This window comes from Kribbella lupini (assembly GCF_039529595.1).
Taxonomy (GTDB): Bacteria; Actinomycetota; Actinomycetes; order Propionibacteriales; family Kribbellaceae; genus Kribbella; species Kribbella lupini.
In genome coordinates this window covers 415002-527380 of the sequence record NZ_BAAANC010000003.1, presented here as the reverse complement: position 1 = coordinate 527380, position 112379 = coordinate 415002, and the positions used below count along the sequence as shown (strand labels likewise).

The 112379-nt window shown below is 69.0% G+C and carries 109 protein-coding genes, 1 tRNA gene, 1 pseudogene and 1 riboswitch (2 of these 112 cut by a window edge); of the genes and pseudogenes, 60 read left to right on the top strand and 51 right to left on the bottom strand.

All coding sequences use genetic code 11. The features are described from left to right. Together ABD235_RS28690 and ABD235_RS28685 are read left to right on the top strand one after the other, a co-directional pair. A protein-coding gene (locus ABD235_RS28690) for a UPF0182 family membrane protein (protein ID WP_344179713.1) crosses the window boundary here: on the top strand, positions 1-1647 show its 3' portion. 1329 nt of this gene lie to the left of the window's left edge; only the last 1647 of its 2976 coding nucleotides appear in the window; the start codon falls outside the window, past its left edge; it ends in the stop codon at positions 1645-1647. A 106-nt stretch (positions 1648-1753) separates the two neighbouring features. Continuing rightward, the gene (locus ABD235_RS28685; protein WP_344179710.1) at positions 1754-2206 is read left to right on the top strand and encodes a hypothetical protein; all 453 of its coding nucleotides are present in this window, start codon (positions 1754-1756) and stop codon (positions 2204-2206) included. 3 nt (positions 2207-2209) lie between these two features. Here the strand turns inward: ABD235_RS28685 and ABD235_RS28680 are convergent, their stop codons facing one another. Further along, complete coding sequence (locus ABD235_RS28680) at positions 2210-3172, bottom strand: GNAT family N-acetyltransferase (RefSeq protein ID WP_344179708.1); 963 nt, start codon at positions 3170-3172, stop codon at positions 2210-2212. A gap of 106 nt (positions 3173-3278) precedes the next feature. Here ABD235_RS28680 and ABD235_RS28675 point away from each other — a divergent pair. Further along, positions 3279-3352 (top strand) — tRNA-Met (locus ABD235_RS28675). A gap of 53 nt (positions 3353-3405) precedes the next feature. Here ABD235_RS28675 and ABD235_RS28670 read toward each other — a convergent pair. Next, complete coding sequence (locus ABD235_RS28670; protein ID WP_344179706.1) at positions 3406-4095, bottom strand: alpha/beta fold hydrolase; 690 nt, start codon at positions 4093-4095, stop codon at positions 3406-3408. Positions 4096-4144: 49 nt separating this feature from the next. Between ABD235_RS28670 and ABD235_RS28665 the strand changes: the two genes are divergently transcribed. From ABD235_RS28665 to ABD235_RS28655, 3 genes are read left to right on the top strand one after another with little or no spacing between them, the layout of a single operon-like run. Continuing rightward, positions 4145-4843 carry a helix-turn-helix transcriptional regulator gene (locus ABD235_RS28665; RefSeq protein ID WP_344179703.1) on the top strand — a complete coding sequence of 233 codons (699 nt, stop codon included), beginning with the start codon at positions 4145-4147 and terminating at the stop codon, positions 4841-4843. A gap of 55 nt (positions 4844-4898) precedes the next feature. Further along, the gene (locus ABD235_RS28660) at positions 4899-5648 is read left to right on the top strand and encodes a class I SAM-dependent methyltransferase (protein WP_344179701.1); all 750 of its coding nucleotides are present in this window, start codon (positions 4899-4901) and stop codon (positions 5646-5648) included. After that, the gene (locus tag ABD235_RS28655; protein ID WP_344179700.1) at positions 5645-5953 is read left to right on the top strand and encodes a hypothetical protein; all 309 of its coding nucleotides are present in this window, start codon (positions 5645-5647) and stop codon (positions 5951-5953) included. The genes ABD235_RS28660 and ABD235_RS28655 overlap by 4 nt, the downstream gene beginning before the upstream one ends. On the opposite strand, the gene ABD235_RS28650 is transcribed toward ABD235_RS28655, so the two are convergent. Further along, the gene (locus tag ABD235_RS28650; protein ID WP_344179699.1) at positions 5950-6720 is read right to left on the bottom strand and encodes an endonuclease/exonuclease/phosphatase family protein; all 771 of its coding nucleotides are present in this window, start codon (positions 6718-6720) and stop codon (positions 5950-5952) included. The genes ABD235_RS28655 and ABD235_RS28650 overlap by 4 nt on opposite strands. A gap of 72 nt (positions 6721-6792) precedes the next feature. Here ABD235_RS28650 and ABD235_RS28645 point away from each other — a divergent pair, with 72 nt between their 5' ends. Beyond that, positions 6793-7008 carry a hypothetical protein gene (locus tag ABD235_RS28645; RefSeq protein WP_344179697.1) on the top strand — a complete coding sequence of 72 codons (216 nt, stop codon included), beginning with the start codon at positions 6793-6795 and terminating at the stop codon, positions 7006-7008. A 99-nt stretch (positions 7009-7107) separates the two neighbouring features. After that, on the top strand, positions 7108-7947 hold the full coding sequence (locus ABD235_RS28640; protein WP_344179696.1) for an NAD(P)-dependent oxidoreductase: 840 nt from the start codon (positions 7108-7110) through the stop codon (positions 7945-7947). On the opposite strand, the gene ABD235_RS28635 is transcribed toward ABD235_RS28640, so the two are convergent. Continuing rightward, positions 7937-8449, bottom strand: coding sequence for an AAA family ATPase (locus ABD235_RS28635; RefSeq protein ID WP_344179695.1), 513 nt, complete (start codon positions 8447-8449; stop codon positions 7937-7939). The genes ABD235_RS28640 and ABD235_RS28635 overlap by 11 nt on opposite strands. A gap of 111 nt (positions 8450-8560) precedes the next feature. On the opposite strand from ABD235_RS28635, the gene ABD235_RS28630 reads away from it, so the two are divergent. From ABD235_RS28630 to ABD235_RS28620, 3 genes are all read left to right on the top strand, one after another. Then, on the top strand, positions 8561-8974 hold the full coding sequence (locus ABD235_RS28630; RefSeq protein WP_344179694.1) for an SgcJ/EcaC family oxidoreductase: 414 nt from the start codon (positions 8561-8563) through the stop codon (positions 8972-8974). 145 nt (positions 8975-9119) lie between these two features. Beyond that, entirely contained in the window at positions 9120-9575 is a 456-nt protein-coding gene (locus tag ABD235_RS28625) for an excalibur calcium-binding domain-containing protein (RefSeq protein WP_344179693.1), read from the top strand. A gap of 239 nt (positions 9576-9814) precedes the next feature. After that, positions 9815-10345 (top strand): hypothetical protein, encoded by a 531-nt coding sequence (locus ABD235_RS28620; RefSeq protein WP_344179692.1) that lies wholly within the window; start codon positions 9815-9817, stop codon positions 10343-10345. A 56-nt stretch (positions 10346-10401) separates the two neighbouring features. Here the strand turns inward: ABD235_RS28620 and ABD235_RS28615 are convergent, their stop codons facing one another. Together ABD235_RS28615 and ABD235_RS28610 are read right to left on the bottom strand one after the other, a co-directional pair. Then, positions 10402-10728, bottom strand: a complete 327-nt coding sequence (locus ABD235_RS28615; RefSeq protein ID WP_344179691.1) for a putative quinol monooxygenase — start codon at positions 10726-10728, stop codon at positions 10402-10404. Between the two features lie 720 nt (positions 10729-11448). Continuing rightward, positions 11449-12339 carry a MurR/RpiR family transcriptional regulator gene (locus ABD235_RS28610; protein WP_344179690.1) on the bottom strand — a complete coding sequence of 297 codons (891 nt, stop codon included), beginning with the start codon at positions 12337-12339 and terminating at the stop codon, positions 11449-11451. 97 nt (positions 12340-12436) lie between these two features. Between ABD235_RS28610 and ABD235_RS28605 the strand changes: the two genes are divergently transcribed. Genes ABD235_RS28605 through ABD235_RS28575 form a run of 7 tightly spaced genes read left to right on the top strand, consistent with a single transcriptional unit; the run spans position 12437 to position 19444 of the window. Continuing rightward, a complete protein-coding gene (locus ABD235_RS28605) occupies positions 12437-13537 on the top strand; it encodes a C45 family autoproteolytic acyltransferase/hydrolase (RefSeq protein WP_344179689.1) in 1101 nt (366 codons plus the stop codon). An 8-nt stretch (positions 13538-13545) separates the two neighbouring features. After that, positions 13546-15183, top strand: coding sequence for an ABC transporter substrate-binding protein (locus tag ABD235_RS28600; protein ID WP_344179688.1), 1638 nt, complete (start codon positions 13546-13548; stop codon positions 15181-15183). Between the two features lie 2 nt (positions 15184-15185). Then, complete coding sequence (locus ABD235_RS28595; RefSeq protein WP_344179687.1) at positions 15186-16130, top strand: ABC transporter permease; 945 nt, start codon at positions 15186-15188, stop codon at positions 16128-16130. After that, positions 16127-16981 (top strand): ABC transporter permease, encoded by an 855-nt coding sequence (locus tag ABD235_RS28590; RefSeq protein WP_344179686.1) that lies wholly within the window; start codon positions 16127-16129, stop codon positions 16979-16981. Before ABD235_RS28595 ends, ABD235_RS28590 begins: the two co-directional genes overlap by 4 nt. Continuing rightward, a complete protein-coding gene (locus tag ABD235_RS28585; protein ID WP_344179685.1) occupies positions 16978-17778 on the top strand; it encodes an ABC transporter ATP-binding protein in 801 nt (266 codons plus the stop codon). Before ABD235_RS28590 ends, ABD235_RS28585 begins: the two co-directional genes overlap by 4 nt. Beyond that, positions 17775-18614: an ABC transporter ATP-binding protein gene (locus tag ABD235_RS28580; protein ID WP_344179684.1), complete on the top strand. Its 840-nt coding sequence runs from the start codon at positions 17775-17777 to the stop codon at positions 18612-18614. The genes ABD235_RS28585 and ABD235_RS28580 overlap by 4 nt, the downstream gene beginning before the upstream one ends. Continuing rightward, a complete protein-coding gene (locus tag ABD235_RS28575; RefSeq protein ID WP_344179683.1) occupies positions 18611-19444 on the top strand; it encodes an alpha/beta hydrolase family protein in 834 nt (277 codons plus the stop codon). Before ABD235_RS28580 ends, ABD235_RS28575 begins: the two co-directional genes overlap by 4 nt. An 87-nt stretch (positions 19445-19531) precedes the next feature. On the opposite strand, the gene ABD235_RS28570 is transcribed toward ABD235_RS28575, so the two are convergent. The 3 genes from ABD235_RS28570 to ABD235_RS28560 form a co-directional block, all read right to left on the bottom strand. Continuing rightward, a complete protein-coding gene (locus ABD235_RS28570) occupies positions 19532-19726 on the bottom strand; it encodes a hypothetical protein (RefSeq protein WP_344179682.1) in 195 nt (64 codons plus the stop codon). A 283-nt stretch (positions 19727-20009) separates the two neighbouring features. Next, positions 20010-20786: an ABC transporter permease gene (locus ABD235_RS28565; RefSeq protein WP_344179681.1), complete on the bottom strand. Its 777-nt coding sequence runs from the start codon at positions 20784-20786 to the stop codon at positions 20010-20012. Next, positions 20783-21694 (bottom strand): ATP-binding cassette domain-containing protein, encoded by a 912-nt coding sequence (locus ABD235_RS28560; protein ID WP_344179680.1) that lies wholly within the window; start codon positions 21692-21694, stop codon positions 20783-20785. Before ABD235_RS28560 ends, ABD235_RS28565 begins: the two co-directional genes overlap by 4 nt. A gap of 81 nt (positions 21695-21775) precedes the next feature. Between ABD235_RS28560 and ABD235_RS28555 the strand changes: the two genes are divergently transcribed. Beyond that, positions 21776-22510 (top strand): TetR/AcrR family transcriptional regulator, encoded by a 735-nt coding sequence (locus ABD235_RS28555; protein ID WP_344181330.1) that lies wholly within the window; start codon positions 21776-21778, stop codon positions 22508-22510. Here ABD235_RS28555 and ABD235_RS28550 read toward each other — a convergent pair. The 9 genes from ABD235_RS28550 to ABD235_RS28510 all read right to left on the bottom strand — a co-directional run bounded on the left by ABD235_RS28550 (position 22507) and on the right by ABD235_RS28510 (position 29681). Continuing rightward, on the bottom strand, positions 22507-23136 hold the full coding sequence (locus ABD235_RS28550) for a nucleoside/nucleotide kinase family protein (RefSeq protein ID WP_344179679.1): 630 nt from the start codon (positions 23134-23136) through the stop codon (positions 22507-22509). The genes ABD235_RS28555 and ABD235_RS28550 overlap by 4 nt on opposite strands. 9 nt (positions 23137-23145) lie before the next feature. Further along, a complete protein-coding gene (locus ABD235_RS28545) occupies positions 23146-23829 on the bottom strand; it encodes an urease accessory protein UreD (protein WP_344179678.1) in 684 nt (227 codons plus the stop codon). Next, positions 23813-24577 carry an urease accessory protein UreG gene (gene ureG / locus ABD235_RS28540; RefSeq protein WP_344179677.1) on the bottom strand — a complete coding sequence of 255 codons (765 nt, stop codon included), beginning with the start codon at positions 24575-24577 and terminating at the stop codon, positions 23813-23815. Before ureG ends, ABD235_RS28545 begins: the two co-directional genes overlap by 17 nt. Next, positions 24570-25235 carry an urease accessory protein UreF gene (locus ABD235_RS28535; protein ID WP_344179676.1) on the bottom strand — a complete coding sequence of 222 codons (666 nt, stop codon included), beginning with the start codon at positions 25233-25235 and terminating at the stop codon, positions 24570-24572. The genes ureG and ABD235_RS28535 overlap by 8 nt, the downstream gene beginning before the upstream one ends. Then, positions 25235-26938 (bottom strand): urease subunit alpha, encoded by a 1704-nt coding sequence (locus ABD235_RS28530; RefSeq protein WP_344179675.1) that lies wholly within the window; start codon positions 26936-26938, stop codon positions 25235-25237. Before ABD235_RS28530 ends, ABD235_RS28535 begins: the two co-directional genes overlap by 1 nt. Further along, on the bottom strand, positions 26931-27245 hold the full coding sequence (ureB, locus tag ABD235_RS28525; RefSeq protein WP_344179674.1) for an urease subunit beta: 315 nt from the start codon (positions 27243-27245) through the stop codon (positions 26931-26933). Before ureB ends, ABD235_RS28530 begins: the two co-directional genes overlap by 8 nt. Before the next feature lie 10 nt (positions 27246-27255). Next, positions 27256-27558 carry an urease subunit gamma gene (locus ABD235_RS28520; RefSeq protein ID WP_344179673.1) on the bottom strand — a complete coding sequence of 101 codons (303 nt, stop codon included), beginning with the start codon at positions 27556-27558 and terminating at the stop codon, positions 27256-27258. Continuing rightward, entirely contained in the window at positions 27555-29201 is a 1647-nt protein-coding gene (locus ABD235_RS28515) for a purine-cytosine permease family protein (protein ID WP_344179672.1), read from the bottom strand. The genes ABD235_RS28520 and ABD235_RS28515 overlap by 4 nt, the downstream gene beginning before the upstream one ends. A gap of 99 nt (positions 29202-29300) precedes the next feature. Further along, positions 29301-29681, bottom strand: a complete 381-nt coding sequence (locus tag ABD235_RS28510; protein WP_344179671.1) for a MarR family winged helix-turn-helix transcriptional regulator — start codon at positions 29679-29681, stop codon at positions 29301-29303. A gap of 103 nt (positions 29682-29784) precedes the next feature. Here ABD235_RS28510 and ABD235_RS28505 point away from each other — a divergent pair, with 103 nt between their 5' ends. Together ABD235_RS28505 and ABD235_RS28500 are read left to right on the top strand one after the other, a co-directional pair. Next, entirely contained in the window at positions 29785-30855 is a 1071-nt protein-coding gene (locus tag ABD235_RS28505) for a substrate-binding domain-containing protein (protein WP_344179670.1), read from the top strand. Positions 30856-31020: 165 nt separating this feature from the next. After that, positions 31021-32115, top strand: a complete 1095-nt coding sequence (locus tag ABD235_RS28500; RefSeq protein ID WP_344179669.1) for a lipid II:glycine glycyltransferase FemX — start codon at positions 31021-31023, stop codon at positions 32113-32115. Here ABD235_RS28500 and ABD235_RS28495 read toward each other — a convergent pair. Continuing rightward, positions 32100-32543, bottom strand: a complete 444-nt coding sequence (locus ABD235_RS28495; RefSeq protein ID WP_344179668.1) for an NUDIX domain-containing protein — start codon at positions 32541-32543, stop codon at positions 32100-32102. The genes ABD235_RS28500 and ABD235_RS28495 overlap by 16 nt on opposite strands. A 4-nt stretch (positions 32544-32547) precedes the next feature. Then, positions 32548-33945 carry an FAD-dependent monooxygenase gene (locus tag ABD235_RS28490; RefSeq protein ID WP_344179667.1) on the bottom strand — a complete coding sequence of 466 codons (1398 nt, stop codon included), beginning with the start codon at positions 33943-33945 and terminating at the stop codon, positions 32548-32550. An 85-nt stretch (positions 33946-34030) separates the two neighbouring features. Here ABD235_RS28490 and ABD235_RS28485 point away from each other — a divergent pair, with 85 nt between their 5' ends. Continuing rightward, positions 34031-34636, top strand: coding sequence for a TetR/AcrR family transcriptional regulator (locus ABD235_RS28485; protein ID WP_344179666.1), 606 nt, complete (start codon positions 34031-34033; stop codon positions 34634-34636). Between the two features lie 90 nt (positions 34637-34726). On the opposite strand, the gene ligD is transcribed toward ABD235_RS28485, so the two are convergent. Continuing rightward, positions 34727-35737 (bottom strand): non-homologous end-joining DNA ligase, encoded by a 1011-nt coding sequence (gene ligD / locus ABD235_RS28480; RefSeq protein WP_344179665.1) that lies wholly within the window; start codon positions 35735-35737, stop codon positions 34727-34729. Between the two features lie 198 nt (positions 35738-35935). Here ligD and ABD235_RS28475 point away from each other — a divergent pair, with 198 nt between their 5' ends. Beyond that, a complete protein-coding gene (locus ABD235_RS28475; RefSeq protein ID WP_344179664.1) occupies positions 35936-37225 on the top strand; it encodes a DUF2254 domain-containing protein in 1290 nt (429 codons plus the stop codon). Positions 37226-37612: 387 nt separating this feature from the next. On the opposite strand, the gene ABD235_RS28470 is transcribed toward ABD235_RS28475, so the two are convergent. The 3 genes and pseudogenes from ABD235_RS28470 to ABD235_RS28460 all read right to left on the bottom strand — a co-directional run. Next, on the bottom strand, positions 37613-38749 hold the full coding sequence (locus ABD235_RS28470) for a branched-chain amino acid aminotransferase (RefSeq protein ID WP_344179663.1): 1137 nt from the start codon (positions 38747-38749) through the stop codon (positions 37613-37615). A gap of 10 nt (positions 38750-38759) precedes the next feature. Beyond that, positions 38760-39755, bottom strand: coding sequence for a hypothetical protein (locus ABD235_RS28465; RefSeq protein WP_344181362.1), 996 nt, complete (start codon positions 39753-39755; stop codon positions 38760-38762). Between the two features lie 240 nt (positions 39756-39995). Further along, positions 39996-40142 (bottom strand): annotated as a pseudogene (locus tag ABD235_RS28460) (helix-turn-helix domain-containing protein); the annotation flags it as partial. Positions 40143-40346: 204 nt separating this feature from the next. On the opposite strand from ABD235_RS28460, the gene ABD235_RS28455 reads away from it, so the two are divergent. The 4 genes from ABD235_RS28455 (at position 40347) to ABD235_RS28440 (ending at position 43445) form a co-directional block, all read left to right on the top strand. After that, positions 40347-40793, top strand: a complete 447-nt coding sequence (locus ABD235_RS28455; protein ID WP_344179662.1) for a hypothetical protein — start codon at positions 40347-40349, stop codon at positions 40791-40793. 86 nt (positions 40794-40879) lie between these two features. Next, on the top strand, positions 40880-41653 hold the full coding sequence (locus ABD235_RS28450; RefSeq protein ID WP_344179661.1) for a helix-turn-helix transcriptional regulator: 774 nt from the start codon (positions 40880-40882) through the stop codon (positions 41651-41653). Between the two features lie 60 nt (positions 41654-41713). Further along, positions 41714-42949 carry an MFS transporter gene (locus ABD235_RS28445; protein ID WP_344179660.1) on the top strand — a complete coding sequence of 412 codons (1236 nt, stop codon included), beginning with the start codon at positions 41714-41716 and terminating at the stop codon, positions 42947-42949. 13 nt (positions 42950-42962) lie between these two features. Continuing rightward, on the top strand, positions 42963-43445 hold the full coding sequence (locus tag ABD235_RS28440; protein WP_344179659.1) for a winged helix-turn-helix transcriptional regulator: 483 nt from the start codon (positions 42963-42965) through the stop codon (positions 43443-43445). Between the two features lie 48 nt (positions 43446-43493). Here the strand turns inward: ABD235_RS28440 and ABD235_RS28435 are convergent, their stop codons facing one another. Continuing rightward, positions 43494-46502: a S8 family serine peptidase gene (locus ABD235_RS28435; protein ID WP_344179658.1), complete on the bottom strand. Its 3009-nt coding sequence runs from the start codon at positions 46500-46502 to the stop codon at positions 43494-43496. 224 nt (positions 46503-46726) lie between these two features. On the opposite strand from ABD235_RS28435, the gene ABD235_RS28430 reads away from it, so the two are divergent. The 3 genes from ABD235_RS28430 to ABD235_RS28420 all read left to right on the top strand — a co-directional run bounded on the left by ABD235_RS28430 (position 46727) and on the right by ABD235_RS28420 (position 51680). Beyond that, positions 46727-48457, top strand: a complete 1731-nt coding sequence (locus tag ABD235_RS28430; RefSeq protein ID WP_344179657.1) for a chitinase — start codon at positions 46727-46729, stop codon at positions 48455-48457. A 78-nt stretch (positions 48458-48535) separates the two neighbouring features. Next, positions 48536-50197 carry an NAD(P)/FAD-dependent oxidoreductase gene (locus tag ABD235_RS28425; RefSeq protein WP_344179656.1) on the top strand — a complete coding sequence of 554 codons (1662 nt, stop codon included), beginning with the start codon at positions 48536-48538 and terminating at the stop codon, positions 50195-50197. 16 nt (positions 50198-50213) lie between these two features. Next, on the top strand, positions 50214-51680 hold the full coding sequence (locus ABD235_RS28420) for an ATP-binding protein (RefSeq protein WP_344179655.1): 1467 nt from the start codon (positions 50214-50216) through the stop codon (positions 51678-51680). Here ABD235_RS28420 and ABD235_RS28415 read toward each other — a convergent pair. After that, complete coding sequence (locus tag ABD235_RS28415) at positions 51619-52563, bottom strand: alpha/beta hydrolase family protein (RefSeq protein WP_344179654.1); 945 nt, start codon at positions 52561-52563, stop codon at positions 51619-51621. The genes ABD235_RS28420 and ABD235_RS28415 overlap by 62 nt on opposite strands. Before the next feature lie 55 nt (positions 52564-52618). On the opposite strand from ABD235_RS28415, the gene ABD235_RS28410 reads away from it, so the two are divergent. Further along, positions 52619-53158 (top strand): helix-turn-helix domain-containing protein, encoded by a 540-nt coding sequence (locus tag ABD235_RS28410; RefSeq protein ID WP_344179653.1) that lies wholly within the window; start codon positions 52619-52621, stop codon positions 53156-53158. A 30-nt stretch (positions 53159-53188) separates the two neighbouring features. On the opposite strand, the gene ABD235_RS28405 is transcribed toward ABD235_RS28410, so the two are convergent. Next, positions 53189-54001 (bottom strand): endonuclease/exonuclease/phosphatase family protein, encoded by an 813-nt coding sequence (locus ABD235_RS28405; protein WP_344179652.1) that lies wholly within the window; start codon positions 53999-54001, stop codon positions 53189-53191. Between the two features lie 54 nt (positions 54002-54055). Beyond that, positions 54056-54781 (bottom strand): SDR family NAD(P)-dependent oxidoreductase, encoded by a 726-nt coding sequence (locus tag ABD235_RS28400; RefSeq protein ID WP_344179651.1) that lies wholly within the window; start codon positions 54779-54781, stop codon positions 54056-54058. 101 nt (positions 54782-54882) lie between these two features. Between ABD235_RS28400 and ABD235_RS28395 the strand changes: the two genes are divergently transcribed. Next, entirely contained in the window at positions 54883-55491 is a 609-nt protein-coding gene (locus ABD235_RS28395; RefSeq protein ID WP_344179650.1) for a TetR/AcrR family transcriptional regulator, read from the top strand. A 337-nt stretch (positions 55492-55828) separates the two neighbouring features. On the opposite strand, the gene ABD235_RS28390 is transcribed toward ABD235_RS28395, so the two are convergent. The 6 genes from ABD235_RS28390 to ABD235_RS28365 all read right to left on the bottom strand — a co-directional run bounded on the left by ABD235_RS28390 (position 55829) and on the right by ABD235_RS28365 (position 60869). Then, positions 55829-56758, bottom strand: a complete 930-nt coding sequence (locus ABD235_RS28390; RefSeq protein WP_344179649.1) for a sugar kinase — start codon at positions 56756-56758, stop codon at positions 55829-55831. Beyond that, a complete protein-coding gene (locus tag ABD235_RS28385) occupies positions 56751-57374 on the bottom strand; it encodes a bifunctional 4-hydroxy-2-oxoglutarate aldolase/2-dehydro-3-deoxy-phosphogluconate aldolase (protein WP_344179648.1) in 624 nt (207 codons plus the stop codon). The genes ABD235_RS28390 and ABD235_RS28385 overlap by 8 nt, the downstream gene beginning before the upstream one ends. A gap of 94 nt (positions 57375-57468) precedes the next feature. Further along, entirely contained in the window at positions 57469-58224 is a 756-nt protein-coding gene (locus tag ABD235_RS28380) for a hypothetical protein (RefSeq protein ID WP_344179647.1), read from the bottom strand. 2 nt (positions 58225-58226) lie between these two features. Continuing rightward, a complete protein-coding gene (gene dgoD, locus ABD235_RS28375; protein WP_344179646.1) occupies positions 58227-59372 on the bottom strand; it encodes a galactonate dehydratase in 1146 nt (381 codons plus the stop codon). Beyond that, complete coding sequence (locus tag ABD235_RS28370) at positions 59369-60103, bottom strand: FadR/GntR family transcriptional regulator (protein ID WP_344179645.1); 735 nt, start codon at positions 60101-60103, stop codon at positions 59369-59371. The genes dgoD and ABD235_RS28370 overlap by 4 nt, the downstream gene beginning before the upstream one ends. A gap of 55 nt (positions 60104-60158) precedes the next feature. After that, entirely contained in the window at positions 60159-60869 is a 711-nt protein-coding gene (locus ABD235_RS28365; protein ID WP_344179644.1) for an SDR family NAD(P)-dependent oxidoreductase, read from the bottom strand. Between the two features lie 167 nt (positions 60870-61036). Here ABD235_RS28365 and ABD235_RS28360 point away from each other — a divergent pair, with 167 nt between their 5' ends. From ABD235_RS28360 to ABD235_RS28330, 7 genes are all read left to right on the top strand, one after another. Further along, positions 61037-62314 (top strand): ABC transporter substrate-binding protein, encoded by a 1278-nt coding sequence (locus tag ABD235_RS28360; RefSeq protein ID WP_344179643.1) that lies wholly within the window; start codon positions 61037-61039, stop codon positions 62312-62314. Beyond that, complete coding sequence (locus tag ABD235_RS28355; protein WP_344179642.1) at positions 62311-63228, top strand: carbohydrate ABC transporter permease; 918 nt, start codon at positions 62311-62313, stop codon at positions 63226-63228. Before ABD235_RS28360 ends, ABD235_RS28355 begins: the two co-directional genes overlap by 4 nt. Further along, positions 63225-64049, top strand: a complete 825-nt coding sequence (locus ABD235_RS28350) for a carbohydrate ABC transporter permease (protein ID WP_344179641.1) — start codon at positions 63225-63227, stop codon at positions 64047-64049. Before ABD235_RS28355 ends, ABD235_RS28350 begins: the two co-directional genes overlap by 4 nt. Further along, complete coding sequence (locus ABD235_RS28345; RefSeq protein WP_344179640.1) at positions 64046-66064, top strand: alpha-galactosidase; 2019 nt, start codon at positions 64046-64048, stop codon at positions 66062-66064. The genes ABD235_RS28350 and ABD235_RS28345 overlap by 4 nt, the downstream gene beginning before the upstream one ends. Before the next feature lie 35 nt (positions 66065-66099). Next, a complete protein-coding gene (locus tag ABD235_RS28340; protein WP_344179639.1) occupies positions 66100-68202 on the top strand; it encodes an NPCBM/NEW2 domain-containing protein in 2103 nt (700 codons plus the stop codon). A gap of 97 nt (positions 68203-68299) precedes the next feature. After that, entirely contained in the window at positions 68300-69835 is a 1536-nt protein-coding gene (locus ABD235_RS28335; protein WP_344179638.1) for an FG-GAP-like repeat-containing protein, read from the top strand. 537 nt (positions 69836-70372) lie between these two features. Then, complete coding sequence (locus tag ABD235_RS28330) at positions 70373-71197, top strand: CPBP family intramembrane glutamic endopeptidase (protein ID WP_344179637.1); 825 nt, start codon at positions 70373-70375, stop codon at positions 71195-71197. Here the strand turns inward: ABD235_RS28330 and ABD235_RS28325 are convergent. Further along, positions 71157-72578, bottom strand: coding sequence for an FGGY-family carbohydrate kinase (locus ABD235_RS28325; RefSeq protein ID WP_344179636.1), 1422 nt, complete (start codon positions 72576-72578; stop codon positions 71157-71159). The genes ABD235_RS28330 and ABD235_RS28325 overlap by 41 nt on opposite strands. Positions 72579-72703: 125 nt before the next feature. On the opposite strand from ABD235_RS28325, the gene ABD235_RS28320 reads away from it, so the two are divergent. Genes ABD235_RS28320 through ABD235_RS28290 form a run of 7 tightly spaced genes read left to right on the top strand, consistent with a single transcriptional unit; the run spans position 72704 to position 79551 of the window. Beyond that, positions 72704-73597, top strand: a complete 894-nt coding sequence (locus ABD235_RS28320) for a nucleoside hydrolase (protein ID WP_344179635.1) — start codon at positions 72704-72706, stop codon at positions 73595-73597. After that, positions 73594-74883: an ABC transporter substrate-binding protein gene (locus tag ABD235_RS28315; protein ID WP_344179634.1), complete on the top strand. Its 1290-nt coding sequence runs from the start codon at positions 73594-73596 to the stop codon at positions 74881-74883. Before ABD235_RS28320 ends, ABD235_RS28315 begins: the two co-directional genes overlap by 4 nt. 3 nt (positions 74884-74886) lie before the next feature. Then, complete coding sequence (locus tag ABD235_RS28310; RefSeq protein WP_344179633.1) at positions 74887-75798, top strand: carbohydrate ABC transporter permease; 912 nt, start codon at positions 74887-74889, stop codon at positions 75796-75798. After that, the gene (locus tag ABD235_RS28305) at positions 75795-76691 is read left to right on the top strand and encodes a carbohydrate ABC transporter permease (RefSeq protein ID WP_344179632.1); all 897 of its coding nucleotides are present in this window, start codon (positions 75795-75797) and stop codon (positions 76689-76691) included. Before ABD235_RS28310 ends, ABD235_RS28305 begins: the two co-directional genes overlap by 4 nt. Before the next feature lie 24 nt (positions 76692-76715). Continuing rightward, positions 76716-77711, top strand: a complete 996-nt coding sequence (locus tag ABD235_RS28300; RefSeq protein ID WP_344179631.1) for a sugar phosphate isomerase/epimerase family protein — start codon at positions 76716-76718, stop codon at positions 77709-77711. After that, the gene (locus ABD235_RS28295) at positions 77708-78586 is read left to right on the top strand and encodes a transketolase (RefSeq protein ID WP_344179630.1); all 879 of its coding nucleotides are present in this window, start codon (positions 77708-77710) and stop codon (positions 78584-78586) included. The genes ABD235_RS28300 and ABD235_RS28295 overlap by 4 nt, the downstream gene beginning before the upstream one ends. Next, positions 78583-79551: a transketolase family protein gene (locus tag ABD235_RS28290; RefSeq protein WP_344179629.1), complete on the top strand. Its 969-nt coding sequence runs from the start codon at positions 78583-78585 to the stop codon at positions 79549-79551. Before ABD235_RS28295 ends, ABD235_RS28290 begins: the two co-directional genes overlap by 4 nt. Here the strand turns inward: ABD235_RS28290 and ribB are convergent. Beyond that, positions 79535-80158, bottom strand: coding sequence for a 3,4-dihydroxy-2-butanone-4-phosphate synthase (ribB, locus tag ABD235_RS28285; protein ID WP_344179628.1), 624 nt, complete (start codon positions 80156-80158; stop codon positions 79535-79537). The two genes, ABD235_RS28290 and ribB, sit on opposite strands and share 17 nt — an antisense overlap. 102 nt (positions 80159-80260) lie before the next feature. Then, positions 80261-80394: riboswitch (FMN riboswitch) on the bottom strand. A 57-nt stretch (positions 80395-80451) separates the two neighbouring features. Here ribB and ABD235_RS28280 point away from each other — a divergent pair. The 5 genes from ABD235_RS28280 to ABD235_RS28260 all read left to right on the top strand — a co-directional run bounded on the left by ABD235_RS28280 (position 80452) and on the right by ABD235_RS28260 (position 86766). Further along, positions 80452-81963, top strand: a complete 1512-nt coding sequence (locus tag ABD235_RS28280; protein WP_344179627.1) for a glycoside hydrolase family 140 protein — start codon at positions 80452-80454, stop codon at positions 81961-81963. A gap of 27 nt (positions 81964-81990) precedes the next feature. Next, complete coding sequence (locus ABD235_RS28275; RefSeq protein ID WP_344179626.1) at positions 81991-82989, top strand: sugar-binding transcriptional regulator; 999 nt, start codon at positions 81991-81993, stop codon at positions 82987-82989. Between the two features lie 557 nt (positions 82990-83546). After that, positions 83547-84767, top strand: a complete 1221-nt coding sequence (locus tag ABD235_RS28270; protein WP_344179625.1) for an alpha/beta fold hydrolase — start codon at positions 83547-83549, stop codon at positions 84765-84767. 339 nt (positions 84768-85106) lie between these two features. Further along, on the top strand, positions 85107-85985 hold the full coding sequence (locus ABD235_RS28265; protein ID WP_344179624.1) for a hypothetical protein: 879 nt from the start codon (positions 85107-85109) through the stop codon (positions 85983-85985). Positions 85986-86076: 91 nt separating this feature from the next. Beyond that, complete coding sequence (locus tag ABD235_RS28260; protein ID WP_344179623.1) at positions 86077-86766, top strand: hypothetical protein; 690 nt, start codon at positions 86077-86079, stop codon at positions 86764-86766. Positions 86767-86844: 78 nt separating this feature from the next. On the opposite strand, the gene ABD235_RS28255 is transcribed toward ABD235_RS28260, so the two are convergent. The 7 genes from ABD235_RS28255 to ABD235_RS28225 all read right to left on the bottom strand — a co-directional run bounded on the left by ABD235_RS28255 (position 86845) and on the right by ABD235_RS28225 (position 95381). After that, positions 86845-88248: a GH1 family beta-glucosidase gene (locus ABD235_RS28255; RefSeq protein ID WP_344179621.1), complete on the bottom strand. Its 1404-nt coding sequence runs from the start codon at positions 88246-88248 to the stop codon at positions 86845-86847. 75 nt (positions 88249-88323) lie between these two features. Continuing rightward, the gene (locus tag ABD235_RS28250; RefSeq protein ID WP_344179619.1) at positions 88324-89331 is read right to left on the bottom strand and encodes an ABC transporter ATP-binding protein; all 1008 of its coding nucleotides are present in this window, start codon (positions 89329-89331) and stop codon (positions 88324-88326) included. Continuing rightward, positions 89331-90371, bottom strand: coding sequence for an ABC transporter permease (locus tag ABD235_RS28245; RefSeq protein WP_344179617.1), 1041 nt, complete (start codon positions 90369-90371; stop codon positions 89331-89333). Before ABD235_RS28245 ends, ABD235_RS28250 begins: the two co-directional genes overlap by 1 nt. A gap of 2 nt (positions 90372-90373) precedes the next feature. Continuing rightward, a complete protein-coding gene (locus ABD235_RS28240; protein ID WP_344179615.1) occupies positions 90374-91354 on the bottom strand; it encodes an ABC transporter permease in 981 nt (326 codons plus the stop codon). Beyond that, positions 91351-92421, bottom strand: coding sequence for an ABC transporter ATP-binding protein (locus ABD235_RS28235; protein ID WP_344179614.1), 1071 nt, complete (start codon positions 92419-92421; stop codon positions 91351-91353). The genes ABD235_RS28240 and ABD235_RS28235 overlap by 4 nt, the downstream gene beginning before the upstream one ends. Positions 92422-92499: 78 nt before the next feature. After that, complete coding sequence (locus ABD235_RS28230; RefSeq protein ID WP_344179613.1) at positions 92500-94176, bottom strand: ABC transporter substrate-binding protein; 1677 nt, start codon at positions 94174-94176, stop codon at positions 92500-92502. 194 nt (positions 94177-94370) lie between these two features. Next, a complete protein-coding gene (locus ABD235_RS28225; protein ID WP_344179611.1) occupies positions 94371-95381 on the bottom strand; it encodes a LacI family DNA-binding transcriptional regulator in 1011 nt (336 codons plus the stop codon). Positions 95382-95715: 334 nt separating this feature from the next. Here ABD235_RS28225 and ABD235_RS28220 point away from each other — a divergent pair, with 334 nt between their 5' ends. Next, the gene (locus tag ABD235_RS28220; protein WP_344179609.1) at positions 95716-96900 is read left to right on the top strand and encodes an ROK family transcriptional regulator; all 1185 of its coding nucleotides are present in this window, start codon (positions 95716-95718) and stop codon (positions 96898-96900) included. A 93-nt stretch (positions 96901-96993) separates the two neighbouring features. Then, positions 96994-98334, top strand: coding sequence for a GH1 family beta-glucosidase (locus tag ABD235_RS28215; protein ID WP_344179607.1), 1341 nt, complete (start codon positions 96994-96996; stop codon positions 98332-98334). Positions 98335-98391: 57 nt separating this feature from the next. Here the strand turns inward: ABD235_RS28215 and ABD235_RS28210 are convergent, their stop codons facing one another. Further along, the gene (locus ABD235_RS28210) at positions 98392-99648 is read right to left on the bottom strand and encodes a family 16 glycosylhydrolase (RefSeq protein WP_344179605.1); all 1257 of its coding nucleotides are present in this window, start codon (positions 99646-99648) and stop codon (positions 98392-98394) included. Between the two features lie 286 nt (positions 99649-99934). Between ABD235_RS28210 and ABD235_RS28205 the strand changes: the two genes are divergently transcribed. The 3 genes from ABD235_RS28205 to ABD235_RS28195 all read left to right on the top strand — a co-directional run bounded on the left by ABD235_RS28205 (position 99935) and on the right by ABD235_RS28195 (position 103136). Continuing rightward, entirely contained in the window at positions 99935-101833 is a 1899-nt protein-coding gene (locus ABD235_RS28205) for a ricin-type beta-trefoil lectin domain protein (RefSeq protein ID WP_344179603.1), read from the top strand. 123 nt (positions 101834-101956) lie between these two features. Beyond that, positions 101957-102775 carry a MerR family transcriptional regulator gene (locus ABD235_RS28200; RefSeq protein WP_344179602.1) on the top strand — a complete coding sequence of 273 codons (819 nt, stop codon included), beginning with the start codon at positions 101957-101959 and terminating at the stop codon, positions 102773-102775. A 4-nt stretch (positions 102776-102779) separates the two neighbouring features. Then, positions 102780-103136 (top strand): VOC family protein, encoded by a 357-nt coding sequence (locus ABD235_RS28195; RefSeq protein ID WP_344179600.1) that lies wholly within the window; start codon positions 102780-102782, stop codon positions 103134-103136. A 107-nt stretch (positions 103137-103243) separates the two neighbouring features. Here the strand turns inward: ABD235_RS28195 and ABD235_RS28190 are convergent, their stop codons facing one another. Both ABD235_RS28190 and ABD235_RS28185 read right to left on the bottom strand, forming a co-directional pair. Then, on the bottom strand, positions 103244-103549 hold the full coding sequence (locus ABD235_RS28190; protein ID WP_344179598.1) for an ArsR/SmtB family transcription factor: 306 nt from the start codon (positions 103547-103549) through the stop codon (positions 103244-103246). Positions 103550-105316: 1767 nt separating this feature from the next. Next, positions 105317-105751: a MarR family winged helix-turn-helix transcriptional regulator gene (locus ABD235_RS28185; protein WP_344179595.1), complete on the bottom strand. Its 435-nt coding sequence runs from the start codon at positions 105749-105751 to the stop codon at positions 105317-105319. Between the two features lie 73 nt (positions 105752-105824). On the opposite strand from ABD235_RS28185, the gene ABD235_RS28180 reads away from it, so the two are divergent. Further along, positions 105825-106424, top strand: coding sequence for a maleylpyruvate isomerase family mycothiol-dependent enzyme (locus ABD235_RS28180; protein ID WP_344179593.1), 600 nt, complete (start codon positions 105825-105827; stop codon positions 106422-106424). On the opposite strand, the gene ABD235_RS28175 is transcribed toward ABD235_RS28180, so the two are convergent. After that, positions 106417-107439, bottom strand: coding sequence for a phosphotransferase family protein (locus tag ABD235_RS28175; RefSeq protein ID WP_344179591.1), 1023 nt, complete (start codon positions 107437-107439; stop codon positions 106417-106419). The two genes, ABD235_RS28180 and ABD235_RS28175, sit on opposite strands and share 8 nt — an antisense overlap. Positions 107440-107482: 43 nt before the next feature. Next, positions 107483-108067 carry a TetR/AcrR family transcriptional regulator gene (locus tag ABD235_RS28170; RefSeq protein WP_344179589.1) on the bottom strand — a complete coding sequence of 195 codons (585 nt, stop codon included), beginning with the start codon at positions 108065-108067 and terminating at the stop codon, positions 107483-107485. A gap of 48 nt (positions 108068-108115) precedes the next feature. On the opposite strand from ABD235_RS28170, the gene ABD235_RS28165 reads away from it, so the two are divergent. Then, entirely contained in the window at positions 108116-108865 is a 750-nt protein-coding gene (locus ABD235_RS28165; RefSeq protein WP_344179587.1) for an SDR family oxidoreductase, read from the top strand. 13 nt (positions 108866-108878) lie between these two features. Here the strand turns inward: ABD235_RS28165 and ABD235_RS28160 are convergent, their stop codons facing one another. Beyond that, positions 108879-109538 (bottom strand): LuxR C-terminal-related transcriptional regulator, encoded by a 660-nt coding sequence (locus tag ABD235_RS28160; protein ID WP_344179584.1) that lies wholly within the window; start codon positions 109536-109538, stop codon positions 108879-108881. After that, complete coding sequence (locus ABD235_RS28155; protein WP_344179581.1) at positions 109529-110776, bottom strand: sensor histidine kinase; 1248 nt, start codon at positions 110774-110776, stop codon at positions 109529-109531. The genes ABD235_RS28160 and ABD235_RS28155 overlap by 10 nt, the downstream gene beginning before the upstream one ends. Positions 110777-110908: 132 nt before the next feature. Between ABD235_RS28155 and ABD235_RS28150 the strand changes: the two genes are divergently transcribed. Both ABD235_RS28150 and ABD235_RS28145 read left to right on the top strand, forming a co-directional pair. Next, positions 110909-111586, top strand: coding sequence for a DedA family protein (locus tag ABD235_RS28150; RefSeq protein WP_344179579.1), 678 nt, complete (start codon positions 110909-110911; stop codon positions 111584-111586). Positions 111587-111642: 56 nt separating this feature from the next. Then, positions 111643-112260 carry an NADPH-dependent FMN reductase gene (locus ABD235_RS28145; protein ID WP_344179578.1) on the top strand — a complete coding sequence of 206 codons (618 nt, stop codon included), beginning with the start codon at positions 111643-111645 and terminating at the stop codon, positions 112258-112260. On the opposite strand, the gene ABD235_RS28140 is transcribed toward ABD235_RS28145, so the two are convergent. Then, a protein-coding gene (locus tag ABD235_RS28140) for a VOC family protein (protein ID WP_344179576.1) crosses the window boundary here: on the bottom strand, positions 112261-112379 show its final stretch. 415 nt of this gene lie beyond the right edge of the window; only the last 119 of its 534 coding nucleotides appear in the window; its start codon lies off the right edge, out of view; the stop codon is at positions 112261-112263.

The window sequence follows — 112379 nt, the reverse complement described above, 5'->3', positions numbered from 1 at the left end:
GGCTACGGCGTCGTCGCCGCGAACGGCAACCAGCGAGCCGCCGACGGTACGCCGGTGTTCTCGTCGAAGGACCTGCCGCCGACCGGCGACCTCGGTGAGTACGAGCCACGGATCTACTTCGGCGAGCAGTCGCCGGACTACTCGGTCGTCGGCGCGCCCAAGGGGTCCGCCGCGGTCGAGCTCGACACCCCCGAGGGCAAGAGCGGCGGCGACCCGACGCTGAACACCTACGAGGGCAAGGGTGGCGTCAAGATCGGGTCGTTCTTCAACCGGTTGCTCTACGCCACCAAGTTCCGCGACGCGAACCTGCTGCTGTCGCAGCGGGTCAACGACGAGTCGAAGATCCTCTACGACCGCAACCCGCGCGAGCGGGTCGAGAAGGCCGCGCCGTGGCTGACCCCGGACGGCGACCCGTACCCGGCCGTCGTCGACGGCCAGGTGGTCTGGATCGTCGACGGTTACACCACCTCGGCGAACTACCCGTACTCGCAGAAGGTCGCGCTCGACGACAGCACCCGGGACACCACCACCGGTCGCGGGGCGATCGCGACCCAGCCGAGCGAGGAGATCAACTACATCCGCAACTCGGTCAAGGCCGTCGTCAACGCGTACGACGGTTCGGTCGAGCTGTACGCCTGGGACGAGAAGGACCCGGTGCTGAAGACGTGGATGAAGGCGTTCCCGGACACGGTGAAGCCGCGCTCGGAGATCTCGCCGGCGCTGATGTCGCACCTGCGCTACCCGGAGGACATCTTCAAGGTGCAGCGCGACCTGCTGGCCAAGTACCACGTGGTCGACGCCGGCACCTGGTACCAGAACAGCGACCTGTGGCGCGTCCCGGCCGACCCGACCGGTACCGGTACGGCGGACTCGCCGGTGCAGAACCAGCCGCCGTTCTACCTGTCGCTGCGGATGCCCGGCCAGGACTCGCCGAAGTTCTCGCTCACCTCGGTCTACGTACCGAACGCGGAACGCGAGAACCTGACCGCCTTCATGGCTGTCGACGCGGAAGCATCGTCACCTGACTACGGGCAGTTCAGGATCCTGCGACTACCGGGGAACGTGCAGATCCCAGGGCCTGGGCAGGTCTACAACAAGTTCCAGACCGACGACGGGATCAGAACGGCGCTGCTGCCGATCAACCAGCCGAGCAGCGGCGCGCGGGCGCAGTACGGAAACCTGCTGACGTTGCCATTGGGTGGCGGTCTGCTCTACGTGCAGCCGGTGTACTCGGTGCGGACGTCCGGCCCGGGTAGTTACCCCGTCCTGCGGTACGTGCTGGTGTCGTTCGGTGACCGGGTCGCCTTCGGGTCGACGCTGTCGGAGGCGCTCACCAAGGTCTTCAACACGTCGGTGAACACGCCGGACGACCCGACTCCCCAGGACCCGAACACGCCGCAGCAGCCGCCGGCGAACCAGACGATCAAGCAGGCGCTGGCCGACGCGGACAAGTCGTTCGCCGACGCCGACGCGGCGCTGAGACGTGGTGACCTGAGCGGGTACCAGGCGAACGTGAAGAAGGCGCAGGCGGCCGTGGCCCGGGCGATCGCGGCCGGAGCACAGTTGCCGAACCCGACGACGACACCTACGCCGACACCGACAGCCCCACCGACGCCGACCAGTCCACCGACGTCACCGACCGGCTGAGTCTCTGAAGCGGCGGCCTTCCCTTCGGGGGAGGCCGCCGTTCTGCTGTGTCCACAGCTCTTTTTCTGGTTCTCTGCACTGGGTACTTCCCCGGCATCTTCTAGGCATGATCGTTCTTGCTCTGTTTGCCCTGTTCGCCGGACTGTTCCCCCAACCGGAGGTGTGCACCTTGGACGGCTTCACCATCACCCACGTCCCCGCGGGCGTCGGCACCGCGTCCGACTTCGAGTACGAGTGGGAGGACGTCACCTTCCACAGCCGCGTCTGGGAGACCACCACCGGCGACGCGACCGCCGTCGACCTCACGGTGAAGACCATCCGCGGCGACCGCATCGCCGACGTGGAGTCCTTGCGCGAGTTCCTGACCGAGTACCACGAGAAGGACCCGGCCACCTGGGAGCTGACGCCGCAACGCATCGGCTCGTACGGCGGCTACGTCACCGACGGCCAGGTCTTCTACTTCGTCGAACCAGGCCTGGCCGCCGAACTGACCATCGACCGCTCCCGCTTTCCCCAGGAGGAATTGCTGGCGACTGCGGAGGGCTTTCACCCCGAGTAGCGGCTAGTACCCGATGAGTCGGTGCAACCGCTGGAACGTCGGTACGAACCCGAGCCGCGGCCAGGTCCGCGACGACAGCAGATTCGCCACCCGCCAGTCCGTCACCACCGAGTCGTACCCACTGGCCGCACACCACTTCAGCACCGTCTCACCCAGCACCCGCCCACCTCCGTGGCCGCGATCCTCCGGAAACACCGCCGCGAACCCCAGGAACCCGGCGTTGTCGGGCCGCGCCAGTCCTTGGTGCGCGCTCGACTTCTCCAACGAGCACCCGATCGCCGACCCGATCACCCGACCGTTGACCTCGGCAACGAACGTCGCGTACTCCGGATCGTCGACCGACTCCTCCCAGTCCGCCACCGCTTCCTCCACCGTCGGCACCTCACCCGCTGAGAACACCGGCGACGCTCCCTGATGCTTCGGTAGTACCAGGTCCAACTCGGCCAGTACCCCGATGTCCCGCCGCTCCGCACGCCGAACCGTCATCCCCGCCGGCACGGCGACCTCTCCATCGAACGGACCGCGGATCGCGTGCGCGTGCTGTGACCCGAACCCCAACCGAAAGAAGGCATCCACCAGCGAGTCGTCGTCAGGCACCAGCACGTACTGCGCCGTCTTCCCTTCGGCCACCCACCGCTCAGCCGCCACGCCGTACAGATCCCTGATGACCTCGGCGTCCCGGCCCGCAACCCCAGCCGCCTCCACCCAAACGTTCGGCCCCCACACGGGCCCCTTAGGTGCCCCCAGCAAGTAGCCGACAACCTCCCCGCCGCTGACCGCCACAGTCCCCGAGGCCCCCTCGGCCTCCCAAGCCTCGGTCACCGCAACCCGGGCAACCTCGACATCCTCGAAGTCCCCCCGCAACAGCGGATGCCTCCGCCGATGCCGCCCATGCCGCTCCGCCAGCACCCGAGCAGCCCCACCCAGATCCCCGGACCCGAACTCCCGAACCCCCACCTCAGCCATGTCCCGCACCGTACTCCCGCCCCCTCCCACCCCACACCCGATTTCCCTCCGACCCCCGATTTGGTTCTACCCCCATCCATCCCCTAAACTAAAGACATCACAACGGCGCGGGGTGGAGCAGCTCGGTAGCTCGCTGGGCTCATAACCCAGAGGTCGCAGGTTCAAATCCTGCCCCCGCTACTGTGGAAGGCCCGGACCATTAGGTCCGGGCCTTCGCCTTTGTGTCTGTGGTGTCAGGCTTCCTCGTCGAGAAACTTCTCGATGTGCCGGGCGAGAAGCTCAGGTGCCTCGAGCATCGGTAGATGTCCGGTCTCGATGGACTCGTTCCACGTCGCCTCGAGGTTGTGAGCGAACCCACGCTGCAACCCGACCGGAAGCTCAGCGTCCTCGTTCGTGCACAGATAGCCCCGGCGCTCAGGGAACCCACCACCCTGCACCTTGTCCCGGTAGAGCCGCACCGACTCGGGCTTGAACTCCGCCACGATGCGATCTGCAGTGTTCTGGCCCAGACCACCAGCGACCCCACGCCGAATGGCGCTGTCCGGTGGTCGCGTGCCGGCGACCCGCATCGCCACGCTCAACACCACCCGCTGCGGAAACGGCATCGACCCGACAAAGCTCCGCCCCGGCTCGGGCACAACAGCTGACACCGCCAGCACCGCGCTCACCCGCTCAGGCGCAAGAGCAACCAGCTCCGCCGCCACGGTCCCGCCACTCGAATGCGCAACCACCGCAAACCGCTCCCACGGCGCGGACTCCAGCGCCGCAACGGCGTACTCCCTGAGCGATGCGTCAGCCGCGCGCGGCCGCTCAGCGACCACGGTCGGATGAGATCCGGTCAACTCTGCGCGGACCTGATCCCAGATCCATTTGGGAAGTCCTGCGCCGCTCAGCAACAGCAGTGGTTCATGCGCCTGGTTCATGCTTCGATTCTCCCGGTGCTGGATGTCACCCTTATGGCACTGTTTAGCCATGAATCGCACCGACCGGCTGTACGCGATCCGCGAGGACCTCCGCCGTGCCGGCCCCCGAGGCAGGACCGCCGAGCAGCTTGCGGGCGCATTCGAGATCAGTGTGCGCACCGTCAAGCGCGACATCTCCGCGCTGCAACAGGCCGGTTTTCCGATCTGGGCCCGGACGGGCCGGATCGGTGGGTACGTCGTCGACGCGGCTGCCACCCTTCCGCCGGTGAACTTCACCGCCGCCGAGGCGTCGGCGCTGGCAGCAGTGATCGCCGCGCACCGCGGACAACCCTTCGACCAGCAAGCCCGAGCCGCCCTGACGAAGGTGCTGGGAGTGATGGATCCGCACGCCCGGCAGCAAACGGACGCCCTGACCGAGCGCATCTGGATCAACCACACGGCCGAGCCAACTGAGCCGCGCCATCGCAAGGCCGTCGAGCAAGCTCTCCAGCAGCGCAAAGTACTCTCCCTGCGCTACCGCGACCGCCACGACGAATCGACAACCCGCCGAGTCGACCCCCAACTGCTCGCCTTCCGCGACGGCTACTGGTTCCTGGTCGCCTACTGCAGGCAGCGCGAAGGCATCCGCTGGTTCCGCCTCGACCGCATCGAACGCGCAACCCTCACCGCCCAGCCCGCCACTGACCTCCCCGTCGAAGATCTCGGAACCCCGCCCACCACAGCAGCCTCGGTCAGCACCGCACTCTGACCCGAGCGAAAACGCCTGGCCGAGCAGCGCCGCTGCGACCTAAGCTCCGGACCCAATGGATGCCGCAGAGTTCTACACCGGAATCGTTGTCGACGCCTACGCCCGACTCAAGTCGTCGAGCTTCGATCCAGCGCCGTACGCCGCGTTCGTCACCGCAACAGGCGAACCGGCCCTCGAGCTCGGATGCGGAGACGGCGAACCCATGCTTTCGCTGCGCCAGGCCGGCCTCGACGTCGAAGGCGTCGACTCCTCCGCCGACATGCTCGACCGCTGCCGAGCCAACGCAGCCACCCTCGGTCTGCAGGTCACGCTGCACCACCAGCGCATGGAGGACCTGAAGCTGCCACGCCAGTACCGCTCGATCTACCTGGCCGGCCCCACCTTCACTCTGCTCCCCGACGACGAGACCGCCGTCCGAGCACTCCGAGCCATCCGCAACCACCTCACCCCCGACGGCCAGGCCCTGATCCCACTCTGGATCCCCGACCCCACGCCGCCGTCCGACCTGGGCGTCCAACGCAAAGCAGTAGACGACCAAGGCGCCACCCTCACCTACACCCCACTGTCGGAGACCTACGACCGATCCCTCCGAACCCGCACCACCACAGTCCGCTACGAGCGCCACACTCCGGACGGCACCACCGAGTCCGCGGACCGCGACTGGATCATCCACTGGCAAACCCAGCCCTCAGCCGAAGCCCTCTGCTACCAAGCCGGCCTCACGATCACCCGAACCGAAGACGACCACGGCAACCCCGCCGCACCCGACGCCGACGAGTTCACCCTGATCGTCCAGCCGTCGTGATCCTCGAAGCGATCTCTGTCCTGCACCGCACCGGCCAGTGGTGCCCCGGCGTCCGTACGGCGAACGCCGTCATCGCGTACGACGTGCCGATCCTCCCGCAGTACCTCCTCGACCTCGACGAACTCGGCGACGCACTGGAGGCGGGCGCCATCGACACCGGCGCCGCGGTCAAAGTCCTCCGCAACACCCAGCACTTCATCGAGCGCCATCTCCGCAGACCCGACCAGGCATCACCGACAGCGTGGCCCGACTTCCCACCGGCTGCGTTGCTGCCGCTGATCGACCTGCCGCCTCTCGCGGGCTAGTTGACTGTCACGCGCAGGCCGACGTGGTCGGAGACGTACATCGATCCACCCGGCAGGTGCACCTTGTCGGTGAGGATCTGTTCGGCGGACTGGACGTCGAGTCCGCGGCTGAGGATGAAGTCGATGCAGTGCGGGCTATTGCCCGGGCTCAGGTACTCGGCGTGGAACGTCGGTGGACACCGGCCGTCGAACGCGTCGGTGAGGCCGGTGCGGTCCAGGAACGCCTTGTACGGCGTGCTTTTGCGGGCGACGTTGAAGTCGCCGCACAGCACCAGCGGCCCGTCGGTGCTCTCCATCACGCGAGCCAACGCGTCGAGTTGGCCGCGGTGGATCGGCGTGAAGCGGCTCTCGTCCGACCAGTCGCCGTCGGTGTTGGCCAGGAGATGAGTGTTGGCGATCCAGAGTTCGTCGAGTCTCGTCAGCAACACGCCTTTGAAGGACGCTTTGGCTCGCGACCAGCGAGAGACTCCGGAGCCGATCGACAGTCGGTGATAGTCGCGCGTCCCAGCGGACCGGCGTACGAACGTCGCGACACCGCCGGCCGGACCGGCCAGGGACGGCCGGAAGCTCACGCCGTACGAGGGCATCGTGGTCCGCAACAAGCGCAGGTGGTGGTACGTGTGGACCTCCTGGAAGTTGACGATCTCGACGTCCGAGCGGTCGAAGAACGCACCGATCGACCGGTACCGATCAGCGAGTTGCGAGCCTCGTACCGGTGTCCCGCGGGTGTTCAGCGTCGCGATGCTCACGTGCCCACGCAGGCTCAACTTCAACCGTCCTTCCAGTTGCCGGAAGCTTAACGGTGTTGGCTCTTGTGCGACCGACAGCGCCGGAGTTAGATGAGCGCCTTCCGCCTGCTGGAACTCGCTAAGGAGCACGAGATGTTCGCGATCATCGCCGCAGTGATTTTCGGCCTCGCCCTCATTCTGGACTGGGCCAACGCCACCGTCAGCGACGCCTTCACCCCCCAGACCCTCCTGATGGCGGGCCTGCTCTGCATCGCCCTCCACCTGGCCGGCGTCGGCTCCTCCGCCAAGTGGGGTCGCCGCCGCTGACCAGTAGCGTCACCCTCAGCACGAACGACCTCGAGCTGGTCCGCGCCGTACCTGTCGCGGGCCAGTTCGCTGTCCCATAGTTGCTTGAGGCAACCTCGGGTGAGGCCTGGGCACTTGAACGGGGAGCGTGCCTACATCGGGGGTATGGACAACAACAGCAAGGTGGCGTTTCTCGGGCTCGGCGCGATGGGGGCGCCGATGGCCCGGCGGGTGGCCGACGCCGGGTACCCGTTGACGGTGTGGAATCGCTCGGCCGGGAAAGCCGACGGCTTCGCGACAGTGGCCGGTACGCCGACCGAGGCGGTCCGGGACGCCGACGTCGTGGTGACGATGCTGGCCGATCCGCCCGCGGTGCGGGCGGTGGTCGGTGAGTTCGCGGGGGAGTTGAAGCCGGGCGCCGTACTGGTCGAGGCCTCGACGATCGGGCCGGACGCCGTACGGGAGATCGCCGAGCTGCTGCCCGCGGGAGTCACGCTGGTCGACGCGCCGGTGATGGGCAGTGTCGACAAAGCGGCAAGCGGTGAGCTGAATCTGTTGGTGGGCGGGGATGCCGACGAGGTGATGCCGCTGCTCGAGCTGTTCGGGACGGTACGGCGGACCGGTGCGGTCGGGACCGGGGCGGCGCTGAAGATCGTCATGATCAACGCGATCGTGAACGGGGTCGCGCTGGTAGGAGAGGCGTACCAGTTGGCGGATGTGTACGGGCTGCCGGAGGAGCTGGTGAAGCAGTCGTTGGCCGGCTCACCGCTGGCTGGGCTCGCGGCGCGGGCCGCCGCGGAGGGCGCGTACTACCAGGTGAAGCTGGCCGCGAAGGACGTCGACCTGGCGGCCCGCGCGGCGAACCTGCCGATCGCGCGGACGGTGCACGACCGGCTCACGGCGTACCCGCAGGCGGCCGACGAGGACATCGCGCAGCTCGTCCGGCACTTCAGAGGCTAGGCAGCGGATCGCCGGGGCGCACCCGGATGGGACTCTCGTCGGGACCGGGTGGGTCGAAGTCGGCGAGGTGCTGAGCCAGTACGGCGTCCGAGACGTGCCGGCGGTTCGGGCTTGCCTGGTTGGCGATCCGGCGTTGGTGGATTGTCGCGTGGTCGACGTCGAGGTGGACGAGGTGGAACTCGGCGCCGAGTTCGGCGGCGAGGGCGCGCCAGCCGTCGCGGAGGAACCGCGGCGAGCTGGTGTCGTCGAGGATCACGGTCGCGCGGGCGGTCGAAGGCGCTTCCGGGGCGCCGGTGAGGAGCGCGCGGACTTCCGCGATCGCGATCGCGTGGGTCGCCTGCCACTCCTCGACGGGGATTCCGTCGCCGCCCCACAGGTCGCGGCGTTCGTTGATCTCGTCGAGGCTGACGACGTGGGCGCCGAGGTGATCGGCAAGAGCTGTGGCGAGGGAGCTCTTGCCGGAGTACGACGTACCGCAGAGGACGACGAGGCGAGGGCTCATCTGAGGATCCCATCCGATCGCGGCGGGGGAGTCAACGGGATTCCCCGAGTCCAGCTGTGGGGTCGAAGCGGGGTTGACCTCAAGGGCGCTTCAACTCCGAGGATCGTTGCCATGGACATCACCGGAGCGATTCCCAGCCAGGACGACGTCGACCAGATCCTCGCGCTGCTGACCACGGTCGACCGCGCCCAGCGGACCGAGGACGCGGACGCGTTCCTCGGGGTGTTCCGTGAGGACGCGCTTTGGGTGACCGGGCACGGCAAGCGGCTGTACGGGCGCGACGCGATCGGCACGTTCACCCGCAAGGTGCTCCCCGGCGCGACGGCCGCCGGCTACGCGACGTACGAGGCCGATCATCTGCTCTTCGTCCGGCCGGACATCGCCGTGCTCAACGTCAACCAGACCTACGTTGAGCGCGACGGCGACCAGGTGCTCGACCACGGCAGCCCGGTGTACTTCCTCGCCAAGGACGACGGCGTCTGGCGGATCGCCGCGGCGCAGAACACGATCGTCGTCGCCGAGTAACGAAACCGACAAGGTCCGTGATCGGAGGCAGTGAACCGTCGCGCACGGTGACGAATCGGTGGTAGGCATGACGCGCCCGGCTGGTTCCGGCCGGGCGACGACTACCGCCACCGGGGGGCCGAGGGCGGATTTGGGGGGACCATCCATGGACCGTGGCCGCGCCGTGCTCGCAGTCGGCACCGGACTCGTCGTTCTGACACTCGCCGGCGCCTGCGCCGCACCAGCAACCACCCCGGCCGCCGTGCCGGTCGGCATCGTCGCGTCAACCTCACCGGCGACCAGTACGCCGACGCCAACGCCGGCCGCGACGCAGCGCCCGACCGCCAAGCCGACGAAGCCCGTCGGCCTGCTCTCCAAGCCGCCCACGACCAAGCCGAAGCTCCCGCCCGTCACCAGGAAGCCGACGCAGAAGCCGACGGTGAGGAAGCCGACGACGAAGCCCACCACCCGCCGTACGACCACCAAGCCGCCGGCCACGGACGTGTACTACGCCAATTGCACCGCAGTCCGCGCCGCCGGCGCCGCGCCCATCCACGCGGGCGAGCCCGGCTACTCCAGAAAACTAGACCGAGACGGCGACGGCATCGCCTGCGAGAACTGATGCGTGGCGACGAGACTCAGCGCGAGCGCATCTTGAGCGTGATTCGTACGAGGGCGGTCCCGCTGGATGACGACGAACTGTCAACGGTGACGGGGATCAGGCCACGGCAAACGGTGAACCAGATCTGCCGACGGCTGGCTGCCGAGGGAGTCATCAGTCGAGGCGTCGGGGCAGGCGGAAAGCTGGTCAGCTGGATCGCGCAGCCGGTGGGCGCTGAGCCGCAGGAGCCTGGTGGGCCGGTGATCGAGTCGGATGTGCTCGGGATGTCGGCGGCGGGTCGTCCGGCGGTGCCGGAGCCGGTCGCGTTAGAGACCGGCGAAGTGCAGTTGCCTGTGCTGCCCGGGAGTTCGGGGGAGCAGCGGAGAGCCGAGGGGGTGATGCTGGCCGAGCTCAGCGCGCTCCTGGGGGTGCAGCTGTCGCCGGGACGCGTTCAGCATCCGAGCGGACCACGCGTCGAGTTGGACGGGGTCAGCCCAGATCAGTCGGTGCTTGTCGAGTGCTGGGCGCACCAGGGTCCGGCAAAGGTTGCACAGAAGTACAAGCTGATGAACGACGCGGTGAAGCTGCACTGGATCGCTCGGTCTCTGCCTCCGAACGCCGATCGCCGACTCGTCCTCTGCGTCAGCGACGAGCTTGCGGTCAAACATTTGCGCGGGAACTCCTGGCAGGGGCAGGCGATCGCCGAGCTCGGGGTGGAGATCTGCGTCGTGCGGCTGCCGGACGATCTCGTCCAGGACATCCGGGCTGCTCAGGAACGCCAGTTCCGGTAGGTCCGGTCAGCCGTCCATCGTCGCGGGGATGGAGCGGCTGGGGGACGAGCCGATGGTTAGCGGTTGACGGCTAGTTCGCCGAGTTCGGACCAGTTGTTCTGGTCGAGTTTGAAGTTGACGATCTTCGGGGTTTCGACCAGGTGTGGCGGGAGGGACTGCTGGGCCGCCTTGAAGTGGGCTGAGGTGACGTGGGCCGAAGCGGCGTCGTCGTCGGCGAAGGCTTCGACCAGGACGTACTCGGTGGGGTCGTCGAGGGAGCGGGACCAGTCGAACCACAGGCAGCCGGGTTCGTTGCGGGTGGCTGTGGTGAAGTCGGCGGTGATGGTGGGCCAGTTGTCGGCGTCGTCGGGCTGGACGCGGAACTTCGCGGTGATGAAGATCATGAGTGGGATGCTACCGACGCACGCGCGCTTGAGGGCGTACGTCGGCCAGGCGAATCGTTGCCGGTGCGGCTGATGAGATCGCGTGGGGCTGAGGTCGCACCCGACTGACTGTGAAGCATCTGAGCCGACCCGGCAGGCGTGCGGGGCCTCGCCCGCCCGGGCCGGTCCGGCGCGCCACGGCAGTACGGCGAGCCGGGGGATTCCGGCCCGGCAGTCTGGCGCCCGTTGTGCCGTCCGGCGGCGATCAGGGGTTCAGAGCTGTACCCCGCTGTTGGCCGCGACGGTCGGCCGCGCGGGTTTGCCGTCGCGAGGCGGAGTGCGGCGGCTAGCGGACGTACGGCGCACCACGCGGCGCACGGCGTGCCGGCGAAGCTTTTCCGTGGGGCTGGGGGAGCACTTACCGATCGTCGTACGCCAGCCGACAGTCCCGCCCGTGGGATGGAACGCGGGGCATGGTGGCTGGTGCGGGGCTGGTTGCGGTAGCTCGTTGTCCCCGGGGTGTGCCTGCCGATCGCCGTGCGCCAGCCGACAGCCCCGCCCGTGGGTTGGAACGTCAGGCGTGGTGGTTGGTGCAGGGCTGGTTGCGGTAGCTCCTTGTGCCCGGGTGTGCCTGCCGATCGCCGTGCGCCAGCCGACAGCCCCGCCCGTGGGATGGATCGTCAGGCGTGGTGGTTGGTGCAGAGCTGGATGCGGCAGCTCCTTGTTCCTCGCCCCGGGAGCTCAGAAGCCCAGCTGTTGCCGGATCGTCGCCAGCGTGTGGGCGGACTCCAGGGTGTGTTCCGTGTCCGCCGCCGCGACCGCCTGGGCCAGCGCGTCGGTGACGACGATCGACGTGAGGACCTCGGCGGTGATGCCGGTGACCGTGTTGGGGACGTGCATGGCGACGGTCACGTCGCCGGCGAGGCGTTCGGCGACCTTCTGCTCCGAGAGCAGGATGATGTGCGCGCCGACCGCGCGGGCGCGGGCGATGACGGACTCGGCGTCGACGATCAGGCGGCCGGGGGCGATCACCACGACGACGTCGCCGTGCTGGATGCCGAGCAGGTCGTCGGCCAGGCGGAAGCCCGAGTTGGTGATCGCGCGCGCGGTGCGGCCGAGGCGGCGGAGCTTCAGGGTCAGGTGCTCGGCGGCGACGTAGTTCGCGCCGAAGCCGTACGAGACGATCTCGCGGGCGTCGAGCAGGAGGCGGACGGCTTCGGCGTACGCGTCCAGCGGGAAGCCCTCGTTGAGGAACTCGATCCGCTCGATCGCCTCGGTGATCACCTTGTCCCAGACGTGCTTGGGGTCGCCGCCGGTGGACGTGATCCGGTCCCGCAGCCGCTGCTCGCGCTGCGCGGTGCCGAACGGTGAGGCGACCTTGTCCTTCAGCTCGGCCAGGCCCTTGTAACCGAGCGCCTGCAGCGTGCGGATCACGGTGGCGTTGCTGGTCCGGCTCTCGACGCCCAGATCGGCCGCGGACAGGTAGAGCAGCCGCTCGGGGGAGATCTCGGACAGCGACCGGCAGACCGCCTGGGCGGCGGGGGTGAACTCGTCCCAGTGGTCACGAATGCGGGCGCGAAGCTCCGCGATCGCCGGGTTCTTTGCTGTAACCCCTGTTACCTCATCGGTCATTTGTGTATCATCCGATCCCATCGAGCCTGTAACGAACCGTTCAAAAGACGGTGCCCCTGTAATGCCATGGTAAGTCCCCACAAGGAGTTCCGTCCTGATGAGGATCATCGAGGTGTCGAGTCCGTCGGCCTATGATCGCGGACTGCAGTACGGTCGCGCAGCCGCCGACCTGGTCGGAGCGTCGATCGCGTACTACCAGGCCGCGTTCGAGGTGCAGCTCGGCCGGACCTGGACCGAGATCCAGGCCCTGTCCGCGCCGTGGGAACGGCTCGTCGCCGGCGACTTCCCCGAACTGTACGAGGAGATGCGGGGCATCGCGGCCGGCGCGGGCGTCACCGTCCGCGAGATCGTCGTCCTGAACTGCCGTGGCGAGATCGTGTACGACGCCGCGACGTACCGCAAGGACCCTCAAAGCCAAGATGACGGCTGCACCTCCTTCTCGATCACCGACGAGGCAGCGGCCGACGGCCACGTCTACGCCGGCCAGAACTGGGACTGGCGGCACGCCGTCAAGGACACCGTCGTCGTGCTCAAGGTCGTCCAGCCGCCCAAGCCGACCGTGATCATCCAGACCGAGGCCGGCCAGATCGGCCGGCACGGTGCCAGCAGCAACGGCTTCGCGCTGAACGCGAACGGCCTCGGGGGCCGTTTCGACGACACCGTCGGCGTCCCGCAGACGGTGATCCGGCGCCTCGTCCTGGACTCCACGACGATCTCCGACGCGCTCAAGGTGCTGATCCGCACGCGAGCGCACATCGCGAGCAACGCGCTGCTGACCGACCGATCCGGGTTCAGCATCGACCTCGAGACCACCCCGGGCGCCCACGGCTGGGAGTACCCGGTCGACGGGTTGCTTGTGCACGGCAACCACTACCAGGCGTTCGTGCCGCCGCAGCTGGCGGCGCAGCACCGACCGATGTCCCCGGACTCACTGCTCCGGGTCCCACAGGCCCGGAGGGGACTGAAAGCAGCGGCCACCACCACCGACGTACCGAAAGCAGTCCGTAGCGCGATGTCGGACCACCTGGGGCAGCCCGACTCGCTCTGCGCCCATCCCGACGATCGGCTCGGCGCGCTGAGCCAATGGTCGACCGTGCTGTCCAGCCTGGTCGATCTCACCACCGGCGACTACCGCGTCGCAGCAGGCACCCCGTGCGAGCACGACTACGAGCTCGTGCCCTTCAATCTTTACGACTAGGAGTACCCATGTCCGCCTCCTCTCTGAAGAGGTTCACCACCGGTACGGCGCTGGCCGCGGCCGGCCTGCTCGTCGCCGCCGGGTGCGGTGACGGCAGCAGCCCCGCGCAGTCGCCGGTGCTGGACCAGATCAAGCTGGGCAACAGCACTCCGGCGGCCGCCGGTCAGCTCGACAAGGCGATCTGGTTCATGCCGAAGGAGCCGCGCTCGCTCGACCTGGACAACGACGCGGCGAACTCGCAGAGCGACCTGATCCTGGCCAACGTCTGCGACCGCCTGCTGCAACTGCAGCCCGACCTGACCCTGAAGCCGGGGCTGGCCGAGAAGTACGCCTGGAAGGACGCGACCACGCTGGTCTTCACGATCCGCCAGGGCGTCACCTTCCACGACGGCACCCCGCTGACGGCCGACGACGTGCTGTGGAGCCTGGACCGGCACCGCGCCGACGGCGCCGCCGAGTCCGACGAGTACGTGAACGTGACCGGGGTCAGCAAGACCGGCCCGAACGAGGTGACGGTCAAGTTCAAGCAGTCCGACGCGGTGTTCGTCGAGGCGATCGCCGGTGACGCGGGTGTCGTCCTGAGCCGCAAGGGTGTCGAGTCGCAGGGCAAGAAGTACGGCACGCCGGCCGGGACCGACGCCTGCACGGGACCGTTCCAGCTGAAGGAGTGGCAGTCCGGCAAGTCGATCACGCTGACCAAGGCGCCGAACTACTGGAACAAGCCGAAGGCCGCGAAGACCGACGAGATCACCTTCAAGTGGGGCAGCGATGACGTCATCGTCAACTCCCTGAAGACCGGTGAGGCGACCGGCTCGTACCTGGAGAACCTCTCCTCGGCGACCCAGCTCGCCACCGGCGGCGCGACCACGGTGAGCCAGGGCCCGGACACCCGGGTCTGGAGCATGATGATCACCGACCGCGGCGGCCTGAAGGACGTCCGGCTGCGCAAGGCGCTGGCGATGTCGATCGACCGGGCGGGCGTGGCCAAGGCGGCGTTCTCGGGTCTCGGCCAGCCGTGGAAGGAGCCGGTCGGTTCCGGTGCCTGGGGCTACGAGAAGGACAAGTTCAAGGCGGCGTACGACGCCCTGCCGGGACTGCCCGCCAAGCCCGAACAGTCCGACCTGGACGCGGCCAAGAAGCTGGTCCAGGAGGTCGGTGAGACCCAGCCGCTGATCATCGCCAGCGACGGTTCGCCGGTCCGCAACGTGATCGCCAACGCGTTCGTCGACGCCGCCCAGAAGATCGGGCTGAAGGCAACGATCACGCAGATCCCGACCGCGCAGTACGACCCGTACGACGAGGCGGTCCGCAAGAGCGTGGACGTCCTGAGCGACGACTACTTCGTCTCCAAGAACGACCCGGTCGGCTTCTACAAGAACGGCGCCAGCACCTCGACGGTGCAGTGGCTGCTCAACGACCCGGCGTACGACGCGCTGGTCAGCAAGGGCCGCGGCGCGCTGGACGACGCCGCCCGCGCCGGTATCGCGATCGAGCTGGCGAAGAAGTGGTCCGAGGCGATGCCGTGGATCCCGGTGGTGGACAGCCCGAGCACGGTGGCGCTGTCGTCGAAGGTGACCGGGGTCCCGGCCAGCGGTTGCTACCGCTACGCGCCGTGGGCCGCCGACCTGGGGACCAAGGGGGCCTGACGATGGTCGCACTGCGGCGCCTCGGCGCGATGGTGCTCACCCTGGTGATCAGCTCGTTCGTGATCTTCGCCGGGATGTACGCAGCGCCCGGTGACCCGGTCGCGTTCCTGATCGGCAACCCGGAGAACATGACACCGGAGCGGATCGCCGCGGTGCGGGCCGAGTACCACCTGGACCTGCCGTTCCTGCACCAGTACTGGATCTGGGCCACCGATCTGCTGCACGGGGACTTCGGGTCGTCGTTCGTCTACCAGCAGCCGGTCACCGACCTGCTCGGCAGCCGGCTGCCGGTGACGCTGTCCCTGGTCGCGTACTCCGGGGTGCTGTTCATCGTGATCGGTGTCCTGCTCGGCGTGGTGTCCGCGCTGCGCAAGGGGACGGCGGTCGACGCGTTCATCACCGGCATCACCACGTTCGCGACCTCGATCCCGAACTTCGTCGTCGCGGTGGTGCTGATCTCGGTGTTCGCGGTGAAGCTGCGCTGGTTCTCGGTGTCGGGTCCGGGCGAGGGGTTCCTCGGCCGGATCCATCACCTCACCCTGCCGGCCGTCGCGCTCGCGCTCGGCGCGATCGCGGTGGTCAGCCGGGTCACCCGGCAGACGATGGTCGAGCAGCAGAGCCTCGACCACGTCGAGGCGGCCCGCAGCTACGGTCTTCAGTCCCGGAAGACCGTGCTGCGGCACGTCCTGCGGAACTCCCTCGGCCCGATCGTGACGATGTGCGGGCTGATCCTGGCCGGCATGCTGGCCGGCACGGTCGTGGTCGAGGGCGTCTTCGGGCTGAACGGGATCGGCAGCCTGCTGGTGGAGGCGATCAACACCCACGACTTCCCGGTGGTGCAGGCGATCCTGCTCTACATGGTGGTCGCCTACATGGCCGTCACCGTGCTCGTCGACCTGATCTATCCGTTGCTCGACGCAAGGGTCCTGGCCAGGAGCGTCTCATGACCGTTGATCTGTCCGCGCCCGTCCTGACCGCGACGGCGACCCGCCGTCGCCAGGAGTGGCCGTTCTACCTCAGCGCCGCCGTCCTGGCGCTGGCCGTGATCGCCGCGATCTTCGCGCCGGTCGTGTCGCCGTTCGACCCGTCCCAGACCGACTTCGGCGCGCTCTGGCAGCCGCCGAACGCGACGCACTGGCTCGGCACCGACCAGCTGGGCCGCGACATCCTGTCGCGGATCATCCACGGCGCCCGGCCGAGCCTGCTCGGCGCGATCGCGCTGCTCGCGGTCGCGACCGTGATGGGTGTCCTGATCGGCATCACCGCCGCCTGGAAGGGCGGCTGGGTCGACACGGCGCTGAGCAGGGTGACCGATGTGATGTTCGCGTTCCCGGGGCTGCTGTTCGTCGTACTGGTGATCGCCGTGTTCGACCGCGGTCAGCTGACCTCGGTGCTCGGCATGGCGCTGGCCTACGCGCCGGCGATCGCCAAGTTCACCCGCGCGATCGCGCTGGAGGAGATGGCCCGCCCGTACGTTGACGCCTACCGGCTGCAAGGAGTCGGCGGGGCCGTGCTGTGCGGCAAGTACCTGCTGCCGAACCTGATGCCCACGCTCGTCGGCTACCTGGTCGTGCTGTTCGGCGAGGGCCTGATGAGTCTGGCCTCGCTGAACTTCCTCGGCTTCGGCTCGCAGCCGCCGAGCTCGGAGTGGGGCCTGATGGTGCAGGAAGGCCGGACCGGTGTGATCCAGGGCTTCGTCGGGCCGGCGTTGATCCCCGGTCTGACGATCGCGATCGTGGTGGTCGCGACCAACGTCATCGGCGTCCGGCTGTCCGACAAGCTGGCGGTGAGGAAATGAGCATGCTGCTCGAGATCGAGGACCTGACGCTGCGCGTCCCGACGGTGGAGATCCTGCGCGGGATCTCGCTGCAGGTGGCGACCGGTGAGACGGTCGGGCTGGTCGGTGAGTCCGGATCCGGCAAGTCGACCACCGCGCGCGCGGCGCTGCGGCTGTTCCCGGACGACGCGCAGGCCGGCGGCCGGGTCAGCGTCGGGGGAGTGGACGTGCTGTCCGCCGACGACGCGACCGTGCGGAACATCCGCGCGAACGACGCCGCGATGATCTTCCAGGCACCCCGTACGGCGCTCAACCCCGTACGGCGGATCGGCGACTCGGCGACCGAGCGGCTGGTCCAGGTGCACGGGCTGAACAAGAAGGCCGCGCGGTCCAAGCTGCTCACGCTGTTCGAGTACGTCGGGCTGAGGGATCCGGAGAGCCTGCTGCGGAAGTACCCGCACCAACTGTCGGGTGGGATGCTGCAGCGCGTCGTGATCGCGGCCGCGCTGAGCATCGACCCGAAGCTGCTGCTGGCCGACGAGGCCACCAGCGCGCTGGACGTGACGACGCAGGCCGAAGTGCTGGCCTTGCTCAAGCGTTTGCGCGGGGAACGGGATCTCGGCGTCCTGTTCATCACGCACGACCTGCACCTGGCGGCGGCGTACTGCGACCGGGTGTACGTGATGCGCGAGGGGCTGATCGTCGACCACCAGCCGGGGGCGACGATCTTCGAGAACCCGACCAACGAGTACACGCGGCAGCTGTCGGAAGCTGTTCCGACGCTGCCCGAGCAGGACGGCGAGGTGGTGACCCGATGACCGTGCTCGCGGTCGACAAGCTCTGCAAGACCTTCCACGGCAAGCGCGGACACGCGCCGGTGGTCGCCGCTCGCGACATCAGCTTCTCCGTCGAGGCCGGCGGTTCGCTCGGCGTCGTCGGCGAGTCCGGCTCCGGCAAGACCACGGTCGCCCGGATGCTGGTCGGCCTGTCCGCGCCCGACCAGGGCACGGTCACGGTCGACGGCCGCGAGGCCGGTCGCTCCGAGCGCGGCAAGGCCGCCCGGCTGCGTCGGGCCCGCGAGATCCAGATGGTGTTCCAGGATCCCTACACCTCGCTCGACCGCAGGCTCAGCGTCGAGTCCTGCCTGCGCGACGTCCTGAAGCGGCACCGCCCGGAGCTGGCCAAGGGCGCGGCGTCCGCCGAGGTCGCGAACCTGCTCGACCAGGTCGGCCTGGCGAGCAAGCTGGCCGCGTCCCGGCCGCACGAGCTCAGTGGTGGCCAGCGGCAACGAGTCGCGATCGCCCGGGCGCTCGCCGTACGGCCTAAGGTGCTCGTGCTGGACGAGGCGGTCTCCGCGCTGGACGTCTCGGTCCAGGCGAAGATCCTTGCCCTGCTCAACGAGATCCGCGACGCGCTCGGGATCGCGCTGGTGTTCGTCAGCCACGACCTCGCTGTGGTCGGCGAGGTCACCGATCACATCCTGGTGATGTACCGCGGCGACGACGTCGAGCAGAACGCGACGGCCGAACTGCTGCGCCGGCCACGACACCCCTACACCCAGATGCTGCTCTCCTCCGCCCCCGGACCCGGCTGGCAGCCGGAACGCGTGGCCGAGCTGCGGGCAGCGTTCGCACTCACCGAAGGACGGTCATGACCGACACCCAGCAGGTCGCCCCCACCGCTGCGTTCTACCAGCGCGGGTCGATCCCGATCTTCGCCTCGCAGGTCGACCCTCGGCTCCACTACCTGCTCTACGTGCCGCAGCAGCTGAAGGACGACGACCAGGCGCCGCTGCTGGTCGTGCAGCACGGGACCGCGCGGACCGCGGCGAAGTACCGCGACCACCTGAAGCCGTTCGCCGACGAGCACGGTGTGGTCGTCCTGACGCCGATCTTCCCGGCCGGGCTGATCGACCCGACCGACCTGCACAACTTCAAGTTCATCGAGTACCGGGGGATCCGGTTCGACCGCATGCTGCTGTCGATCGTCGACGAGGTGGCCGAGCGGTTCCCGGTCGCGACGGACAAGTTCTTCCTGCACGGGTTCTCCGGCGGCGGGCAGTTCGTGCACCGGTTCCTCTACCTGCACCCCGAGCGGCTGGCCGCGGCGTCGATCGGCGCCCCCGGGCGGATCACGCAGCTGGACGACAAGCTCGACTGGTGGCTGGGGACGCGCGGCTTCGAAGAGAAGTTCGGGCAGGAGATCGACTTCGACGCGCTCCGCCGGGTGCCGATCCAGATGGTCGTCGGCAGCGAGGACGTCGAGACCTGGGAGATCAACAACCCGGGCGAGTCCAACTGGATGGACGGCGTCGAGAAGACCGGCAGCACCCGGATCGAGCGCCTGCGCACCCTCGAGGCCAACTTCCGTTCCCACGGCCTGGACGTCACCTTCGACCTCGTCGACGGCGCCGCCCACTCCGGGAGCCTGATGCTTCCCACGGTCACCCGCTGGATGGCGCCGCTGATGAGAACCGAGGCCTGACCGCCGTCCGGCCTGATCGTTCCCTCGCGGTCCGGCCGGACCTGCCGGCGGTGCATCCCGGTCCCTGCCCCGGGGTGCGCCGCCCACTCACGCGGCGACGCGGGTGCGGTTCTTCTCGGCCCAGACGGCCCGGCGCAGCTTCGCCTTGTCCGGGTAGCCGGCCGCCTGGCCGATCAGGTAGACGTCGTGGCTGCGCATGTTCACCATGCCCGCGACGTACCAGACCGGGTTGCCCTCGGCCAGCATGGTGATGATCATCTGGTTGGCGCTGTTCTCGTTCATGCTGACCCTCTCCTTTGGTGTCTGGCTCTTACTGGTACGTCGGACCAGAACCCCCGAAATCGACACGGCCGAAAAGAAAACTATGAGTAGTTGTCAACGCAGGCAGTGACCGTTGGGCGCACCGATCGACCGCTCAGCGGACAGGTATTCGAGAATCGCCGTCTCGGTTTCGAGCTGACCCTTCGGCAGCGATAGATTTGAAGGCCCCCCACGTGTGGAGGTCCCACTCCCCCCGGGACCCGCACGGGCGAGTGCCCCGATCCAAGGTCGGGGCACTCGTTTTTCAGTTACCGGCGGCGCGCCGCCGGTAGAGCACGGACGCGAAGGTCACCGAGAAGACCAGCAATCCGCCGCACCAGGCCAGCGCGATCCACGCGCTGCTGCCCAGCGGCGTACCGGTCAGGAAGCTGCGCACGGTCTCGATCACCGGCGTGATCGGCTGGTGCTCGCTGATCGGACGCAGCCAGCGCGGCATCGTCTCGGGCTGCACGAACGCGCTGCTCAGGTACGGCAGGAACAGCATGAAGAAACTCAGTGTGCTCGCCGACTCGACCGTCTTCGCGATCACGCCGAGGCCGGCCGCGAGCCACGACAGTGCGATCACGTACAGCGCCAGCAGCCCGATCGCGCCGAACCACTCGGCGACCGACGCGTTCGGCCGAAAGCCCATCGCCAGCGCGGCCAGCAGCACGATCGCCGTCGAGACCGCGTTCCGCGCGACGCTGGCCGTGACGTGCCCGGTCAGTACGGCGAAGCTGCGCACCGGCAGCGACCGGAGCCGGTCGATCATGCCCTTGGTCATGTCGTCGGCCACCGCCATCGCGGTGTTCGACGCGCCGTACCCGGTGGTCAGCAGCAGGATCCCGGGCACCACGTAGTTGATGTACGCCGTACCGGTCTCGATCGCGCCGCCGAACACGTAGACGAACAGCGTCATCATCAGCAACGGCAGCAGGATCGACACGAACAGGGTGTCCACGTTGCGCCGGCTCAGCCGGACGCTCCGGTCGATCATCGTCACGGTGTCGCTCACCGCGGCACCGAATCCCTCGTGGCTCATACCGGCTCCTTGGCGGTCAGGGTGAGGAACACGTCGTCGAGCGTCGGCCGGTGCGACGAGACCCGCGCCGGCTGCAGAGCCTGCGCGCGAAGGTCGTCCAGTACGGCATGCAGGTGCGCCGCCGTACCGTCGGACGGCAGGTTGACCAGTACGCCGTCCGCGAGGCCGTCGAGCGTGCGCGCGGCCTGCTGCGCGTCGGCCGGGTCGGTGAAGTACAGCTCGATCCGCTCGCCGCCGATCTGCGTCTTCAACGCGTCGGCGGTCCCGGCCGCGGTGATCCGGCCGTGGTCGAGCAGCACGATCCGGTCGGCCAGGCGGTCGGCCTCCTCGAGGTACTGCGTGGTGAGCAGGATCGTCGTACCGTCGCGGACCAGCTCGCCGATCGCCTCCCACATCGTCAGCCGGCTGGCCGGGTCGAGACCGGTGGTCGGCTCGTCCAGGAAGATCACCCGCGGCCGGCCGATCAGGCTCATCGCCAGGTCGAGGCGGCGGCGCATGCCGCCGGAGTAGGTCTTCACCCGGCGGTCCATCGCGGTGGTGAGGCCGAAGCGTTCGAGCAGCTCGCTGGTACGGCGGCGGGCGGCGTCGCGGCCGAGGTGCATCAGGCGGCCGACCATGACGAGGTTCTCGCGGCCGGTCTGGTTGTCGTCGACGGCGGCGTACTGGCCGGTCAGGCTGATCACGCCGCGGACCTTCGGCGCCGCGCGAACGACGTCGTACCCGGCGATGGTGGCGGTGCCGGCGGTCGGGCGGGTGAGGGTGGTGAGGATCCGGACGGTGGTGGTCTTGCCGGCGCCGTTCGGGCCGAGCAGGGCGACCACCTCGCCCTCGCGGACGGTCAGGTCGACCCGGGACAGCACCTCGGCGCCGCCGTACGACTTGGTCAGGCCGGTGGCCTCGACGATCATGGCTTCCCCCTTACTGCGTATTGGGTACGCTAAATAGCGTAGCAGGTACGCAGTACACGTTCCTAGACTGAGGCGGTGGAGATGAGCGAGCTGCCCGCCGACGTGGTGCTGATGTGGGGACTGCGGGACGCCTCGCGCCGGGGCCCGAAGCCGTCGCTGACGACCGAGGACATCACCCGCGCGGCGATCGAGCTCGCGGACGCCGAGGGGCTCGCGGCGGTCTCGATGGCGCGCGTGGCCGAGCGGCTGGGCAACTCGACGATGGCGCTCTACCGGCACGTGAAGAGCAAGGACGAGCTGCTGACGCTGATGTCGGACGCCGCGCTCGAGGAGCCGTCGCCGCTGCCCGACGGTGTGGACTGGCGCACCGGGCTGACCTTCTGGGCCGACAACGTGCTGACGACCCTGCGGCAGCACCGCTGGTACGCCGAGATCCCGATCTCGGGTCCGCCGGCCGGACCGGGCAACCTCGCGTGGTTCGACGCGGCGCTAGGTGCGCTTGCCGACACGGGCCTGAGCGAGGAAGGCAAGGTCGGCGTCGTCATGGGCCTGATGACCTACGTCCACGGCCAGATCCGCCTCTCGGTCGACCTCGCCGCCGGCTTCACCGACAATCCCGCCGCCTTCAACCAGTACGGCGCAGTGCTCAAACAGGTCGTCGACCGCCGCCGCCTCCCCGCCGTGGCCCGCGTGCTGGACGCCGGCGTCTTCGACCCGGTCGTCACGTTCGACGAGTCCGACGACCAGGACTTCGACTTCGGCCTCCAGCTCTACCTCGACGGCGTCGCCGGCTTCATCGAACGCACGTGTAGCTAGTTGAGGTGGAGGACGGCGTCTGCTGCTGGTTTGGTGGAGGCGATCAGCTGGGCGTTGCGTTCGTCGGAGCCGTGCGTGCGGGCGTGGGCCTCTTCGGGGGAGCGGCCGAAGCGGCGGTGGCGGGCTTCCAGGCGGGCGTGGCGGACGTCGTTGGGTAGGTCGATGTACCAGACCTCGTCGATCAGTTGCCGGCCTGTTGTCCAGGGCGCTTGGTCCAGCAACAGGTAGTTGCCTTCGGTGACGATCAGGTCGATCTCCGGGCCGACTCCGATGCTGGCGGCGATCGAGTCCTCCAGTTGCCGGTCGAACCGCGGCGCCCAGACGGTGTCCTCGCGCTGTTTGAGCCGTCTGAGCAACGCGACGAAGCCTGCAGCGTCGAACGTGTGGGGTGCGCCCTTCACGTCCGCCAAACCGAGCGCCTCCAGCGCGGACTGCGCGAGGTGGTACCCGTCCATCGGCACCAACGCGACCTTCAGCCCGTCCGCGCTCAGCTCGGCGACCAGCTTTTCGGCGTACGTCGACTTGCCGGCGGCCGGCGCGCCGGTGACGCCGAGGATCGCCCGCTCGGATCGCTCGGCCAGCTCGACGGCGCGTTGGCGGGCGGCGGTCGGGTCGAGTGAGCGCATCCCCAGATCCTAGGCGTCGGACCAGAGCGTTCCGAGGTCGCTCGCGTGCTGCTCGCTGACCAACCGGCGTGCGATCGAGCCCGGGCCTTCGAGCTGCAGCGTCTGCGGCGCCTCCGGGAGGCGATGTCCGAGGGTGGTGATGCTGTCGAGGCATCGAGCGTCGCCCAGTACAGCCCATCCCGAGCGCACGCCAGGCGACAGATCCAAGTCCTCCACCAACAGCTCGCCGCACCGCTCGGCAGTGGCTGCTCGCATCCTCGTCCGCAGACGCCCGCCCGCCTCGCCGTGGCGCCCGAGAACCAGCGACTCCCGCAGCGTCGCCCGGCAGCCCTCGCCCAGCGTGACCGAAGTCGACCGCTCGACATCAGCCCCCTCGGCGACGACGAACGGCTCCCCGTGCCAGCTCAGCTCGGCGCCGTCCGTCAGTGTGACGTCCACGTTCCACCGAGCCGACCCACCTCGCATCGCATACGCAACAGTGCCGGCGGTCTCCACGATCTCCAGCCGGAGCTTGCCGTGGGCAACCACCTCGATCCGCACCTCGTCCCCGGCAAGAAGCAACGCACCTGCGGCAACCAGCGCGACCCGCACCACGCCGTACGGCGCCGGCAACCGCCGGGGGGAGAGGTCGCCGGTCCGCAGCACACACCGATCCCGCACCGGATCGGCAGCAACCTCAATGCGAGTGAGCATGCAACCCAACGCCCGCATCGGCATCGGCGTGCGCGCCGCTCGTGCTGTGCACGTGGGTGAGGACCTCGCCGTCTTCGCCCACGTGCGAGTGCGGCGCCATCGGGCCCGGATCGACCGGCACATGTCCACCCCCACGCACCGTCGCCGCCATCTCCAGCACCCAGCGCTTCAGCTCGGCGACCGACTCTGGGTCGGTGCGTGACAGCGCCAGCACCGGCTTCCCGGCGCGCGCGGCCTCCGCGTCGGCGACCATCTGGGGAACGTCCACCCCGACGTACGGCGCCAGATCCGTCTTGTTGACCACCAGCAGATCGGCGCGCGCGATCCCCGGTCCGCCCTTGCGGGCGACATCCCCACCGCCCGCGACATCCAGGACGAAGATCTGGGCGTCGACGAGCGCGGGGGAGAACGTCGCGGTCAGGTTGTCGCCGCCGGACTCGACCAGGACGACGTCGAGCGGGGCGAAGTCGCGTTCGAGGTCCTCGACGGCGATCAGGTTCGGGGTGACGTCGTCGCGGATCGCGGTGTGCGGGCAGGCGCCGGTCTCAACCGCGCGGATCCGTTCGGCGTCGAGCACCCCGGCCGAGCGCAGCAGCCGCGCGTCCTCGTCGGTGTAGATGTCGTTGGTGATCACGCCGAGCCGCAGCTCGGCGGCGAGCTCGCGACAGACGGTGGCGATCAGCGAGCTCTTCCCGGTACCGACCGGTCCCGCGACACCGAGCCGGAACGACCTGCTGGACTCAGGCATGGAACAACCTCATTCTCTCGATGGAGTGGTTCTGAGCGAACACGTCGATCAGCGGAGCCCCGTACGCCGGTACGTCGGCCGCCCGCGTCAGCCCGGCCACGTCGGCGACCAGGTCCTCGATGTCGGGGTGTACCGCGGCCAACCAGCACGCCGCGTCGAGCGGATCGACCGGCAGCAGCTTGAGCGACGCCGCGACGACAGTCTGCGCGTCGTCGTACGCGACCAGTCGGGCGGTCTGCGCTGCGGACAACCCGTTGACCGCGGCAACTACGCCGACGACGATCGGTCGCGGCACTTCAGCGTCAGCTTGCAGATGATGCAGCACTTGCGGCCAGACCCGGCCGGCCAGTCGAAGGTACGCACGGCCCTGGCGTCGCGAAACCTCGCGAAGTGCCTGGCTGGGAACGCGGGCCGCCCAGGCGTGTTCCAGAGCGGCAAGTTCTTCGGTCAGCTGACGAGCGACCACCGCCGTGCCGGCCTCCACGCGCGTCACCGTGCGCAGCCGGTCTCGCGCGTACTGCTCGACCTCGGCCAGCTTGTTGCCGTCAGCCCCCAGTCCGGCGCGAACCGCGGGCTCCAAGCCGGCGGACTGGGTATGACCGCCGGTGGGAAGTCGCGCGTCGGCCAGCATCATCGCGACGAGCTCGGGGGAGCCCATCAGAACATCTGGTACAGCTGGGCGAGGGGCAACCGATCGGCCGGCGCCGGCTCGATCAGGTCGCCGTCGACGGTGATCGCGAACGTCTCCGGATCGATCTCGATCGACGGCAACGCGTCGTTGTTCTTCATCTGCGCCTTGCCGACGTCGCGCGTCGGGCGGACGGCGAGCAGTTCGCGCCGCAGCTCGAGGCGCTCGGCCAGGCCGTTCTCGAGCGCCGCCGGAGCGACGAACGAGTACGACGTCCGCGCGCCGATCGCGTCCCCGAAGGCCGGCCGCATCAGCACCGGCTGCGGCGTTGGGATCGAGGCGTTCGGATCGCCGAGCGCGGCCCACGCGATCGTCCCGCCCTTGATCACCAGGGCGGGCCGGACCCCGAAGAACGCGGGCTCCCACAAAGTCAGGTCAGCCAGCTTGCCGGGTTCCACCGACCCCACCAGGTGGTCGATGCCATGGGCGATTGCCGGATTGATCGTGTACTTGGCGACGTACCGCCGGACCCGATCGTTGTCGGCGGGCGCACCGAGGTCCAGCCGTCCTCGACGGTGCTTCATCACGTGGGCGACCTGCCACGTCCGCGTGATCACCTCACCGATGCGCCCCATCGCCTGCGCGTCCGACGAGGTGATCGACAGCGCACCCAGATCGTGCAGGACGTCCTCCGCCGCGATCGTGGTCGCGCGAATCCGGGACTCGGCGAAGGCGAGGTCCTCGGGCACCTCCGGGTTGAGATGGTGGCAGACCATGAGCATGTCCAGATGCTCGGCGACGGTGTTGACGGTGTGCGGCAGCGTCGGGTTCGTCGAGCCGGGGATGACGTGCGGGTACGCCGCGATGGAGAGGATGTCGGGCGCATGCCCACCACCGGCACCTTCGACGTGGAACGCGTGGATCGACCGACCGGCGATCGCGCCCAGCGTGGACTCGACGAAGCCGGCCTCGTTCAGCGAGTCCGCGTGCAAGGCGACCTGCAGGCCCCAGTCGTCGGCGGCCTGCAGAGCCGCGTTGATCGCCGCGGGGGTCGAGCCCCAGTCCTCATGGACCTTGTAACCGGCCGCGCCCGCCAGCGCCTGTTCGGCAAGTCCCTCGGCGCTGACGGTGTTTCCTTTGCCGAGCAGCAGCACGTTCAGCGGGAAGTCGTCGAGAGCCCGGTGCAACTGCTGAAGGTGCCAGGCGCCTGGAGTGACAGTGGTCGCCTTCGACCCTTCGCTCGGCCCGGTCCCACCGCCGACGATCGTGGTGATCCCCGACGCGCTCGCCTCGTGCAGCTGCGACGGCGACAGCAGATGGACGTGCGAGTCGATCCCACCGGCGGTGAGGATCCGGCCTTCGCCCGCGATCACGTCCGTCGACGGACCGATCCGCAGGTCCGGGTGGATGCCGTCGGCAATGTCCGGGTTCCCCGCCTTGCCGAGGGCGACAATCCGACCGTCCCGGATTCCGACGTCGGCGCGCACGATGCCCCACCAGTCGACCACCAGCACGTTCGTGATCACCGTGTCGGGCGCACCTTCGGCCCGCGTCGTCGTCCCCTGACCCATCGACTCGCGAATCGACTTCCCACCGCCGAACACCACTTCTTCACCGCCGACCGTCAGGTCCCGTTCCACCTCCACCCACAGATCGGTGTCACCCAGTCGCACCTGATCGCCGACGGTCGGTCCGTACAAAGCGGCGTACGCCGCACGCGAGATCTCAACCATGCTTGACCTGCAGACCCGGTACGACGCGCCGCCCGCGCAGCGCGACCGCGGCGACCTCGCGGGACGCCCCAGGCTCGAAGCGCTGGGAGGTTCCGGCCGGAAGATCGAGCCGGAAGCCGTCGGCGGCCTCGCGGTCGAAGGCGAGCGCCGAGTTGGCGTCGGGCAGGTGCAGGTGCGAGCCGATCTGCACGGGACGATCGCCGGTGTTGAGGATCACCAGCCGCAGCCGTTCGGACGGCGTACGGTCGGCGTTCAGTTCGATCGTGCCGGGGGCAACCCGGATGGCACCAGGGCCTTCAGTGGACACGGGAAGCTCCTCAGATGATCGGGTGGTGAATGGTCACGAGCTTGCGGCCGTCCGGGAAAGTCGCCTCCACCTGGACGTCGTGGAGAAGGTCGGCGACGCCCTCCATCACGTCGTCGCGCGAGAGCACCGTCCGCCCGCTCTCCATCAGTTCGGCGACCAGCGCTCCTTCACGAGCCCGTTCGATCACCCAGGTACTGAGCAAGGCCACGGCCTCGGGGTGATTGAGCGGGACACCCCGGGCCAGCCGGTCGCGGGCGACCATGCCCGCGACCGACAGCAGGAGCTTCTCGACCTCGCTGGGGGTGAAGTTCATGACGCGGGCAGCACGTGGTCGGCGACCTTGTCGGTGCTCAGGCACAGCGAGCACACGTACGCCGAGTGGGTCGCGCACGCGGCCATGTCGGGCCGCTCGTAGTCCTGCCGGCAGACGTGGCAGGTCAGTACGGCGCCCGACGGGTTGCCGTGCTCGTCGAACATCGGGAGGTCGATCCCGTCGTCGGTACGACGCAGGTAGTACCGGCCGCGAGTCGCCACCGCCAGCACCGGCGGCAGCACGAGCGCCAGCCCGATCGCGACCAGCGGCGAGTAGGGCTTCAGGACCGGCCCCAGGCCCCCGAAGAAGACCAGGATCGACACCCCCGCCGCGACCGTCATCGAGACGAAGCCGACCGGGTTGACGGCGTACAGCATGCCGCGCCGGAACTCCGGCCGCAGCGGCGACAGCTTCAGCAGGTACTTGTTGAAGACGATGTCGGAGGCAACGACCACGATCCAGGCCATCCCGCAGTTGGCGTAGAAGCCGAGGATGGTGTTGAGGAAGTCGAACATGTTCGCCTCCATCAGCACCAGCGCGATCACCAGGTTGAGGCCGAGGAAGACCAGCCGGCCGGGGTAGTGCCGGGTCAGCCGCGTGTAGGAGTTCGTCCAGGCCAGCGAGCCGGAGTACGCGTTGGTGACGTTGATCTTGATCTGGCTGATCACCACCAGTACGACGGCGAGCGTCATCGCCAGCCAGCCCGGCAGGAAGCCGTTGTAGATCTCCAGGAACTGGTGCACCGGCTCGTTCGCGACCGACGCGCCGTCGGCGACGTTCGCGATCAGGTAGACGGCCAGGAACAGCCCGATCGCCTGCTTCAGCGCGCCGAAGATCACCCAGCCGGGTCCGGCCAGCAGCACCGCCGACCACCAGCGGCGTGAGTTCTCCGGGGTCTTCGGCGGCATGAACCGCAGGTAGTCGATCTGCTCGGCGATCTGTGCGATCAGCGACAGGCAGACCCCGGCGGCGAGCAGCATCGAGCCGACGTCGGTCGCGCCCTGCCCGTTCTCGCCCTGGTAGTCGAAGAACGACGACACGGACTCGGGGTGCGACACGACCAGGTACCCGAACGGCAGCACCATCAGCACCAGCCACAGCGGCGTCGTCCAGACCTGCAGCGTGGACAGCACCTTCATCCCGTAGATCACCAGCGGGAAGATCACCAGCGTCGAGACGGCGTACCCGAGCCAGAGCGGGACGCCGAGCCCGAGCTCGAGGCCCTGGGCCATGATCGAGCCCTCGAGGGCGAAGAAGATGAACGTGAACGACGCGAAGATCACGTTCGTCACCACCGACCCGTAGTACCCGAAGCCGCTGCCGCGCGTGATCAGGTCGAGGTCGACGTTGTACCGCGCCGCGTAGTAGGCCAGTGGCAGACCGGTCGCGAAGATCACCACGGCGAAGATCGCGATTCCCCACAGCGCGTTCGTGGTGCCGTAGGAGATGCCGATGTTCGCGCCGATCGCGAAGTCGGCCAGGTAGGCGATGCCGCCGAGCGCGGAGACGCCGACCACGCCGGTCGACCACTTGCGGTAGCTGCGCGGCGCGAACCGCAGCGTGTAGTCCTCGAGCGTCTCGCGGGTCGCCGTACTGGGAGCGGGTGGGTCAGTGCGCTGGTCGAGCGAGGGTTCCACGGTCATCACGAACTCCTGGCGGGCACCTTCAGGCGGGTGGTGCAGTCGATGCACCCGAATGGAAGGAACCTAGGAACCGTCTGTTACCGGCAGATGACGCAACCGCTACGTTCTTGTATTTCCATCTGGAAGTAAACCGTCGACGGTCAGGGCGCGCTCCACCCGGAGCTCGGCGGCGCGCAAGCGTTCGGCCACGGTCGCGCCGACCGGGGAGAGCGCAGTGACCACCCGGCGCTTGTCCTCGGGATGGACCCGGCGCAGCACCAGCCCGCGCTCGACCAGCTTGTCGACGTGCCGGGTCAGGCTCGCGGGCGGCAGGACGGCGGCCTCGGCGAGCGTCGTCATCGGCAGGCCCGGCTCCTCGTGCAGCGCGGACATCACCCGCCACTGCTCGATCGTCAGCTCGAACTCGTCCAGCTCCGGCAGCAGCCCGAGCTCGATCCGGCGCTCGGCCTGCTTGAGCAGGAGGAGCAGGCTGGTCGACATGGTCCTCCCCGGTAGCCGGTACGACGGCGCCCACCGTCTCACGGTGCGGTGAATATAACGCAGCGCTCGGAAAACCGGTGCCCGTTGGACCACACTGGTCGGCATGCCAGGGGCCGCGGAGGTGATCTCGATCGCCTTCGTCGTGCCGCGGCAAGGGCCGACCGGGATCTACGGCCCGTCCTGCCTGGCCTGCGGTCAGCTCGCCGTCGAGCAGCTCAACGCGCGCAACGGGATCGCGGGCCGTCAGGTCGAGCTGGTCCACGTCGACGCCGGCCGCGCGCCCGCCGTGGTCGCCGAGGAAGTCGGCCGGCTGGTCGACTCCGGCCGAGTCGACGCCGTCGCCGGCTGGCACATCTCCGCGGTGCGGGTCGCCCTCACGCAGCGGATCGGCCGGCGGGTCGTCTACGCGTTCGCGGCGATGCACGAGGGGCGCGACGACACGCCGGGCGTCTTCATGCTCGGCGAACGCCCGGTCAACCAGTTGTTGCCCGCGGCCCATTGGTTGCGCGACCAGCACGGCGTCCGGCGTTGGGTGGTGGTCGGCAACGACTACGTCTATCCCCGGGTCACCGGCGGAGTGGCGACTTCGGCCTTGCGGGGTTCGGGATCGGAGATCATCGGTACGTCGTACGTCCCGCTCGGGACGACGGACTTCAGCGCCGTGCTCCGCGCGATCGACCGCAGTACGGCGGACGGCGTGATCATGCTGCTGATGGGTCAGGACGCGGTGCACTTCAGCCGGCAGTTCGCGCGGGCCGGGCTGAGCGAGCGGCTCGTCCGCCTGAGCCCGGCCGTCGAGGAGAACACCTTGCTCGGCGCCGGTGCCGGCGCGAACCACGGCCTGTACGCCGCGGCGGCGTACTTCGACGGCATGGCGACGGTCGAGAGCAGCGAGTTCGCGCGCGACTACTACGCACGGTTCGGAGCCTGGGCTCCGGCTCTGAACGCGGTCGGCGAGTCGTGCTACGAAGCGATCCAGTTCCTGGCCCGGCTCGGCGAGGTCGCCGGATCGGTCGCGATCGCGGACGTCGCGGCGATGGGCAGCGGCCAGTTCTACAGCAGTCCCCGCGGGCTGCTGCGGCTCGACGGCAACCTGCTCGACCAGGACGTCTACCTGGCCGCGGCCGACGGGGTGCGGTTCCGGATCGAGGATCGGATCACCCGGCTCAGTTGATCTGTGACACTCCGGTTGGTTCGCGGCGTTGAACAGTTGACGACGCACAGAACTTTTCGGACCGGTGCGAACGTCTTTGTGTACAAGGGATGCCGATCACATCGACCCCGGGGGTGCATTGTGCTGGCCACGACTCTGAGTCCGACTCGACAAACCCGGCTGACGGTGGGCGCCGTCGACACGGTGACGTACCTGGCCGCCGGCGAGCTGTACGGCGGCCGGAGTTTTCTGCAGAACCCGTCGTGGGCGCAGGTGAAGCCCGACTGGCGGCCGGAGTTGCTGGCCTGGCGCGACGCCGACCACGAGATCGTCGGTACGGCGCTCGTGCTCTACCGGTCCGTGCCGGGCTTGAAGCGCTACTTCGCCTACCTGCCCGAAGGGCCGGACATCGACTGGACCGACGCGTCGCTGGAGCGGTGGCTCACGCCGCTGGTCGAGCACCTTGTCGAGGCGGGCGCATTCGCCGTACGGGTCGGTCCGCCGCCTGACTTGCGGCGGTGGAAAGCTTCGACGCTGAAGGCCGCAGCGGGACCGTCGCTGCGGATCGGCGACGTCCTGCCGGATCTGGTCGAGCCCGTCGGGTCGTCGGTGACCGATCGCCTGCGGTCGCTCGGGTGGACCCGGTGCGCGGACGGCGGAGATGCTCAGCCGCGGTACGTCTTCCATGTTCCGTTGCCCTCGCTGGACGGGGTCCTCACCGCGATGAACAGCGAGTGGCAGCGAAACCTCAAGAAATCGGTGCGTTCCGGCATCGAGACCCGGATCGGTGACGCCGGCGATCTGCCGACGTTCTACACGTTGCTGCAGACCACCGAGCAGCGCAACGGCTTCCGGCTGGGGCGGTCACTCGGCTACTACGAGCGCCAGTACCGGGCGCTGAACGCCGAGGCCGACGGGCGGATGCGGTTGTACCTTGCGTCGTACGAGGGGGAAGTGCTGGCCGCGCACACGATGAACGTGGTCGGGCGCCGGGTCTGGTACCAGACGGGCGCGTCGGCGAGCCATCGGCGCGATGTCCGGCCGAGCCACGCGCTGCAGTGGCGGATGATGCAGGACGCGTTCAAGCACGGCGCCGCGTACTACGACATGCGCGGGATCTCGGACTGCCTCGATCCGGAGCGGCGCGAGTTCGGGCTGCTGCGGTGGAAGCTCGGCACCGGCGGCGACGTGGTCGAGACGCTGGGGGAGTGGGAACTGACGCTGCCCGGCGTCGTCAACCAGACGCTGCACCACGCGATGCGACGTTACCGGGCGCGCTGACCTCGCCAAGCCGCGAGGGCGACATCGACGATGTCCGCGCGGGGACCTTCGAGGTCGTCCACGGCGACCCATTCCGCGTAGTCCGTCGTGCCGCCTACCTCGAGGGTGCCGAGGCTCCCGCCGACGACGGTGGCGCGATAGACGATACGCACCGACTTGAACGGCAGCGGCCGGTCCGGCTCGGCGGGGCCGGTGAACGAGTGCACCGCCAACGGCTCGTGCAGGACCACGTCGTACCCGGTCTCCTCGAGGGCCTCGCGGACGACCGCCTCCTCGACGGTCTCGTCGTACTCGACTCCACCGCCGGGCAGGGACCAGCACGCCTCGCCGCGACCGCTGCCGTTGTACCAGGTGAGCAGGACCCGCTCGGTGTCGTCGACGATCAGCGCGTACGCCGCGAGCCGCGTGTGGTACTCCGTGAAGTGCACCCGGTCATCGTAGGACGCGCTGAACCCGGCCGACGTAGCCGTCCGGGCGGATCAGCAGCTCGTCGCCGTCGTGGGCGTCGTAGTAGGTGAAGGCTTCGGGTGAGGTGTAGGCCTTGGCGGTCGGGGCCTCGCGGGCGATGTCGACCGCGTGGGGATGGTCGGAGGGGCCGGTCGGGCTGAAGCGGAGCAGGGTCTCGTGCGGACCCTGGTAGAGCTCGAAGAGCCTTGTTTTGTTGCCCTGGGCGTCGACAAGCGGTGAGTCCGGTGCGCGGTCGCCGGTGGTCAGGACGGCGGTGCCGTCCAGGTCGCGGTAGGTGATGTCGAGCTGCCGGGTGTCCCGGCCGCGTTCGTGGGCGCGCTCGTCGCCGTCCTGGTACTTCTTCAGCAGGCCGGTGCTGATCCCGAGCACCCGCTCGGCGTTGGTCCGGCGTTCGGTCTCGTACGACGTGAGCAGCTCCTCGTTGCCGCTGGCAAGTTTCCAGCCGAGGTTGTACGCGTCCTGGACGCCGGTGTTGAGGCCCTGGCCGCCGGTCGGCGGGTGCACGTGGGCGGCGTCGCCGGCCAGGAACACACGCCCGTCGCGGAACCGCTCGGCCAGCCGGATGTTCGGCCGCCAGATCGTCGACCAGGTCAGATCGCGGAGCTTCGCGACCCCGGGGCCGGCGTACCGGTCGACCAGCTCCTGCAGGGTTTCCAGGGTCGGGTCGACCTGCTCGTCGTCGAGCGGCGTACCGAACTGGAACTGGTCGCCGCCGGACAGCGGAGTCATGACGATGCCGCTCATCGGGTTGCTGCCCTGGGCGAACCAGTACCCGAAGTCGTGGTCGAGCCCGTCGGCCGCGACGTCGCCGAGCAGCATCCGGATCGACTCGTCGGTGGTGCCGACGAACGGGATGCCGAGCGTCTTGCGGACCGTGCTGCGGCCGCCGTCGGCGCCGACCAGGTAGTCGACGGTCACCGTCTCGCCGGTGGACAGCCGGGCGGTCACGGCCTCCGGGGTCTGGGTGAAGGTCTCGAGACCGGTGCCGAGTTCGACCTGTACGCCGTACGACGCGAGCTTGTCGCGCAGGATCGCCTCGGTCCGTGACTGCCCGAGCCCCCGGCCGTTCGGGTAAGGCGAGTCGGGCGTGGCCTCGACGATCGCGCCCATCCGGCGTTCCTGGACGAAGCGGCCGTCGATGATCACCTTCAGCGGCGGCATCTCGAGGCTTTGGGCCAGCACCTCGTCGAGCACGCCGAGGTCCTCGAACACCTCCAGCGTGCGCGGCTGGAGGCCGTCGCCGCGGGATCCCTCGAAGTACTCCGTGGCCTGCTCGACCAGGCGGACCGCGACTCCGCGGCGGGCCAGGTCGATGGCCAGGGTCAGCCCGGTCGGTCCGGCGCCGGCGATCAGTACGCTCATCGTCTTCTCCATTTCACTGAATCGTGATTCACTGAATCTATATTCAGTTTGTACGTCGCTAGGCTTCGCTGTCAAGGAGGTGGTCGTGGTGCTGACCGGAAGTCGCCAGGCGAAAGCGGCCGGGACCGAGGCCGCGCTGAAGCAGGCCGCGCGCGAGGTGTTCGCCGAGCGCGGGTATCTGAACACGAAGATCACCGACATCACCGCGGCGGCCGGGCGGGCGACCGGCTCGTTCTACAACCACTTCGCCGGCAAGGAAGAGCTGCTCGAGGCGCTGCTCACCGACATGCTCGCCGAGGCCGACGACGTCGTACTCGAGGATGCGGAACACTCCGCCGACTTCAGCGACCGGGCGGCGATCCGCTGGCACGTGGCGATGTTCTGGCGGTTCTACCAGCAGCACCTGCCGGAGATGGTCGCGCTGAAGCAGGCGTCGATGGTCGACCCGGCGCTCGGCAGCCGGCTGCAGCAGATCATGGCCGACGACGACGCCCACATGGTCGAGCACTTCGCCCACCTGCCGACGCCGCCGGCGGACCCGACGCTGCACATCTCGGCGATGAACGCGCTGATGGAGGGCTTCGCCTACCAGTGGCTGGTCGTCAACGCCGCCGACGGGCGCACGATCGCCGACGACGAGGCGATCGAGCTACTGACCGACCTGCTTCATCACGGGTTCGCGGGGAGCTGACCCGGAGGACCCCAGCAGCCGACCGCAGCAAGGGCCCGGCGCGCCCTCTTCCCCACTCCATCCACAGTTCCTGGGGAGAGGGCGGTGCGACTACTCCTCCGGCGGAGGCGGTTCCTCCGCGCCTTCGCGCTCGTCGCGGTCGGCCCACTCCAGCAGCGTGTCGAGCGTGTACGGGTTGTCGTCGATCGTCTCGTGCAGATCACCGAGCTCGGCGAACCGCGCGGGAACGGTGGCAATGGTGAACTCGCGCGGCTCGACGTCGTCGATCTCGTCCCAGCGGATGGGGGTCGAGACGGTGCCCTCGGGGTTGCCGCGGACCGAGTACGCCGCGGCGATCGTGTGGTCTCTCGCGTTCTGGTTGAAGTCCACGAAGAGCTTGGAAGGGTCGCGGTCCTTGCGCCACCAGGTGGTGGTGACGTCGTCCGGCGCGCGCCGCTCGACCTCACGGGCGAACGCGAGCGCGGCCCGCCGTACGTCGGTGAAACCGTGCTCGGGCTTGATCCGGACGTAGACGTGCAGGCCGGAACCGCCGGAGGTCTTCGGGTAGCCGACCGCGCCGAGCTCGTCGAGCAGCTCGTGGGTGACGTGCGCGACCCGGCGGACCCGGTCGAACGGGCAGTCCGGCATCGGGTCGAGGTCGATCCGCCACTCGTCGGGCTTCTCGGTGTCGGCGCGCCGGCTGTTCCACGGGTGGAACTCGACCGTCGACATCTGCACCGCCCAGGCGACGTGCGCGACCTCGGTGACGCACAGCTCGTCGGCGGTCCGGTTGTAGCGCGGGAACTTCACCCGCACGGTCTCCATCCAGTCCGGAGCGCCGTTCGGCAACCGCTTCTGGTGCACCTTCTCGCCGGCCACGCCGTCGGGGAACCGGTGCAGCATGCACGGCCGCTCCCGCAGCGCGCGCACGATCCCGTCCCCGACCGACAGGTAGTACTTCACCAGGTCGAGCTTGGTCTCACCCCGCGCCGGGAAGTACACCCGGTCCGGATTCGAGATCCGGACGATGCGCTCCCCGACCTCGAGCTCGATCGCCGGCGACTTGCTCTTGGCAGCCTTCTTCCTGGCCGCACCCGTGGACCCCGCTGAGGACTCCGCCATGAACTCAACCTAACCGCCCCGACGGACATCCGGCACCGCGCCACCCGGCGTGGCCGGCAACCGCGCAAGAGGCCGGCGGTCCTGCATGTCGGCGCGTTCGGTGGGTACCAGGCGTCATCCCCTGCTGCAGCACAACACCACGAAGCAGGCCGTCGCCTGGCGACGAGGGCGCGCGGCTCACTGCGAGAGGAGTCGACGATGCCGTCGTTGCGTGCCCGTCACCGCCTGCGAGCCGAGCTCTGGATCGTTCCCCTGCTGTGCGTCCTCGGCGCGATCGCCCTGTCGCTGATCACCGTGGCCGTCGACCGGGCCTTCGACGACCAGCTCGTGCCGACCAGCATTACCGGTAAGCCCGACGCGGTGTCGTCGATCCTCAGTACGATCGCGTCGGCCATGGTCACGCTGACCACGCTCGTCCTGACCGTCACCACGGTGGCCGTGCAGCTGGCCATGGGCCAGTTCTCGCCGCGGATCGTACGGGCCCTGCTGCAGGACCGCGCCAGCCAGCTGGCGTACGGGCTGTTCGCCTCCACGTTCACCTTCGCCATGCTCGCCCAGCGGGAACTGAACGCCGTGGGCGACGGCTCCGTCCCCGGCCTGACCGTACTGGTGGCCTACCTGCTCATGCTGGCGAGCATCGCCGCCTTGTTCCTCTACATCCACCACGCCGGCAACTCGTTGCGGGCCGCCGGCCTGATCGACCTGGTCGGCGACCACCTCCACGAACAGATCGACCGGCTCTACCCGGCCGACGACGTCGCGTCGAGCGCGGGGGACGTCGTCGTGTGCCCGGAGCCTGGAATCGTGGTCGACCTCGACCGCCCCGCGCTGGTCGCCGCCGCTCGCGAGGCCGGGTGCGTGCTCGAACTGGTCCCGATGATGGGCGACTTCGTGCCCGTCGGTGCACCGCTGCTCCGGATCCACGGAGAACCTGTACGCCTGGACCACGCGCACCTGGTCGAGCTCGTCGTCCTCGCGGCCGAACGCACCCACGGCGACGACCCGGCGTACGGCTTCCGCAAGCTCGTCGACATCGCCGAGCGCGGGATCGCCCAGCCGTTCAGCGACCCCAGCACCGCCGTCATGGTGATCGACCGCCTGCACGACAGCCTGCGCCAGCTGGCGATCCGGCCTTTCCCCACCGGTCAGCACCGGGACGCAGCAGGCGAAGTCCGGCTCGTCGAACGCGTGATGAGCTGGGAAGGCTACGTACGGCTCGTCTTCGACGAACTCCGCCTGGCCGGTGCTTCCTCACCGCAGATCCCACGCCGGTTGTTCGCCGCTCTCCACGACCTGAAGACCGTGGCACCACCGGACCGGCAGCCGGCCCTCGACCGTGAGATCGAGCTCCTGACCGCCGCGGTCCAGGACCAGTTCGACGACGGCCCCGACCGGTACGCCGCACTGACCCCCGACCAGCAGGGCATCGGTTCAGGGCCTGACCTCACACCCCAACCGACCCTGGCCTCCGAACCGGCCCACAGGTGATCGGGCGCTCGCCCTGCAGTCGTCTGTCTCCCCGACCGCACGACAGTCCCGCCATCCGCGACCCCCGGTACGACGCCTCGCCCCGCCTCGCCCCGCCTCGCCTCGCCCCGCCTCGGCTCGCCCCGCCCCGCCCCGCCCCGGCTCGCCCCGGGTCGCCTCGGCTCGCCCGCGCCGCCCACCGCGTCGTCCGGCCGGGACCTTGCACACCCACCGGGGACCGTGAACACCAAATAGCCTGTTCAAGGGTCCCGCTTCCTGTTCAAGGTCCCTGGATCCGGCCCGTGGCCTTGACCTCCGAGCCGTGGTCCGAGCCCGCCTCTCGACCGGCGCGGACTCAGACCAGGCGGGCGGACTCAGATCAGGCGGGCTCAGACCAGGCGGGCTTGCTCAGACCAGCCTGGTCAGCCAGTTGTGGTCGTCGGGGATGCGGCCGTACTGGAGGTCGAGCAGTGTCTTGCGGAGGGTGGCGGTGGTCGGGCCGACGCCGTGGTCGACGGTGTGGTCGCCGATGACGACGTCGCCGTCGGGCCAGGCGAGGCGGCCGATCGGGGTGATGACGGCCGCCGTACCGGAGGCGAAGACCTCGGTGATGTCGCCGGAGCGGACGCCGTCGCGCCACTCGTCGGCGGAGACGCGGCGCTCGAGGACGGTGTGGCCGAGGTCGCGGGCGAGGTCGATCACCGACGTCCGGGTGACGCCCTCGAGGATCGAGCCGGACAGCTCGGGCGTGACGATCGTGCCGTCGGCCTGCACGAAGAACAGGTTCATGCTGCCGATCTCCTCCAGCCAGCGCCGCTCGACGGCGTCGACGAAGGCGACCTGGTCGCAGCCGTTGGCGACGGCCTCGGCCAGCGCGGCCAGGCTGGCGGCGTAGTTCCCGCCGCACTTGGCCGCGCCCGTCCCTCCGGGAGTCGCGCGGATCGACGAGGTGGTCAGCCAGATCGACACCGGCTTCGGGCCGGTCTCGAAGTACGCGCCGGCCGGTGAGGCGATCACACCGAACAGCACCTCGTTGGCCGGGCGCACGCTCAGCGCCGCCTCGGTGGCGATCATGTACGGCCGCAGGTAGAGGCTGCTCTCACCGGAGCCGGTCTCCGGCACCCATGCCTCGTCGACGGTCAGCAGCGCGCGCAGCGCGGCAAGGAAGTCCTGCTCCTCCACCTGTGGCAGTGCGAGCCGCCGCGCGCTCCGGCGGAAGCGGGCCGCGTTGAGCTCGGGCCGGAACGACCAGACCGAGCCGTCCTCGTGCCGGTACGCCTTCAGTCCCTCGAAGATCTCCTGCGCGTAGTGCAGTACGGCGGCCGCCGGGCTCACCTTGAGCGGTGCGTACGCCGTCACCTTCTGGTCGAACCAGCCGCGGTCGGCCGACCAGTTCGCCACCACCATGTGGTCGGTGAAGGCCTGACCGAAGCCGGGCTTGTCCAGCACCGCCGCACGAGCCGCTGCACTGGCGGGATCGCTCCGCAGCTCCAGCTGGAAGTCCCACGCGTCCGTCACTGTCACCGCATCTTCTGCTGTCGTCACTCTCGGCACGCTACCCCTGCCCTTCCCCAGTGTTCGACCCACTGCCCACACTCCGGCCAGCGAACGGTCTGCGCCGCAGCAGCTCCCGGTAGTCCCGCACCGCCGGCCTGGTCAGCTCCCCGCCCTGTACGGCGGCCAGCACCCGCCCACCCGCGGCGTACAACGCCGGGCTGTGCCACTGGTCCTCCAGCTCGACCAGAGTCCGCATCGCCATCGCCAGCCCGGTCGACACGTCGCCGTCCAGCACCAGGCACTCCGCCAGCAACAGCCGAAGCTCAGCCTCCTCCCGGCGTCGCTCGGCCGGGCACAACCCGAGCGCCCGATCCAGCGCCACGTACGCCGAAGCCGTGTCGCCCAGCACCGTGTGCACGAAGCTCTCCACGCTCGGCGGCTCGTACGACGCCCAGCCGAACACGGAGCCCGAGCTGTCGATCCCGTCCGGCAGCAGGCGCACCGCTTGCCGCGCCTCCTCAGGTCGGCCGAGCACGGCAAGCAGCCGAGCCTGCGCGGCCAGCGCACGAGCCTGGTCCCGGGGGTGCTCGGCCAGAGTGAGCGCCTCGACGCCCAGCTCCAGTAGCTCGCCACCAGCGGAGGAGCCCGCGCAGAGCACCGCAGCTTCAGGGGTGCCTGCGTGCCGCACGCCGACTCCGCTGGATACGCGCACCTGCTGCGGGCCCGCCGTTCTCGTCGCCGCTGAGCTGCCGGCCGGTGTCGCTCCGACCGTTTCGGCCGAGCTGCTGATGACCTGCCAGCTCCTCGTCTGGCTGGCGATCCACCGCGCGCCGGAGCCGTCGGCGGTCGCGCGGGCCGTCCGCCACCAACGCTCGGCGGCCCGGGATCGGCCCAGCGTGGTGAGCGTGAGGGCGATCAGTACGGCGAGCTCGGCGGCGGGCACCGCGAGGTCGGAGTCTGCCGCACGGTGCAGGAGGTCGAGGTCGGCGGTCAGCTCGGGCAGGAGCTCGGCCGCCGGCGTAGTGCCGAAGTCACCCGCATAGGCAGCGGTCACGCCGGCCCATTCGGCGCTCCTCGACGACTGTCCGAAAGCTCCGGCCACGCTGTGACGCACAGCCTCCAGCAGCTCCGCACCGGAAGAGGCGGTGAGGCCGCCGGCTGCAGGGCCTGCTCCGGCTGGTGTCGACGCGGTTGTGATGGCAGACGGGCTCTCGGCCGGGTGGAGCTGGTGGAAGGCCCGAGTGAGGCTGCCGGTTGCTGCCAGCTCTCTGTCGCACAGGCGAGCCAGGTGGGCGGAGCCGGGGCGGCGGCCTCGTTCCACCTGGGAGAGGTAGCTGTGGTCGTAACCGACGCGGGTTGCCAGTTGGCGCAGGCTCAGGGCGGCTGCTTGGCGGCACCTCCTCAGCTGTACGCCGAACGGTTCCAGTGCTGTCTCGGCCACAGGTCCTCCCCCACTGCTCACGCCCGGTGGTTGCGGTGCGTGTCCGGAACGCTACAAGGGCCTACCGACAGAAAGTGGGCACAGCGAGCACACCGACGAGCTGGGGGCTGTGGGCTGTTCGGAGAGCCCACAGATCACACCTGGTAGGGCAAGTGGGCGGTGGTGATCCTTGGTGGTGTGGACCGGCAGGGGATGACACGGGGGATGTCACAGCAGGGGCCGCCGCGGGCCTTCTGGCTGGTGCGGTCCGACGGTGGTGGCGCGGTGGCGGAAGGGGTGCTGTGGGCGGATGGGGTGGTGGCCGTGCGGTGGTGCGGGCAGGGGACCGCTGTCTCGGTGTGGTCGGGCGGACTGGACGCGTTGCTCGCCGGGCACGGCCGCGACGGCAGTACCGAGGTGCGGTGGAGCGAGCAGCCCCTGACGAGCCGGCAGCCCGTGGCGACCAACCAGCCCGTGACGACCGAGCAGTCCGTGACGACCGAGCAGTCCGCGATGACCGAGCAGCCCCTGACGAGCGAACAGGCCGAGCGGCGTCACGAGCGGCCGGCAGAGCCCGCCCGCCGGCCGCTGCCGTACCTGCCGGCTCCCGGGGTGGACGGGCGGTGCGTCCGCTGCGGCGGGTGCTGGCCGTGCCTGGACTGCGGCTTCTGACGAGACAACGCTGTCAGCCCGTCGAGCCGGAGGTCTACTCTGAGCTGTCCGAACTGAATCGTGCACGAAATATGGAGTGGTGGCGGGTGCAGGAACAGGTGGAGGGGCCGGCGCCGGTTCGCACCGATCCGCTGGACGAGCTCGACGAGCAGCTGGCCAGGCTGCGCAGTGTGGCCGACGAGCTCCGGGGGTCGCGCGGCAAGCCGGTGCTGACCGGCAACCAGGTGGAGCTGATCGAGGACGGGCCGACCCTGCTGCGGGCGTACGAGCAGCTCCAGGAGGACGCCCAGCGCGAGGTTCGGGTGCTTGACCGCCCGCCGTACGTGACACCGCCCTCGACCCAGCAGGCGCTGGAGCTGGAACGCCTCAAGGCGGGCATCGGGTACCGCGCGATCTACGGCACCGAGGTGTTCGAGAGCGAGGACATCATGGGGGTGCTGCCCGAGCTGCAGGCGGCGGGGGAGCGCAGCCGGGTGCTCGCGCAGATCCCGCTGAAGATGGCGGTCGGCGACGACGACACCGCGCTGATCGGCCTGACCAAGCGGTCGCCGTCCGAGCAGCACCTGCTGATCCGCTCGTCCGGGCTGCTGGACGGACTGATCGCGACGTTCGAGATGCTCTGGGCGCTGGCGATCCCGATGCCGGCGCTGCCGTTCGACGGCGACTTCCACGGGCTGCGGCCGCACGACCGCGACATTCTGCTGCTGCTCGCCGGCGGTGCGACCGACGACATGATCAGCCGCCGCCTGCGGATCAGTCCGCGGACGACGCAGCGCCGCGTCCGGGCGCTGATGGAGTCGCTCGGAGCGCAGACCCGCTTCCAGGCCGGCGTCCAAGCGGCCCGCCGCCGCTGGATCTGAGTGGCGCACATCACCACAGAGCCTGGGTAGCATTTTGCTATCGAGGGTGTTCAAGTCAGCATGACCACACTCGAACTCCCCGCCACCGTCGCGCACCGCCGCAAAACCAAGCCGCTCAGCCGCAGGGCCAGCTTCTGGACCGCTGCCGCGGTCGCCGCGATCAGCCTGTGGACCAGCGCGGCCCCCACCACGGCGTACCCGCTCTACGCCAGGACCTGGCACCTGACCCCGACCGCCACGACCGCGATCTTCGCCGTCTACCCGGTCGTCCTGGTCGCCTTCCTGCTGGTCTTCGGTCAGCTCTCGGACTACATCGGCCGCCGCGCGACCATGCTGTACGGCGTCGGCGCGATGCTCGCCGGAGTCCTGCTCTTCGCGGTCGCCCCTTCGGTCGGCTGGGTGTACGCCGGCCGCGCGCTGATGGGCGCCGGCGTCGGCATGGCCCTGACCGCGGCCACCGCGGCAGCCGTCGAGTTCAGCGCCGAAGGCAAGGCCTCGCGCGCCTCGTCGGTCGTCACCGCGGCGACAGCCGCCGGCCTGGCCCTCGCGACGATCGTCGGCGGCGGCCTGATCCAGTACGCGCCGCTCCCGCTGCACCTCGACTTCTGGGTCCTGCTCGCGGTGATCGTCGGCCTGCTCGGCTTCGTCTGGCGCCTCCCGCGCCACACCAAGGACGAGAGCCGCGGCAAGTGGCGCCCGCGCCCGATCGCCGTACCGCAAGGCATCCGCACCCTGTACGCCGGCGCCGCCGCGGCCGTCACCACGGCGTACGCGTTCGGCTCCGTCTTCCTGGCCCTCGGCGCCCAGATCGCGCAGCAGCTGATCGGCACCAAGAACGTGTTCACGATCGGCCTGATCCTGTCGATCACCTCGGTGCTGATCGGCGTGACCGCGATCGTCGCGCGCCGCTTCCCGCCGCGCCGGCTCGTCCTCGTCGGCGCCGTGATCACACTCGGCGCCTTGGCCCTGCTGGAGTACTCGGCCCACGCGCACTCGCTGCCGGTCTTCCTGGTCACCACGGGCCTGGCGGGCATCGCGTACGGACTGCTGTTCTCCGGCGGACTCGGCCTGATCAACGCCAACGCCCCGGCCCACCACCGCGGTGGCACGGTCGCGGCGGTCTACCTCGTCGCCTACATCTTGCAGGGCGCCATCGCGCTCGCGCTCGGTATCGTGGCGACGGCGTCCGGGCTGAGTACGGCGCTGCTGCTCGGCACGATCGTGATCGGTTCGCTGGGCCTGATCGTGCTCGCCGTCGCCGGCGTCGTACCGGCCCTCCAGAAGTCCACGCTGTAAGGAGTCAAGCCTGATGAGCCCGCAGACCAAGGTCCGGCCCGTGCCGAACTGCTCGATCGCCCGCGCGGTGGACATCGTCGGCGATCGCTGGGCCTTCCTGATCGTGCGCGAGGCGCACTTCGGGTCGACCCGGTTCGCGGAGTTCCGGCAGGTGCTGGGGATCGCCCCGAACATCCTGACCAGCCGGCTGAGCGCACTGGTCGAGGGCGGGATCCTGGAGAAGCGCGACTACCGCGACGAGGGTGAGCGCGTGCGGTCGTCGTACCACCTGACCGAGGCGGGCGAGGATCTGAAGCTGGTGCTGGCCGCGCTGCAGCAGTGGGGTGACGTGCACGTACCGCGGGCCGATGGCCCGACCGTGCTCCGGCGGGACACCCACAACGGAGGGTTGGTCTCGGTCGGCTTCGTCGACGAGGAAGGATCGGAAGTGCCGGAGGACGAAGTGGTCTTCGAGCCGATCCCTGGTGGTCCGTCGGACCGCAGTACCTGGCGGTGACAGCACAACGGGCCCGGTCGAGAAGACCGGGCCCGCTGCTGTGTGTTCTCAGTTGATCGTGACGACAGTCCCCGCGCGGTTCGGGAACTCGACGAACCCGGTGGAGCGCTGGTCGGTCGGCAGCCCGGACCACGACGCCGTGACCTGGAACGGCTTGCCGGCCAGCGGCGCCCTCGACGGCGTCACCGCGAGCGAGCCGCCGCCGGTCACCACGTTGGTCTGCATCGTGTACGCCGTGGTGTCGGCGCCGGGCGGGTTGGACAGGGTGATCGCGAGGACGCCCCACACGCCGGGCTCCGGCGCGGACAGCGTCGCCGAGGCCTGGTTGGACCCGTCGCCCTCGAAGGACAGCGCCTGCATCTGGCCGTTCACGACCTTGTAGAGCACCAGCCAGATGCTGCCGGCCGGGTCGACCGTCTTGATGTTCCACTGCACGGCCTTGGTCGCGGCAGTGACGGTGACCGGGTAGTTCGGCAGGTCGGCGTCAGCAGCGCCGGCCGGGACCGCGCCCGGAACCGCCGGCGCGGAGACCACGCCGTACGCCTTGATCGGCAGACCGGACGTCCCGGCGACGGCCTCGAAGGACGCGCTGCCGGAGGCACCGGAACCCTTGACCTGCGTCGGGGCGATGGCCGACGTCGGCTTGACGACGATCGGGCTGCGGACCGAGGTGTTGGCGCCCTGCCAGGTGAGCCAACCGGTGGTGGAGACGTTCGACAGGCCGCTGTCCAGCGTGAGCTTGACCGTGAAGGTCTTGGTCTGGCCGGCCTGCAGGTTCAGGATCGACGGCGTGACGACGGCCTTCATGCCCGGCACCGACACGGTCGCCCGGTAGAGACCACCGGTCACGGCGGTCACCCGGCGGGTGATCGTCTGCGTGCCGACCAGCTGGCCGACCGCGATCGACGGCGCGTTGTAGTTGCTCGGGGCAATGGCCGGTACGCCGGTCCCGGTGTCGACGCCGGAGCCTTCCAGGTAGCCGAGCCAGTCGGCGTCACCGGAGTCGTAGACCAGGCCGGGGGAGAGCATCTTCGACGGCTGGACCTCACCGGCGCCACGGGCGAACGGGTCGTTGTTGACCGAGCCGTCGGCCTTCTTGACGTCGCTGGTGGTGGTCATCAGGGCCGACTTGACCATCATCGGCGTCCAGTCGGGGTGCTTGGCCAGGTAGAGCGCGGCCAGGCCGGCGATGTGCGGAGCCGCCATCGACGTGCCCGAGTAGAAGGCGAAGCTGTGGCCGTCGTTCGACGGCGGAGCGACCGCGGCCAGCACGTTGACGCCCGGTGCCGCGATGTCCGGCTTGAGCAGGTTGCCGTTGCTGGACAGGGACGGACCGCGCGAGGAGAAGTCGGCGATCTGCGGGTACGCCGTCTTGACCGACGTCTGGTTGCCCTGGACGAACTGCACGGTGGCGCCCGGCGTACCGGCGTAGGTCTTGACCGACAGCGAGCCCGGGGTGTTCAGGTGGATGGTCGGGACCGAGTGCGAGTCGGCGACCATGTCCTGGTCGGTGAGGTTGAGCAGGACCATGCCGACACCGCCGGCGCGCTTGACCTCGGCCGACTTGTCGACCCGGGCGCCGACGCCGCGGTCGCAGACCACGATCTTGCCGGCGACGAGCGCGGAGTCGAGCGTGTTCGGCAGGCACTGCGAGCCGTCGTACTCGGTGGCGGCGGTGGTCTTGGCGGCCGCGCCGGTGACCAGCGGCTTGCTGCTGATCGAGCCGGGCAGGCTGGTGCTGAGCCCGGCGTACTTCTCACCGTTGCCCAGGACAACAGTCGACTCGTACGGCGCGACGGTGCTGGCGGCGACCGTGGTCACCCACGGGGAGGTGTTGTCCAGCGACGACTCGTACGGGCCGGAGTTGCCGCCGGCGGCCGAGACGAAGATGCCGGCCGAGGCGGCCGACAGGAAGGCCAGCTGCACCGGGTCGACGTGCGAGGACTCGAACTGCGAGCCGACCGAGTAGTTGATCACGTCGACACCGTCGGCGACGGCCTGGTCGATGGCGGCCAGGATGTCGGAGGTGTAGCCACCCGAGCCGACGTCGTCCTTGCCGGTCCACAACGCCTTGTAGACGGCGATCTTGGCGGCCGGCGCGACGCCGGAGATGGTGCCGAAGTTGATGCCGCTCTCGGCGACGTCCACGCCGGGCCGGCCGGCCGCGGTGGTCGCGGTGTGCGTGCCGTGGCCGCCACCGTCACGCGGGGACGCCCAGTCGTCACGGGCCTCGGGCGGGGTGGCGCCGAGCCAGCCGTCGCCGAAGAACTTGGCGCTGATCAGCTTGGTGTTGCACAGGTCGGCGGTGAAGTCCTCGCCGGCCTGGCACGATCCGGTGAAGTCGTTGCCGTCGGCCTTGTGCATCACGATGCTGTCGCCGGAGCGGTACGGCGTGTACGTGTCGGCCGCGGTCGGCTTGGTGCCGAGCTTGGGGCCGGACACCGAGGCGCTCTCGGGCCAGATGCCGGTGTCGACGACGCCGACGACGACGCCCTTGCCGGCTTCGGCGTTGCCGCCGAGCGCCTTCCAGACCCCGGCGTTGCCGGACAGCTTGAGGAAGTCGGCGGGCTTCTTGTCGTCCAGCGTCTTGTGCAACTGGTCCGGCGTCACCGCGAGCACACCCGGCGTCTTCGCGAGGGCCGCGGCCTGCTGGCCGGTGAGGTCGGCCCGGAACGCGTTGATCGCGGTCGTGTAGTGCCGGGACGCCGTCGCGCCGACCTTGGCCGCGACCTGGTTGTGCCGGCTCTGCAGGTAGGTGCCGTAGCGCTTCGCGTCGGCGCCGGTGGCGTCGACCTTCTTGCCCTTGGCGGGCTTGGTCGCCTTCAGGCCGGCCACCCCACCGGCGTAGGTCGCCAGCGGCTTGTCGGCGAGCGTCACGACGTACTTGCCGGGTGCGAACTTCGGCAGCCTCAGCGCGCTGCTCAGGTTGTCGGGAGCGGCCGACCCGGGTGACGGGTCGGTCAGGGCGGCGTTGCCGACGGGTGCGGCGAACGCGGCCGAGGTGAGGACGGCGGCCGCGATCAAAGCGGTCGGGCGACGCAGGGACAGGTGGTTCACGCAATGCCTCCAAGGGTGCGGCTTGGTCGGCGAGATCCTGCCAACCCTTGCCGCCCGGCACACGGTTTTGGCTGCATGTAGCCAGTGACGGAAAACCGCCAGTGAAGAGTCGGCTTCCGGACAGCGTCGGTTAGCCGTCATCCCCGGCGCATTGACGGGCGACTTCTGAAAGCTCTCTACTTTATTACATGCGCTCCCGAATGCTTGCGGTCCTTCTGCTCGTCGTGAGCGGACTAGTGGTCGCCTCACCAGCCCAAGCGGCCAACATCCTGACCAACCCCGGCTTCGAGAGCGGCTCACTGAGCGGCTGGAGTTGCTCCGGCGGCTCAGTGGTCTCCAGCCCGGTCCGGACCGGTAGCCACGCTCTGCAAGGGGGAGTGACGAGCTCCGACACTGCCCAGTGCAGCCAGACGGTCGCCGTACAGCCCAGTACGGCGTACACGCTGTCGGCCTGGGTCCGCGGCTCCTACGTCTACCTGGGCGTGACCGGCGGCGCCTCCACCTGGACGCCGTCGGCCACCAGCTACACCCAGCTGACGGTCTCCTTCACCACCTCGGCGTCACAGACCTCCGCGCAGATCTACCTGCACGGCTGGTATGGCCAGCCGGCGTACCAGGCGGACGACGTGAGCCTGGACGGTCCCGGCGGCAACCCGCCGACCCAGGGCGCTCCCAGCGTTCCCGGTACGCCGTCTGTCACCAGCACCACCAACAGCTCGATCGGCCTGACCTGGGGAGCGTCCACCGGCACGGTGACGGGCTACCGCGTCTACGAGGGCTCCAGCGTCGTCAAGACGGTCACCGGCACCAGTACGACGGTCGACGGGCTCAGCGCATGCACCAGTCACAGCTACTCGGTGGCGGCGTACAACACTCAAGGCGAGTCGGCCAAGAGCGGTCTGGCCAGTGCGACGACCACCGGTTGCGCCAGCACGGGCCTGCCCAAGCACGCGCTGATCGGCTACCTGCACGCCAGCTTCGCCAACGGCTCCGGCTACGTCCGGATGGCCGACATCCCGGCGCAGTGGAACATCATCAATCTGTCCTTCGGCGAGCCGACCTCGGTGACGTCCGGAGACATCCGCTTCAACCGCTGCCCGGTCGCGGAGTGCCCGAACGTCGAGAGCGACGCCGAGTTCCTTGCCGCGATCAAGGCCAAGCAGGCCGCCGGCAAGAAGGTGCTGCTCTCGATCGGAGGCCAGAACGGCCAGGTGCAGCTGACGACGACGGCGGCCCGCGACGCCTTCGTGAACTCGGTCGGTTCGATCATCGACCGCTGGGGCCTGGACGGTCTGGACGTCGACTTCGAGGGCCACTCGCTCTACCTGAATCCCGGCGACACCAACTTCCGCAGCCCGACCACCCCGGTCGTGGTGAACCTGATCTCGGCGCTGAAGACGCTCAAGGCCCGGTACGGCGCGAAGTTCGTGCTGACGATGGCGCCGGAGACGTTCTTCGTCCAGGTCGGCTACCAGTTCTACGGCGGCAACGGCACCGGCGACAACCGGACCGGCTCGTACCTGCCGGTGATCCACGCGCTGCGCGACGCGCTCACCGTCCTGCACGTCCAGGACTACAACTCGGGACCCGTGATGGGCCTGGACAACCAGTACCACACCATGGGCGGCGCCGATTTCCACATCGCGATGACCGACATGATGAAGGCCGGCTTCCCGGTCTCGACCACCGGCCAGACCTTCCCGGGCCTGCGCGAGGACCAGATCGCCTTCGGCCTGCCGGCCGCCGTCAGCGCCGGGAACGGCCACACCGCCCCCGCGGCCGTTCACCAGGCGCTGGACTGCCTGGTCAAGGGCCAGAACTGCGGCGGCTACACCCTGCGCGGCGGCGCCAGCCCGTCGTTCAGGGGCCTGATGACGTGGTCGATCAACTGGGACAAGTACTACAACTGGGAGTTCCAGAACAGCCACGCGCCGTACCTCGCTGCCCTGCCGTGACCCGGTGGGAGCGAGGGGCCCGGTCAGCCTGTGGAGGAATCGCTCCCGGAGTTGGCCGGGCGCTGGTATGAAAGAGGCATGACAGCGTCGACTTCCCGCCCGGTGATCATCACCGTGGACGACGACCCCGGGGTGTCCCGGTCGATCGCCCGTGACCTTCGCCGCCGGTACGGCGAGGAGCACCGGATCGTCCGGGCCGAGACCGGCATGCAGGCGCTGGACGCGCTGCGCGAGCTGAAGCTGCGCGGCGAACCGGTCGCGCTGCTGCTGGCCGACTACCGGATGCCCCAGATGACCGGGATCGAGTTCCTGGAGCAGGCGATGGACCTGTTCCCGCTCGCCCGCCGGGTGCTGCTGACGGCGTACGCCGACACCGACGCCGCGATCCAGGCGATCAACGTGGTCGACCTCGACCACTACCTGCTCAAGCCGTGGAACCCGCCGGAGGAGAAGCTCTACCCGGTGGTCGACTCGATGCTGGAGCTGTGGAAGTCGACCCCGGAGCCGTCCAGCGACGAGACCCGGGTGATCGGCCACCGCTGGTCGGCGCCGTCGTTCGCGGCCCGGGACTTCCTGGCCCGCAACGCCGTGCCCTACCGCTGGTACGGCGTCGACGACGACGAGAGCAAGCGGCTGCTCGAGGCCGCCGGTGTGGACGGCGCGACGCTGCCGGTGGTGATCACCACCGACGGCACGGTGATGGTCGCGCCGACCGAGGCCGAGCTGGCCGACAAGGTCGGGCTGTCCACTTCACCGGCCGAGGCCTTCTATGACCTGGTCGTGGTCGGCGGTGGGCCGGCGGGACTCGGTGCGGCCGTGTACGGCGCCAGCGAAGGGCTCCGGACTGTGCTGGTGGAGCAGCTGGCGACCGGTGGCCAGGCCGGCCAGTCCAGCCGCATCGAGAACTACCTGGGCTTCCCGGACGGGGTGTCCGGCGCGCAGCTGACCGACCGGGCCCGGCGGCAGGCGGTCCGGTTCGGCGCCGAGCTGCTGACCGCGCGTCAGGTGGTCGGGCTGGACACGACCGGCTCGGCCCGGCGGCTGAAGTTCTCCGACGGCAGCGAGATCTCCGCGCACTCGGTGATCCTGGCGACCGGCGTCTCGTACCGGACGCTGCAGGCACCAGGAGTCGAGGACCTGTGCGGCCGGGGCATCTACTACGGCTCCGCGACCACCGAGGGTCCGAGCTGCGCCGGCCAGGAGGTCTACATCATCGGCGGGGCGAACTCGGCGGGCCAGGCCGCGGTCTACTTCAGCAACCATGCCAAGCGCGTGCATATGCTGGTGAGAGGGCCGTCGCTCGAGGCGACCATGTCGTCGTACCTGATCAACCAGATCGACGCCATCGACAACATCGAGGTGCACACCTGCACGCAGGTCGTCTCCTGCAAGGGGTCGGACCACCTCGAGGTGCTGACCCTGCAGAACAGCTCGACCGGAGAGACGCGGGAGGTGAACTCGGAGTGGTTGTTCGTGTTCATCGGCGCCGCACCCCGGACCGACTGGCTGCCCGGCGACCTGCAGCGCGACGAGCGGGGCTTCGTCCTGACGGGGCCCGACCTGCGCGGCAAGCCGGCGGGCTGGACGCTGGAGCGCGAGCCGTACCACCTGGAGACGTCCATGCCGGGCGTCTTCGCGGCCGGCGACGTCCGGGCCGAGTCGGTCAAACGGGTCGCCTCGGCGGTCGGCGACGGAGCGATGGCCGTGACCTTGGTGCACCGATACCTGGAGATGCTGTGAAGAAGGAGGCGGTTCGATGAGCGCCGAAACGGTGCCGGAGTCGCAGCGGATCAGCATCGACGAGCTGCGCACGCTGTTCCTGTTCGAGAGCCTGACCGACGAGCAGCTCGCCTGGCTGGCGCGCGAGGGCACCGTCGAGGCGTACGACGACGGTGTCGTCTTCACCGAGGGCGACGAGGCGGTCTGCTGCTACATCCTGCTGACCGGCGGCCTGCGGATGTGCAAGCTGTCGCACGGCGAGGAGGTGGAGATCAACCGCAGTACCCAGCGAGGCGTGTACGCCGGTGCGGTGACCGCGTTCCTCGGCGCCGACGAGCGCAAGGCCTACAACGCGACCATGCGGGTGCTCGAGCCGTCGACGTTCTTCGTGATCACCGCCGAGACGATGGCCACGATGATGAACCAGTGGTTCCCGATGGCGGTGCACCTGATCGACGGGTTCGTCCAGGGCATGCGGCGGACCAACGAGACGATGGGTGAGCGGGAGCGTCTGCTGGCGCTCGGTTCGCTGTCGGCCGGGCTGACCCACGAGCTGAACAACCCGGCGGCGGCCGCCGTACGGGCTTCGGCGACGCTGCGGCAGCGGGTGGCCGGGATGCGGTCGAAGCTCGGGATGCTGGCCGACGGCACGCTGGACGCGACCAAGCTGCACGAGATCGTCGAGCTGCAGGAGGCCGCGGTCGAGCGGCTGGCCAAGACCGTCGGCAAGGAGGTCTCGCCGCTGGAGCTGTCCGATCTCGAGGACACCCTGGCGGACTGGCTGGACGACCACGACGTACGGGCCAGCTGGGACGTCGCGCCGGTGCTGGCCGCGGCCGGGCTGGACGTGCCCTGGATGGAGAACGTGCTGACCGCGGTCGGCCCGGACTACCTCGAAGGCGCTGTCCGCTGGCTGATGTACACGGTCGACACCGAGTCGCTGATGAACGAGATCGACGACTCGGTGACCCGGATCTCGACCCTGGTCGGGGCGGCGAAGCAGTACTCGCAGATCGACCGGGCGCCGTTCCAGGTGGTGGATCTGCGCGAGCTGCTGAAGTCCACGCTGGTGATGATGTCGGGCAAGCTGCAGGGCATTCAGGTGGTCAAGGACTTCGACCCCGAGCTGCCCGCGATCCCGGCGTACGCCGCGGAGCTGAACCAGGTCTGGACCAACATCATCGACAACGCGGTCGGCGCGATGAACGGCTCCGGCACGCTGACGCTCCGCACCCGGCGCGACGGGCACTATGCGGTCGTCGAGATCGGCGACACCGGTCCGGGCATCCCGGCCGAGATCAAGCGGCGGATCTTCGAGCCGTTCTTCACCACGAAGCCGATCGGCGAGGGCACCGGGCTCGGCCTGGACATCTCCTGGCGGATCGTGGTCAAGAAGCACCACGGCGACCTGCGCGTGGAGTCCGAGCCCGGCAATACGGTCTTCAAGATCGTGCTGCCGCTCGACCCCCAGCAGGAGATCGAGGCGCAGGCGGACCTGATCTGATCCAGTCGGCGATCTCGTCCACCACGACGGGATCGACGTGCTGGGGCTTGGTGTAGTCGCTCGGCGTAGAGGAGTGGTCGCCGGGGAAGAACAGGTGGTCGTCCTTGTCGTGGACGCGGATCGTCGCGCGGTCTTCGAGGGCGCGTCGCCAGTCGGCCAGGTCGTGCTCGACGGTGACCTGGTAGTCGCGGCCGCCTTGCAGGATGAGCATGGGGAGGTGGAGGGCGGACGCGGTTGCGACGGGGTCGTGCTCCCGGAGTTCCAGCCAGAAGGCCGCGGGGAAGCCGAACAGCAGTTGCTCGGCAGGAGTCTCCGGCGACAAGGCAGGATCGGCAACTGCCGCGGCCTGCTGCTCGAAGACGGCGAGCAACGGCTGGTAGGTCTCGGGATCCATCGCCGCGAGATGCCGGCCGACCCGTACGGCGGCCTCGTGCAGCGGCCGGGTGTCGGCGGCGAGCAGGACGAGCCCTGCCACGGAAGGGTTTCGCCGGGCGATCTCGGGGGCGACCCGGCCGCCCATGCTGTGGCCGACCAGGAAGATCCGGGCCGGGTCACAGTGCTTGCCCAGGGCATCTATTGCGGCCGTCGCCGATGGTAGGTACTGCTCGGTCATCGTCAGCCCCGGGGTGAGTTTGTCGAACCGGGCGACCGCGATCCCGCGACTGGCCAGGCCCCAGGCGAGGTCCTTGAGCGGCTTGTTCGGGCCGACCGTCTCGTCGCGGTCGAACGGGCCGCCTCCGCTGAGCAGTACGACGCCGGGTGTTCCGGCGTGGTCCCGCGGAAGACTGATCGTCCCGCCGGCCCCTGCGAGCTCCACCTCTTCCTCGACGAACGCCTCCACCTCGACGTACGACGGCACTTCCCACTCCTGCGCAGCGGTCATCGCCTCACCTTTCTCACTGTTTGAGAAAGGTAGCACGGCATGAGATCGTCGGGCCATGGGTCCGTTGGAACTGCTCGGGCACCCGGTGCGGCTCCGGGTGGTGCACGCCCTGCGGGGCGGGCGCGTGTTGACCACCGCCGAGCTGGGTGAACACATCCCGGACGTGTCGAAGGCGACGCTCTACCGGCACGTCGAGCTGCTGGCCGAGGGTGGCGTGCTCGAGGTGGCCGAGGAGCGCCGGGTGCGCGGAGCGGTGGAGCGGCTGTACCGGTTGCGGGCGGACCGGGCGTCGATCGACCCCGCGATGATCGCGTCGCTGACCGCTGACGATCATCGGCAGGGCTTCGCTGCCGCGATGGCCGTGCTGGTTGCCGAATTCAACCTGTATCTCGACCACGAGCAGGCCGATCCCGTCGAGGATCTCGTCGGCTACCGTCAGCACGCCGTCTGGTTGAGTCCCGACGAACTGACCACGCTGATCGAGGGCATGCGCGCCGCGATCCTCCCCGTGCTGTCGAACGAGGCAACCGCCGAACGGACCCGGTACCTGCTCAGCCCGATCCTCTTCCCGGCTGAGGATCCGGGGAGTAGCTGACCGTCGTACGACGCGCGCCGAGGGCCTGCCTCAGCCGGCCAGGTCGGCGATGACGCCGAAGTGGTCGGAAGCGTGCACACCGTCGACCGGCTGGGCGAGGAGACGCTCGCAGGAGTTGATCCGCAGCGTCGGGCCGCGGTCGTCGCACCGGACCATCAGGTAGTCGATCCGCCGGGGCGGGATCCTCGACCAGTCCGCCTCGGCGACGATCAGCGGGTTCTCGATCGTGAAGGTGTGGCCGGGCTCGTCGCGGTGCGCGAACTCCCAGGCGTCCTGGTAGTTCACGCTGAGATCGCCGAGGGACTGCCGCCCGGTCCAGAACCGGATGCTCGCCGTCTCCGGGCGCGCGTCGAAGTCGCCGGCCAGTACGACGTGCACGTCGGGCCGCCCGGCCACCGCCTGCTCGATGGCGCGGGCCGCGTCGACGGCCTGCAGCTCGCGTTCGCGTTCGTACGGGACCTGCCAGTTGGGCTTGTGGTGCGCGAGCAGGACCCGGCCGACCGGGGTGTCGAACTCGGCGAGCGTGCTCCGGCCGGGAAAGTCGTCCGGGTCGACGCGGTCGGTGACGAGGTGGTCGACCTCGCGCACCTCCTGCGGTTCCCAGCGGGCCGCGATCGAGCAGCCGACGCCCTCGCGGGCCCGCCGGCCCTGGTGAAGCAGGTGGTACTCGTCGCCGAGGAGCTCCCGAACCTGGTCGTACTCGCCGTTGACCACGGTCTCCTGCACTGCGATCAGGTCGGGCTGCAGCCGGGCGAACTCGGCCCTCAGCACCTCCCGGCGGGCCGGCCAGTCGCCGTGCCGGCACCAGATGTTGAGCGTTGCGACGCGTACCATTCCTGTCATCGGGGCCTCCTTGCCCGACCGCGTACCCAGACCGCGGCGCCCGAATCGCCCGCCTCAGGCGACCTGGTCGGTGGGGCGGATCAGGATCTCGTTGACCGCGACGTGCGCCGGCTGGTTGACGGCGTACAGGACGGCCTCGGCGACGTCCTCGGGGCGCAGGGTGCGGACGGAGGCGTACAGCTTCGCGGCCATCTCGAGCATCGCGGGGTCGGTGACGTGGCTGGCGAGTTCGGTGTCGACCATGCCAGGCGCGATCTGTACGACGCGGACGCCTTGAGTGGTGACCTCCTGGCGCAGGGCCTCGGTGAACGCGTTGATGCCGAACTTCGTCGCGGCGTACGCCCCGCTGCCGGCCGACGCTGTGCGGCCCGAGGTCGAAGACGTCTGGATGATCGTGCCCTTGCTCTCCAGCAGGTAGGGGAGCGCGGCGTGCGCGACGTACATGCTGCCGAGCAGGTTGGTCTGGACCATGCGGTTCCATTCGCTGGTGTCGGCGCCTTGCACTGGGCCGACCAGCATGACGCCCGCGTTGTTGACGACGATGTCGAGCCGGCCGTACCGCTCGACGGTGGCGGCGACGGCGTCCCGTACGGACTGCTCGTCGGATACGTCGAGCTTCACCGGGAAGATCTCGCCGCCAGTCAGTGCTGCCAACCGATCGGTACGGCGGGCGCCGGCCGTGACCTTCACTCCGGCCTTGGCCAAAGCCGTGGCGACGGCGGCGCCGATGCCCGACGACGCTCCGGTGACGAGCGCGACCTTGCCTTCCAATGACTGCATTTCTTGTCTCCTTCGTGCTTAAGATGACCGGCTGGTCCGTTTAACAACCGTAGCATCTAACCGGACCGACTGGTCAACTTAGGTACGCTGACAGTGTGAATGTGAGCGAAGGAACCCGGCCGCAGCGGGCTGACGCCGTACGGAGCCGGGTGCAGTTGATGACCGCGGCGCGTGACGTGTTCGCCGTACGCGGCACTGAGGCGACGATCGCCGAGATCGCCGCGAGCGCCGGCCTCGGCAAGGGCACGGTCTTCCGGCACTTTGCGAACAAGGACGAGCTGGTCGCGGCGATCGTCGACGAGATGATCGACGACCTCGTCGCGAAGACCGAGAACCTGTTGCGGGCCGACGATCCCGCCGAAGGCCTGCGCGGCTTCATGACCGCGGGCATCGAGCTCCAGGTCCACAACCAGGCCTTCTGCGACGTCGCCGCCGGCGCCGCCGTACGCGAGCACCCGGTCCTGAAGCCGAAGATCGCCCGGCTGGAATCAGCCGTCGAGGCCCTCGTCACCCGCGCCCGCGACGCGGGCGCCGTCCGCGCCGACATCACCGGCCAGGACGTGATGCTGCTCCTTACCGGCATCTACCAAACCGCCGCCCCGGCCCTGCCGGACTCCCCAGACATCTGGCGCCGCTACCTCGCCCTGACCTTCGACGGCCTCCAACCCACCGCCGCCCGCCCGCTCCCGCAGCCCGCGCCGGGCGGATAACCGCCCGCCCGCCCGGTCGCCACTGCATGAGCATCGGGACCTTGAACACCTAGTGGGGACCTCGGACACCAAATAACTTGTCCCAGGTCCCCATTAGGTGTCCAAGGTGCCCGCGGAGGCTTGATCTACTGATGCGTTGTACGACGACTGACGCCTTGTTCGACGAGTAGCGCGGTGTACGGGGGCAGTCGTGAGAATGGCGCGCAGTCGGCAGGGGCAGGCTCGGCTGCCGGCGGTCGGTCGCGAGGTTGCGTCAGGCGATCAGCGTCGGCGACCGGATGCGGCGGGGACGCTCAGGGTGGCGGCGGGAGGCGTGAGGGCTGCTGGTTGAGGCGGATCAGCGCAGCGCGGTGCCGTGGGTGTGGGTGATGAGGGTGAGGTCCTCGCGAGTGGGCAGGGACTCCCAGTCGCCGTACGCGCCGACGCAGAAGGCACCTGAGGTGGTGGCTCGGATGAGGCGTTGGTCGGGGGTGAGGTTGTCGAGGGTGGCGGAGAGGTAGCCGGAGACGAAGGCGTCGCCGGCGCCGATGCTGTCGACGACGGTGACCGGGAGGGCCGGCTGGTGGAGGGTGCCGGCGGGGGAGTGCGACCAGGCGCCTTTGCCGCCTGCGGTGACTACGACCTCTTTGATGCCGGATTCGAGCAAGGCGGCGACCGGGTCGGTGGCGTCGGTGAGGAGGTCGAGCTCGTCGTCGGAGGCGAAGACGGTGTGGACGTGGGGGAGTAGTTGCTTGAGGCAAGCGGATGCTTCGGCGCGGGACCAGAGGCGGGCGCGGTAGTTGACGTCCAGCGAGACCTGTACGCCGGTCGCGGCCTCCGCGGCGGCGAGCGTGGCGGCGCGAGCGGTGTCGGAGAGCGCGGGGGTGATGCCGGTCAGGTGGAGCAGCTTCGGGGCAGCGCTGGTGATTGCCTCGACGCACTCGTCGGGGGTGAGGGTCGAGCCGGCCGAACCGCGGCGGTGGTAGCTGACGCGCGTGATGTCGTGCGCGGGCTGGTCGAACGCGATGAACCCGGTGAAGTCGGTGTCGGAGAACCGCACGTACGAGGTGTCGACGCCCTCCGCCCTCAGCGTCCGGTGGATCAACCGCCCCGGCTCGTCGTTGCCGACGGCACCGAGCCACGCGGCCTGGTGCCCGAGGCGCGAGAGCCCGATGGCAACGTTGCTCTCCGACCCGGCGATCGACAGATGAGCTTCCCCACCGAGCCGCATCGCCGCCCGGGTCCGAAGCGACACCATCGTCTCGCCGAGCGTCAAAACCTCAGGCATCGGCGACCGCCTTTAGGAAGTCTCGGGCTCGGGTGGCCAGCTCCTGCTGGGAGCCGCCGGTGCCGGCGTCGCCTAGGAGAGGGGAGCCAACGCCGACTGCCACGGCGCCGGCCGCCAGGTACTCCGGTGTGATGGCGGCGTCGACTCCACCTACGGCGAGCAGGGGAGCGTGGGGGAGGGGCGCGCGGAGTTCGCGGAAGTAGCTGGGGCCGTAGACCTTGGCGGGGAAGATCTTCACCGCGGTGGCGCCGAGGTCGAGGGCGGCGACGACCTCGGTGGGGGTGAGGGCGCCGCAGAGGAGCGGGAGGCCGAGTTCGACGCTGCGGTGGGCGCCTCGGGTGATCGCGGGGGTGACGACGAAGCCGGCGCGGGCGGCGGCGACCTCGTCGGCCTGGGCGGCGGTGACGACCGTACCGGCGCCGATCAGCACCGACGGGTCGAACTCCGCACGCGCCTTCGCGATCGCCTCGGCGCCGCCGGGCGTGGTCAGCGAGACCTCGAGGGTGGTGATCCCGGCGCCGACGAGCGTCCGGACGCACTCCAGGGCGCGGTCCGGTCCGTCCGCGCGGATGATCGCGAGCACCTTGCGGCGCCGCAGTTCGGCCAGCAGATCCATGTCTCCTCCAAAGCTCAAACGCTAGTCGATCAGGTCCGAGTTCTCACCGTGGTCAGGCACCGGCCTGGCGGTGCGGCCGGGACGCCGGCGGTGATCATCGAGGCGAGCCGACAGATCTCGCGGACACGACCAGCCGCCAGGCCAGCACGCCGCCGGCGGGCACGACCGCAGCATCACCCGGCCCGGCCTCATCCAGTCCGAACACCCGCCCGAGCATCGGCTCCACACCCAAGCTCCGGTACGGCGCGCCGTCCGGGAACCCGCCGAGGTTGCGCCACAGCGCCGTCGAAACAGGTTGCCCAGGGCAACTCAAATCGAAGGTCAACTCCAACCCGCGATCCCGCACAGAAGCAGACGAACTGGAGAGGACAGCCCCGACAGCGGTGCCATCAGTCGGCCCGTAGGTTCCCAAAGCAGTAGACCAAGATCCTTCAACCCAAGGCCCGGCATCCGGATAGAGCCGGCAGCCGGTCCCCGCTGGAACCTCAACGGACGCACCGACAGCACAATCCAGCAAAGCATGTGCCGCCCACACGAACCGGTAGCCGGCAAGTGCAACAAGCTTGTAGTCGACGGCAATAGAATTCTCGTCGCCGTTCATCCGGCGGTACAACACAGCCTCGTCCCAGCGAGCAGACTCCCACTCGCCGTCCGACGCCCACACCTGATTCCACAGCCCGCCATGGTCAGGCGTACCACGAACCGTCGGAAAGCACTCGTCGAGCCCGCCGGCGTCCGTGAAGGCCGAGTGCCCAGTACGCGGCCCCGAGACCAACCCGGGCCCCGACCACAGCCACTCACGCCCGCCGAGGACCAGCGAAGTCCACCGCCCGCCGTCCTCCAGATCCACTCTCACCATTCGGCGAAGGATCCGTCCTCGTGGGTCCACAGCGGGTTGCGCCAGGTGTGGCCCTTCCGATCAGCAGCCCGTACGGCCGCCTCGTCGACCTCGATCCCGAGCCCGGGCAGCGGGTTGTACTCCGCGTGCCCGTCGACCCAGGTGAACGGCGCCGGATCCACCACGTACGACGTGAGGTCGCTCGCCAGGTTGTAGTGGATCCCGCGGCTCTGCTCCTGGATCAGGAAGTTCGGCGTCGCGAACGAAACCTGCAGCGACGCCGCCAGCGAGATCGGTCCCAGCGGGCAGTGCGGTGCGAACAGCGCCCCGTGCGACTCCGCCAGCGAAGCGATTCGCCGCAGCTCCGAGATCCCGCCCGCATGCGACACGTCCGGCTGCACCACGGCAACCCCAGCGTCCAGCGCAGGCAAGAACTCCGACCGGTTGTAGAGCCGTTCACCCAAAGCGATCGGCACCGTCGACCCGTCGACGATCGCCGGCAGATGCCGAAGGTGCTCCGGCAGCACCGGCTCCTCGACGAAGAGCGGATGCAGATCCTCCACCGCGTGCAAGATCCGCCGAGCCCCCGCGACGCCAACCCGTCCGTGCAAATCGATCGCGACATCGAGCGAATCCCCGAGCACCGCTCGCGCCGCCGCCAGCCGGTCCACGATGCCGACGATGTCGGCCCGCGACGGCGACGGCTGGATCAGCCCGCTCGCATTCATCTTCACCGCGGTCATTCCGGCCGCGACCTGTTCGGCGACCTGTTCCGCGATCTCGCCCGGCTCGTCCCCGCCGACCCACGCGTAGACCCGCGCCCGGTCCCGCACCCGTCCGCCGAGCAGCGACGACACCGGAGCGCCGTACACCTTGCCGGCGATGTCCCACAGCGCGTGATCGAGCCCCGCGACCGCGCTGCTCAGCACCGGCCCGCCGCGGTAGAAGCCGCCCTTGCTCAGGATCTGCCAGTGCCGCTCGATCTGCAGCGGGTCCTGGCCGATCAGGTACTCCGACAGGACCTCGATCGCGGTCCGCACGACCTCGGCGCGGCCCTCGACCACCGGTTCGCCCCAGCCGACGACGCCGTCGCTGGTCTCGATCCGGCAGAACAGCCAGCGCGGCGGGACCAGGAACGTCTCGATCCGTTCGATCTTCACTTGCGACCCCGACCGGACTTCTTGGAGCCAGTACTGCGGACGTCGGACAGGTCCTCGGCGGCCTTCGCCAGCAGCTCGCGCATCGCCAGCTCGGCGCCCTCGGGGTCACGCGCCCGGACGGCCTCGACCACGCGCTGGTGGCTCGGGACCGGGTCGTCGGACGGTTTCGCCTTGTGCACCAAGCGGTCGCGCCCGGCCAGGCCGGTCTCCATGATGACCTCCATCTTGGTCAGCAGCTCGTTGCCGGTCGACGCCAGCAGCGCCTTGTGGAACGCCAGGTCGGCCTCGGCCGCGGAGATGTCGTCGGTCGCCGAGGCCATCGCGGCCAGCGCGGTGTCGAGCGCCGCCAGGTTGGGGTCGTCGGCCCGGATCGCGGCCAGGCGCGCGGCGGCCGGCTCGACGATGCCGCGGACCTCGTGCAGCTCCTCGAGCAGCTCGGGCCGTACGTCGTCGTCGAAGTGCCAGCGGATCATGTCCGCGTCGAGCAGGTTCCAGTCCGAGCGCGGCCGGACGAACGTGCCGCGCTTCTGCCGTGCGTCGACCAGCCCCTTGGCGGTCAGCACCTTGAGTGCTTCCCGTACGGCGGTCAGGCTGACGCCGAGGTCGGCCTGCAGGTCGGGCACGTTGATCGTCGCGCCCTCGGGGATCTGCCCCGACAGGATGCGCTGCGCCATCACCTCGACGATCTGCCCGTGCAGTCCCCGCGACATCCCTCGCTGAATCCCCGTCACGCCGCTCTCCCCATCACCCTGGTCGTCGAACTCGTCATACCCGCTCCGCCGCCGCTCACGCCGAGTCCTTGACCGCGGTCCAGCCGCCGTCGACCGCGAGCGTCGCCGCGGTCACGAACGACGCCTGGTCCGACAGCAGGAACGCGATCGCCGCCGCCACCTCGTCGGGCCGGCCGAGCCGTCCGATCGCGGTCGCCCGCGCGCTCTGCTCCTTGCCCTCGGCGCTGACCCGGTCCCACGCGGCGGTGTCGACCGGGCCCGGAAGCACGGTGTTGACCCGGATCGATCCGCCGTACTCGACCGCCAACTGCCGGCCCAAGGCCACCAGTGCCCCCTTCGAAGCGGCGTACGCCGGATGGCCCGGGATGCCCGCGACCGCGTGCACCGACGACACCAGCACCACCGAACCCTCGGCAGCCGCCAGGTCGTCGTACAGAGCACGGAAACCGAGGAACGCCGCCGTCAGGTTCACATCGAGCTGTCGTTGCCACGACCCCGGCGTGAGCTCGTGCGCAGGCCGAACGTCAACCGTGTAAGCGTTGCTGACCAGCCCACTGATCGCTCCGAGCTCGTCGCGCCCACGGGACAGCACCTCGGCCCAGGTGTCCGGCGCGGAGACGTCGCCGACCACCGCGATCGCGCGGCCGGGGATCTCCTTGCAGGGCTGGAGGTCCACCTGGACGACGGCCTGGCCGTCCGCGAGCAGCCGCTCCACACAGGCAGCACCGATCCCTGTCGCAGCGCCGGTCACCACGATCACCTGCACGTAAGTGTTCCTTTCGACGATGCACGATGCATCAGTTGACCGCGAGCAGCGCTTCGCGTCAACCGGTTTCTCAATAATTTACGAATTAATATTGACACTCCCGAGGTCGTCGCCGCAAGATCGTCCGCAGCAAGCACAACCGAACCACTCAGCGCACTGGAGCAGTGATGGCACCTGATCGGCGGACGTTCCTCAAGGGCCTCGGAGTACTCGGGGCCGCGGCCCTGGTGCCCGGGTGCGCCACCTCGACCTCGGGCGGCGGCAGCGGCGGCGGCTCCGCCACCGGCGAGCTCGCGCTGCAGTCGAACCTGTCGGCCGAGCAGGCCAAGGCCGCGATGGAGAAGCTGGTCGAGGCCTACAACAAGACCGGGGGCAGCACGGTCAAGCTGAACACGGTGGCCTCGGAGATCTTCCGCACCCAGCTGCCGACGTACCTGACCTCGGCCAACCCGCCGGACGTCTACACCTGGTACGCCGGTTCGGTGGCCAACTCGTACGCCGAGAAGGACCTGCTGCTCGACATCACCAGTGTCTGGGACACGATGGGCAACTACCCCAAGTCGCTGCAGACGCTGTCCACCAGCGCGGCCGGCCAGAAGGTCTTCGTGCCGACCAGCAACTACTGGTGGGGCGTGCACTACCGCAAGTCGAACTTCGCCAAGTGGGGCGTCACGCCGCCGAAGACCTGGGCCGAGTTCATCGAGGTCTGCAAGAAGATCCAGGCCCAGGGCGTCCCGGCGATCGGCATCGGCCTGGGCGACACCCCGTGGGTGGCGTCGGCCTGGTTCGACTACCTGAACATCCGGATCAACGGCGCGCCGTTCCACCGCGACCTGCTGGCCGGCAAGGGCGACTTCACCGACCCGAAGGTGAAGGCGGTCTTCACCAAGTGGCGCGAGGTGCTCCCGTACTTCGACCCCAAGGGCAAGTCGTTCCCGTTCCAGGAGGCCACCTCCGCCCTGCTGGGCGGCAAGACCGGGATGTTCCTGATCGGCACGTTCTTCGCCGACAGCGCCCCGAAGGACGCGCTCGACGACCTCGACTTCTTCCAGTTCCCGATCATCGACCCGAACGTGCCGGTGGCCGAGGAAGCGCCGACCGACGGCTACTTCGCCAGCAAGAAGGCCAAGGACCCCGAGGCGGTGAAGAAGTTCCTCACCTGGCTGGCCACGGCCGAGGCGCAGAACATCTACATCGACAACTCCTCGGGCACCGTGCTGCCGGCCAACCCCGACGGCAAGTTCGCCGACACGCCGTACGTGCGCAAGGGCAAGGCGATGCTCGAGAGCGCGGCCGAGCTGACCCAGTTCTTCAACCGTGACTCCAGCGACGCGCTGCAGCCGACCGCGGACGCGGCGCTGACCAAGTTCATGGACAAGCCTGACCAGATCGACCAGATCCTCAAGGACTGGCAGGCCGCAGCGACGAAGGTCTTCAAGGCGTGACTGCTTCAGCCATCGAGGTGAAGGCCTCCCAGCGATCGGCCAAGCGCCGGTCGCTGGGGGTCTCACCGCTCATCCTCGCCTTCGTCTTCGTACCGTTCGCGGTCGAGGCGGTCTGGGTGTTCTGGCCCGCGCTGCAGGGGTTCTGGCTGTCGCTGACCAACTGGGACGGCCTGTCCGCCCCGACGTTCGTGGGCTTCGGCAACTTCCATGACATGGTCTCGGACCCGATCTTCCGTACGGCGCTCAAGAACACCGCGATCTGGCTCGTCCTGTTCGGCGGCCTCAGCGTCGCCGGCGGCTTCGGGATGGCCCTGCTGCTGCAGAAGGAACGCCGCGGCGTCGGCATCTACCGGGCCGCGCTGTTCACGCCGGTCGTCTTCTCATTGGTGGTCACCGCGCTGATCTGGCGCGTCTTCTACCAGCCGGACGGCCTGGTCGACTCGGTCCTGCGCGGCATCGGCCTCGGCGACCTGATCCGCCCGTGGCTCGCCGATCCCGACACCGCCCTGTACGCCGTGATCCTGCCCGCGCTCTGGCGGCAGATCGGGTACGTGATGGTGCTCTACCTGGCCGGCCTGAAAGCGGTCGACCCGTCGCTGTACGAGGCGGCCCGGATGGACGGCGCGTCGGCCTGGCAACGCACCCGGTACGTGACGATCCCGCAGCTCAAGGGCGTGAACTCGGTCGTGCTGTCGGTGATCGTGATCGACTCGCTGCGGTCGTTCGACATCGTCTGGTCGATGACCAAGGGCGGCCCGTACCACTCCTCGGAGCTGCTCAGCACGTACATGTACTCGACCGCGTTCCAGTCCACCCAGCTGGGCTACGCCTCCGCGATCGCCGTGGTGATCTTCCTGCTCGCGCTCGCGGTCATCCTCGGCTACCTGATCCGTGCCTTCCGGGAGGAGACATGACCAACCGCTTCAAGACCGGCGGCTACCACCTGGCGATGGGGCTGGTCTCGTTGCTGTGGGTGGCGCCGATCCTCTGGGTGATCGTGATCTCGTTCCGCAGCTTCGACGACGTCGCGGCGAACGGGCTCGGCTCGCTGCCGCACTCGTTCACGTTCTCGACGTACGTGCAGGCCTGGCAGGACGCGGACGAGTTCCGGGCCCTGGTCAACAGTCTGCTGGTCACCATCCCGGCGGTGCTGCTGAGCCTCGGGCTCGCCTCGATCGCGGCGTACGGACTGGCCCGGTACAACATCCCGTTCCGCCGGACCGTCCTGCTGCTGATGCTGATGGGCAACCTGCTGCCGCCGCAGATCCTGCTGATCCCGATCTCCCGGTTCGTCGAGCTGATCGGGTACTACGACACGTTGATCGCGCTGATCGCCGTGCACGTCGGGTTCGGGCTGGGCTTCTACACCTTCGTGCTGCACGGCTTCATGCGGGACCTGCCCAAGGAGATCCAGGAGGCCGCGACGATCGACGGCGCCGGCCCCGGCCGGATCTTCTCCAGCGTGATCCTGCCGCTGACCCGCCCCGCCCTGGCCGCGCTCGGCGCGCTCTCGTTCACCTGGATCTTCAACGACCTGCTCTGGTCGATCACGGTGATCCGGTCCGGCGACAAGATGCCGGTCACGCCGGCGCTGCTCGGGTTGCAGGGCCTGTTCGTCTCGTCGTGGAACGTGATCGCGGCCGGCACGGTGATCGCGGCGGTGCCGACGGTCGCGGTGTTCCTGCGGTTCCAGAAGCACTTCGTCGGTGGGCTGGCGATCGGAGCGGTCAAGTGACCCGGTGGACGCTGCGCGGCGCCGGTACGGCGTACGTCGTGGCCGTGCCGGAGCACGGTCAGTGGGCGTCGCTCGTTGCCTGGGGCCCGCATGCCGTTGCCGACGGCCCGTCGCTGACCGCGCCGGTCGGGACCGAGCACTTCCTGCCGCGGGCGGACATCGAGCCGCTCGAGTACGGCGTACGTGGTGTGCGCTACACGAGTCCCGCCGAGTTGGTTGTGAGCGGTCCGGACGGGAGCGACGAGTGCCGGCCGGTGTTCGTCGACGCTGTCCAGGACGAGGATGAACTGGCGCTGACGTTCGCCGATCCGCTGCGGTCGGTGCGCGTCGTCCTGCACTACCGGATGCCGGCCGGTCTCGACGTGGTCGAGCGGTGGGTTGCCGTGCACAACGACGGTTCGGACGAGCTCAGGCTGCACGAGCACGACTCGGCCGGGTTCGTGGTCCCGACGTCGGAGGGCGCGGTGATCCGGTCGCTGTGGGGCGAGTGGAACAGCGAGTTCCAGCAGGAGTCGGTGGTGCTGCGACGGGGGCGGTTCACCGTTGACAGCCGGCAGGGCATCACCGGCCACTCGTACTCACCCTTTCTGTCCGTGGCCGACGCCGGTGATCCGGCCGGTACGACGTACGGCGTTCAGCTGGCGTGGTCCGGGGACTGGCGAATGAGCGCGGACGTCGACACCACCGGGCAGACCCGGATCCAGGCGGGCCGGGCTCCGTCCAGCTTCGGTCTCGCCCTTGGCCCTGGATCGTCCTGGGTCTCCCCGGTGGCGGTCGGCGGTTGCAGTGCTTCAGGGCCTGAGGGGCTGGCTCGGGTCTTCCACGCCTACCAGAGGTCGCTGGGGCGTGACCTGCCACGGCGGGTGCTCTACAACTCGTGGTTCGCGACGGAGTTCGACATCCGGGCCGCGCACCAGCTCGAGCTGGCTCGCCGCGCGGCCGACGTCGGGGCCGAGCTGTTCGTGGTCGACGACGGGTGGTTCGTCGGGCGGAACGACGACCGGTCGGCGCTGGGGGACTGGGAGGTCGATCCGGCCGCCTTCCCGCAGGGGCTCGACACGTTCATCGCCGACCTGGGTGAGCTCGGGCTCGATTTCGGGCTGTGGGTCGAGCCGGAGGCGATCAGTCCTTCGTCGCGGCTGGCTTCGCAGCACCCGGAGTGGGTACTGCGGACCGAGGGCCGCGAGCCGGTGCAGATCCGGAACCAGTGGCTGCTCGACCTGAGCCGCGACGACGTCACGGAGTGGATCTGGCAGACGCTCGACTCGCTGCTGACGTCGTACGACATCACGTACTTGAAGTGGGACGCGAACCGGGCCCGGCTCGACGCGGGGGACCGGCGGCGTGATCTCGACGGGCTGGTCGTGGCGAACCTGTACAAGATCCTCGACCGGCTGCGCGAGCAGCATCCGCGGGTGTTCGTCGAGGGCTGCGCGGGCGGCGGCGCACGCGTCGATCTCGGCATGGCCGCGCGGGTCGACACGCTCTGGCCCAGCGACAACACGGCACCGCTGGACCGGCTGAAGATCCAGCGCGGGTTCCTGACCGGCTGGTCGCCGCACCTGATGAGCTCGTGGGTGACCGATGCCGAGGGCACCCACGACGGTCGCGAACGGTCGCTCGACTTCCGGTTCCACGTCGCGATGGCCGGCGGCCTCGGGATCGGCGCGGACCTCTCGCAGTGGACCGAGGAGCAGCTGTCCGTTGCCCGGCGCAATGTCTCCAGGTACCAGCAGATCCGCGAGACGGTTGCCCGAGGCACTGTGCACTTCCTGTCCGACGGCCTGCAGTACCACGGGGACGGCCAGTCGGTCGTGTTCCTGTGGAACACCACCGACGGGAACGTCCGCGGCACCCTTCCGACCCGCCCGCGCCGGGTCCGGTTGGCCGGCCTGGATCCCTCGAAGAACTACCGGGTGGGCGAAGAGACCCTCCCGGGGAGCTACCTGCTGGAGGTCGGTGTCAGCCCCGAGGGCGCCGACTCGCACTGCCTGGTCGTCGACTCCGTCGACTGACCCGCCCGTCCGTCCTAGGCAGCAAAGGAAACAGCGTGAAACGACTTCCCGCCTTGCTCGGCGGTCTCCTGACGGCGGCCCTGGTGTCCGCCTCGCTGGTGACCGCAACCGTCCCGGCCGCGGCGGCGCCCGCCGTCGCGTCGGTGCCCGCCGCTGCGGCAGCGCCCGCGCCGGTGCTCAGCCCCACGCCGTACCAGGGCTGGAACACCTACTTCGGTCTCGGTGGTGACTTCACCGAGGACACGATCAAGTCCGTCGCCGACACCCTCGTCAGCCGTGGGCTGGCCAAGGCCGGCTACGACATCGTCTGGCTGGACGGCGGCTGGCAGGCCGACCAGTCCCGCAGCCCCGAGGGTGACCTCGTCGCCAACCCGGCCAAGTTCCCCAGCGGCCTGAAGTCGCTGGTCGACTACATCCACGGCAAGGGCCTGAAGGCCGGCATCTACACCGACGCCGGGCCGTACATCCCGGGCAAGTGCGGCCTCGGCAGCGGCGGCGGGTACTACCAGCACGACGCCGACCAGTTCGCCGCGCTCGGATTCGACGCCGTGAAGGTCGACTTCCTCTGCGGCATCGCCGCCGACCTCGACCCGAAGACGGCGTTCACCGAGTTCGCCAAGGCGCTACGCAACAACGCCAGCAAGCGGCCGATGATCTTCAACCTCTGCAACCCGGTCACGTCGCCGGACTGGGGCAACTACCCCGAGTCGCAGCAGTCGATCAACTCGTGGACGTACGCGCCGGACATCGCGCAGTCGTGGCGGACCTACACCGACGTCGGCTTCGTGTTCGGCATCAAGTACAAGGACGTCCTGCGCAACTACGACGCGAACGCGCGGCACCCGGAGGTCGTCCGGCCGGGCGCGTACAACGACCCCGACTACCTCGCGCCGGAGCTGGGCATGTCCGACGAGGAGTTCCGCAGCCAGATGACGCTGTGGGCGGTGGCCGCGGCGCCGCTGATCATCGGCAGCGACGTGCGCAAGCTGAGCGACACCTCGATCGCGACGCTGACCGACCCCGACGTGCTCGCGATCAACCAGGACAAGGCGGTCGTCCAGGCCGTACGCGTCGGCGCGGCCGGTACGACGGAGACGTGGGTCAAGCGGCTCGCCGACGGCGGTCGCGCGGTCGTCCTGCTGAACCGTGGCGACAGCGCGAAGACGCTGACCACGACGGCCCGTTCGATCGGGCTCAGTGGTTCGCGGTTCACCCTGAAGAACGCGTGGACGAACAAGGTCACCGAGAGCGCGGGCACGATCAGCGCCGCGGTTCCGGCGCACGGTACGGCGCTGTTCCGGGTCTCGTCGGCGACCGGGGTGCCGGGTGTTTCCCACGTCACCGCCGGGATTCCTCAGGTGACCAAGGTGGGCACCGCCACGCAGCCTGCCGACATCGCACCGGTGGTTGCCGGAGGCGACGAGCTCCGGGTCGAGGTTGTCGTTCGCAACGACGGTACGCTGCCCGCGATGACGCCGGCCGTGACGCTTGCCGGTGGCACCGGCTGGACGGTCAAGTCGTTGACGAAGGCCCCGGTCCTGATCGCACCGGGTCAGCAGTTCGTGTTCGCGTTCACCGCGAAGCTGCCGGCCGGCGCGGCACCGGGGAACGCCGCGCTGACGGCGCGGACGTCGTACGGGGCGATCGGGTACGGCCGGCAGAACCAGACCACGGTCTCGCCGGTCGTGGTCGCGCCGGAGCCGCCGTCCGGCACCGCGCAGCTGTCGCACCACGACTGGATCACCGCGACCAGCGGCTGGATGACGCCGACCATCGACCAGTCCGTCGGTGGCGGGTCGCCGATCAGCCTGGTCGGCCAGACCTACGAGACGGGCATCGGCGTCGCCTCGCCGTCGCTGGTCCGGTACTACGTCGGGCAGCAGTGCAGCCGGTTCACCGCGACCGTCGGCATCGACGACGCCGTCCGCAACGTCGGTCCGGAGGGCGGCACGTCCACCTTCCAGGTCGTTGGTGACGGCAAGGTTCTGTACGACAGCGGCACCGTCGGTCGCGACGACCCGAAGCAGGTCGACGTCGACCTGACCGGCGTCCGCGTGCTCGACCTTGTCGTCGGTGACGCCGGCGACGGCGGCTACAACGACCGCGCCGACTGGGCGGCCCCCACGGCCACCTGCTGAGTCGTTCTCTCGAGGGGGCAGACCGCAGGCCGGTCTGCCCCCTCGCTGTGTTTGGGTGGTTCTCGCTTCATCCGCCTGTACGTCGTGAGGACCCTGCATGAAACTGCGTCACCGCTGGAAGCTCGGTACGGCTGCTGTCGTCAGCCTCGGTCTGGTTGTTGGTGGTGTCGCCCACATGGCGACCGCCGACACCGACGGTGCCGCAGAGCTTCCGCCCACTGGTGGATCTGTTCCTCTCAGTGCTTCCGAAGCTGCTGCCCTCGCCCCCAGCGGTGTCTCAGGGGCGGCTCGTCCAGCCGTTGCCCCGCGCCCTAAATCGTCGCAGGAGGTGGCCCGCGCGGTCGACGCAGTGCCGACGGCCGGCAAGCTGGCGATCACGGGTGTCTACCAGAGCACCAACTACTTCTGCGTGCCCGCGTCGAGTCAGGTGACGCTGGCGACGTACGGCGTGAACGTCACCCAGCAGACGCTGGCCAAGGAGATGGGCACGACCACCGAGGGGACGTACAACCGGACCGCGTTGCCGGTCGTCAACAAGTACGTCAACCCGCTCGGGTACTCGATCTGGAGCTCCGACACCACGGGCAACGCGACCAACCTGCTGAACTGGGCGGCGTACGACATCGGCACGCTGAAGCGCGCGCCGATGATCGGTGTGTGGATGGAGAAGCTGCCCTGGAACAAGGGGCTCAGCGGCCACTTCGGGCACGCGATCCTCGTCTACGGCTACGACCAGACCGCGAAGACGCTGACCGTCTGGGACCCGTGGAAGCCGACCGGCGGTACGCACACCATCGCGGCGTCGACCTTGAATGCGGCGATGCAGAGCTACGGGCTCTCGTACGTCGCCGGTCACTCCGACGCGGACCTGACCAACGCCGGCGACCTGACGGGTGACGGCCTGCCGGACATGATCGCCGTGCACCGGCCGACCGGCGCGCTCTACCGGTACACGAACAACGGCCAGGGGTCGTTCGAGGGCGGCGCGAACGCGGTCAAGATCGGCACCGGCTGGAACGGCATGACCGAGCTGACCGGCGTCGGCGACCTCACCGGCGACGGCAACGCCGACGTCGCGGCCGTCGAGAAGTCGACCGGCAAGCTGTGGCTGTACCGCGGCCCGTCGCTGTCCGGCACCACCCGGTTGCTGATCGGCAACTCCGGCTGGACCGGCATGCGCGACCTGATCGGCATCGGCAACATCACCGGCGACTCCCGCCCCGACCTGGTGACCATCGAGAAGTCCACCGGCAAGCTGTGGGTCTACCCCGGCAAGCTGAACGGCCTGGCCGCGCGCAAGCAGCTCGGCACCAGCTGGCAGAAGATGACCAAGCTCGCCGCGATCGGCGACCTGTCCCGCGACGGCAAGCCCGACTTCGCCGCCGTCGACATCGCGACCGGCAAGCTCTGGCTCTACAAGGGCCTCGGATTCGCCGGCGGCACCTCCCGCGTCGAGATCGGCACCGGAGGCTGGAACGGCATGCGCTCGCTCACCGGCTTCGGCGACCTCACCGGCGACGGCGTACCCGACCTGATCACCGTCGCGAACACCGGCGGCGACATGTACGTCTACCCCGGCAAGCCCAACGCCCTCGGCACCCGCATCAAACAAGGCAGCGGCTGGAACGGCTGACGTCCGCTCACTTCGGCCCCGACAGCACTGAACACCGGGCCCGAAGTCCGGCGCTCAGTGAGGGTGGTGGCCGGTGACTTCGCGGGAACACCGGCCACCACTACCTGCCATTTGATCAGATCCCCACCCCTTTGGGGACCAGCCACGACCTGCAGTTTCCTGCAGCCGAACAGCGCGCGGCCGTTGGAAAGTTCCGAGCCTTCCTTCCGCGGTCGCCGAGAGCGGTCGACGCCCACCACTGATCAAGCACCCCACTGAAGCGAGGCTCCCGCGTAGAGCGGGCGACCGAGGGCCGCTGCGGGGAGGTTGATCAGTGGTGGGCGTCGGCGGATCTCCACCACTCACCAAGCGTCGCGGCGGCGATCGGCTCGCGCTTGGAGTCTGCGGTGGTGCCAGGTGGGGGAGAGGTTGATGAGTGGTGGGGGTCCGCATTTCAGTGTGTGGTGGTTCCGAGGGGCGGGAGGTAGGTCTAGCACCACCATGGATTGGCGTCCTGGGTCCCTGATCGGGCACACGGAATGCGGCCAGGATTCAGGCATGGGTTCGACGAGACGTTTGGGTGGGGCGACGGCTGAGGTTGTGGCGGCCGGCGAGGAGACGGTGCTGCGGCGGCGGGTGGGGTGGTTCTTCGGGGTTTGTCTGGTGTTGACCTGGGTGCCGTGGTTGGTGCTGGGGGTGGCGGGAGCGAACGTCGACGAAGGGGTCGGGGCGCTGGTCTTCGGTTTGGCAGCTAGTGGGCCTTCGCTGGCTGCGTTGGTGATGTGGTTGTGGCACCGCGACCGGATGCCTCGGCAGGTTGCTTGGTCCTGGCGTTGGCCGATTGCGGCCGTGGGGTTCGGGGCGGTTCCGCCGGTCGTGGCGGCGTTGCTGCTGGGGGTCGACGGGATTCCGGAGCATGCGTCGTCGGTGATCGCCGGTGCCGGGGGACCGCTCGGGGCGTTGGCGTACACGTTGCTCGCGGGGCCGGTGGCTGAGGAGTTCGGGTGGCGGGGGTACCTGCAGCCGAGGCTTCGGCGGATGTACGGGCGGATCGCGGTGACCGGGATCATCGGCGCGGCGTGGGGGCTCTGGCACTTGCCGCTGTTCTTCCTCGACGGGACAGGTCAGCACGACAAGGGGCTGGCCAGCTTGGAAGGGTTGCTGTTCTTCCTCGGGCTGTTCCCGTTGACGTTCACCATCTTGTTCGTCTCCGAGCGACTGCGCGGCGGGGTCTGGGCGGCGATCCTGCTGCACGCGGCCTGGAACCTGACCGAAGAGCTGGTGCCGGCGCTGAGTTCGACCGGCCTGTGGGTCGAGTTATTCCTCACGACCTTGATCGCCGTCAGCGTCGGCCTGTACTGGCGTCGCGTGCCCCGGCTGTGACGGAGGCGACCGCCGCGGCCCACTCGGTACGGCGGTCGTCGCGGCCCGCGTTGGACCCGGGCTCGAAGGTTCGATAAGTACGGCGTTCCGCCCAACCGGTCGGTTGTCCCAGAGCCGTCCAGGCAAGCTCGGCGGCGCCGAGGGCGGAGAGCTCGGGAACGTCGGCGACCTCGACCGGGCGGCCGAGGAGATCGGCCTGGGTCTGCATGAGAAGGGCGGAGACAGTGGCACCGCCGTCGGCGCGTAGGCGCTGCATGACCGAGAGCGTTTCGGTGATGTCGCAGATCTGGTGAGCGACGGCATCGACCGCCGCGCGGGCGATGTGGGCCCGCGTCGTCGAGCTGCTCATGCCGGACAGTGCCGCGCGGGCCTCGCGATCCCAGTGTGGGGCTCCCAGCCCGGCGAAGGCCGGGACCAGCGTGACGCCTTCAGCAGAAGGCACTGTGGCGGCCAGCTCGACCAGCGCCCCGACATCAGCAAGCCCCAACAATGAGGCGGTCCATGCGAGAGCGGCGCCCGACGAGACGATGTTGCCTTCCAGCGCGTACGTCGGACGGTCGGTGAGCCAGGCCAGCGTGCACCCGTCCGTCGCGAAGCTGTCGACCGGAGTCATCACCGACGAACCGGTCCCGTAGGTCGCTTTCACCAGACCGGCGCGCACACATCCCTGCCCGTACATCGCGGCGTGCGAATCAGCCAGGACGGCGACGATCGGGATGCCGTCGGCGAGCCCGGGGACACCGGACGTCACACCGAAGCCCGCATCAGAAGGACGGACCTCGGGGAGGACCGCCACAGGGATGCCGAAAGCGTCCAGCAACTCGAAGGACCACGCGAGGTCGACGACGTCGTAGAGCAACGTGCGCGAGGCATTGCCGGCCTCGATCAGATGCTCCCGGCCACCAGTGAGCCGGTGGACGAGCCACGAGTCGATCGTTCCGACGCGATCAGCGGAGGTCTCGTCCAGCAACCACCGCAGCTTGGGCGCCGAGAACATCGCGTCCACGCGCAGACCGGTACGGCGACGGACGAGGTCGTCCACCGAAGCAGGCAACGAGGAGCACCACGACGCCGTACGGACGTCCTGCCAGCCGATCACCGGACCAACGGCCGAGCCGGTCCGCCGGTCCCAGCCGATGATCGACTCACGTTGAGTGGACAGTGCGATCCCTACGATCTCGGCCGATGGCGTGAGGCAGGAAGCCACAGCCGCCAGCACGCTCGCCCACAGCTCATCGGCGTCCTGCTCCACCCATCCCGGTCGAGGTGTCGACAAACCGACCGGCGCCGAACCGCTCGCCAGTACGGCGCCGGACGCGTCGACCAGTACCGCCTTGGTGTTCGTCGTTCCCTGGTCGATCGCGAGCACCGCTGCCACCATCCGGCCGACCTCCCGCAGTCCGACAACTTTGAACCGAGCTCTTGACGGGACTCTAGCGCCGTGGTGACACTCATGGCGACAGGCTATGCACTACTGAATATCTATTCGAACCGAAGGTGGCAGCCGTGAAGCCGACCAGACGCCGGGTGATCATCGACACCGACGCCAAGAACGAGGCCGACGACCAGTTCGCGATCGTGCACGGGCTGTTGTCGCCGACCTTCGACGTCCGGGGGCTGATCGCCGCCCACTTCGGCACCCGGCGGTCCGATCGCAGCATGGAGGAGTCCCGGGAGGAGATCGACCTGCTGCTGGACCTGATGGACCTGACCGGCAAGGTCCCAGTCGCGAACGGCGCACCGACCGGCATCCCCGACGAGCAGACCCCGCTGGACTCGCCCGGCGCCCAGCTGATCATCGAGGAGTCCAAGCTCGCCTCGAAGGACGATCCGCTGTTCGTGTCGTTCCTCGGACCGCTGACCAACATGGCCTCGGCGATCCTGCTCGACCCGGACATCGTGAACCGCGACGTCGTGGTGATCTGGATCGGCGGCCGCGGGTACGACGGCTACGTGTCGTACCCGGGCATCGAGTTCAACCTGTCCAACGACATCCACGCCGCCAACGTCGTGTTCGGGTCGGGGATGACGGTCTGGCAGGTGCCCAGCGACGTCTACACCAAGGTCTCGGTCGGGTACGCCGAGCTCGACGAGAAGATCGGCGACGCCGGCCCGCTCGGCAAGTACCTCATCGAGCAGCTGCACGAGTGGAACGCGATCCACCACGGCGAGCCGATCGAGTCCCGCTCCCTCGGCGACTCGCCCGCGATCGCGCTGATGCTCTTCCCCCGCAGCGGGGACCTGCGGGTCCGGCCGGCGCCGCGCTTCGGCGTCGACGGCTGGTACCTGCCCGGCACCGACAACCCGATCCACGTCTGCGAACAGGTCGACGTCCGCTTCCTGCTCGAGGACATGTTCGCCAAGATCCGCCGCTTCGCCCGCCAAAGGAGCCAGTCATGACCTACACCCGCCGGGGATTCCTCGGCCTCACCTCCGCGGCCGCGCTCGGCGCCGGACTGTCCGCCTGCACCGGGGCCGGTACGACGTCCAGCGGTGGCGCCACCGCCGCGACCTCGAACAACCTGCGCCTGTTCACCTACGAGGACGACACCACGATCGGCCTCCTGAAGGCCCAGGTGAAGAAGTTCGACGAGCAGAACGGGACGACGACCACCGTCGACAGCCTGCCGGGTTCCGGCGCGGCCGTGTACCCGGACAAGCTGCGCACCGAGCTGCTCGGCGGCAAGGGCCCGGACGTCTGGCGGATCTGGGGCGGCCAGATCGGCAGCCCGTTCGCCAAGGCCAAGCAGGCGCTCGACCTGGCGCCGTACTACTCCAAGTACGGCTGGGACTCCACGATCAACGCCGCGGCGATCAGTGGCATGACCTTCGACGGCGTGAAGACCGGCGTCCCGTTCATCGCGCTGGGAATCGGTGCCTGGTACAACAAGTCGCTGTTCGCCAAGGCCGGTGTCAGCGCGCCGCCGACGACGTACGCCGAGCTGGAGGCGGTCAACGACAAGCTCGTCGCGGTCGGCGTCACCCCGCTCGCGACCGGCGGCAAGTACGGCTGGCACGTGATGCGGCTGTTCGAGTACCTGCTCGAGCACACCGCGGGCCCGGAGCTGCACGACAAGCTGCTGACCGGCGCCGAGAGCTGGGACCGGCCCGAGGTGGTCGAGGCGTTCGCGCTGTTCAAGAAGTGGCAGGACAAGAAGTGGATGCCGCAGGGCGCGCTCGGCCTGGACCCGGCCGACGTCGAGCCCGGGTACGTGCAGGGCAAGACGGCGTACACGATCACCGGGCCGTGGACCGAGGCGCAGGCGATCCTGTCGGCCAAGAAGCCGTCCACCGCCTTCGGCACCTTCGAGCTGCCGACCGACCAGAAGCCGTCGCGGCACTCGGGCTTCGTCGAGGGCTACATGATCAACGCCAAGTCCGGGAACGCCGACAAAGCCGCAGCGCTGATCGACTTCATCTGCCGGCCCGAGGCCCAGAAGGCGATGCAGATCACCGCGTCGACCGTGAAGGGCGCCGAGCCGGACCCGAAGGCGCTGCCGCTGGCCGCCGAGTGGGCGCAGAAGTACGCCGGCAACCCGTTCTACACGATCCAGGACCAGGCCTTCCCGAAGAAGGAGGCCGACCAGTACTTCAGCATCCAGAGCGACCTGCTCCAGGGATCGGTCACGCCCGAGGCGGCGGCCAAGAAGATGCAGGAGATCGTCTCGGCCTGGGCCAAGGGCTGAGTCGTGGCGGTCGTCGCGCTGTCCAAGCCCACACCGGCGAAGCCGGCCAAGGGCGGCCGCTGGTCGCCCTGGTTGTTCGCGCTGCCCGCGGTGATCGTGTACGTCGGGTTCCTGGTGTACCCGGCGATCTCGTCGCTGTTCTTCAGCCTGACCAACTGGGACGGCCTGAGCGCGACGTACGACTTCGTCGGCCTGGACAACTACGCCAAGCTGCCGAGCGACCCGGTCGTGGTCACCGCGGTCCGGAACAACCTGATCTGGACCGTAGTGACGATCGCCGTCCCGACCGTCGTCGGGCTGGCGCTGGCGATCGCGCTGAACGGCAAGGTGCACGGCAAGCCGATCCTGCGGCTGATCTTCTACACGCCGGCCGTGCTGCCGCTGGTGTCGATCGCGAGCATCTGGGGCTGGCTCTACAACCCGCAGTACGGCGCGATCAACTCCGCGCTGCGGCTGATCGGGCTGGACGGCCTCGCCCAGCCGTGGCTCGGGCAGGACTCGACCGCGCTGTGGGCGGTGATGGTGCCGGCGATCTGGTTGCGCACGGGCTTCCCGATGCTGCTCTACCTGGCCGCTCTGCAAGGGATCCCGAACGAGCTGTACGAAGCGGCGACCGTCGACGGTGCGAGCCGGTGGCAACAGTTCTGGCACGTCACGATGCCGAGCCTCAGACCGGCGCACTACATCGTGCTGGCGCTGTCGCTGATCGACTCGTTCAAGGTCTTCGACATGATCTACGCGATGACGTACGGCGGCCCGGGGACGTCGACGCAGGTGATGGGGACGTGGATGTACTTCAACGTCTTCCAGTACTACCAGGCCGGCTACGGCACCGCGATCGCGGTCGTCATCACGCTGGTGGCCGTTGCCGTCGGCATCCCGTACGTCCGCTCGCAGACCAAGGAGGCCTCATGACCTCGATCGCTCCGGTCCGCGTCGAGGCGCCGGTCGTCACCGAGGAGTCCACGCCCGCGAACAAGCCGCCGCGAGGCCGTAAAGGACTGGTCGTCACGCTGGTGCTCGCGGTGGCGGCGATCTTCTGGATCTCGCCGCTGGCGCTGCTGGTGATCACCGCGGGCCGGCCGCTCGCGGACTTCGTCGGCAACGGGCCGCTGTCCTGGCCGGAGGAGTTCACCTGGTCCAACTTCAGCGACGCGTGGGGGATCGGCAACTTCGCCACGACGTACAAGAACAGCGCGCTGCTGGCGCTGATCAAGGTGCCGCTCGGCGTGCTGATCTCGGCGATGCTCGGGTTCGCGCTGGCCAAGCTGCGGATGAAGTTCCGCCGAACGGTGATGTTCACCGTGTTCCTCGGGCTGACCATCCCGATCTACATCGCGATCGTGCCGGTCTTCATCATGCTGCGCTCGGCCGGCGCGACCGACAGCCTGTTCGGGCTGATCGGGCCGTACCTGGCCTTCGGCATCCCGTTCGAGGTGCTGGTGCTGCAGTCGTTCTTCCGGCAGATCCCGGACGAGATCATCGAGGCGGCCAAGGTCGACGGCGCCGGCGACTGGCGGGTGTTCTTCACGATGATCCTGCCGCTGTCGCTGCCGGCCCTGGTGACGGTCGCGATCCTGGACGCGGTGGCGACCTGGAACGAGTTCCTGTTCGCGCTGATCCTGCTGAACTCCGACGCGAACAAGACCATCCCGGTCGGGCTGCTGAACTTCCAGGGCCAGTTCGCCAACAACAACACCGGTCTGGCGGCGGGCATCCTGATCGCCGTCGTCCCGATCCTGATCGCCTACACCTTGCTCCAGCGCTGGATCGTCGGCGGGCTCACCGCCGGCGCCACCAAGGGCTGACCCTCATCTGAAGGAGACGACACCATGACCGAGCTGCCGGTCTTCGGCGCGGGTATCTGGCACTTCGCGACGTACAAGGACCGCTACGCCACCGACGGCTACGGGCCGCCGGTCGGGCTGCTGGAGCAGATCGACCGCGCGGGCGCCGTCGGCGACCTGTCCGTGGTCGACCTGAACTGGCCGTTCGCCGGGTACGACGGGACGCTCGACGAGGTGAAGGCCGCGCTGGCCCGCAACAACCTGAAGGCGATCGCGATCACGCCCGAGATCTACACCCGCGACTTCGTCAAGGGCTCGATCACCAACCCCGACCCCGGCGTCCGCAAGCAGGCGCTCGAGCTGTTGCACCAGGCAACCGAACTGGCCAAGGACCTGGGCTGCTCGTACGTGAAGCTGTGGCCGGGGCAGGACGGCTGGGACTACCCGTTCCAGGTGAACTACCACGACATCTGGAAGCTGGCGCTGGACGGGCTGACCGAGCTGGTCTCGGCGCACCCCGACATCAACTTCGTGATCGAGTACAAGCCGCGCGAGCCCCGCGTGAAGATCATCTTCCCGAACGTCGCCCGCACGCTGCTCGGGATCGAGAAGATCGGCCTGCCCAACCTGGGCATCCTGCTCGACTTCGGCCACTCCCTGTACGGGCAGGAGACGCCGGCCGACGCGGCGCAGCTGGCGATCGACTACGGCCGGCTGTTCGCGATCGACGTGAACGACAACCTGCGCGGCTGGGACGACGACATGGTGGTCGGCTCGGTGCACCTGGTCGAGACGTTCGAGTTCTTCCACACCCTGCGCCGCAACAACTGGGAGGGCGTCTGGCAGCTCGACCAGTTCCCGTTCCGCGAGGACAGCGTCGAGGCGGCCCAGCAGGCCATCCGGTTCCTCAAGGCGGTGCACCACGCGCTCGACGTACTGGACGAGGAGGCGCTGGCCGCCGCGCAGGCGTCGCACGACGCGCTGGCCGCGCAACGTCTGGTCCAGAAGGTGCTGCTGTCGTCGATGGCGGAGCTGACATGACGCTGACGGTCGAGCACACGACGATGCCCGTGCTCGGGCGGCTGCCGGTCCACAGCAGCCGCTCGGAGCAGGTCGCGCACATCGCCGAGGCCGCCCGGCAGATCCGGATCCAGGACCTCAAACTCGTCCACCATGCCGGCGCCGGGCACATCGGCGGCGACTTCTCGTCGATCGACATCCTGGCCACCTTGTACGGCGCGGTGCTGGACGTCGCGCCGGACCGGGTCGACGACCCCGAGCGCGACCGGTTCATCCTCAGCAAGGGCCATGTCGCGGGTGCGCTCTACACGACGCTGGCCGCCTTCGGGTTCCTGCCGGTCGAGGAGCTGGCGACGTTCCTCAAGCCGTTGTCGGCGCTGAACGGGCACCCGAACCGGCGCAAGGTCGCCGGCGTCGAGGCCAACACGGGCCCGCTCGGGCACGGCCTGCCTGTCGCGGTCGGGCACGCGCTGTCGGCCAAGCTCGACGTGTCGCTGCGCCGGACGTACGTGCTGGTCGGCGACGGCGAGCTCCAGGAGGGCAGCAACTGGGAGGCGATGATGGCGGCCTCGCAGTACCAGCTGGACCGGCTGACCGTGATCGTCGACCGGAACCGGCTGCAGCAGGGCGCGACCACCAAGGAGACCAACGACCTCGACCCGCTGCCGGACAAGGCGGCGGCGTTCGGGTTCGCGGTGGTCGAGGTGAACGGGCACGACCACGGCGAGCTGCTCGACGTGCTGTCCGCCGTACCGTTCCGGCCGGGCAAGCCGACCTTCGTGATCGCCCACACGCACAAGGGCCACCCGATCTCGTTCATGAGCAACAACGTCGCGTGGCACCACCGGGTGCCCGACGCGGCCGAGTTCGCCCAAGCACTCAAGGAGCTCTCATGACTGTCACCGACAGTCCCTCGATCGCCGACCGGCCGCGGTACGACTGCCGGGACGCGTACGTCGAGACGCTGGCCGAGCTGGCCCACGCCGACCACCGGATCGTCGGCGTCGTCAACGACTCGGTCGGGTCGAGCAAGCTGAACAGCTTCCGCAAGGCGTTCCCGGACCGGCTGATCAACGTCGGCATCGCCGAGCAGGACATGGTCGGGGTCGCCTCCGGGCTGGCCAACGGCGGCCGGATCCCGTTCGTGTCGGCGGCGTCGTGCTTCCTCACCGGTCGCGCGCTGGAGCAGATCAAGGCCGACGTCGCGTACTCGCACACCAACGTGAAGCTGTGCGGCATGAGCCCGGGCGTCGCGTACGGCGAGCTCGGGCCGACGCACCACTCGATCGAGGACATCGCCTGGCTGCGGGCGATCTCCGGGATGACGATCATCGTGCCGGCCGACCCGGTGGAGACGGCGGCGGCGCTGCGCTGGGCGGCCGCGTCCGACGGGCCGGTGTTCATCCGGGTCAGCCGGATGAGCGTGCCGCGGATCTACGCCGACGACTACACCTTCGAGCTCGGCCAGGCGGTCACCGTCCGGGCCGGCGACGACGTGACGCTGATCAGCAACGGCACGGTGCTCTGGCGGGCGCTGGCCGCGGCCGAGCAGCTCGCCACGGAAGGGATCTCGGCCCGGGTGCTGTCGATGCCGACGGTGAAACCGCTCGACACCGACGCCGTGGTCGCGGCCGCGCGGGAGACGGCCGGCATCGTGACGGCGGAGGAGGGGGTCAGCGGGGGCGGGCTCGGCGGCGCGGTCGCGGAGGCCGTGGTCCAGCAACACCCGGCGCGGGTGTCGATCCTCGGGATCCCCGAGTTCGCGCCGACCGGCTCGGCGTCGTACCTGCTGGACCGGTACGGGCTGTCCGCGGACGGCATCGCGTCCGCGGCCCGCGAACTGGTCAGCCGAGGTAAGTGACCAGGTCGGCGATCGAGACCATCGCGAAGTCGTGGGTGTCGGCGAACGCGCGCAGGTCCGCGCCGGTCATCAGCGTGCCGTCGTCGTTCATCAGCTCGCCGATCACGCCGACCGGCGGCAGCCCCGCCAGCCGGACGAGCTCGACGGTGGCCTCGGTGTGACCGGGCCGCTGCCGGACGCCGCCCGCGACCGCGCGGAGCGGGAGGATGTGGCCGGGCCGGATCAGGTCGGTGGGCCGCGCCTGGGCGTCGGCGAGCACGTTGACGGTCCGGGCCCGGTCCGCGGCCGAGATGCCGGTGCCCACGCCGGTGCTCGCGTCGACCGACACCGTGTACGCCGTACGGAGGCTGTCCTGGTTGTTCGGGACCATCAGCGGCAGCTCGAGCCGGTCGAGGACCTCGGGCGCCGCCGGGGCGCAGACGTACCCGCTGGTGTAGCGGACCAGCAGGGCCATCAGCTCCGGCGTGGCCAGGCTCGCGGCGAAGGTCAGGTCGCCCTCGTTCTCGCGGTCCTCGTCGTCGACCACCACGACCGGGCGTCCACGCCCGATCTCGGCGATCGCGTGGTCGATGGTGTCCAGGCGGGTCGTGCTCGCCACGGTGCTCACAGTCGCTGTCCTCTCGGCCTGGCACTCCGGGGGCAACGACAAGCTCCGCGACTCCCTCCGGGCACCCGTGTGGGCGCACGCCGGACGGCATCGCGAAGTCTGCCACGTGCGTCTTCCCATCCGGACTTTCACCGTCGGTCCCGGAGTTCCACCAGGTCAACCGGTCGACACCTTCATCGACCGGGTCGCGGACTGTCACCGCCGGCTCGGAATTTCACCGACCCCAGAGCACGTGTGTGATCTTGCAGATTTCAGCTCGCAGTCTATCCGTCCCCGTCGATTCCGGGAGTGTCATGTCCATCTCATCCGTGTGGCGGCCGGTCGAGCTCTCGGCCACGTTGCCGTCGGCGTACGGCGAGCAGGTGTGGGCCGAGTTCACGCACGAGAGCGGTGAGCGGCTGCGGCGGCCGGCGTTCTGGGACGGGGAGGGTGCGCGCGACGACGGCTCCGGGGACCTGTGGCGGGTGCGGTTCGCGGCGCCGTTGCCGGGGCGGTGGGAGTGGGCGTTCGGCTCGTCGTACGGCGTACTGGAGGTGTCGCCCGCGGCCGAGGACGAGACGAACCCGTTCTACGCCCACGGGTTCTGGCGGATGTCTCCTGGCGGGCGGAGTCTGGTGCACGCGGACGGGACTGCAGCTCTTCTCGTCGCCGACACCGCGTGGGCGCTGCCGTGGCGGGCGACCGTTTCTCAGGTGCGGGAGTACGCGGCCGATCGGCAGGCGAAGGGGTTCAACGCCGTCCTGCTGATGTCGGTGCAGCCGGACATGGGCGCGGTCGGGCCGCGGGACCGGACGGCGGACGAGGGATTCGACGTCGGGTTCGAGGATCTGCCGGCCGGGCACCTGCGGCAGCCTCGGGCGGAGTACTTCCAGTACCTGGATCGGCTGCTGGCGGCGCTGGTGGAGCACGGGTTGGTGCCGGTGCTGCAGCCGGTGTTCCAGGGGTTCGGGTGGAAGGGGTTGGGGGTTGCGGGGACCGTCGTACCGGCTGAGGAGTATGCGACGTACTGCCGGTACCTGGTCGCTCGGTACGGGGCGTCGCCGGCGATCTACTTGGTGGGTGGGGACGGGACCGGGCTGGAGCCGCAGGTCGAGGCCGGGGGCTCTGAGGTGCACGCGACTGACTGCTACGGGCAGCCGACCGGGATCCACTACCGGCCGCACATCCGCGCGTCGGCGCATCAGGATGCGGATTGGCTGGACTTCCAGTGGTGCCAGACCGGGCACACCGGCGAGCACGTGCCGGAGCGGGTGGCCGACATGTGGCGGAACTTGCCGGTGCGAGGTGTGGCGAACGGCGAACCGACGTACGAGAAGCACGGCGGTCTCGACGTGGCCTCCGGGTGGTGGCAGGGGCACGAGGCGTGGAGCAACCTGTGCGCGGGCGGGACGATGGGGGTCGTGTACGGCGCTGGGAGTCTGTGGCAGTGGCGGCTGCACGGTTCGGAGCCGGGGCACTCGTCGTTCTTCATCGCGCCGGACGCTGGGTGGAGAGAGGCGGTTGATTTCGAGGGGTCGACGTACGTCGGGCTGGTGGGGCGGGTGCTGGCCGGGCTGCCGGTGGCGGATCTGGAGCCGGACTGGACGCGGGTGATCTCGGGGCGGGCGCTGCGCGGTTCAGGTGGGTTGCTGATCGTGTACCGCGAGCACGGTGGGCCGGTGATGGTGTTCGACGACTCGGTGCCTCTGTCATACCGGATCGTCGATCCACGCGACGGGTCGGTGGTGGCGACCGGGCGACGGGACACGCCGGGCGACCCGCTGCCCGATGCTGGTGGCGCGCCGCGCGTCTACATCTGCCTATAGTCCAGTCCTGATCGAAGGGGGCAACGCATGAGCGCTGACCGTGGCGTACGTCGGCCGGGGCTGGACGAGCTGCGGCTGCTGGCGAAAGTCGCCCGGATGTACCACGAGAAGGGCATCCGGCAGCCGCGCATCGCCAGCGAGCTCAACCTGTCCCAGGCGCGCGTGTCGCGGATGCTCAAGCAGGCGGTCGAGGTGGGGATCGTGCACACCGTCGTGACGATGCCGAGCGGGGTGCACAGCGATCTCGAGGACGAACTCCAGGGACGGTACGGGCTGCGGGACGCGGTGGTTGTCGACACCGACGGGCTGCCGGGCGGGTTGGCGGGCGCGGTGGAGGAGGACGTGCTGCCGGCGCTCGGGTCGGGCGCTGCGGCGTACCTCGACATGACGCTCACCGGCGGGCACCTGATCGGCATCTCGTCCTGGAGCGAGACGTTGATCAGCGCCGTCGACCGGATGCCCCGCAAGAGCGTCCCGGTCGCCGAGAAGGTCGTCCAAATCGTCGGCGGCCTCGGCGACGCCGCCGTCCAGATGCAGGCCACGCGCCTGACCGCCCGCTTCGCCGAACTGACCGGCGCGATGCCGGTCTACCTCCCCGCTCCCGGCCTGGTCGGAACGCCCGCCGTACGCCGGGCGATGATGAACGACGTCTCCGTCCGCGACGTCCTCGGCACCTGGGGCCAACTCACCGACGCCCTCGTCGGCATCGGCAGCCTCGAGCCGTCGCCGCTGCTGCAACGCAGCGGAAACGCAGTCGCCGAGGCCGACCAGGACGAACTCCGCCGCCTCGGCGCCGTCGGCGACGTCTGCTTCCGCTTCTTCGACGAGGAAGGCAAACACGTCCGCTCCACCTTCGACCAACGCGTCATCGGCGTGACGGCGAAGGAACTCCTCGCTGTTCCGCGCCGGATCGGCGTGGCCGGCGGGGGGCGCAAGTACTCCGCCATCCGTGCGGCGCTGCTGGGCGGGTGGGTGAACATCCTCATCACGGACCTCGCCATGGCGCACCGACTGCTTGCCGACTGATTTCCCCCAACGCGCGCCCCTCCGTTCGCTGGCGCTCACTGCGGTGCGTGCTCCCGCCCGCCCCTTTTGGTGGGTGCGCGTGCTGGCGCCCGCTTCCTGTGCGCGGCTGGCGCCGCTTCGAGTGCGCGTTGGCGCGCTGACGTATGCGTGCTGGCGTCCGCATCTTGTGCGCGCTGCCGCGCTGAGGCCGGGTGCTGGCGCCTACCCCGAGTCGTGCTCGTCCTGACCTACTGCCTCGGGTTATGACGACTGACCCGGTACATCGCACCAGTCGTCGAACGACGCATCAGTCGACCCGCGGTAGCGCGCGAGCTACCGCAGCTCGGGCGTCCGCGCCCCGGACCAAGCGTCGTACCGCACCTAGCGTCTTGGGTATGCGAACTGTGGCGGTCTTTCTGGCATCACTCATGTTGTTGCCAGCAGCAAGTGTGACGGCGGGCGCGACGTCCGGTGATGCGAACGTCTCCGCTCTGACCTGGCGGGCGTGTCAATCCGGCAGCAACGATGACCAAGGCAAAGCGCTCGACGAAGCGGGGGCTACCTGCAGCACCGTCAGCGTGCCGCTCGACCCCCTGCATCCGGACGGGCGCACGATCGACCTGGCGGTCTCGCGAATCAAGGCCGACCCGGGCAAGCGGCGTGGTGTGCTGGTGGTAAATCCGGGCGGACCAGGTGGATCCGGGCTCGACTACCCGTTGGCCTTGCGGCCACTGCTTGGCGATGTGGCGAAGCAGTACGACCTGATCGGCTTCGATCCTCGGTTCGTTGGGCGGAGTGCGCCGGCGAACTGTGGTGAGGTCCGACTGGCCGACGTCTTCCGGTCATCGCTGGATCGCGCCGACTTTGTGGAGTCGGCGCACCGGGCGCGGGCGTTCGTACGGACCTGTCCTGAAGGACTCCAGCACGCGAGCATCCGGAACGTGGCGCGCGACCTGGACGTCGTACGGAAGGCGCTCGGCGAAGAGAAACTGAACTACTACGGCGTCTCCTGGGGCGCCGACCTCGGGGTGGTCTACAGCCAGCTCTTTGAGGGCAACGTCGACCGGATGGTGGTCGACAGCGTTACCGATGTCGAAGGGTCGGAGTACCACCACCTGGCGACCGGCGAACGCGCGGAGGCTGCCTTCGACGAGTGGGCCGCCTGGGCGGCTTGGCGGGACGACAAGTACCACCTCGGAGGAAGCGGTCAGGAGATCCGCGCGGCGGTGAGTCGGCTGATGAAGCGTGATCTGACGATCGCCGGCCACAAGGTCGACTCTGCGGTGCTGCCTTGGGTGCTGCAGTCAGCCCTCGGGGACGAGAACGACCGCGATCTGATGGCGCGCAATGTCAGCACCCTGCTTCGCAACACCCCACCGACCCCAGAGCTCACAGGCTGGCTCGACCAGTACTACGGTCGCGCGCCGGTGTACTCGCAGTTCATCGCCGCGTCGATCGCCTTCACCTGCAACGACACCGGCTGGCCGACGAGCCCAGCGGCGTACTGGCGCGACGTTCAGCGCACCCGATCCACGCAGCCGCTGTTCGCGACGACTTTCCTACCGTGCGCCTACTGGACCCAGCACACCACCGAACCACCCCTTGCCATCAGCAACAACACCCCGCTGCTGATCGTCCAGGCCGAACGCGACAACATCCCGCTGCACTCGGCCCGCACCCTCCACACCAAGCTCCCCAACTCGACCCTTCACACCGTCGACCGCCGCACCCACGGCGTCTACGACGAACGCATCCCGGCAATGGTGAAAACCGTCAACGACTATCTCGGACGTCGCTGACCGTTGACCGCGGTGCTGCAGGTTCCAAATGAAGAACCTGAGGAACCACTCTCGGCCTGGTTTGCCGTTGGAGTGTGTCAAACGTTGAATTCATCCGCGAGCATTGCGGCTTCGCCAAATGTGAACGCTCAAAGTTTGGATATGGTTGGAAACAATCGGGTGAGGATCTGTAACGCAGTGCTCAACTATCCGATGTAGTCGAGGTAGGGCGCGGCCGCCAAGGCCGCGAGCGGACCCAGGGGTGGGGCCGAACGGGTGGGTGGCGATAAGAAATGTCGGTTGCGCTGAATGTCGATATTCCTCATGGGCTGTCCAGTCGTGGACTCGGAGGGGGAATCGATGGAACCGATCACGATCGCCGCGGCGACGGCGGCTCTGGTCATGAAGTATGTGGTGCCGGCGATCAAGGATCTCGGCGGCAGAGTGCTGGACAAGTCCCAGGACGAGGCGAGTGACGCAACGGTCCGGCTGGGGCAGCGTCTGATCCGTCAGTTGCTCCGTGGTCGCCAGGCCGGCGTTGTGGACTCGCCGGTCGGTGTTCTCGAAGAGGGGATCGAACGGCGAGTGGCTGCCATCGCTGCGAACCCTGAGCACCAGAACGCCCAGATTCAGCTGGAGGGCGCTGTCGAGGACCTGCTGACGGCTGATCCTGAGCGGCTGGCGGCAGTGAGAGCACTCCTCGGGTCAGTGTCGAACGACTTCACGGTCAGGCAGGGCCGCGGCTCGGTGTTCACAACGGGAACAGTCCACGGCCCGGTCTACGGCGGCTCGAACAACACCTACTACGCCCGCGAGGACCAGCAAACGTTGGCAGCGAAGCACTTCGCCGCTGGTGAGCAGCACCTCGGCCTCGGGCTTCGTCGCGAAGCGGCGCAGGACTTCGCCCTGGCCGCGGCGAACGATCCAGCCAACCCGACTGCGTACTACTTGGGTGCGGTTGCTCTGCTGGACGGCTCGAAGGCAATTCGAGCCTCGCTGCAGTGCATCCGGAAAGTCGAGGCGTTGATCAGGGCTGCGATAAACCTTGAGGACCGCGGGATATACCACTACTTCCTGGCCTATCTGAGCCATGACTACTACGAGCGGAAGTCCCTGAGGCCGCTGGGATCGTGGCGTGTGCCCGCCCTGGAAGCGGTGAAAAGGGGCCTGACCCAAGAACAGATCGATTCTCTGTTCACCTTGTTGTCAGTGGAGAATCCACTGCCCGACCTTCGGTGATGGGGGGAGCCCGGGCGTTTTTCTGCAGTCTCGGGTCCGTCGCCGGATGTCGATCAAAGAAGTAATTCACTATGCCCTGGGAGGGGACGGCATGGCTTCGATCAACTACGAACGCAACCGCAGGTACTTCACGCCGGTGTCATACAAACCCGGCATCATCTGCATCGTCGTCGGCGTACTGCTGTTGTTCTTCGGCAGCGCCGGACCGATTCTGATCGGACTGGCCCTCGCGGCGCTCGGAGGGTTCCTGATCTACCGGCAGGCGGCCGATCGCCCGACGGACGAGCAACTCGACCGGCAGGTGAGAGAAATCCTCGCCGGTCTGAAGCCGCAAGCACTCGACAAGCTCGGCCTGGACGCCGACGAGGTCAGCCTGATCCCGCCCATCGTCGTCGGCGGCAACTCCTTCTCGGGCCGCGTCAAGAAGGGCAAAGACGGGGTGTTCCGGAGCAGCACCTGCGAAGGCATCGTCATCTTCTTCGGTGAGCAGGAGCTCCACTCGTACAAGTATCAGGTCTCGCTCATCGAGGACCAGCGCAGCCGCGAGGAGACCGACGTGTACTTCTACCGCGACGTCGTCTCCGTGGCCACCAAGTCCGACACGGTCCAGGTGGCGGTGGAGGGCGTGGGGCAGCAGCAGATCCAGCTCGAACGGTTCAAGCTGACGACCTCGGGGGCTACCACGATCGAGTGTTCGATGGACGCGACCTCGAACACGACGGGGCGCGACATCCAGGGCGCGAAGACGCTGATCCGGAACAAGAAGATGCTGGCGACCTGACCTCTCGTCTCCAGGCGCCGCCCACGAGGTCCCGCGTCCACCGTCGGAGGACGCGGGATCCGTGCCGAAACCGAACGATCAGCGGGCTCGGTGCTGCTGGGCCAGGTCTCGCAGGTACAAGGCCGACTGCTTGGGGGTTCGTTGCTGGGTTTCGTAGTCGACGCGGACGATGCCGAAGCGTTTTTCGTAGCCGTAGGCCCATTCGAAGTTGTCGAGGAGGGACCAGGCCAGGTAGCCGCGGATGTCGGCGCCTTGTTCGATCGCGGTGGCGACGGCGGCCAGGTGGGAGGTGAAGTACGCCGTGCGGCCCTCGTCGGCGACGAAGCCGGTTTCGTCGGCGATGTCGTCGAAGGCGGCGCCGTTCTCGGTGATGACCATCGGGAGGCCGGGGTAGTCCTTGCTGATCCGGACCAGCAGGTCGGTGAAGCCCTCGGGGACGATCTCCCAGTCCATCGCGGTGCGGGGGCGGTTCAGCGGGAGGGTGCGGCTGATCGGGAGGCCGGCGGCGTCGACGGTGCTGCCGTCCTCGGCGTAGCCGGTGAACTGCTGGCTGAAGTAGTAGTTGATGCCGAGGACATCGATCGGCGCGGAGATGGTCGCGAGGTCGCCGTCCTGGACCGGCAGCGAGACGCCCTCGGCGGCCAGGTCGGCGATCACGTCGGCGGGATAGCGCCCGTGCACCAGCGGGTCCAGGTACAGCCGTGCACCCATCCCGTCGGCGCGGCGGGCGGCTTCGAGGTCGGGCTCGGAGTCCGAGGCCGGGTACGCCGTGGCCGCGTTCAGCGTGATCCCGATGTCGAGCTTGCGGGGCGCCGCCTCGCGCATCCGCTCGGTCGCGAGACCGTGGCCGAGCAGCAGGTGGTGCACGGCGGCGACCGCGGCGGGGTAGTCCTGCTTGCCGGGCGCGTGCGCGCCGTACGCGTACCCGAGCATCGCCGAGCACCACGGCTCGTTCAGCGTCGTCCAGGTGTCGACCCGGTCGCTCAGCGCGTCGAAGACCAGCATCGAGTAGTCCGCGAACCGATAAGCAGTGTCACGCACAGGCCAGCCGCCGGCGTCCTCGAGCTCCTGCGGGAGATCCCAGTGGTACAGGGTCACCCACGGGTCGATGCCTTGAGCAAGGAGCTCGTCGACCAGCCGGTCGTAGAAGGCGATCCCGGCCGGGTTGACGCCGCCGGTGCCGTGCGGCTGGACCCGCGACCAGGACACCGAGAACCGGTAGGTGTCCATCCCGAGATCCTTGATCAGGGCAACGTCGGCGGGCATCCGGGTGTAGTGCTCGCAGGCGACGTCACCGGTGTCGCCGTCGTGCACGGCGCCGGGGACGCGGCAGAAGGTGTCCCAGATCGACGGGGTCCGGCCGTCGACGTCGACAGCACCCTCGATCTGGTACGCCGACGTGGCGACTCCCCAGCGGAAGGCGGCCGGCAGCCGGGTGACCAGGTCCGCCTCGGAGGTGGTGGGGGCAGCAGATGTGTTCATGGTGGACGTGCGGCGTTCCGCGCGCGGCCGGTGGGCCGGCGCGGTACGCCGTACTGACTCCCTTCGGGGAAGAAGTTAGGCGACGGGGACCCGGCCGGGCAGCCAGCAGGCCACCTGGCGGTTCGGGTCGTTCCTGGCCTCCGGGACGCCGAGGACGGGGATCTCCGTCGAGCAGCGGTCGAACGCGTGCGGGCAGCGCGGGTGGAACGCGCAGCCGCTGGGCATGCCGCGCAGGTCGGGCGGCGAGCCCGGGATCCCGCTCAGCTCCCGGCGCGGGCCGCGCAGTGCCGGGAAGGACTTCAGCAGTCCCTCGCTGTACGGGTGCAGGGAGTCCTTGTACAGGTCCGCCGAGCGAGCCTCCTCGACGATCCGCCCGCCGTACATGATCGCGATCCGGTCGGAGAACTCGACCAGCAGCGACAGGTCGTGGGTGATGAACAGCACCGAGAACCCGAGCCGCTCGCGCAGCTCGACCAGCTGGGCCAGGATCTGGCGCTGCATCACCACGTCCAGCGCGGTGGTCGGCTCGTCCATGATCACGATCTGCGGCTCGAGCACGAGCGCCATCCCGATCATCACCCGCTGCCGCATGCCGCCGGACAGCTGGTGCGGGTAGGCGTCCATCCGGTCGGCGGAGATGCCGACCAGCTTGAGCATGTCCTTGGCCCGGGCCCAGCGTGCCTCGGAGCTGAGCTGCGGCTCGTGCGCGCGGATCACGTCGAGCATCTGGGTGGAGACCTTGTGCACCGGGTTGAGCGAGTTCATCGCGCCCTGGAACACGATCGACGTCTCGGCCCAGCGGAACTTGCGCAGCTCGGCCGGCGTCAGCGCCATCACGTCGTACGGCTGGTCGCCGGGCGGGTGGTAGATCACCGAGCCGCCGCTGATCACACCAGGGGGCGGAAGCAGCCGCGTCACGCCGTACGCGAGCGTCGACTTGCCGGAACCGCTCTCGCCGGCCAGGCCGAGCACCTCACCGCGGTGCAGGGTCAGCGTGACGTCGCGGACCGCGCGGACGGCCTGGTCGCCCAGCCCGTAGTCGACGTTGAAGTCCTTGATCTCCAGCACGGGTTGCTTGGCCATCAGATCGTGCCCTTCGCTTCGTCGGCGCGGACCACCGGCGTGACCGGAGTCTTGCGGCCGGAGGTGTTCAGCACCGGCGTGAACCCGACCTTCATCCGGACGGTGTGGCCGTCCTTGGTCTTCACGCGGGTGTGCCCGCTGCTGCGCAGCCGCGGGCTGACGAACTCGTCGATCCCGAAGTTGATCAGCGACAGGGCAGTGCCCAGTACGGCGATCGCGAGGCCGGCCGGGACGAACCACCACCACGCGCCCTGGGCGAGGGCCTGCTGGCTCTGCGCCCAGAACAGGATCGTGCCCCAGTTCCACTCCGAGATCGTCGAGATGCCGATGAAGGCCAGCGTGATCTCCGACATCACCGCGAAGATCACCGTCCCGACGAAGCCGGACGCGATGATCGCGGTCAGGTTCGGCAGGATCTCGACGGTGATGATCCGCCAGGTGCTCTCACCGGTCGCGCGGGCGGCCTCGACGTAGTCCCGCCGTCGCAGCGAGAGCGTCTGCGCCCGCAGTACCCGGGCTCCCCAGGCCCACGAGGTCAAACCGATGACCAAGGCAACCATCAGGTCACCCGCGCCCGGGATGGTGGAGGCGACGATGATGATCAGCGGCAGCGCCGGGATGACCAGGAAGACGTTCGACAGCGCGGACAGGCCCTCGTCGGCGGCGCCGCCGAGGAAGCCCGAACTGACGCCGATCAGCACCGACAGCGCGGTCGCGACGATGCCGGCCAGCAGGCCGACGAACATCACACCGCGGGTGCCGACCAGGATCTGGGACAGGATGTCCTGGCCCAGGTGAGTGGTGCCGAACCAGTGCTTGCCCGACGGCGGCTGGAGCAGGTCGGCGCTGCGCGCGGACGGGTCGAACGGCGCGATCCATGGGCCGATGACCGCGATCAGGCAGAAGAAGCCGAGGACGACGAGACCGGTCGCGGCCTTCGGGTTCGCGACGAACCGCAGCCGCTGACGCTTGGCCGGAGCCGCCGCGACCTCCGGGCCGTCGGGCGTGACCGCGGTGATGGTGCTGGTGGGTGCGGACATCGTCAGCCCTCCTTGCGGGTGCGCGGGTCGAGCAGCAGGTACGCGATGTCGGCGATCAGGTTGGCGACCAGCACCGAGATCGTGATCACCAGGAAGACGCCCTGCATCAGCGGGTAGTCCTTGGCGCCGACCGCCTGGAAGAGGTTGTAGCCGATCCCGGGGTACGAGAAGACGATCTCCACCAGCAGCGTGCCGCCGACGATGAAGCCGAGCGACAGCGCGAATCCCGACACGTTCGGCAGCAGCGCGTTGCGGGCGGCGTAGCTGAGCATCACGCGGCGCTCGGACAGGCCCTTGGCGTGCGCGACGGTGATGTAGTCCTCCGAGGCGACGGTGACCATCATGTTGCGCATGCTGAGGATCCAGCCGCTGACCGACGAGATCAGGATCGTGATCGCCGGCAGCAGGCTGTGCTGTACGGCGCTGCCGATGAACTCGCTGTCCCAGGCCGGTACCAGACCGGGCTCGTACCCGCCCGACGACGGGAAGAAGCTGCCCGAGCCGGCGAGCAGCGTGATCGCGATCAGGCCGAGCCAGAAGTACGGGATCGACGACAGGAACGTGGTCACCGGGAGCAGGCCGTCCAGCCAGGATCCACGCCGCCAGCCGGCCAGTACGCCGAGGCCGGTGCCGATCATGAAGCTGGCGAACGTCGTGATGCCGACCAGCGCGATCGTCCACGGCAGGCTCTGCCCGAGGATCTCCGAGACCGGCGTCGGGAAGAACGTGAACGACAGCCCGAGGTCGCCCTTGAACACCTGGCCCCAGTAGTCGACGTACTGGCTCCACAGGCTGGCGTTCTTGTCCAGGCCGAACAGCACGTACAGCGAGTTGATCGCCTCGGTGCTCATCTGGCCCTGGAACTTGTTGATCAGCGAGGTGACCGGGTCACCGGGGATCATCCGCGGGATGAAGAAGTTGATCGTGATCGCCGCCCAGGCGGTGAACAGGTAGAAGGCGATCCGTTGCAGCAGGAACTTCACTTCGCCGCTCCTTCCTCGTAGAGCCAGCAGGCCGCCCAGTGGGCCTGGCCGCTGTCGACCACCGGCAGCTCGAACCGGGGCGGCAGGTCGGTGGAACACTTCGGCATCGCGTGCACGCAGCGCGGGTGGAACCGGCAGCCGGTCGGCGGCGCGATCAGGCTCGGCGGCTCGCCGCCGGCCTCGTCCTCGGGCGCGTCCTTGGCGTCACCGACGCGGTCCAGCCGGTCGGGGTCGGGCGCGCTCTCGATCAGCAGCCGCGTGTACGGGTGGGCCGGGTGCTGCGTGACGGTCTCGGAGTCGCCGCCCTCGACCATCCGGCCGGCGTACATCACCAGGGTCTCGTCGGCGAAGTACCGGGCCGAGGCGATGTCGTGGGTGATGTAGAGGATGGCCAGGTTGAGGCGTTCCTTGAGGTCCCGCAGCAGGTTCAGTACGCCGAGCCGGATGGACACATCGAGCATCGACACCGGCTCGTCGGCCAGCAGCACCTCTGGGTTGGCGCCGAGCGCGCGGGCGATGGACACCCGCTGGCGCTGGCCGCCGGACAGCTCGTGCGGGAACTTGTCCAGGTAGCGCTCGGGCGGGGTCAGCTGGACCCGCAGCAGCAGGTCGTTCAGGTTCTGCTCGAGCTCGGCGCTGCCCTTGCCGGCGCGGCCGTGGATCTTCAGCGCGCGGGTCAGGTGGTAGCGCACGGTGTGCACCGGGTTCAGCGAGGCGAACGGGTCCTGGAAGATCATCTGCACGCGGCGGCAGTAGGCGCGGAACGCGCGGCCGCCGTTCACGGTGATCGACTCGCCGTGCAGCCGGATGTCGCCGTCGGTGCGCTTGTACAGCTGCGCCATCAACCGGGCGACGGTGGACTTGCCGGAGCCGGACTCGCCGACCAGGGCGGTGACCCGCCCGCGGCGAAGCGTCAGCCGGATGTCGTCCACCGCGTGCACGGCCTTGCGCTCACGGGTGAACAGGTCGCGCAGGCCCCGGCGTACGGGGAAGTGTTTGGTGAGGTTCTCGGCCTCGAGGACCACGTCGTCGGTCGTGGTCGGTGGTGCTGCTGGCGTCGCCGTCATTTCCGACTCCTGGGTCGATGGGCACAGGGAACCGCGGCCGGGAGCCCCAGGTGGAGAGCTCCCGGCCGCGGTGGGGTGTCAGGCCCCTGCGGGCTTCAGGGCGAGGACGATCTGCAGCGCGGTCTGCTGGGTCGGCTGCGCCGGCCCGTACGCGTTGGTGTCGTCGGGCCAGCCGACCCAGTTCTTCGTGCTGTACAGGGCACCGATGTTCGAGGCGCCGGTCGGGATGATCGGCATCTCCTCGACCATGATCTTCTGCAGCGTGTTCAGCGCCGCCGTCCGCGCCGCCTCGTCGGCCGCGTTGGCGTAGGCGTCCAGCGCCTTGGTCGCCTCCGGGTTGTTGTAGCGGCCGTAGTTGCCGCTGACGCCGCCCTTGCCGACCGGCTTCAGGATCTTGCCGTCCATGATGTTCTGGTAGATGTCGTACGGCGTCGCGCCGCCGTTGGTCCAGTGCATCGTGGCCTGGAAGTTGCCCTCGTCAACGGCCTTGAACCAGGCGTCCTGGTTGGCCTTGTCGACGGTGGCCTTGATCCCGATCGAGGTCAGGTTGTCCTTGATGATCTCCAGGCTGGTGACGTAGTCGGACCAGCCGGCCGGGTCGGTCAGCGTGATCGTCACCGGCTTGCCGGACGGGTCCTTCAGGGTGTCGCCCTCGAGCTTGAAGCCCGCGCCGGTCAGCTCGGCCTTGGCGGCCTCGACGTCGACGGCGTGCTTCTTGTCCTTGAACTCCGGCGCGATGAACGACTCACCGGCCGGGCTCGGGATACCGGTGACGGACTCGATCTTCGGGTAGAAGTAGCCGGCCTCGGCCTGGGTGAAGATGTCGTCGCGGTTGATCACCAGGTTCATCGCCCGGCGCAGCGCCGGGTTGTCGAACGGCTTCACCGTGGTGTTGATCCACAGGCCGTGGATGCCCAGCGTGCCCGGCGCCCAGACCTTGTGGTTCTTCTCGTCCTTGGCCTGGAAGACCGTCTTCACGTTCGGGACGAAGACGAAGCTCCACTCCGAGGCGCCGTTGGCCAGCGCGGTGGTCTGCGCGTTGTTGTCGTTGTACGACGTGTAGCGCAACTCCTTGACCTTCGGCAGCTCCTGCCAGTACTCCGAGCGGACCTCCAGCGTGGTGGTCTGCGGGGTGAACGACTTGAGCTTGTACGGGCCGGTGCCGATCGGCTCCTTGACGGTGTCCTGGCTCGGGTCCTTGAACGTCGACCACTGGTGCTTCGGCACCACGAAAACGCCCAGGATCTTGTTCTGGTTGACGAACTGCGAGCGCGGGAAGGTCAGGTCGACCTTGGTCCCGGTCTGGGTGATCGTGCCGTACGGGATCGCGTCCTGGTTCAGCCCCTCGTTGTCCTTGCGGAGCTGGAACGAGTAGGCCACGTCCTCGGCGGTCATCGGCTTGCCGTCGGACCACTTCACGCCGTCGCGGACCGTGAACGACAGCTTGGTGAAGTTGTCGGCCCAGGTGAAGTCGGTGGCCAGCCAGGGCTTGCCCTTCTCCTGCGGCTTCAGCGGGTTGATCATCACCAGCGGCTCGTAGATCATCCACCGGTACCCGAGCGAGGCGCCCGAGGACGATCCGAGGAACGGGTTGTGGTTCTCCGTCTGCGGGCCGTTCGGCATGCCCACGTTGAGCACCGTGGCGCCGCCGCCGGAGCTGGCGTTCGAGTTGTTCGTGTCCCCGTTGCTGCAGGCAGCCAGTGCTGCCGCGAGCAGGCCCGCGAGGGCCAGCGCGACTGAGCGTCGTGCTCGCATCGTTCCTCCTGTGTTCGTCCACTGCTGGCGGATGACGGTCGAATGACTGTCGGGTGGTGCGGTTGGGCACGCATCGTGCCGTGAAAGCGCTCTCATGGAAAGAGCACACGGCTTAACAGATCGGTGTCGGCGGTGCTTGAGGGGCTTGAGGGGTCCGGTGGCGAAGCAGGGGCAGCTACCTCGCCACCGGAGCTCTACGAGGGGCGGGCGGGGGCGGTCGAGCTGCGCACGATCAGCGTCGTGGGCAGCACCTGGGGAGCCTCCGGCAGCGGCTTGCCGCCGAAGTAGTCCATCAGCATCCGGGCCGCGGTCTGGCCCATCTGGCGCATCGGCTGATGCACCGTCGTCAACGGGGGTTCGGTGTGCTGGGCGTACGGGATGTCGTCGAAGCCGACCACCGACACGTCGTTCGGCACGTTCCGCCCGGTCTCCCGGACGGCCTGGATGGCGCCGCCGGCGGACAGGTCGTTGTGCGCGAAGATCGCGTCGAACTTCGTACCGGCCTCGAGCGCCTGCTGGACGCCGCGGCGCCCGCTTTCGTGGGTGAAGTCGCCTTCGAAGACGAGCCGTGGGTCCAGCTCGAGACCGGCCGCCGCGTAGGTGTCGCGGAAACCGTCCAGGCGTTCCTGGGTACAGCCGAACCAGTCCACGCCGGTGATCACCAGCGGGCGGCGGCGACCGAGCTCCAGCAGGTGCCGGGCGGCGGCCTCACCTCCGGCCCGGTTGGTGGTGGCGACGGACGGGAACACGGGTTGCTTGGCCCGGTCGTCGATCAGGACGACCGGCAGGCCACGCGAGTGCAACTGCTCGATGTAGGCGAGCGTGCCTTCCGGCTCGATCACCAGCAGGCCGTCGAACGACTGTGCCGAGACCTGCGAGGCGAACTGCTGCATCGACTCCTCACCGCGGTTGCAGGTGAACAGCAGCAGGCCGTAGCCCTCGGTCTCGACCACGTCGACGGCCCCTTGCAGCACCTCGCCCATCCAGGGCCAGGTGAGCGAGGGGACCAGCATGCCGACGATCCGGGTCCGGCCGCGGGCCAGGCCGACGGCCCGGGCGCTGGGCACGTACCCGAGCTCGGCGATCACCTGGCGAACCCGTTCGGCGGTGCGCAGATCGAGCTCGCCCTTGCCGTTGAGGACCCGGGACACGGTGGTCTTGCTGACACCGGCACGAGCCGCGACATCGGCGATCGTGATCGACATTCACATCTCCCCTCGGGCGGTCGGGGTGGTGCGGGGGCGGTTTGTTGCCGGTTCGTGAACGCTGTGTTCGGAACCGGTTTCGGAAGCGGTTCCGTAGAGTGAAGCGGAGTGGGCCAGGTCACGTCAATCACGACGCGATAACGAAACAGGGCTAAGTTCACGATTTGTAAGAAGTCCGGCGCGCGGTTCGCCTCAACTCTGGCGGCCCGGCGCTGCGGCATGATGGACTGCGGGGGAGGGATCGATTTCAGCGGCCGCCGTGGTGGCCTGGCAGCGGGGTTCGCAGAGGGCGGGTCGAAACACCATGGACGGACGCCGGACGACTGTGCGCGACATGCGGCGGTCCAACCGGTCGGTGATCCTGACGAGCATCTACCGCCAGGGCCCGTTGAGCCGGTACGAGCTGGGCCGCGAGACGTCGCTGAGCGCCGCCAGCGTGAGCAACCTGGTCGGCGAGCTGCTCGAGGAAGGCATCGTCGAGGAGGCCGGTTCGGTCGAGTCCGACGGCGGCCGGCCGCGCGTGCTGCTCCGGGTCGCACCCACCTTCGGGTACGTCGTCGGCGCCGAGGTCGGCGAGACGCGGGTTCGGGTCGAGCTGTTCGACCTGGCGATGTCGGTGCTCGCCACCGTGGTGTATCCGATCGAGACGCCGAAGCCCGCGCCCGAGCTGGCGGTCAAGTACGTGCTGCAGGGCCTCGACGCGGTGATCGCGCAGGCCGGCGTACCGGTTGAACGGGTGCTCGGGCTCGGAGTCGCGGTCGCCGGTGTGGTCGAAGGACCCGCGGACGCCGTGGTGCACGCGCAGACGCTGGGCTGGGACGGCGTTCCGCTGGGCGCGATGCTCGCGGCGGGGACGCAGATCCCGATCCAGGTCGACAACGGCGCGAACACCTTGGGCCAGGCCGAGATGTGGTTCGGTGCCGGGCGCGGCGCGACCGATGCCGTCGTCGCGCTGGTCGGGTCCGGGGTCGGCGCGGCCTTGGTCACCGGCGGGACGAGCTACCGCGGCACCCGCAGCAGCGCGGGCGAGTGGGGCCACACGACGATCATGTACGGCGGCCGCCGGTGCCGGTGCGGCGCGGAAGGTTGCCTCGAGGCGTACGTCGGCGCGGACGGCGTACTCGATCGGTACCGCCTGGCGGGCGGGCCGGCTGCGCGGTCCGACGACGACGAGGCCGAGTTCATCGCGCTGCTGGGCGCTGTCGGTTCGTCAGAGGTGGCGGCCAAGGTCGTCGAGGACACGATCGGCTATCTGGGCGCCGGGTTCGCCAATCTCGTCAACTTGGTGAACCCCGAGCGCATCGTGCTGGGTGGTTGGTCCGGCCTGCTGCTGGGGGAGCGGTATCTGCCCGAGCTTCGTGAAGCAGTGGGCAAGCACGCGCTGCATCGGCCGTACGAGCAGGTGACGATCGAACTGTGTGAACTGGGCCGGGATGCAGTCGCGTTGGGCGCTGCGACACTGCCGGTTCTGCGGTTGCTGCGCGAAGGTGGCAGCACCAAACGGCTGGCTGCCGGCTGATCCCGGGGTTCCGGAACCTGAACTCGCTGCGCGACGTTCAGGACTTCAACTATGCTTTGAAAAAACCGCCTTCCCACCCTTTGGGGGTCACCGATGGTCGAGCTCTCCCCGCTTCGGCAGGACTTTGTCTGGGGTACCGCCACCTCGGCGTACCAGATCGAAGGCGCTGTCGACGCCGACGGCCGGCTGCCGTCGATCTGGGACACGTTCTGCCGGGTTCCCGGCGCGATCGACAACGGTGACACCGGCGACGTGGCCTGCGACTCCTACCACCGCTGGCCCGAGGACCTCGCCCTGATCAAGCAGCTCGGCGTCGACGCGTACCGGTTCTCGATCGCCTGGCCGCGGGTGATCCCGACCGGTTCCGGCGCGGTCAACGAAGCCGGTCTGGCGTACTACGACCGGATGGTCGACGACTTGCTTGCCGAAGGCATCAAGCCGTTCGTCACCTTGTACCACTGGGATCTGCCGCAGGCGCTGCAGGATCTCGGCGGCTGGGACAACCGCGACACGGCGTACCGGTTCGCCGAGTACGCCGCAATCGTCGGCGCGAGACTCGGCGACCGCGTCCGCGACTGGGTGACGCTGAACGAGCCGCTCTGCTCGGCCTGGATCGGCCACTGGGAAGGCCGGATGGCGCCCGGTATCACCGACCCGGAGATCGCCGTGCGCGCGTCGTACAACCTGCTGCTCGCGCACGGGCTCGGCGTGCAGGCGCTGCGCGAGTCGTGCCCGGAGCCGCCGTCGGTGGGCCTGGTCGTGAACCTGAGCGGCTGCGAGCCGGCCAGCCAGAGTGCCGAGGACATCCGCGCGTCGCGGATCGCCGACGGGCACATCAACCGCTGGTGGCTCGACCCGACGTCGGGCCGCGGCTTCCCGGCCGACATGGTCGAGACGTACGGCGTGGAGCTGCCCGAGCAGCCCGGTGACCTCGACATCATCGCCGCGCCGACCGACTTCATCGGCCTGAACTACTACTTCCGCCAGATCATCAAGGCCGACGACACCGTGCCCGTCCTCGGCTTCAGCCAGGTCCCGGGCCCGAATCCCGAGCACACCATGCTCGACTGGGAGATCCACCCGGCCGGTCTGGAGGAGCTGATCCTGCGCCTGGCCAAGGAGTACGGCGCGGAGAAGATCTACATCACCGAGAACGGCTCGGCGTGGGTCGACCAGCCCGACGCGGACTTCAATGTCGACGACGCCCAGCGGACGGCGTACCTCGAAGGTCACCTGGCCGCGTGCGTCCGCGCCGTCCAGCAGGGCGCTCCGCTGGCCGGCTACTTCGCCTGGTCGCTGATGGACAACTTCGAGTGGGCCTACGGCTACGCCCCGCGCTTCGGCCTGGCCTACGTCGACTACCCGACCGGCAAGCGCGTGATGAAGACCAGCGGCAAGACGTACGCCGAACTGGTCAAGTCGCACCGCTCCTGAGTCGAAAGCGAAAGCCCTCCCGAGCCGGTGGCTCGGGAGGGCTTCGTCAGTTCTCGGTCAGAGGTTCCACTTCTGGTTGGCGCCGCCGCCGCAGGTCCAGATCTGCGTCGGAGTGGCGTTCGCCGAGTTGTTGCCGGTGACATCGAGACACTTGTTCGCCCGGGGGTTCACCAGGTCTTTCGCGCCGGAGTACACCCACTGCTGGGCCGCGTTGCCGTTGCAGGTGGCGATCTGGACCCGGGTGCCGTCGGCGGTGCCGGCGTTGGCGACGTCCAGGCACTTGCCGAGGGCACGGATCGTGCCGTCGCCCGGACGGGTCCACTTCTGGGCGTTGGTGCCGTTGCAGTCGTACAGCTGGACGGTCGTGCCGTCGGCCGCGTTCGCGCCGGCGACGTCCAGGCACTTGCCGGCCAGACCGGTGATCTGGCTGCCGGTGCCACCGCTGCTGCCGAGGGTCGAGACCCGGACGTAGTCGACGACCATCGACTGCGGCATCACGGTGCTGCCGTCGGGGTAGCCCGGCCAGTAGCCGCCGACCGCGACGTTCATGATCATGAAGAACGGGTGGTTGTAGACCCAGGTCTTGCCGCCGAGGTCGGCCGGCGTACGGCGCTGGTACTGGACGCCGTCGACGTACCAGGTGATCGAGTCCGGCGCCCAGTCGACCGTGTAGGTGTGGAAGTCGTTGCGGAACGGCTGGCCGTTGGGCGAGGTGTACGCCGCGCCGATGCCGTCCGCGCCCGAGTAGCCCGGGCCGTGGATCGTGCCGTGCACGATGTTCGGCTCGCGGCCGATGTTCTCCATGATGTCGATCTCGCCGTCGTTCGGCCAGTTGCCGCCGCCGAGCATCCAGAACGCCGGCCACACCCCTTGCGTACCGGGGATCTTGATCCGCGCCTCGAAGCGGCCGTAGGTCTGGGTGAACGTCTGCGCGGTGAGCAGCCGGGCCGAGGTGTACTCGCAGGTGCCGTAGTGGCACTGGAAGCCGCCGCTCTCACGGCGGGCGGTGATCACCAGGTTGCCGCCGCCGTCGAGCGCGGCGTTGCGGGTCGAGTTGGTGTAGTACTGCCGTTCGTTGTTCCCCCAGCCGCCGCCTCCGATGTCGAAGCGCCACTTGTTCTGGTCGGGGCCCTGGCCGGACGGGCCGTCGAAGTTGTCCTCCCAAATGGTGGCCTGCGGGGCCATCACCTGAGCGGCGGCGGTGTCGCCCGGCGTACGGGCGTCGGCGGGGGACTGGAGTACGGCGGTGCCGAGCAGAGCGGCGCCTGCGGCGAGCAGGGCGGCGGCCCGGAACCGGGAACGCGGGAACCTCATGCGTGCCTCATTTCTCGCGCGGCCGAACGGGGCGGTCCGGCCGTCGTGGGGGCGGGGGCGGGACGGAACGAGAGAGGGAATCGCTGGGAGGGAGCTTGCTGTGAGAACGTTCTCACGTCAAGACCACGCGTAAATACAAGGCGTGAAAAAAGTGGCGGCACGGCATTGACTCCGCTGCGCACCGATGGTTACCTGCTGATGACCACCAGTTGCGGCGCGGGCAGACGCCGGACCCGGGGTTTCCGTCCCACCCCTGTGAGCCCTTGAGCAAGAGGGAGATCCGCCCATGCCCCGCACCCTTCGTCGTGCCCGCCCCGGACGACGACGCCTGCTCCCCGCCCTGGCGGGATTCGCGGCCCTCTCGGTGGTCGCCACCGGTCTGAGCCTCGGCAACCCGCAGCCCGCGCACGCCGCCGGCGAGCAGGTCAACGTCTGGCTGACCACCACCAACGACGACGCCGGCCGCAACGTGACCCGCGGCCTGCAGCAGCAGGCGCCGGTGAACTTCGGCCCGGCCGGCGGCACCGCGAACCAGACCGTCACGGTCAACGAGAACACGACGTACCAGACCTTCGAAGGCGGTGGCGCGTCGTTCACCGACAGCGCCGCGTGGCTGCTGAACAGCAGCAACACGATCTCCGCCACCACCCGGAACCAGGTGATGAAGGACCTGTTCGACCCGGTCAACGGGATCGGCCTGGCCTTCACCCGCAACCCGATGGGCGCCTCGGACCTGGCCCGGTTCAACTACTCCTACGACGACACCTGCTGCGACCTGAACGACTTCAGCATCAACCACGACCTGGCCGACGTCGTACCGCTGACCAAGCAGGCCAAGCAGCTGAACCCGGCGCTGAAGGTCAAGGGTGCGCCGTGGAGCGCGCCGGCCTGGATGAAGGACAACAACAAGTTCACCAACCGCGGCTGGCTGAAGGCCGAGTACTACCCGCTCTACGCGCAGTACTTCGTGAAGTACGTGCAGCAGAACGCCGCCCAGGGTCTGAAGATCGACTACGTGTCGGTGCAGAACGAGCCGACCTGCTGCGGTACCGACGACACCGGCTACGCGTCGATGAACTGGAACGGCGCCGGCCTGCTCAACTTCACCAAGAACCACCTGCTGCCGGCGTTCCGGGCGGCCGGGATCACCACCAAGGTGCTGATCCTGGACTACAACTGGGGCAACTACAACGACCTCGGCTCGGTCCCGCTGGCCGACGCCGGCCTGCGCAACGACCCGCTGTTCGGCGGGATCGCCTGGCACGGGTACGGCGGTGACGTGAACCTGCAGACCACCGTGCACAACCAGTACCCGGCCGTGAACCACTACATGACCGAGCACTCGGGCGGCACCTGGATCCCGAACCAGCAGGTCGAGGACATGAACAACCTGATCGACTACACGCGCAACTGGTCGAAGTCGTGGGTGAAGTGGAGCCTCGGCCAGGACCAGAACATGCTTCCGTACGTCGGTGCCGGCTGCAACGTGTGCACCGGGCTGGTCACCATCCAGCGTGGTGGGTCGCGGGCCGGGCAGGTCGACAAGACCGTCGAGTACTACACGATGGGCCACCTGACGAAGTTCGTGAAGCCGGGTGCCGCGCGGATCGAGTCGACCGCCAACTCCGCGGTGAAGAACGTCGCGTGGAAGAACCCGGACGGGTCGAAGGCGCTGATCGCGTTCAACACCACCGGCAGCTCGCAGTCGGTGCGGGTGAACTGGGGTTCGCAGTCCTTCGTCTACACGCTGCCGACCAAGACCTCGGCGACCTTCACCTGGTCGGGGACGCAGAGCGGCGGCGGTGGGACCGGCGGTCAGATCACCGGGCTCGCAGGGAAGTGCATCGACGTCGCCGGCGCGAACTCGGCCGACGGCACCGCCGTACAGCTCTACGACTGCAACGGGTCGAACGCTCAGCAGTGGACGCGTCCTGGTGACGGCACGGTGCGTGCGCTCGGCAAGTGCCTGGACGTCGCGAGTGGGGGAGTCGCGGACGGGTCTCGGGTGCAGCTCTACTCGTGCAACGGATCGGCTGCTCAGCAGTGGACGTACACGAGCGGGAAGGATCTGGTGAACCCCCAGGCGAACAAGTGCCTGGATGTCACCGGCAACAACTCCGCCAACGCGACGCCGCTGCAGATCTGGTCCTGCACCGGGGCGGCCAACCAGAAGTGGAACGCCTAGCCCTCCAGTCGTGGGGTCCGCACGGGGACCCCGCCCCAGACCGACCGCGCCCGCGCCCCCGGGCCGCGGTCGGTCTGTGTGTTTGTTGACCCTCCGGTCGCCGGAGGGTGCAGAGTTTGCGGCATGACGGCTTCAGTGACCATCGGGGAGTTCTCCCGGCTCACACATCTGAGCGTGAAAACGCTGCACCACTACCACGACATCGAACTGCTCGCGCCCGCGGCGATCGACCCGAGCTCCGGCTATCGCCGGTACGAGATCACGCAGGTGCCGACCGCCCAGCTGATCCGCCGGCTGCGCGAGCTGCAGATGCCGCTCGCGCAGGTCCGCGAGGTGATCGAGGCTCCCGACATCGCCACTCGCGACCAGGCGCTCCGCCTTCACCTCGACCAGATGGAACGCGAGCTGATCCGCACGCAGGAAGTCGTCGCGTCGCTCCGCTCGATGCTCACCTTGTCGCCGATGGAGTTGGCCGTCGAGTACCGCTTCGTCCCCGCCTTCCGCGCGTACGCCGTCACCGACCGCGTGCACCGGGACCAGATCGACGTGTGGTGCGGTACGACGTTCGGCCGGCTCGGCGCGATCGCCGGCGAGCTCGGGATCACGGCGACCGCCGGAGCGACGTACAGCGACGAGTTCTTCACCGATGACGTCGGCGAGGTCGTTGCCTTCCTGCCCGTGACGCCCGGGCAAGCGCCGTACGAGGGTGTGGAGCTTGTCGATCTTCCGGCGGGCTTCTTCGCGGTGACCGTGCACGCCGGGCCGTTCACCGACTTCGACCGCACGTACGGCGCGCTCGGTAGCCACGTCGCCGAGCACTGCGCGGTCGCGGCCGGGCCGATCCGTGAGCTGTACGTCGTCGGCCCGGGCGACACCGACGATCCGACCACCTACCAGACCGAGATCTGCTGGCCGATCCAGCGAATCCCCACGAAAGGTTGAACCCATGCCCGTCACCTTCGAGCAGCTCGCCGTCGACTGCGCCGACGTCCAGGCCCAGGCCGCCTTCTGGGCCCAGGTCTTCCAGACCGAGGTCGATGCCGGCGGCAACGAGTTCATGGCCACCGTCAACCGCGCCGCGACCGGCGGCCCGGCGATGATGTTCCTCCAGGTCCCGGAGAAGCCGACCGGCGTCAAGAACCGCCTCCACCTCGACCTCGGCAGCACCGACTGGGCCGCCGACGTCGACCGCCTGGTCGCCCTCGGCGCCAAGCGCGAGGCCGAGTTCACCGAGTACGGCGTCCACTGGATCACCCTCGCCGACCCCGAAGGCAACGTCTTCGACCTCGCCGAAGCGCACTAGTCCGCACCGCTCATCCGCTTGCGTCCGAAGAAACTCCCTGCGTCCGAAGAAGCCGAGGGTATAGGCCACTCCTCTTCGGACGCAGGGGATTTCTTCGGACGGTTCGATCAGTCCATCTGGTCGAGGTGCGCCTCGAGCGCATCCAACCGGCCGCGCCACAGGTCGCGATACGGCTCCAGCCAGGCGTCGATCTCGGCCAGCGGCGCCGGCCGCAGCCGGTACCACCGCCGCTGCGCGTCCTGCCGAACCTCCACCAGCCCGGCGTCCCGCAACACCTTCAGATGCTTCGACACCGCCGGCTGACTCAGCTCGAGCGCATCCACCAGTTCCCCCACCGGCCGCTCCCCGCCCCGCAACAGATCGAGGATCTCCCGCCGCCGCGGCTCAGCAAGCACCTCGAACGTAGTTGCCATAAGAGGAATATACGCCCGCTGACCAGCCCCGCCGCATCACCTTGCCGCGCCGGTAGTCGACCCGGCGAGCAGACGAGTCGCTCGGGCTCGGCACGGTGTTCGTCGGGTGATCCGGAACCGCGCCGTGCGACCGTCTGACGCGTGGCCGCCGCATCCGGCGGGCGGCGGCCACGCGGGTGCCTGCGCGCTGTACGCCGGAGCGCCGACGGCTTGCGGGTGAACATCCACCACTCAGCAACCCCGCCGAGCAGCGGAAGGTCAGGCGTGCGGTGTCTGCGCAGGCGGATGGTGAGGGGCTTTGGTGAGTGCTGCATGTCCGCCGATACGAGCTGGGTGGTGGATCGCCGAGCCTCCGCCCGTCAGCTTCGCCGCCCGAGGTTCGCCCGCCCGGGGGCCACGGGCGCCGCCGGTATCACCTCCGCGGCAGGCTGCCCGACGTGCTGGCCCGCTCGCTCCTGTTGCTGCACGCTTGTGCCACGCCGCCGCCTCCGCCTCCGCCTCCGCCTCCGCGTCCGCCTCCGCCTCTGCCTCCGCCTCTGCCTCCGCCTCTGCCTCCGCCTCCGCCTCCGCCTCCGCCGAGCATTGCCACCGCCCTCGCGACCTTCCTCGCGTCAGCCCCGCTGCGTCAGCACGTCCGCGTCGGCATCGGCATACCGTCTGTCTGTCAAGGTCGCCGGTGACGCGGCGGGTAACGCCGTGCGTGGCCGGCGCCGTCAGCCGCCGGAAGGATTGGAGGGCAGGTCGTCCGTTCCAGCGACCGGCGCTGGGTGGGGCCTGGCGGGGGTGGTCTGCGGCGCCGCAGATCACCCCACCCCACGTCCCCGGCGCCACACCACAACCCCAGCCCGCACCCAACCGAAATCAGTTGGCGCGGGCCTGCGTACGCGGGAGATACGCCCGGTTGTCGGGATCGGCTTCGCGAGATATGCCCGTTGCCGGGATCGGTTGCGCGGCGTCTCGTCGCGGGTGTCATTCGCGTGGGGCAGATGGGTGGTCCGCCGTGACCTGGCTGTCTGGTGCCAGGTGGTCTCACGCTGCCGGGGCGTGGCCGGTGTCGTCGCTGCGCGTCGGGCGAGGTCTGGCGCTGGTTTCGGTGCGGTCGCCATCGCCGTGTGCGTGAATTTGACCCACTCGGGGCGGTCGGCTGGGCGGTGGGCTTGTCGCGGGCGTCATCCGCGTGGGGCAGATTGGTAGTCGGTGGCAACCTGGCTGCCTGGGGCCGGATGGGCGCGCCGCCGAGGCGCGGCCGATGTCGCTGTGCGTCTGGCGTGGTCCGGCGCTTCATTGGGTGCCTTGCCAACGGCGTGTGTGTGAGTTCGATCCAGTCGCGGGGTCGGTTGGGTGGTGGGTTTGTCGCGGGCGTCACTCGCGTGGGTAGTTGGTCTGCGAGAGCGTGCCCAGTTGGCGGTGGATGTCGGGTGGCGTGGGTTGGGCGGCTTCGTCATTGAGTCGGCGCGGTGGATGGTTGGGTGCGGTGGGAGCTTCGCTCGGGGTCGGTCGCGCGGTGGTGCGTGGGGCGAGCGGCCGTGGTCTGAAGTGGCCGAACCACCGGTTGTCCTGCCAGGTCGGCGCCTTGGCGTGCATGGCGGCGACGTGCAGCACCGTTCAACCGGGTCCTCGGGTGCATCGCGGAGGCTGGGGCCGCGTGGCGGGAGCGGGGTTGGAGGGCGTTGGTGGGTGGTGGGCGTCGGGCGAACTGCGCAAGGCCGGCAAGGATCCGCGGCCGGAGCTCGGCCCGGATCCAGCTGGCGCATGTACGTCGTCGGCTCAGGCGTACGGGTCGGTGATTTCTCGGAGGGTGGTGAGGGTTTGGCGGAGTTGGGTGGTGCGGGTGGGGCCTAGGTGGGTGGTCCACTCGGCTTCGACCTCGGCGACGGCGGCTGCGGCGATGGGGATGGTTCGGTGGCCTCGGGGGGCGATGTGGACGAGGCGGGCGCGGGCGTCGGTGGGGTCGGGGGTGCGGTGGACGTAGCCGGCGCGTTCCAGCTGGTCGACGAGGAAGCCGGCGGTTTGTTTGGTGACCTGGGCCTGCTCGGCGAGTTCGGTGAGGCGGGTGCCGGTGGGGCCGATGCGTTGGAAGATGCGGGCCTGGGCGGGGGTGAAGTCGTCGTACCCGGCGGCCGCGAGGGCTTCGAAGACGCGGGTTTCGAGGGCACGGTAGGGGATGAACAGCAGCAACCCCAGATTCAGCTCGTCCGGCATGCCGACATCTTGACTGGTAGTCAGAGAGGCTGTCTAATTTGGTCAGAGAGGCTTACCAGTTGAGGAGGGTCGTGTGCGTACTGAGGAGATCTGGCGGTATGTCGACGCGGAGCGGGCGAGCCTGGCCGAGCTTCTGGCCAGTCTGACTCCTGCGCAGTGGAAGACCGCCTCGACCTGCCCGGGGTGGACGGTGCAGGACGTCGCCGCGCACGTGATCTCCTCGCCGCAGGCGAAGGTGCTGCCGGTGATCACCGGGATGGCGCGGGCGCGTGGTGACTTCAACCGGTTCGTGTTCGACGAGGCCCGGCGGGCCGGCGCGTTGTACTCGCCCGCGGAGATCGTTGCCCAGTACCACCAGTACGCCGGCTCGCGGCGTCATCCGCTCGGGACTGTCCCGGCCGATCCGTTGCTGGATGTCCTCATCCACGGGCAGGACATCGCCGTACCGCTGGGGATCACGCGTTCGATGCCGCCTGAAGCCGCGCGGGCCGCGGCCGAGCGGATCTGGGCGAAGTCGTTCCCGTTCAAGGCGCGCAAGCGACTGGCCGGCGTACGACTTGTTGCTACTGACATCGAATGGTCGGCCGGTGAGGGTGAAGAGCTGCGCGGGCCGATCGCGTTGCTGCTGCAACTCTTGACCGGGCGTACGTACGTCACCGCCCAGCTCAAGTGAGGAACTCGGTGTACTGCGGGTCGTTCAGGAGCTTCGCGGTGAGCGGTACGCCGGAGTCGCGGTCGAACGGGTCGTTGTCGTGGGCGTTGCCGATGAGCAGGGCGTGGACCGCGCGATAGGTCAGCAGGTCGGCGGCGTCGTAGCCCAGGCGGACGATCATCGCGGCGTCGAAGTCGGCCTCGATCGCGCGGGTGTCCGGTGACCAGAGCGCGTAGAGCGCGGCAGCGCTGGCGGCGTCGAAGACCGGATCGCCGGCCATGCTCAACAGGCCGAAGTCGAGCACGCTGATTGGCCGGAGCTGGTCGTCGACGAGGATGTTGCCGGCGGTGACGTCGCCGTGCACGAGCTGGGTGGCTTGCGCTGGTGCGATCGCGTGTAGACGTTGCTGTAGGCAATCGAACTTGGTGTCGAACTTGTCGACGAGGCGGTCGAGCTGATCCCGGTACGTGGCCACGCGCCGGGTGAGAAGAGCGGAGAGCGCGTCGAGCCAGGCTGTGCTGCTCTGGCGCCACCGCTGCGTGACGGCCGGATCACGATCGCGGCCGAGTTCATCGGCGAGTCCATCGACCTGCTCGGGCGGCAGGGACCGCCAGCGGCGGAAGGGCTCGGGTTCGTCGAGGACGGTCATGGCGAAGAGGGCCGTCGGGGCGGGGACGGTGGCGAGCTCGGCCAGGACGTCGATCACGCAGTCGCGGGCTGCGTGCCACGCGGTGGTGCCGAACTCGGGAGCGAGCTCGTGCAGCGGGCGGCCGGGGAGTTCGGCCTCGATGGTGACGAGCCAGCGGGGGCCTTGGTGGATCTCGAGGATCTCCGGGGTGTGGAAGGGGAGCTGCAGTTCGGCGTACAGGTTCTGGAGGCGTTCGAGCTCGGCGCGAGGTGCGTGGAACCAGACCTTCGCGATGCGGTGATCGCCGAGGCGGAAGACGGCGCCCTGCATGCCGATCGCGAGCGGTTCGGGGTGCTGGTGACCGAGGGTGCGGACGTGCTCGGGGATGAGGTCGTCGGTGTACTGCACCCGGGTGAGCCTAGGCGGCTTCGCGCCCGGTGCCGACCGGATTTCAGGTGAAGTCGGCGGGGAAGGTGGCGGTGAGGGCATCGTGGATCAGCGTGGGGAGGTGCTGCTTTCCATCGGTGCGGGCCCAGTGAACCAGCGCGATGTGAGTGGCGCCCAGACAGGCGCCGGAGATGGCGCGGGTCTGGAACTCCTGATCGGGGTCGGGGTCGTCGCCGCAGAGGGCGGTGACGATGGCGTCCTGGGTGGCGTACTGGTTGTCGAGGTGCCGGGCTCGGAGGGCGGGCACCTCGACCATCAGTTGCAGGCGGGCGAGCAACAGGTCCCGGTGGTCGGGAGTGGTGGCGGCGTTCGCGGTCTGGATCAGCGCGTGGCCGATCCGGCGTACGAGGGGATCGTCGGCGGGGCTGTGGGAGAGGGCCTCGATGCTGACCGGCGTGTACTCGTCCCAGATCACCAGGTCCTCCTTGGTGGGGAAGTGCCGGTACACGGTCATTGCGGAGACGCCGGCCGCTTCGGCGATCGCGTTCATCGTGGTCTGGTCGTAGCCGTCGCGCTGGAACAGCCGGAGTGCTTGACGCTGCAGCAGCTGCCGGGTCTCGGCCTTGCGGCGTTCGCGAAGACTTGACATGTGGTAGACAGTATCAAAGTGTTAGTAACTACCACTTGAGGGGATTCGATGAACCGGAGAGTCGCGTTGGTGACGGGAGCGTCGCGGGGGATCGGGCGGGCGGTGGCTGAGCGGCTGGCGGCGGACGGTCTGCGGGTCTTCGTGCACTACAACGGGCATGAAGCCAAGGCGAAGGAGACGGTCGCGCTGATCGAGCAAGCCGGTGGTACGGCGGTCGCTGTGCAGGCTGAGCTCGGCAGTGACGGGGGTGTGCGGGAGTTGGTCGATGCCGTTCGGACGGCGTCCGGTGGTCGGCTGGATGTGCTGGTCAACAACGCGGCGGCGTTGCCGGCGGGGCCGATGGAGGCGGATACGCCGGAGCGGTTCGACCGGTTGTTCACGGTGAACGTCAAGGCGCCGTACTTCCTGGTCCAGCAGGCGCTGCCGTTGCTGGTCGACGGTGGGCGGATCATCAACGTGTCGTCGGTCGCGACCCGGATGGCGAATCCGACGCAGACGTCGTTCGCGATGACCAAGGGCGCCCTGGAGGTGATGACCCGCACGCTTGCTCAAGAGCTGGGCGCCCGGGGGATCACGGTCAACGCCGTCGCTCCCGGCGCGACGCGCACCGCAGACAACGCCGAGGCGTTCACCGGCCTCGCGGACTTCATCACCAACCTCACCGCGCTCGGCCGACTCGGCCAGGCCGGCGACGTCGCCGAGGTGATTGCCTGGCTGGCCTCCGACCAGTCCCGCTGGGTGACCGGCCAGATCATCGACGCCAGCGGAGGCCTGCACCTCGGGCCCAAGGTGGCGTAGCTGTCCGCGGTGGCTAGCTGGTGAGGTAGGTCGCGATCGCCAGACTGCGGCGGTTGTAGGTGGGGTCGTCGTGCAGGGCGAGTTTGTCGAAGATGGCGTAGACGTGTTTCTCGACGGCGCTCTGGGAGATGAAGAGCTTGTTGGCGATGCCCCGGTTGTTGTGGCCTTCGGCCATCGTGGCGAGGACTTCGTGTTCGCGCGGGGTGAGTGTGCTGAGCGGGTCGGTGTGCGTGGTGCGGGCCAGGAGCTGACGGACGACGTCGGGGTCGAAGGCGACGCCGCCGCTGCCGACGCGCTCCAGCGCTTCGAGGAACTCCTCGACGCGCATGACGCGGTCCTTGAGCAGATAGCCGAAGCCCTCTTGGCCGGAGGTGATGAGCTGAGTGGCGTAGGACTTCTCGACGTACTGGGACAGGACGAGGACGCCGACCTCCGGCCACTCGGTGCGGATGGTGAGGGCGGCGCGCAGGCCCTCGTCGGTGTGGGTGGGTGGCATCCGGACGTCGACCACGACGATGTCCGGTGCCTGGCCGGCCTCGACGGCGGCCCGGACGGCGGCGACCAGAGAGTCGCCGTCGCCGACCGCGGCGGGGACCTCGTGGCCTTCTTCTTCGAGTAGTAGCACCAGCCCGTGGCGCAGCAGGGTCGTGTCGTCGGCCAGCATCACGCGCATGGCAACTCCGCTCGGATCGTGGTGGGCCCGCCGGGTGGGCTGTCGATGACGAAGCTGCCGTCGTACGCCGCGACGCGGCCGGCCAGGCCGGTGAGTCCGCGCCCGTCGGGGTCGGCGCCGCCGTGGCCGTCGTCGGTGACGGTGACGACGACCGCGGTCGTCTCCGTCGGCGGGGTGAACCCGAACGGCGCCGCCGGAACCGCCGCCTGGACGGTGATCCTGATGCGCTGGGCGCCCGAGTGCTTGGTGGCGTTCGTCAGAGCTTCGGAGATGACGAAGTACACAGCCGTTTCGATCGGTGCCGGTGGCCGGACGGGAAGGTCGTACGTCAGCGTGACCGGGATGGCCGAGCGTTCGGCCAGCAGGCTGACCACGTCGTGCAGGCCCAACTGGTCGAGCACGGTCGGGTAGACGCGCCAGGCGACGTCGCGCAGGTCGGCCAGTGCCTGCTCGGATTCGTCGTGGGCCTGGCGGACCAGGTCGGCCGCACGCGCTGGATCGCGCGACCGGCGGGCGCGGCTCAGCAGCAGGCCCAGCGCGACCAGGCGTTGCTGGACGCCGTCGTGCAGGTCGCGCTCGATCCGGCGGCGTTCGTCGTTGACCACCTGGACGACCTCGGCCCGGCTCAGGGTGAGCTCGGAGACTCGGCGGGCCAGCACGTCCTCGGCGGACGGGGTCAGGTGGTGGCGGGCCAGCGCGACGTCGAGCTGGCTGACGCCGGCGATGCCCATCACGTTCAGGTAGAGCAGCACCAGGCCTGGGATCGCGGCGACGGCGACCGTCGCCGAACTGACCGCGCCGCCGTCCTCCTCGATGAATCCCCAGGTGCCGCCGACGACCCACGCCGACAGCATCGACCCGGTGACGATCAGGCCGAAGACGAGCAGCAGGATCACCAGTCCGCCGAGCAGGCCGAGCGGCCAGCGGCGGGCGACGTACCCGAAGGCCTGGTGGTCGGAGTACGGCCCGAGGTCGCCGACGTCGTGGAACCGGGCGAGGCGGCGGCGCTCGAGGGTGACGAGTTGCCCAGCGCAACGATGGGTGAACCGGATCACCGCCGGGCGTGACCGGGGGACCGCCACGATCGGGATCAGGCCGAGTGCGAAGACCAGGAGAAAAACCAGCTCGGCCAGGGCCAGTAAGGCGCCGAGCGTGACGCCCGCAAGGACCCGCGCGCTTCGCCCGGGCAGCGTGCTGTGCCCGAACGGCTTGGCGGGACGCGCGTCGATGGCCTGCATGCGCACAAGGCTAGTGGGCACAGGGCGAGCGGAGACTGTGGTTTTCCACAGTTCTGTACTGTGGAAAAGCCGAGAAATTCCGACGGTCGACCACAGGGCGCGAGTACGGTTCGCGGACCTAGCGTCGACGCCATGAACTCGACGAACCAGGTGATGATGACCGCGCTGCAAGCGACGCAGGAACCAACCGGTGGGGTGGCCGGGTGGGCCATCGACATGATGGAGAAGCTGGGGGCTCCGGGCGCGGGCCTCGCGGTGGCGCTGGAGAACCTGTTCCCGCCGCTGCCCAGCGAGGTGATCCTGCCGCTGGCGGGGTTCGCCGCCAACCGCGGTGATCTCGGGCTGATCAGCGCCATCGTGTTCACCACGCTCGGCTCGGTCGTCGGCGCGCTCGCGCTGTACGGCGTCGGCGCGGTGCTCGGCCGCGACCGGACCAGGGCGCTGGCGGCCAGGCTGCCGCTGATGAAGATCGAGGACGTCGACAAGGCCGAGCAGTGGTTCGCCCGGCACGGGTCCAAGGCGGTGCTGATCGGGCGGGTGGTCCCGGTGGTGCGCAGCCTGATCTCGGTGCCGGCCGGGGTGGAGCGGATGTCGGTGCCGCTGTTCCTCGGGCTGACCGCGTTCGGCAGCCTGGTGTGGAACTCGGCGCTGATCATCGCGGGCTACGCGCTCGGCGAGAAGTGGCACGTGGTCGAGTCGTCGGTCGGCGTCTTCCAGTACGTCGTGATCGCCGCCGCGGTGATTGCGGTGGCCTGGTTCGTCGTTGTCAAGGTGAAGGCGAATCGTTCGGATCCTGAGAAAGTCAAGTAGGCCGCTCGACTTTGGTTACGCTCGGGACCTCACTGCCGAACCGCTGGAGATCCCCGATGCCCTCAGTCGCTTTCGAACCGCGCGTCGTTCCCGATCCGCCGGCGTGGCCGCAGTCGGTGGTCACCGTCGTCGGCAATCCGCGCGCCGGGTCCCGGACGGCCGCCGCCGCGGCGTCCGTCGCGGAACTGCTCAGCTCCGAGCTCGGTACGCCGTACCGGCTGGACGACCTGGTCGATCTGGTGACGTTCGCACCGGCGATCTTCCAGGGCGACGCGGCCACGGACGAGCAGCGCGCCGCGCTGGAGAACGCGATCGACCTGGTGTCGTCGGCGTCGCTGGTGGTGCTGGCGACGCCGGTCTACAAGGGGAGCTACACGGGACTGCTGAAGAGCTTCCTCGACGTCCTGCGGCCGGAGGCGCTGGCCGGGGCGGTGGTCGTGCCGGTGACAGTGTCGGCGGCGCCTTCGCACAAGCTGCTCGCCGATCACCATCTGCGGCCGGTGCTGAACGAGTTGGGGGCCACCGTGCCGGTGCCGGGGGTGATCCTCGAGGAGCGGGATCTCGAGGATCTGCAGGTGGTGCTGTCGACGTGGATCCGGCAGCACGCGGGCATCGTCCAGGCGACGACGATCGCGCTGCAGCCGATCGCGGAGCCGACGCCGGCGCAGCACTAGCTAGAGCACCGGGCGGGACGAGCGGCCGGTTGCGGCGCCGGTCATCTCGGCGTCGAAGGTGGCCTGGGCGACCTCCATCGCCTCGGCGTACTGGGGGTCCGACATCCGGGCGCCGACTT

Excerpts from the sequence above, each read along its gene's own strand:
- ABD235_RS28685 (WP_344179710.1), top strand. The coding sequence starts at position 1,754 with ATGATCGTTCTTGCTCTGTTTGCCCTGTTCGCCGGACTGTTCCCCCAA.
- ABD235_RS28680 (WP_344179708.1), bottom strand. The coding sequence starts at position 3,172 with ATGGCTGAGGTGGGGGTTCGGGAGTTCGGGTCCGGGGATCTGGGTGGG.
- ABD235_RS28670 (WP_344179706.1), bottom strand. The coding sequence starts at position 4,095 with ATGAACCAGGCGCATGAACCACTGCTGTTGCTGAGCGGCGCAGGACTT.
- ABD235_RS28665 (WP_344179703.1), top strand. The coding sequence starts at position 4,145 with ATGAATCGCACCGACCGGCTGTACGCGATCCGCGAGGACCTCCGCCGT.
- ABD235_RS28660 (WP_344179701.1), top strand. The coding sequence starts at position 4,899 with ATGGATGCCGCAGAGTTCTACACCGGAATCGTTGTCGACGCCTACGCC.
- ABD235_RS28645 (WP_344179697.1), top strand. The coding sequence starts at position 6,793 with ATGAGCGCCTTCCGCCTGCTGGAACTCGCTAAGGAGCACGAGATGTTC.
- ABD235_RS28635 (WP_344179695.1), bottom strand. The coding sequence starts at position 8,449 with ATGAGCCCTCGCCTCGTCGTCCTCTGCGGTACGTCGTACTCCGGCAAG.
- ABD235_RS28630 (WP_344179694.1), top strand. The coding sequence starts at position 8,561 with ATGGACATCACCGGAGCGATTCCCAGCCAGGACGACGTCGACCAGATC.
- ABD235_RS28625 (WP_344179693.1), top strand. The coding sequence starts at position 9,120 with ATGGACCGTGGCCGCGCCGTGCTCGCAGTCGGCACCGGACTCGTCGTT.
- ABD235_RS28615 (WP_344179691.1), bottom strand. The coding sequence starts at position 10,728 with ATGATCTTCATCACCGCGAAGTTCCGCGTCCAGCCCGACGACGCCGAC.
- ABD235_RS28610 (WP_344179690.1), bottom strand. The coding sequence starts at position 12,339 with ATGACCGATGAGGTAACAGGGGTTACAGCAAAGAACCCGGCGATCGCG.
- ABD235_RS28605 (WP_344179689.1), top strand. The coding sequence starts at position 12,437 with ATGAGGATCATCGAGGTGTCGAGTCCGTCGGCCTATGATCGCGGACTG.
- ABD235_RS28600 (WP_344179688.1), top strand. The coding sequence starts at position 13,546 with ATGTCCGCCTCCTCTCTGAAGAGGTTCACCACCGGTACGGCGCTGGCC.
- ABD235_RS28595 (WP_344179687.1), top strand. The coding sequence starts at position 15,186 with ATGGTCGCACTGCGGCGCCTCGGCGCGATGGTGCTCACCCTGGTGATC.
- ABD235_RS28590 (WP_344179686.1), top strand. The coding sequence starts at position 16,127 with ATGACCGTTGATCTGTCCGCGCCCGTCCTGACCGCGACGGCGACCCGC.
- ABD235_RS28585 (WP_344179685.1), top strand. The coding sequence starts at position 16,978 with ATGAGCATGCTGCTCGAGATCGAGGACCTGACGCTGCGCGTCCCGACG.
- ABD235_RS28580 (WP_344179684.1), top strand. The coding sequence starts at position 17,775 with ATGACCGTGCTCGCGGTCGACAAGCTCTGCAAGACCTTCCACGGCAAG.
- ABD235_RS28575 (WP_344179683.1), top strand. The coding sequence starts at position 18,611 with ATGACCGACACCCAGCAGGTCGCCCCCACCGCTGCGTTCTACCAGCGC.
- ABD235_RS28570 (WP_344179682.1), bottom strand. The coding sequence starts at position 19,726 with ATGAACGAGAACAGCGCCAACCAGATGATCATCACCATGCTGGCCGAG.
- ABD235_RS28565 (WP_344179681.1), bottom strand. The coding sequence starts at position 20,786 with ATGAGCCACGAGGGATTCGGTGCCGCGGTGAGCGACACCGTGACGATG.
- ABD235_RS28560 (WP_344179680.1), bottom strand. The coding sequence starts at position 21,694 with ATGATCGTCGAGGCCACCGGCCTGACCAAGTCGTACGGCGGCGCCGAG.
- ABD235_RS28555 (WP_344181330.1), top strand. The coding sequence starts at position 21,776 with ATGAGCGAGCTGCCCGCCGACGTGGTGCTGATGTGGGGACTGCGGGAC.
- ABD235_RS28550 (WP_344179679.1), bottom strand. The coding sequence starts at position 23,136 with ATGCGCTCACTCGACCCGACCGCCGCCCGCCAACGCGCCGTCGAGCTG.
- ABD235_RS28545 (WP_344179678.1), bottom strand. The coding sequence starts at position 23,829 with ATGCTCACTCGCATTGAGGTTGCTGCCGATCCGGTGCGGGATCGGTGT.
- ureG (WP_344179677.1), bottom strand. The coding sequence starts at position 24,577 with ATGCCTGAGTCCAGCAGGTCGTTCCGGCTCGGTGTCGCGGGACCGGTC.
- ABD235_RS28535 (WP_344179676.1), bottom strand. The coding sequence starts at position 25,235 with ATGGGCTCCCCCGAGCTCGTCGCGATGATGCTGGCCGACGCGCGACTT.
- ABD235_RS28530 (WP_344179675.1), bottom strand. The coding sequence starts at position 26,938 with ATGGTTGAGATCTCGCGTGCGGCGTACGCCGCTTTGTACGGACCGACC.
- ABD235_RS28520 (WP_344179673.1), bottom strand. The coding sequence starts at position 27,558 with ATGAACTTCACCCCCAGCGAGGTCGAGAAGCTCCTGCTGTCGGTCGCG.
- ABD235_RS28515 (WP_344179672.1), bottom strand. The coding sequence starts at position 29,201 with ATGACCGTGGAACCCTCGCTCGACCAGCGCACTGACCCACCCGCTCCC.
- ABD235_RS28510 (WP_344179671.1), bottom strand. The coding sequence starts at position 29,681 with ATGTCGACCAGCCTGCTCCTCCTGCTCAAGCAGGCCGAGCGCCGGATC.
- ABD235_RS28505 (WP_344179670.1), top strand. The coding sequence starts at position 29,785 with ATGCCAGGGGCCGCGGAGGTGATCTCGATCGCCTTCGTCGTGCCGCGG.
- ABD235_RS28490 (WP_344179667.1), bottom strand. The coding sequence starts at position 33,945 with ATGAGCGTACTGATCGCCGGCGCCGGACCGACCGGGCTGACCCTGGCC.
- ligD (WP_344179665.1), bottom strand. The coding sequence starts at position 35,737 with ATGGCGGAGTCCTCAGCGGGGTCCACGGGTGCGGCCAGGAAGAAGGCT.
- ABD235_RS28475 (WP_344179664.1), top strand. The coding sequence starts at position 35,936 with ATGCCGTCGTTGCGTGCCCGTCACCGCCTGCGAGCCGAGCTCTGGATC.
- ABD235_RS28455 (WP_344179662.1), top strand. The coding sequence starts at position 40,347 with ATGTCACAGCAGGGGCCGCCGCGGGCCTTCTGGCTGGTGCGGTCCGAC.
- ABD235_RS28445 (WP_344179660.1), top strand. The coding sequence starts at position 41,714 with ATGACCACACTCGAACTCCCCGCCACCGTCGCGCACCGCCGCAAAACC.
- ABD235_RS28440 (WP_344179659.1), top strand. The coding sequence starts at position 42,963 with ATGAGCCCGCAGACCAAGGTCCGGCCCGTGCCGAACTGCTCGATCGCC.
- ABD235_RS28425 (WP_344179656.1), top strand. The coding sequence starts at position 48,536 with ATGACAGCGTCGACTTCCCGCCCGGTGATCATCACCGTGGACGACGAC.
- ABD235_RS28420 (WP_344179655.1), top strand. The coding sequence starts at position 50,214 with ATGAGCGCCGAAACGGTGCCGGAGTCGCAGCGGATCAGCATCGACGAG.
- ABD235_RS28415 (WP_344179654.1), bottom strand. The coding sequence starts at position 52,563 with ATGACCGCTGCGCAGGAGTGGGAAGTGCCGTCGTACGTCGAGGTGGAG.
- ABD235_RS28410 (WP_344179653.1), top strand. The coding sequence starts at position 52,619 with ATGGGTCCGTTGGAACTGCTCGGGCACCCGGTGCGGCTCCGGGTGGTG.
- ABD235_RS28405 (WP_344179652.1), bottom strand. The coding sequence starts at position 54,001 with ATGACAGGAATGGTACGCGTCGCAACGCTCAACATCTGGTGCCGGCAC.
- ABD235_RS28400 (WP_344179651.1), bottom strand. The coding sequence starts at position 54,781 with ATGCAGTCATTGGAAGGCAAGGTCGCGCTCGTCACCGGAGCGTCGTCG.
- ABD235_RS28390 (WP_344179649.1), bottom strand. The coding sequence starts at position 56,758 with ATGCCTGAGGTTTTGACGCTCGGCGAGACGATGGTGTCGCTTCGGACC.
- ABD235_RS28385 (WP_344179648.1), bottom strand. The coding sequence starts at position 57,374 with ATGGATCTGCTGGCCGAACTGCGGCGCCGCAAGGTGCTCGCGATCATC.
- ABD235_RS28360 (WP_344179643.1), top strand. The coding sequence starts at position 61,037 with ATGGCACCTGATCGGCGGACGTTCCTCAAGGGCCTCGGAGTACTCGGG.
- ABD235_RS28350 (WP_344179641.1), top strand. The coding sequence starts at position 63,225 with ATGACCAACCGCTTCAAGACCGGCGGCTACCACCTGGCGATGGGGCTG.
- ABD235_RS28335 (WP_344179638.1), top strand. The coding sequence starts at position 68,300 with ATGAAACTGCGTCACCGCTGGAAGCTCGGTACGGCTGCTGTCGTCAGC.
- ABD235_RS28330 (WP_344179637.1), top strand. The coding sequence starts at position 70,373 with ATGGGTTCGACGAGACGTTTGGGTGGGGCGACGGCTGAGGTTGTGGCG.
- ABD235_RS28325 (WP_344179636.1), bottom strand. The coding sequence starts at position 72,578 with ATGGTGGCAGCGGTGCTCGCGATCGACCAGGGAACGACGAACACCAAG.
- ABD235_RS28315 (WP_344179634.1), top strand. The coding sequence starts at position 73,594 with ATGACCTACACCCGCCGGGGATTCCTCGGCCTCACCTCCGCGGCCGCG.
- ABD235_RS28305 (WP_344179632.1), top strand. The coding sequence starts at position 75,795 with ATGACCTCGATCGCTCCGGTCCGCGTCGAGGCGCCGGTCGTCACCGAG.
- ABD235_RS28300 (WP_344179631.1), top strand. The coding sequence starts at position 76,716 with ATGACCGAGCTGCCGGTCTTCGGCGCGGGTATCTGGCACTTCGCGACG.
- ABD235_RS28295 (WP_344179630.1), top strand. The coding sequence starts at position 77,708 with ATGACGCTGACGGTCGAGCACACGACGATGCCCGTGCTCGGGCGGCTG.
- ABD235_RS28290 (WP_344179629.1), top strand. The coding sequence starts at position 78,583 with ATGACTGTCACCGACAGTCCCTCGATCGCCGACCGGCCGCGGTACGAC.
- ABD235_RS28280 (WP_344179627.1), top strand. The coding sequence starts at position 80,452 with ATGTCCATCTCATCCGTGTGGCGGCCGGTCGAGCTCTCGGCCACGTTG.
- ABD235_RS28275 (WP_344179626.1), top strand. The coding sequence starts at position 81,991 with ATGAGCGCTGACCGTGGCGTACGTCGGCCGGGGCTGGACGAGCTGCGG.
- ABD235_RS28265 (WP_344179624.1), top strand. The coding sequence starts at position 85,107 with ATGGAACCGATCACGATCGCCGCGGCGACGGCGGCTCTGGTCATGAAG.
- ABD235_RS28260 (WP_344179623.1), top strand. The coding sequence starts at position 86,077 with ATGGCTTCGATCAACTACGAACGCAACCGCAGGTACTTCACGCCGGTG.
- ABD235_RS28255 (WP_344179621.1), bottom strand. The coding sequence starts at position 88,248 with ATGAACACATCTGCTGCCCCCACCACCTCCGAGGCGGACCTGGTCACC.
- ABD235_RS28250 (WP_344179619.1), bottom strand. The coding sequence starts at position 89,331 with ATGGCCAAGCAACCCGTGCTGGAGATCAAGGACTTCAACGTCGACTAC.
- ABD235_RS28245 (WP_344179617.1), bottom strand. The coding sequence starts at position 90,371 with ATGTCCGCACCCACCAGCACCATCACCGCGGTCACGCCCGACGGCCCG.
- ABD235_RS28235 (WP_344179614.1), bottom strand. The coding sequence starts at position 92,421 with ATGACGGCGACGCCAGCAGCACCACCGACCACGACCGACGACGTGGTC.
- ABD235_RS28230 (WP_344179613.1), bottom strand. The coding sequence starts at position 94,176 with ATGCGAGCACGACGCTCAGTCGCGCTGGCCCTCGCGGGCCTGCTCGCG.
- ABD235_RS28225 (WP_344179611.1), bottom strand. The coding sequence starts at position 95,381 with ATGTCGATCACGATCGCCGATGTCGCGGCTCGTGCCGGTGTCAGCAAG.
- ABD235_RS28220 (WP_344179609.1), top strand. The coding sequence starts at position 95,716 with ATGCGGCGGTCCAACCGGTCGGTGATCCTGACGAGCATCTACCGCCAG.
- ABD235_RS28215 (WP_344179607.1), top strand. The coding sequence starts at position 96,994 with ATGGTCGAGCTCTCCCCGCTTCGGCAGGACTTTGTCTGGGGTACCGCC.
- ABD235_RS28210 (WP_344179605.1), bottom strand. The coding sequence starts at position 99,648 with ATGAGGTTCCCGCGTTCCCGGTTCCGGGCCGCCGCCCTGCTCGCCGCA.
- ABD235_RS28205 (WP_344179603.1), top strand. The coding sequence starts at position 99,935 with ATGCCCCGCACCCTTCGTCGTGCCCGCCCCGGACGACGACGCCTGCTC.
- ABD235_RS28200 (WP_344179602.1), top strand. The coding sequence starts at position 101,957 with ATGACGGCTTCAGTGACCATCGGGGAGTTCTCCCGGCTCACACATCTG.
- ABD235_RS28195 (WP_344179600.1), top strand. The coding sequence starts at position 102,780 with ATGCCCGTCACCTTCGAGCAGCTCGCCGTCGACTGCGCCGACGTCCAG.
- ABD235_RS28190 (WP_344179598.1), bottom strand. The coding sequence starts at position 103,549 with ATGGCAACTACGTTCGAGGTGCTTGCTGAGCCGCGGCGGCGGGAGATC.
- ABD235_RS28185 (WP_344179595.1), bottom strand. The coding sequence starts at position 105,751 with ATGCCGGACGAGCTGAATCTGGGGTTGCTGCTGTTCATCCCCTACCGT.
- ABD235_RS28170 (WP_344179589.1), bottom strand. The coding sequence starts at position 108,067 with ATGTCAAGTCTTCGCGAACGCCGCAAGGCCGAGACCCGGCAGCTGCTG.
- ABD235_RS28165 (WP_344179587.1), top strand. The coding sequence starts at position 108,116 with ATGAACCGGAGAGTCGCGTTGGTGACGGGAGCGTCGCGGGGGATCGGG.
- ABD235_RS28160 (WP_344179584.1), bottom strand. The coding sequence starts at position 109,538 with ATGCGCGTGATGCTGGCCGACGACACGACCCTGCTGCGCCACGGGCTG.
- ABD235_RS28155 (WP_344179581.1), bottom strand. The coding sequence starts at position 110,776 with ATGCAGGCCATCGACGCGCGTCCCGCCAAGCCGTTCGGGCACAGCACG.
- ABD235_RS28150 (WP_344179579.1), top strand. The coding sequence starts at position 110,909 with ATGAACTCGACGAACCAGGTGATGATGACCGCGCTGCAAGCGACGCAG.
- ABD235_RS28145 (WP_344179578.1), top strand. The coding sequence starts at position 111,643 with ATGCCCTCAGTCGCTTTCGAACCGCGCGTCGTTCCCGATCCGCCGGCG.